Origin of the sequence: Flavobacterium arsenatis, assembly GCF_031456785.1 — a bacterium.
Taxonomy (GTDB): domain Bacteria; phylum Bacteroidota; class Bacteroidia; order Flavobacteriales; family Flavobacteriaceae; genus Flavobacterium; species Flavobacterium arsenatis.
This window is the reverse complement of record NZ_JAVDVI010000016.1, coordinates 1-100,899: the sequence shown is the minus strand read 5'-3', so window position 1 is coordinate 100,899 and position 100,899 is coordinate 1. Positions and strand designations below refer to the sequence as shown.

The following is a 100,899-nucleotide window of genomic DNA, read 5'->3' as shown; positions in this document are numbered from 1 at the left end:
GATGCTGATCTCCCTCACATTATAACCGCTGAGGTCGAAATTGTCGTTCTTCTCATCGTTGTTAGGGGAGATACCTTTTTGGATCTGACAGCCGATAGATGCTAAATTAATTGCATCTGTAACTGTTGTACATCCATCAGCAGTTGTGATTGAAACGGTGAAATCTCCTTGATCTCTAACAAAAATTGCATTTGGCTCGTTCGGTACTGGAATCCAGTTTGATCCTGAAGTCCATACAAAAGTTGAAGTTGCAATATCGAATGAATTGTTCAAAGGTTGTACGGTTAATTTATAAACATTTCCTTCACATCCGTGAACAAACTCATAGGTAGTTCCAGCCAAGATTGTTATACTGGCAGAAGTATTGATTTCCGCACAAGATCCTTGTGAAGGAACAAAATAATTAACCGTGTATGTTCCAGGAGTACTAGAATTTGGATTAATTGCTCCTGTTGTAGCATCCAAACTTAAGCCAGATGGCGAAACTGTAAATGTTCCACTAGTGTTTCCTGTAATAGTTACATTTTCAATTTCTGTTGATGATACACAGAATGGATCATTGTAAGAAATAGAAGCTGTAGTGGCTTCAGTAACAGTAACTGTAAATTGCTGTACGTCTTCATCACAACCACCTGTGGCAGCAATAGTATTAGTTACTACATAAGTTCCGAAAGCACTGTCTGCTAGATTGATAACTCCTGTAGCGGTATTAATGCTAAGGCCTGTTGGTTCAGCTGTAAACACTCCTGCAACGGCATTGTTAGCAAAAATTGGAGCAGTAGTACCTGAATTACAATACTCAGTAGAATTGTAAGTAAACAAACCTGATTGTTGAGCAGTTATAGTTACTACAAAAGATGATGGTGCTGGATTACATGCTCCATTACTGTTTAAAGAATTTGTAACAGTATAGGTTCCAGCAGGACTTGCCGCTAAATTAATTTCTCCTGTTTGAGGATTAATAGATAATCCAGCTGGAGTTGCAGTAAAATTACCTGCAATACCATTATTTAAGAATTCAGGTAGAGGATTTATTCCTGTTTGGCAATATTGTGCATTTTCATACTCAAATTCAGAATTCTCTAAAGTGTTTACAACAAGATTTATAGGCTCTATAGCATAACAATCTGTTATTGAATTTGATTGTATTCTAATATACAAAGTAGTAGAAGCACTTTCAAAAGGAATTGTTACATCGATAGGAGAAATTGGCTCTAGAGCATCTTCGTTGGTTGCATGAATTGAAATGGAGTATATTAAAGGATCAACGCCAACTGAAGCCGGGGTAATTGTTTGTAAATCGAAAGTAGCCTCTCCGTCGTTAGTTGCATCATCACACACAAAATAATCTGCTGGCGTAGTTGATACCACAGCAGGAAGGAATTCAACAAATACTTGATCAGAAGCACTATTTAATCCACAACTTCCTTCTGCTCTATAAACCCCTGTTTGTGTTGCCACATAGGTTGATGAATTGGCATTTTGAATAATTTCATTATTAAAGTACCAAACATAAGAGTTTTCTTCAGGAGCTGCTGTTGGTTCACCGACTGCATCAAGAGTTACAGATGGTTGACACGTAACAATATCTTGTCCCAAGTCTACTTCACAACATAAGTTGGTTGAAGTTCCAGAGTTAGGTTGCCCTGAATTAGCCTGTGATAATCTGATGTAACCAGGTTGTCCATTAAAGTTAGTCAATAATAAGATATAGTATTGTCCTGCTACAGCATTTTGAATGGTAAAGTTTTCTGTTACCGCTGCATCATAACTACAGTCTACAACATTACTATTATCCAAGTTATTAAAATAATAGTTTGGGTTTGCAGTATTATTTGGACATGCAGGAGTACATGGTCCTAAAACAATTTCATCACACGCTTCAGGAGAATCAAATGGTCCCCAAGCAACAAAATCAACGTCCATTCCTGGAGCACCTTGAGCAGGGAAATTATTTGGATCTGTACTTTGTCTGATGTTAAACACCAAGTTACCCGAATTCTGTACTTGTAAATAGTAGTAAGTAGGATTTGGTGTTGTGAATAAACACGCTACCTGTCCTAAACTTTGAACACCTGTTGAATTCGCGAAAATTAGCGGAGTAGTTTCTGTAACACAGAATGGTTCAGCAGTTTCACAAGTAGATTTCGATTTTATACAAATATCAAAAGCCACAATTTGAGGAGTATTCGCATTGGACCAAACTCTAACAAAGTAGGTATTTCCAACAACAAAGCCATTATTTGTGCTATTCAATGAATTTGCTGCAGAACAATATAATAAATTTAAGCTGCTGCATTCAGATGAATAAACGGCATGATTTAGATTTTGTGTAGTTCCCTCAATATTAAATAAATTGATAAAATGTTGAGTTGAATTTGCAACAAATGAAAACCATACATCATCATCAGCATTACCCTGACAGGCGTTTGGAACACCAGACGGACCAGCTTGAATTAGATTTCCAGAACCAATATTAATACATTGACCTCCAGTATTGGCAAGGATTGGCATTGCTGTACCACAATCTTCGTTTTCTGCCGGTGGTGGCGGTGATTTAACACATAAATTAAAGTTAACCCAATCTCCTGCAAGAACTCCAGCCGTGTAAATACGGATATAGTACTCCTGCCCTTCAGTTAAGTTCATTGCTGTACTATTAGGATTTGAAGTACAATACAAAGGAGTTCCTAAAGCATCACAATTTCCTGCAAATACCGCATGGCTGATTACAACACTATTGTTGTTTGCTGCTAAAGCGTTAATGTTTATGAAATGAATTGGTCCAGATGCAGTAAACTTATACCAAACATCGTCGTTGGTACCTGTACAACTCGCTCCAGTAATGGTAGGGCTTGACTGTGTTGCCCCAACGGTACTACCAAAAATTCTATCATTACATGTAAAATCTTGGTTTACTGGCACAACAAGTGCAGTTGCACATTCATCATTTACTGGTGGTGAAGTGATACATAAATCAAATGTTATGGATTGTTGCACATTTGTATTGGTGGTATAAATTCTAATGTAATAGGTCTCTCCAGGATTTAGTCCTGTTGCATTAGAATAGTTATTTGTACTGCAATACAATTTAGTTAAATTATCACACGGCCCTGAAAACACACCATGGTTCAGCACAATGGAAGCAGTAGAAGGTGTAACAAAAATATTCGATAATAAAATTGCATGAGAAGTTTGAGTTGCCACAAAGTGGTACCAAATATCATTGTTATTTGGTAAACAACCAGTTCCTGTTAAAGGAGGAGTTAATTGTGGCAAAGAAGGGCTGGCTCCTAAAGTACTACCCTCTACTATATTTGCTGGAGAACAAATCTGTCCGGTATTAGGTGTTACCTCTTTCGAGTTTACACACTCATCATTAGCAGGAGGAGAAGTGATGCACATATCAAATTTGATATAGTGATCGTTAACAAGTGTTGAGGCATAAACTCTAATATAATAGGTGTTTCCTGGAGTCAAACCAGTTGCCTGACTAACATCTGCAGTACTACAATACAATCGAACTAAGTTATCACAAGTTCCTGAGAAAACAGAATGATTAACTCTTAGATTCGCAACAGTATTTGGTGTAGCCTCTACATTGCTGAATGTTATCATTTGTGATGTAGCAGTAGCAATAAAACTGTACCACATATCTCTACTTGTCTGTCCACAACCTGCCCCAGTTAAAGGAGGGTCTAATACAGGAAGTGAAGCTGTAGTTCCAAGTGTATTTCCAGTTATTGTATTTGCAGTTATGCAAAATTGCTCTGGATTAACCGTAACAGGAAGTGCATTTACACATTCATCATTAACAGGAGGAGAAATAATAGACAAATCAAATGTTGCAGATTGTACAGCGTTTGTAGTTGTTTTATAGACCCTCAAATAATATACCTGTCCAGGAATCAAGCCCGAAGTAGGAGTTATATAAGTATTGCTACAGAATATTAAGTCCAGATTACCACATGCTCCTGAGAACAAGGCATAATTCAACTTTACATTCGCAGTTGCAGGCGACGAAACTACATTAGATACTATAATAGTATGGTTTGGATGAGTAGCAGTAAAGCTAAACCAAACATCATCAGTAGTTGGAGCACATAAAGTAGCCGGAGTCAAAGGATTTGATTCTGGGTCTAATCCAATAACAGTATTTGTTGAAGCAAGTGTTCCAGAAGAAACCATGTTCTGAGGAAGGCTTTCCTGTCCTGGATTAGGATTCACAACTATAGCTCCGCCACATTCATCATTTGCCGGAGGAGATACAATACACAAGTCAAATGTTGCAGATTGTGTTGCAACGTTGGTTGATTTGTAAACTCTTACGTAATATGTATTTCCAACTACTAAATTTGGAGCACCACTAACAAGAGCTGTACTACAATAAAGCAACTGCATATTATCGCAAGATCCAGAGAATACAGAGTGGTTTAAGATAACGTTTGCTGTTGTTGGTGTGCTAACAACATTTGATATCAAGATAGTATGAGATGTAGATGTTGCTATAAAGCTGTACCATACATCTTGATTGGTTGGTTGACAACCCGCTCCACTAATAGGGGCCTCCGTATTTAATGTTGAAAAGGTTGAGCCATAAGTATTACCTGTAACAGTATTTTCTGTTAAACATACTTGACCAGAATTGATGGTAACTGGAGTAGCATTACTACACAAATCATTTAATGGAGTAGTAATAAAAGTAATTGGAGTTTGGATAGTCCAAGTACTTGTTACACCTTCACCGCAAGACGATCTAACATAAAAAGTATAAGAAGTAGACGGGTTTAGCGGGTTTCCATTAAGAGTAGATAAAATACCACCATTAACAAAACCAGTATGAGTAGGTGTAGTGGCAGGATTGTTTGTTGGAGCCGCTCCACCTGTTTCTACAACATATAAATCAAAAGATTGAGAAGGAGGTAAAGAATTGTCTGTAAAGTTAATTTGTACAGATGTTGCTCCAATATTTGAAACAACAATTTGTGTTGGTTTTGCACATGGTGCATCCGTACAGTTTGTAATATCGTTATAAAGAACATTTCCAACTGTTCCTTGTCCAGGAGCTTTTGTGTAAATTACATCCAAGAAAGGATTTTGAATTGTAATTCCAATGTTCTCTGGTGCTGTTCCAGCAGTATTCCAAAATAAATCAAATGGAACACCAGGACATAATTTAACTATCACAGGATTGGCACTATTGATAAGTGTTGTGCCAATTTGAGCAATGATGATTCCATTTTGTCTCACCTGCATTCTTCCGTTGTTCCAGCTGTTACCGTCTGTATTTGTTGGATAGAATTTGTACTCACATTTATCTGCTTCATCACAAGTAACCGTATGGAACACTACTGGACCCGACCAAGTACTCTTGTCATTACCAGGACACACGGTTCTGATATAATAGTAATAAATTGTCGCAGCGGTTAATCCAGTTGCATTATATGAAGTAGGATTTAAAGGGCCTGAAACGGTATAAAACAATCCATCTCCAGGGACAGGGTTCAATGGTGGTGTGCCTGTTGGAGGTGTCATTGAAGTTCCTGGAACCAATAGAATTTCCCAAGAATCATCAGTAATAGAACCATTTGTCCAATTTAGTATGGCACTGTCTTGAGTTATTGTCGCTAAAGGCACTGCTAAATCAATAGGCTTTGGACATGTAGGCAAAGTAGTGAAAGTCATGACATTGGACCAAGCCGAAGGAAATGGGCTACATACTACTCTAACATATACATTATAAGCTGTATCCGGAGTAAGTGTGAATTCTGAATTCAAAGTATTTGGTATAGCAAATGGCTTGTTGTCAGTACCTACGTTAGAATAAGTAGGAGGAGTTGTTTGTGTAGGAACAGTACCATTAAGAGCTGGTACAATATAGATGTCCCAACCAAAAGTATCAGTTGCTGGAGCTTCCCAATCTATTGTAACAGTTGTAGTACTCAAGGTTCCCGCAACTACCGAAACGTTTATTGGTGCTATATTACACTGTGGTGTTGAACAGTTGACAGGTTCTGAGAGATATACTGTTGTACCCGTAAGAGTACTAGGATTAGGAATTGGTGTATTTGGCAACGTATGGGTATAAATAGTTTGCCCGAACGAATTAATTACCTCTACAATACATTGCTGAGGAGCAGTACCTGGATTTTGCCATTTGATCTCAAAAGGAATTCCAGGACAAAGGTTTGCTACATAATCTTGTGGCGCAGTTGTTACGGTGTTGTTACCTATTAATCCGTTTAAAACTGGAGCACCACCAAACGTTACAGGAACAAGTATTCCGTTTTGGAAAACCTGCATTTTGGCATTGTTCCAACCGTTGTTGTTAGTGTCTCTTGTGCGGAAAGTAAAAGTACACTGGTCTGCTGGATTACAAACTAGTGTATTGAACAAGAAAGGACCTGCCCAAGCACTATATTCTCCATCAGTACATAAACGTCTAACCCAATATTGATATTGAGACAGATTAGGATTACTTAAGTTATTTACTTGATATGAAGGAACTCCATCTGCAGGTGTGTTGTATTGGCCTGGTCCAGTTGGAATGGATGAACCTGCCGGTTGCACCGCAATGTTCCAAGAAGTTGTTGGAAGGATGTTGGCATCTTCCCAGCTTAGGTCTGCTCCATTTGTTGTTGGATTCGCAGCGGCTAAAGCAGTTGGCTTATCACAAAATTCATATTGAATAATAAGGTTGTAAGGAACAATTTGCGTAGGCAAAGCAGATGAAATTACGATGTAGTATTCTCCACCTTGCGTTACCTGAAAATTATTGATGACTCTTGTAGTTGAATCAGCTTTTGCAACTCCCTCCAAACAAGCAGTTCCAATTGAAGCACAGTCACTATATACAAAAATCGAAGATCTTGCAGCTCCAGGAGTTAGCGTTATGCTTATAAATCCATCTTGAGGAGCTATTACTTTGTAAATAACGTCATTTCCTGCAAAATAGTTGGTTCCAGCTGGTGTTGCACCACAACTAGGAAAGTTTCCTTGAGTAGCTGTTATGGTGTTTCCATAATCACCGGTATTACCATCAACTTCATGAGGTATGGTATTAATTACAATCGGATCAGAACAGGATGTTCCTAAAGGAATCGTATTAAAGAAGAATGGACCAACCCATTCACTAAAAACTTCATTAGAACATTCTGCCCTTAACCAATATTTATATCCGCCATCTGGCTGTAAAAGACCTGAAGCGGTGGTTATATTCGCAAAAAGGTCATTATTTCCAGTTTCACCATTTGCAATCTGGGTTTGAGAAGCAGTAGCAGGAATAAGTTCATATTCATAATTAATTGCCCCACTAACATGCTGCCATACAAGAGTTGCTGTTGTAGAAGCTACATTTTCGGCATCTAAATTTACAGGGTTTATACAGCGAGGAACAATGTTTATATCGTCCAAATACCATCTATCTCCACTAGCGGCAAGTCCAGTTTGAGTAACCACCCTTACAAAAGCAATATAAATCTGTTGCCCTATCGTTGCCGCAGGAAGATTTACTACTTGTTCTTCATATTCATTGAACACAGTATTCATTTCCGGTTCTGTCCAATCTTCTATGAGTTGATAATCAGAAATCAGACCTTGGTTTGCGATATTTGTAGAATACCGAACTTCATAGATGCTTCCTTGATTCCCTTGAATACCTTGTCTTGCCCAGAAACGCAATTGTCCATTGGTAGGAACTGTGATTACATTGGTGATTAAAAAATCACGGGAAGTATTTCCAATACCAATTTCTTCTTGTTGAACAAACACTGCTTTAGTGTCTCTCACAAGGGGCGGATCCTGAACAGCATTCAGCGATCGCCAACTTTGGTTAGTTCCTACTCCATTATCTGTCGCAAGCCATCCAGCCGGAAGATTCGGAATAGTAACGTTCTCAAAATTTTCCAGCTGACCATAACTGACCAGTGAATAAAAGATCGTTAATAATAAAAATGTAATTTTTTTCATAAAATGAAAATTTTAGGTTGTTTAATATAGTTTCCGAGTATTTTCGGAAATCAAATTTAACAAAATTTAAGAATAGTCTAACGAAAATTTATTTTTTAACTAAATTTACTTTAAATCTTTTCAAAGATTTGAAACATTGCCCCAGTTTAATTCACTCTAAATCATTAATTTTGCAGGAGAATCAATACTATGCTAGAAAAAGAAAATATAAATTTTGAAAAAACCGTAATCGTAGGAATTATTACTCAAAAGCAGGACGAAGATAAACTCAATGAGTATCTTGATGAGCTTGAGTTCCTTACTTTCACCGCTGGAGGAGAGGTTATAAAACGTTTTTCACAAAAAATGGAACGCCCGAATCCAAAAACCTTTGTTGGAACTGGAAAAATGGAAGAAATTCATCTTTATATCAAAGAGAATGAGGTTTCAACTGTTATTTTTGATGATGAATTATCGCCTTCCCAACAAAAAAATATCACAAAAATCCTAAACTGTAAAGTTCTTGACCGAACCAATTTAATCTTGGACATTTTTGCACAAAGAGCCGAAACATCTTATGCAAGAACCCAGGTTGAGTTGGCCCAATGCCAATATCTGTTGCCACGCCTTTCAGGAATGTGGACTCACCTTGAACGACAAAAAGGAGGAATCGGGATGAGAGGACCTGGAGAAACCGAGATTGAAACCGACAGACGTATCGTTCGTGACCGAATTGCCTTATTGAAAGATAAAATCAAGGTGATTGACAAGCAAATGTCGGTTCAGCGAAGCAATCGCGGGGCAATGGTTCGAGTTGCTTTAGTAGGTTATACTAATGTTGGAAAATCTACCCTGATGAATGTCATCAGCAAGAGCGAAGTTTTTGTAGAGAATAAATTGTTTGCAACGCTTGATACAACAGTTCGAAAAGTGGTGATTAAAAACCTCCCATTCTTATTGTCCGATACGGTTGGCTTCATCAGGAAATTGCCAACCCAATTGGTAGATTCTTTTAAGAGTACTCTGGATGAAGTTCGCGAAGCCGATTTATTGCTTCATGTAGTGGACATTTCACATCTTGATTTTGAAGACCATATCGAATCGGTAAACCAGACTTTAAAGGATATTAAAAGTGATGACAAACCGATCATCATGGTTTTCAATAAGATCGATGCTTTTAAACACTTGACTATCGAAGAAGATGATCTGATGACCGAAAAAACAACCAAGCATTATACGCTTGAAGAATGGAAAGAAACTTGGATGAATAATGTAGGTCAGGAAAATGCCTTGTTTATTTCGGCAGTCCAGAAAGAAAACTTTGAGGAATTTAGAGAGCGTGTTTACGAAGCTGTTAGGGAAATTCACATCACGAGATTTCCTTATAACAAGTTTTTATATCCAGATTATAAGGATGCAGTTGAAAAGGAAGAGAAAGAATAAGCAAAACTTCTCCTCTATGAAAATTTATAAAACACCAAAAACCTTTAGGATTATTTCTTAAAGGTTTTTTTTGCAAATATTAATGCATTGCATTAATACGGATGCTGGCTTTTATCAGTGCCAAAGCTTTGATTTTGGAAAGTTCCACATCTTTGTCCTGATGGTGCTTGTTCTGGCTAACAAGCCTTACGCATCCTTCTTTTTCTGCTTTTTGTATGTATTTTACGGTGATGTATTCCTCCTCGCTCATGTCAATGCTCAAAAGATACATCTCACCCCAAAAAATCTCGTTCTTTATGTCGTGGATTTCTTTATAAAGTACAATATCACCACTTTTAAGCAAAGGATACATGCTATCACCCGTTACATAAACCGCACCATCACACTTTGGCAGATGCGGAATCGAAATGTGGTCTATGGGCTGTTGTGATTTAGAATCCTGAAACAGAGGAACCAGTCCAGCTACTGCTTCAATGTCATATAACGGAATATGTTGGTTTTCAATAGCATTATCGCTTTTCAAGCGAAAGGTTTCGATGCTCCTGTTGTGTAAAATACCTTCACTTTCCAACAGCATTTCACCTTGCCCGGTCAACAACCAATTGGGATTTATATCCGTATACTGGTTCATTATATTTTCCAAAACGTTAGAGCCAATGCTTTTACCTTCCTTTACCGCCTTTGATATACTCCCTCTGCTTGCTCCTAGGCTGTTTTCAAAAGCATAGTAGCTGATCTTTTTTCGTTCGATGTATTGTCCTACTCTTTCTGATACCATCTTTCTTTTAATTTAAAACATATAACAAAAATAGGAATAAAATCTGAATACACAAGCACAACGCCTATTTTATTACCACAATAAATAAATTTAGTAGCTTTTTTTCGCATAATTAGTTTGTGGATTTATTGTGTTGTAATAATTTAAGATGTTATATATAAAGTAATTAAATATATAAAAACCGTAAACTTAACAAGTATAAGGTTTTATAAATTAATTGAAAAATTTCTTTTATTTTGTTTTTATGTTAGATTTATTTCTAATAGTTTTGCAATGTAATTAATCGATGAAATCAAAATTGAAACAGCTAATCCGGAAAGTGAACTTTGAAAAATTGTTTTTTAGTCTAATTACAAAGAAATTAATCTAATAGTAAAAATTTAAAAAAATGAATACAGAAATTAAAAACACGCTCTTCCGATTTGTTTCTATGAGGGCTCCTGAATTATCCAACGATACTGAGCAAAATTTACGGTTTGTTTTTAGACCAGACCTTCTTGTAAGCAAATTTAAGGGTGTTGAAGATTCTCCTGAAAAAAAGGAAAAATTAAAAGAAGCGATCGATACAGCTCTCACTTATTTACCAATATCGTCATTAGATAGATTTGTGCCTGCAACAAAGGAAACACTTAGAACAGAATTTGACAACACTATTTATCTTTTCTCAATTTGGCTTGCTAAAAACAAGATTGGCTACAGAAAAACAGAACTGGCAGAAAAAATAATTCCTGCACTCTCTGTAGTAAAACCAAACGGAGAACGGGTTGATTTTAGTGATAAAAAAAACATTTTGTGGGACAATATTTTCTACCAAGTAGTTACACACAAAGATTTCTATGCAAAAGAACTAGCCATGCAGTTGCTACACGCCCTTCACGTAATTGAAAACTACGAAGAAGGAAATCATGCCAAAAATGCCTTATTGATGAAAGCCCGTGTGGTTTTGCCAAAGGAGTTTTTTGTAGATGAAGTTGCAGAAGAAACAAATACCATCTTCTCAACCCTTTCTACAGAGCCACGAATCGCCTTGTTGCCCAACCGTATCATGCAGAAACGGCATGTAATTGCTTATACAGAAGATGAAAATGAGAAACTGGAGAAATTAAAAGGCGAGTTAAAAAAGGGTCATAAGGAATATCAGAAAGAGTATTCACAAGCTTTAAAAGAGGCACAGGTTGCACATCAAATACTTATAAAGCCTACTCTTGAAGCACATAAACTAGCAGTAAAAACATCTTTGCAAAATTGGTGCTCAATTAGAAATCCAGAGTTGGAGTATAATCCTAAAGATCCTTGTAGCACTCCTCCCGTTATCCCAGAACCTGATTTAGAGCCTTTTGAGTTTACCTTTAGAAAAGAGGTGGATCTTGATTATTTTAGAGATAACGAGATTTTATCCGAAGAAAGCCTTCAGTTATTGGAAACCTTAACAAATCAGAGTAACCTTCAAGCTAGAGGACCTATTGTTGCAGGGTTAAATTTTGAGAAGAAAAGCGTTTTGGAAGACACTGATAGCTTTGACAAAACTTTTGCCGGCATCGATTCGCTTATCGCCAATAATAGGAATCTTATCATTGAAAATACTGAAATCGCAAGCAATAAACGCATAAGCCTTGGAGGGGTTCTAATTCCTATATCCAACAATAACACAATTGTCAACCCCTTTGAATATGAATTATCTGCCAATACACTGATAAATGGTGAACAAAAAGCAATGCTTTCGTTTGAAGTGCCCGATAGTTCATGGGAAATAGAAAGTTTTTCTTACACGTTTGATAAGGGATCGGAAATATTTACAAACGTGATTTCCCAGTCGAACAGAATAGGTAACCATATCATTTTGAGTTCCCTTCCGCTAGGAAATGTAAAAGTAAACGAAGAAATCACAGGAGCATTCAATGGAGAGATTAGGTTTTTGAACGGAGGAAAAAAAGACATTGTCATTGGAAATTTAAACTTAAGCAATATCTTGATTGGTCAACTGTTTAATCCTGTAGAAACTGATGTAGATGGAAATGAAGGATTTGTTCCTGCGGGATTTGGCATGAAGCAACTTGGAATTGCCGATTACAAAAGAGTAGAACAGTCCGTACATTGCTACGTAGAAGGTGAAGTAGCCCATATCGAGAACATCATGGCCAGAGAATACAAGGAGAAATCCACTCGAAGATTACGCAAAAGCGAAAACACCACAACCTCGTCATCGGAGTCTGAAAGAGAACAATTGACTGATACAACTTCTACTGAACGTTATGATATGCAAAGTGAAGTAGCAAAAGTAATTCAACAAAGTAATGATTTTTTAGCAGGAACTCAATTTTCTGTACATGGAGCAGGCTATAGCTTAGGAGGTTCTGCCAATTTTGCCACACATAATTCCAAAGAAGAAAGCTCCCGCCAATCTGTTACCCAGGCCAAAGAAATAACAGAAAAAGCCTTGGACAGGATAGTAAATAAGGTAAAAGAAGAGCGTATCGAGAAAATCGTAGAAGAATATGAAGAGAACAATAAGCATGGTTTTGATAACACCCAAGGTGACAAGCATGTTGTAGGAGTTTATCGCTGGGTGGATAAGTTGTATAAAAACAAAGTAATCAACTACGGTAAGCGATTGATGTTCGAGTTCATGATTCCTCAACCAGGAAAGTTGCACACTTTAGGGATGAAGGAAGGTCTGGATAATGAATCTACAGAATTTGAAGCACCACAAGATCCTAGAACATTTCAAAAAGATTTGATTTCACTTACATCGGGTCTGAATTTGAAAAGATCAAATTTATTTACAGGTAGCAGTTTGAATTTAAAGGACTATTCCAAAGTCAACGATACTACTTTAAAGTATTGGTCTTCAAAATACAATGTTGAAGTTCCTTCAAAGCCAGAACAGGAGATTACGATTGGAAAAGGGTTTGCTTATACAGCTCCTGAAACGATGAACTCCGAATGGGAAGAAACTGCGGCAGGTAGTGAAGAAGTTCAAATCCCTGACGGATATGTAACTGAAAGTGCTTCTGTTTCATGGCACCATAGTGTAGAAGATAATTGTGGATCATCAGTTATTGTTGGTAAAAATAAATATTCGGTAAATCCTAATGGAGCAATCAGTAGTCCCGAGGAAGAATTTGTAAAAGGATATATCGGATCAATTCCCGTGTCCTATTCTGCTTTGGGACATCATTCGGGAAATGTTAACGTAGAGATTAAATGCAAACTAACAACCACAGCCGAACAAAAATGGCAACAAGAAACATTCAAAGCGATAATTGATGCCTATGAAGATTCTTTGGCAATTTACAAAGAGAAGCTTGAAGCCGAAAAGCAAAAAGCAATTACAATCAAAGGGACCAATCCTGGCTTTTACCGTCAAATCGAGAACACCATCTTGCGTAAAAACTGTATTTCATATATGATTGACAGAAGAAAAGGAGCAAAAAAGACCTATGGATTGGAGATGAGCAACCGTAAGCCTTTTATAGATTATGAAATAAATCTAAATGAAGGGCTTGACAATTATGCTGCCTTTGTAAAATTCATGGAGCAAGCCTTCGAATGGGATTTGATGTCTTATAATCTATATCCTTTTTATTGGGGAAGCAAGTCCGACTGGGCATCGTTGTACCAATACGATGAATCGAATGATCCATTGTTCCGTAATTTTATGCAAAGCGGTATGGCAAGAGTCATAGCCACTGTTCGTCCTGGTTTTGAAGATGCTGTTCGTTATTTCCTTCAGACGGGAAAAATATGGAGCGGAGGCGAAGTGCCGTTGATTCACGATGAATTGTATATGTCAATTGTTGAAGAGTTAGACGATCAGGAAGGAAAGCAAGAAGGAAAAGCTTGGATCACACGTCTTCCCACCGCTTTAACGATTCTACAAGCCGACAGCATCGGATTAAAAGTAGAAAAGGCACTACCATGCAACTGTGATGACATCATTAATGATGAAACGTTTGAAAATCCGGAAGAAGCATTGTGTTCAAGTAAGATTGAGTCAGAAGTGGGTCAAACGTTAGCAGGGGCAACTTCAGCTAAAGCTCAGAACAACATCACTAGGGTTTTGAGAGTAGCTTATGATTCAACCCTAGAGGGAACTGTTATATCAAGGGTATTAAACGCTATAAACATCGGAGTTCCCTATCCAGTAAGATTTACTGTTTTAGAAGATGAGGATTACATTATCGCAGCAACCCCTCAGTTTTCTCCGTCTGTAGAAGGCTATGTGACGCCAATTTTTAAATATAAATTAGTCAATCTTGGAAAAAACAAAACAGGAGAACATTATGGTTTTGAAGGTATCCAATTAACTCCTGACAATCTAGAACTCATTCATTCCAATGAAGCTGCTGTAAAGGATTACTTGAATAACCCGGGTACACAATTGGTTGATTTAGGTTGGGACATTACCGGAACCACTATTTCCACTTTCATTAACAATCTTGAAAACCCTATTGACCTCCAAGAACAAGGGGATGGTTATGTGATTGTCAAAGTAACGGATAATGATGACCCAAAAACGTACTTTTTTACTGGACAAGGTGGCTCTTATGGCATGTACAACATGCATGCTCAAGAAGCTTTTTTTGTCTTACTAAATCAAACACATAGGACAAACGAAGAAACATTTGTTTTTGCAGGCAATCAAAAATTTAGTCTTGTAAAAACGGCTAAAAATGTCTTGATGGTTACTGTAAATGGTCAAAAATTAAACAAAATCGGCTCAAATGTTCAGTATAGCATCACTACAGATAATGAACTGGAGATTGTGGATAACTTGACTGCGGGAGATGTAATCAACATCATCTACTATTATAGCTAAGCAACAAGACTTAGAATAATAATGCCACAACAGGAGGCAATGATAAAGAATCACTCCTGTTGTGGCTATTTAAACTTTTAAAAAATAAAAAATGAACTCAAACATAAAAATAAAGAAAGGACAGATAGAAGACTACGCCGTCCAGAAAACAGGAGATCAAACCATTAGTGGTCGGAAAAACTTCACCACAAGCCCTCGTGTCCCGCATGCAACTGACCCGAGTTCTGCGGTGAATTTAGAACAGACAAGAGAGGAGATTTTCACAAAGTTCAATCCCTTAAATCAAACTATGGAGGACTTTAAAATTGAGATTGATACCAATGAGCAGATTGCAAAAACCGCCAATTTTACCCTTAGTGATTCACATCACAAAGTGACGATCTTTTGCAACTCATCCACCTCAACGATCAACATTACGGTTCCAGACAACCTTCGCTCTGATTTTGTATGCTTCCTTTTCAATCAGAACACAGCCGTCGTAAATGTCATTGGTTCTGGACTAACCACGATAGTTGCTCCTGATGGTGCAATACTGGAGCATCACAAGCGTGGAATGATCGAACAAATAATGGGGAGTAAAAACTTTTTAGTAACCGGAGAATTTTCATAATCATGATAGCAAAGAAATACATCTATGGAAGACGCCCCCTGCCTCCGAATACTTTTATTGGAGGTGTAGGTAGTACTTTGTCCACAAAAAACCTCCTCGCCGCCAAGCTTGGAATTGCTTCCACTAGGATCAAAAGCTTCAGGATTGTTAATGATGAGGTGCAGGCTTATATTCAAGGGAATTATAATCTAGCAACCTTACTTTTTGGGAATTATGCAGACCCAAGTGCTGCCAATCTAAACATAACTCATTATTTTGACAATGACAATCTAGTAAAAGCAATTGGAATTTACTCCTTTGCAAACTGCATTAATTTTTCCGATTTTAAATTCTTAGGGCTAAATAGATTAGACAATAGAGCATTTTTTAATACTGGAGTAGTCCATGCCAATCTTCACACACTACCAGCGACTATGTTAGGAGAACCTCACGGCTGGTTTCAGAATTGTTCTAAATTGAGAACAGCCAATCTGGGGAATTTCACAAGTAATAATTTTCTCAATTGTTTTAACAAGTGTATAAGTTTGGAAAGCGTAGTTATGAAATCGAAATTTTATGGTGCCGATACACTCACTAATGTAGGTGTTATTGATTTTGAAAATGAATTTGTTGAAATTCTATCCGACTATTCGATGCGTCAAAATAGCCGTTTCCAAAAAGTAGTTGTCAATAATTGTATTCAAATGGGAGAAAGCGTTTTGTATAAGAATAGTAATACGGAAGGTCAATACAATTGGTTGAAAGAGTTTATAGCTCCAAAAGTTATATCCATTGGCAATAGTGCTTTTAGGAATAATGCAGGTTTAAATTTAGTAGATATTCGGGCATGCAAGACCTTAGGTTCAAGTGTATTTTTAAATGCTTTGAAATTAGGGACAATTATAAAAGTGCATATTTTTTTAGCCACATCAAATGCTGGAAGTCCAGACGGCAATTTGACATATGCAAAAAACAACAGAAACGCCATAGTAGAATTCTACGACGACAACGGAAACTACGTATCAACCCTTTAATTAAAACCTGCTAAACCCAACAACACACAAATTAATTAGTAATCGCATAAATCCTGCTTTTAAGGGATAATGCTCAAAAAAAACTACAATGAACTCAAAAATAAAAATAAAAAAAGGACAGATAGAAGACTATGCCGTCCAAAAAACAGGAGATGAAAAGTTAGATGGTGTAAAAACTTTTGCCAACTCTCCTGTCATACCAGAAGCAACAAGCAAAAAGCAAGCAGTTAATTTAGAACAGGTAGAGGGGTTGGTATCTATTCCTGTATCAGCAACTCAAGCAGGAATTATAAATAATACGTCTTTGCAGGAATTAGGAGGTACTGATAAAACTATTAATGGAATTAAAATAGGTTCCGGAAAAAGTAATCTATTTGGCAATACCGTTGTAGGTAAATCTTCATTAGATGTAAATGCTTCTGGTACTAAAAACACTGCTTTGGGTCATGAAGCATTAATGTCAAACATTAGCGGAAATTGTAATATAGCCATTGGATTACAATCATTAAAGAATTCTACTTCTGGAGCAGCAAATGTTGCAATCGGCTACATTGGTCTTCTCAAAAATACAACTGGCTCCTGGAATGTAGCGGTTGGAGCACAATCATTACAGGAGAGCACAACAGGCAATTACAATGTGGGAGTTGGGGGAAGTAGTTTATATAGTACTTCTACTGGCTATAATAATACTGCCATAGGATCCAATTCCTTAAAAGCAAATACAACAGGAACCTTTAATACGGCATTGGGATCTAATTCTGGATTAGAAACAACAGGTTCAAAAAATGTTATCATCGGAACCACTATCGCAAGCGAAATAGGCTCCGGGATCTCTACAGGTTCAAACAATTTAATTCTAGCTCCAAATCATGGGGTTGGCACTGGCATCACAACTGGTTCAGGTAATGTAGTTCTAGGAAAAGTAAATGGTCTATCCCCTAGTTCTTCCAACACAATTGTTATTGCTGACGGAATTGGAAATATAACCCTTTCCAAAGCAACAGATGGAACGGTCACTTTACCTAATCACACAATAAGCCTAATAAATGCTGACACAACAGGAAAATCCATTGTCACAAAGGAATTCTTGCAAAACAAAACTAATAGCGCCACAACCCTTTCAGAAACTGCAACAGCAATCCTTACCGCCGACAAAACCGTCAATTACTTCGCCAACACCGGAGGAGCAACAACTTGGACATTACCACCCGTTAGCGACAATACCGGAAAGCAAATTATCATCGTAAACAAAGGCACAGGCAACATTTCCATAAATACACATGCAGGAAATCTAGAACTTTTTGATGGAGCCCCGCTCAACGCAATGCCCTTAATACCAGGAGCAACCTACGGCCTCTATTGTGATGGAGTCCACTGGACAGCACTCTACTAAACCATTTTACAAACCCCGAATACCAACCCCAGCCAGAGCCTAAAAACCCTGGCCTAGGTTGCTATTCCCTTTAATTAAAAAAATATGAACAATTATGACCAATAGGATCAGGAAAGTCAAGCGTTGCTCCACGGCATAAAACCGTTGAGTTTTGAGGAGATAATGGGTAATAAGCAAGAAAGCAGGACTAATTCGCAAAATTCAGTTAAAAGCTTTGAAGAGATTACTTATGATAAAAAATATGACCAAAACAACAAATGTAAAGAGCATGTAAACGATTTCTATACCGAAAAGATGGACATTGATGCACTTATAAAAGACATAAAAACCAATAAGGAATTTAGTTATTTCTTTTATCATCAAAAATATACTTTGTCAACTCACAATAATAGTTTAGGAATTAGTCCTACTACATTAGCTCCCGTTTCGGCTGGTTCAACCTATTATCAAAGCAATCCGTTCACCTACAAAAATCCTATTACTAATACGGACCAAGTTGCTCATTTAAAAGTTTCGCTCAATAAGAGAGCTTGCCACATAAGCCTTGCCAACCCTGGTTTTTTGTTTTATGTAAGCGCCAAGAGCGAAAATATTTTCTATGAAATAAAATACATCTATAATGATGCTCTTGACAAAAAGAACTATAGTGTCACTCCAGATATTGAAGCCGATTACACAATCGAAAGCAAGTATGTCGCAATTAATATTGCTACAGGTAGTGCTAATGATATGCTTGCTATCGCAAAAGAATTGGGCAATTATGATTTTATAAAAGAACAAATCAAGAATACTTTCATAACAAAAATAAATGCCACGAAGGAACCTTCAGAACTAAAATTCTTATATGAAAACCTCCCTGATGTCTTGACCAGAGAAATTGGTGCGGATTTAGAATATGCGTTATTATTCGACCATTTCAAAATCCTAACAAACTATGATAATGTCGGATATTTTAGTGGTTGGAAAGATTCTAGTAATGCATTGATAAAAAATTTACAATGCCTTACGGTATATAATCGAATTCTACTTCTTGATTTGTTGCAAAGTCCAAAGTTAGTAAAACAAGTATACATCAATCTCGATGGCGAGTCAGAAATAGAAGGGATGCTCATAAAAAACAGGACAATATACACCACAATCTTATCCTCAATTTGCCTAATTAATGGATTTCAAGATTTAAAATTTACTGGAAAAACATTTAAATACGGTAAGGAATATAAACTGGACAGTAATGTAAACTGGCTAAATGATGATGGCAATGACGTTATTTTTCTAAAACAGCAAATAGTAAAAACACAAACCGTAAAAAAAACAATTGCTACTGGTATTCCAAGCGGTTCTAGCAACCAAGACTATGAGGGAACTGAAAGTCATATCGAAGATGTAGATGCTGGAGCTTATTATTCACCGCTGGACATAGTTGCTTTCATAGATTACAGTCAGGAAAATTCGCAAACAGAATACGTTCCCGCAATATTCCTTAAATCCATTTCCGATGAAGAAGAATGGATCTATATCAACCGTATGATCCGCATTGGGATTGATGTTGCCGCCGTAATTTTAGGACTTGCCACACTTGGATCCTCTAGCGGTTTTTGGGCTATTATTGCGGGAGTAGATATTGCTTTGGCAGGATTAGATGCCATAATACAGGCAAATTATGATGAGATAAAGTCAGCTAGTCCAGAAGGAGAAAAATTCCTTCAAGCCTATGAGAAATTCATACTTGCAGCAGGGGTAGCAACCAGTATCCCTCTATTAGCCTCCGCCCCAAGTGTATTGGCAGGATTAGCTAAACTAACCTCAAAAACAGTAGCAGGTTCAAGAAATTTTGTGAGAGCCGCCATTACAAGAGCAATACTTGAAATAAATATTGCTAATTTTACCAAAAACACCGTAAAAGAAATCATTTATGGTGAAGAAGCTCTAAAGCTTTCAGGCGTTCATTTCAATACTGCAGGTATAACCCGTTTGCAAGAACAAGGGGTGCTATTTATAAAAGGTATTGATTTTGATGGAAAGGTTGCAGGATATGCTGCTATCTACAAAGGTGAAGTTATTGCACAAGGAACAGCAAAACAAGTTCGAGATGAGCTAAAGGATTTATGGAGTCGCCGAGGGAGTAAGCTTATTGATGCGCTAAAATCTTCAACTAGAAAAGCTGTTTTTAAAAGATGGGGTAACAAGTTTGAAAATAAATTTCATCTCCATTTTGATGGAGAGTTTACCATCGGAAAACTTAGTAATAGAGATGCTACTCAAGTTTTAAAAGGTACTGGCGGACATAATCATTCTGTAATAGGAGAAAATATTAGAGTGAGAAAATATCTTACTCAGCCAGTAGATGGCCACCCTTTTGATGCTTTGATAGAGGTAAGATATAAAAACGGGCAATGGATCGAAAAACAGGCAAAATCATCTATGTTTCCTATAAACTGGAATATTCAAAGAGTCAAGGAAGAAATTGCCTTGGTGTATGAAAATATGATAAAGTCGGGTACTTTTGAGCAAATAAAAAATCATAAATCACCAAGTTTCAAAACATTAGATAGTACAGAGGAATTCGAAATAAAAATAGAGTTTGATGAAATTGGAAATATAACCAATGCTTATCCAAACATCAAATATTAATCTTAAAATAAAAGAAAATGAGTTATAAATTCGCAAAAATAGATTTTAGTTATGGGACTATGCCTAAAGATAAAATCACGTATGATTATGGAGTAGATTATGATTCACTCAAAGAAAATGAAAAATCTCTTTTTCAAATCGCTTGGCATGGCTGGACATCTTCTGAAATCCAAAGAATTATAGATAAATCCAAAGAAGCAACAGAAGAAAACAGATATGAATATCAGGTAGAAGGAAGTGATTTAATTATTGTGGTTTATCCTGATGAGGTTTATTTCTTTGACTGGCATACCAAACAAGAAAGCGAAGACTTTAAATGGTCATATTCGGAGTTTATAGATTTTATGGAAAAATTTAAAACTTTTATAGAAGAAAATAATTAATTAGAAACACTTTGAAATATTTCAAAGTGTTTTTTTGTTTAAGCAACTTAATAATTAAGGCTGTCGAATATGCTGCTATCTACAAAGGTGAAGTTATTGCACAAGGAACAGCAAAACAGGTTCGAGAAAGTTTAGATGAATTATGGACTGCAAGAGGAGCAAAATTAAAACAGGGAATAGAAGAAATTTTCAAAAATGGTGGAGTACCCTTTTTAAAGGGCTTTAGTAGAGAAAAAATTTTAGCAATTGCCAAACACGAAAGACCCGATCCTTTTGAATACCTTAAAAAGGAATATATTTTACAACATTTAAAAAAGTTTGAAGATGAAGGAATTGCCTCAAGAATTGTGCTAAAAGATGACTACGATAGGTTTGGAGTGGGAAAGCCTGATTTAGGCAAGACGGAATTTGTTTCAACAAAATCTGAAATAGATAAAATATTAAAGCTTCCACTTAACGAACAATCTAGGAAATTAGGCATTTCAATTCAGCAGTTAAATAACGGACAAGTTATGCGAATTGATTTTAAATTATCTTCTAAGAATAAAATATTTATGCCTAGTGGTAATGAGTTTGGTACTAATTCAAAATGGTTACCAGGAGGAATGTTGCCAGAAAAAAACCTGGAAGCGATTATTAAAACGGAAGGGATGAAAGAAGGAATTGATTATATTGCTAAAATTATACGTTAAATAAAAAAATATTTATTATGAAAAAAGAGTTAGAGAAAAATAATTGGGATTTTATTCTTTATCAATATGGTGAAAAAAAAGTCATTAGTGTAGTATTTCATAACAGCTTTGTTGATGTTTCTAAAAGTTTTATTTTAGAGAATAATGAGGAAAATTACGATTTTCAACAATTAAAAGAGTTAGCCGAAAAAATTAGGAATAATTATGAATCATTTACAAATAGAGAGCTAATACCATCTATATAACTGTAAAAGGATTACCAGACCCGACCGCGCGGATATTCACAACAGTTCGCTCGGTTTTGCAATCCGTGCCTACAAACAAAAACCAAAGCCATGAACATCCATGGCTTTTTATATTTTAAAGAAGGTTTAGAAAATGAATTGAATATTGTTTTGCTAGCTTTGTTTAAATAATCTTTATGGGCACGGATTGCAAATCCGCGCTATCGGGGTTGTGGACTGTAAGACAAGGGAAATTAGATGAAATTTTAGATGCATTTTATAAAGTTAGTTCTTTTGCTTCTAAGTATGCTTTAAAACTAAAAACTAAAATAGATGAAGCTTTTTTTTGGTCAGGAAGGACAGAAGGAATCGGAGGACAGCATATTAGCCTTGATATAGCAATTTCTAAAAATGGAACAACATTGGAAAACTTAATTGAAAAAAATAAAATTCCGATGCCAGAATGGGATTCAAGTAATATAAACACTGTGAAAATATGGGAGGAAATTTCGAAAACATATGCAAATCAAGTATCAGGCGAGATAAGAGCTGTTATAGGAAAAAGTTTGAGAAAAGGAAATATCTGGGAGAATAAAGAACTCCCTGCTTTAAAAAATAATTTAAATGTTACTAAAATTACAACTATAGACCCAAAAACTAAGCAGGAAAAAATAATTTTTAAAAGATAATATGATGAAAGTAAAAAAAATAACCGGCACGAGGGATGCTGTCAGAATTGAATTTGAAGACGCAAAAATCTTGCTTCTTACGGGTGAATTAACAATAACCCCTGAGTTCTATGCAGATATATTTTCTATTATCAAATGGGATCCTCCTTTTGAAAATGAAATTATAACAGAAGATATAAAGAAACAGATTATTAAATCTGTTGAAGACTATAATAAAAGCACAGAAATTCCTATAATCTTTGATTAAAGAAAACCCAAAGGGAATTTATAAAGAAACCATTTTAACTAATTATGGACATAATAATAAAAAAAGATTGGAACTACAGTTTATATAGCAATAACAATATGCTTATTTTTTCAGTATTATGTGGAACTGTTGCTCAATTTGAAGTTGACATTGAATTAAACCAAGAAGAAAAAGACAAATATGACAGTCAAGGAGAAGTTTTTTAGACATGTTAGCTGAAAAAATAAGAAACAATCCTTTAGATTGGAAAAACAGAAAATTAAATTAATAAACCCGACTGCACGGATATCTAAACAGTTAGTGCGGATTGCAATCCGTGCCCACCAACAAAATCAAAAAACCAAAAACCATGAAATTCATGGCTTTTATTATTTTAAAAAGGTTTGTAAAGTGACTTGAATCTTGTTTTGTTAGATTTATTTTAAAAATTCCAACCAACCCGATGGGCTAAACACTGTCGGGTTTTTACCAATCCGAAACTTGGCCTTTTCAAAATACAATCTTGGAAATTCAAACCCGCTACTTGAACTTTCAAACCAACAACTATAAACCCCAATCTCAAAACGCAATTCTCTTTGGGGTAATATTTTCCTCTAATTAATTTTATTATTAGATTTTTTTCTTTTATATTTGTATAGCCATTTAATAACCAACAAATCATGGATGCACCAACAAAATAACGAATAGCAAAACTTCATCCCTCAGTTCGAGAAGAAGTAACCCAAATAATTGCCCAATGCGATAAAGCCCTAACCGGAAAAGCAAAAATCCGAATCACGCAAGGCTTACGCAACAATGCCGAACAAGATGCGATGTACGCTCAAGGCAGAACAGCTCCCGGCAAAAAGATTACCAATGCCAAAGGCGGACAATCGATACACAACTATGGTTTTGCCGTTGACATTTGCCTCATCATTGAAGGCAAAACTGCTTCATGGGACACTAAAAAAGATTGGGACAACGACAAAATAGCCGACTGGTATGAATGTGTGAAAATTTTCGCACTCTACGGATGGGAATGGGGAGGCAACTGGAAAACCTTCAAGGACATGCCCCACTTCGAAAAAGGAAACTTCAACAGTTGGAGAAAATTATCAAAACTAAAAAAAGACAAAAACGGATATATAATACTATCCTAAAATCTAATAAAAATGACCCCAAAACCTAAAAACCAAAAAGCTATGACCAAAAAAATCAGAATCCTCAGCCTCGATGGAGGTGGCATCCGAGGTATCATCACCTGCGTTATCCTAAAATACATCGAAGAACAGCTCCAAAAACTAGATCATCCCACAGCAAAAATTGGCGACTACTTTGATCTAGTTGCCGGAACCAGCACAGGCGGGATCCTAGCCTCCGTCCTGCTTTTTCCAGACAACGATGGAAAAGCAAAATACTCGGTGGAAACCGCCCTCGACCTCTATGCAAAACACGGCGACACCATCTTTAATGTTTCCTTCTGGCAACACATCATCAATCCGTTTGGGCTTTTCAGCGAAAAGATCTCACAGCATGGCTTGGAGAAACAACTCAACGAAGTATTCGGCAACCTGCAGCTCAAGGATTTCATAAAGCCTAGCCTAATCACTTCCTATGATATTTTTCATCGCAAAGCAAAATTTTTTACCAGCCATGAAGCACCTTCAAGCCTTGAGAATTTTTATGTGAAGGATGTTTGCAGGGCTACATCTGCAGCTCCAACTTATTTTGAACCTGCCAAGATAAAATCACTCTACGGTCAGGAATTCACCCTCATAGACGGTGGCGTTTATGCCAATAATCCTGCACTATGTGCTTACGCAGAAGCTAGAAAGATCGAATTTTCAAAAGTCCTCAATGATCCGTCTAAGAAAGATTTTCCAACAATTGCCGATATGGTCATCGTTTCGGTAGGAACGGGAGAAGTCTTGAAGCCTTACACCTTCCGTCAGTTTGAAAAAGCCGGAAAAGTAAAATGGATCCAGCCTTTGATTGATATCCTGCTTTCGGCCAATGTTGAAACAACTGATTACCATATCAGGAAGATGTATGAAACCCTTGGCCCTCGGAACGCCAAGAACTACCACAGGCTGATGCCTTCGCTAAAAAATGCTTCCCCAGAAATGGATGATGTTTCAACGAAGAACATCTATGAATTGATTCAGGCAGGATTGACCTATGTAGATCAACACCGAAACGAATTGAACGACATTGCCAAAAAGCTAATTAAACACGCCTAAAATTCTATTTTAGATTTATGGAATAGAATTTGTAGTTTTGCCAACATAAAATAAAAACTATGAACTTCCTAAGAACCTTTTTCATATTCTGTTTTCTGTTTTTTTCGATAACAGAAGCATCTGCTCAAGTCTATCGCTTCAAGGCCGAAAGTTACAGTGTTGTTGAGAAAAAAGACAACGGAAACTGGGGCGAATGGAGCAAGTTTCAAGAAACAGCAGTCATTATTACGCTTGACGGAAAAAACGACAAGATAACCGTAAACTCCCAAGAAGTTCAATACTACAAGATTTTGGCCTATGGCGAAAAAGTTGTTACGGAAGATGATGATACCATTCCGTTAAAATGTGCCGATTTAAACGGAAATCTATGTACGATTTTAATTGTTACTCGAAAAAATCAGGATAATCGCAAGCAGTTTTACATTAATTATGGAGATGTGAAGATTGTGTATAATGTTTATGATAATTAAAGAGGAAAAATAATTCCAGCCTCGATGTTATAGGTATTAAATCCTGCATTGGAGTTTTGCAATCCTGCATTGGAAGTATGACGAAAATTTGGTCGAACGTCGAATGTTACTTTTTTAGTTTTCAACGAAAATCCGATTCCCAAAACATCCGAAAAGGCAAAACCTTTGGACAATCGTTCGGTTTCTGTATCCGTAATCATTGGCCCAATACTCAACAAGGCATATATACTGAAAGTATCTGTAATTGGTTTCCTAATTACTAAACCCACATTTAACACATATTCCCGGATGTCTTTTAATTTTGTATAAGCTTCCCTTTTTGCTTCAAAATCAGGTTCTTCTGGAGTCACAAAATAGAGATTCAAGAGTTGGTGTTTTGCAAAATTGATTTCGGGTTGAAGCAACAACTCCAATTTAAAGTTTTTTACCGTTAGGAAAGAATAATAAAACTGTCCTTTCAAATACCGATTCGTATAAGTGTAATTTGTGTTTTTAACTTCATCTCCAATACCATAGCTAAAACCTAATGCTAGATTTTGTTCTTTTTCTTGCGAAAAAAGAAAAGAACAGAGTAAAGTAAAAATAAACAAAAGTGTTTTTTTAAGCATAAATATTTTCAATTCGAGAAAAAAGAACGGTTAAAGTTATGAAATTGTTATGCAATCTTAACGCTTTAGAGAAAAAACGGTTGCTAGTTTTTGTTTTAAATCCTTCATTAACGCCAAGCTTTTGTAACTTTGCCCAATAAGCTTCAAACAGCACCATGAATTTTTCCTATCCAAAAGCCGAAAAGCTAAAAAGCCGAACTGCCATCAACCTACTTTTTTCCGAAGGGAAATCGGTATCAAAATATCCGTTAAGATTGGTGTACCGAAAAGCCGATGTTGAATATGACAAGAACAGCAAGATGGGTGTTTCTGTTTCCAAGAAATATTTCAAGAAAGCCGTCGATAGAAATTATTTCAAAAGGGTTTTGCGCGAAACCTATCGTTTGAACAAGCATTTGCTGATGGATAATTTGCCGGAACCTTATGTTTTTATGTTTTTCTACCAAACAAAAGACCGTTTGTCTTACGAAGAAATCAATACCAAGACGGTTCAGCTGTTTGAGAAATTTTTGCTGGAAATTAACCACCAAAACAAGAAGTAAACCAGTTGTTTTTGTTTTAGACTGCTAATCAATCGTTTCTAGAACTACATCATACTATTTGAATTGTTTTTTGCGTTTCAATATTCTAAATCATAACCCTATGAAGCTTATATTGACCTCCTTTTTCTTTCTTTTACTTTTTTCAAGTTGCAAACAATATGCAGATTCAGAAACCGAAGTTTCAATGATGAATCTGGCAATTCCATCTGTTGATTATGATACTTCAGAAAGCAAGAATATGAATGCACCTCCGCCTCCTTCACAAAAGATTTCAGCAAAAATCATTAAGACCGGCACTCTTAAATTTCAAACCCAAGACCTTAAAAACACTTTCGGAAACATTCAATCTGCCGTTCAAAAGTATAAAGGAAACATCGAAAACGATTTTGAAGGAAAAGAATATAATTCTGCATTCAAAAGGATGACCGTTAGAATTCCGAGTACTTCTTTTGATGCTTTTATTGCTGATGTATCGAAAGGTGTTGCCTATTTTGATACAAAAGAGATAAGTTCCGAAGATGTAACCGAACGTTATATTGACACCGAAGCCCGACTCAAAACTAAAAAAGAACTGGAGAAACGCTATCTGGAGCTATTGAAAAAAGCAACAAAAGTATCTGAAATGCTTGAAATTGAAGCACAACTTTCGACCATTAGAGAGGAAATTGAATCCAAGGAAGGACAGCTCAAATATTTGCAAAGCCAGGTGGCAATGAGTATGGTCAGCATCGAATTTTATAAGACAATTGCTCAAGAAGAAGGCATCACTGTTTCATACGGTTCCAAGATTTGGAATGCCATTCAAACGGGATTTAATGGAATTTCAAGTTTCTTTATCTGGTTAATAGAAGTTTGGCCTTTTATTCTTATTTTAGTAGCCTTGATTTTCTTTATCAGAAAACGATTTAGAAAAAATAAATAAACACAAAATATGCTTACTTCATTCAAAAAAAAATACATCCTTCCCGTTGTTGCAACCGGCTTTCTATTCATCGGAACAAGCTTTAAAGACGACTTTTTTGCCATTGCCAAACAGATAGAAATTTTTACCGAATTGTTCAAGACCGTCAACATGAACTATGTGGACCAGACCAATCCGGGCGAAATGATGGACAAGGCCATCAAAAGCATGCTGACGGATTTAGATCCTTACACCATCTATTTCAACGAGCAGGATGTAGTGAAATTCAAAATCAACAGCACTGGAGAATATACCGGAATTGGAGCCATCATTACCAGAAAAGAAGGCAAAGTCATCATCAAGGAACCTTACAAAAACTATCCTGCCGATAAAGCCGGTTTGAAAGCTGGAGACGAAATCATCCAGATTGGCGATGTGAATCTCGAAGATTTCAAGGAAGATGCGTCACAATTGCTGAAAGGTGCTAAAAATGCCAAGATCGACATCAAGTATAAACGTCAAGGTAAGGTAAATTCCACACAGCTTGTTTTGGAAGAAGTAGATGTAAAAGCAGTTCCGTTCTTTGGAAAGGTGGATGAAACTACGGGTTATATCGTGCTCTCGCAATTCAACCAAAAAGCTTCTACAGAAACCAAAGATGCTTTGGAGAAATTGAAAAAAGACGGAGCTCAAAGAATCATCCTTGATTTGAGGGGAAATCCAGGCGGACTTTTGAACGAAGCTGTAAACATCTGTAATTTATTTGTTCCGAAGAATGAAGTAATTGTTACTACAAAATCAAAAATCGAAAAGCACAACAACACCTATAAAACCACTAAAGATCCTGTGGATTTAGAGATTCCGCTAATTGTTTTGGTGGATGGAAAAAGTGCTTCGGCATCTGAAATCGTGGCGGGAGCCTTGCAGGATTTAGACCGTGCAGTAATTGTTGGAAGTAGAAGTTTTGGAAAAGGCTTGGTGCAACGACCAATTGATTTGACCTATGGAACTCAAGTGAAAGTAACCATTTCTAGGTATTATACGCCTTCCGGCAGATGTATCCAAGCTTTGGATTATTCTAAAAAAGACGCCAGCGGAAAAGCCACAAGAACCGATGAAAAGAACTACACAGCTTTTAAAACCCGAAAAGGAAGAACGGTTTATGATGGTGGAGGAATCCTGCCAGATGTGGAATTGGAGGAAACAAAATTGAGTGCCATTTCTGAATCGCTTGAAAAAAACGACGGTATTTTTAATTATGTAACGAGCTATTATTATAAAAACCCAAATCTTGGAGATAAGATTCCCACGATAACAGATGCAGATTATACGGCTTTCAAACAATTCCTAAAAGCAGAGAAATTTTCGTTTGATACCGAAACCGAATTGGCCTTGAAAAAAACACTAGAAATAGCCAAAAAGGAAAAAATTGATGAATCCATCACGGCTGAATATCAATCCTTGTTGACGGCTCTTCAAAAAAGCGAAACTTCTCAATTGGATAAATTTCAAAAGGAAATCAAGAACCTTATCCTTGATGAAATCATTTTAAGATACCAATACAAGGAAGGTTTATACAACTATTACCTCAAGAACAATTCTGAAATTAAAAAGGCAGTTGGCCTCTTGAACAACCAAGCACAATACAACAAAATACTTGCAAGATAATGTTGAAATTTTTAAAAATCTTACCCCTGTTTCTTTTTGGTTTGATGAATGCCCAGGAAGAAGTTGTGCATTCCGTATATTTTGAATTTGATAAATTTAATCTCAAGGCAAAGCAATTGTCAGATGTGGTTGCTTTTGTCAAAACCGTTGATTCTACCCGAATTGAATCCATTGAAATTTTTGGTTATTGTGACGATAGGGGAAAAGATGCTTACAATGTCAAGCTATCTCAAAATAGAGCCAATACGATCCAGCAGGAATTCATTAAAAATGGAATTAAAAATAAAGTAATTGTTACAATTGAAGGAAAGGGACGAGTTTTAATAGACGATGATGTGGTTGAAAATCTTCCAGAAGTACGTTCAAAAAACCGCAGAGTCGATGTTGTCTTGAACTTCAAACCACTTCCAAAAATTCAGATTCCCGGCTATTTCCATAATACTATTAGTAAAAATCCCACCGTTGGAGACCGTATCTACCTTGATAATTTGCTTTTTGATAGAGGAAGTAGCGTACTAACCTTAAAGTCAAAAAAAGAACTTGACAGGATGGCCAAGCTTTTATTGAAACACAAAAACGTTGAGTTCGAAATCCAAGGTCATGTTTGCTGTACACCGAATTTTCAAAAAGAAGCCATCGACCGTCATACTAGGAAAAGAAAATTATCCCACAATAGGGCAGAAGCTGTTTTTAAATACCTGAAATTAAAGAAAATACCTGAAAAAAGAATGACTTTTAAAGGTTATGGAAATACCGTTCCACTAGGAAAAGGTCCAGAATACGATAGGAGGGTTGAGCTTTTGATTACGAAGGTTTAATCTCTTGCCATCTCCACATGCGGAATCCCATCTTCCAAATACGTTTCGCCAACCACAACAAATCCATGGCCTTCGTAGAATTTCTGTAAATACAATTGAGCCGAAATGGTAATCTGGCTTTCGCCGAAATGATGCTGGATTCCCAAAATAGAAGCTTTAATCAAATCGTGACCCCATTTCTTGTCGCGATAGTTGGCATCAACAATTACCCTTCCTATTGAAGCATTTTCGAAATAGGCTCCAGCTTTAAAAATTCTAGCGTAAGCGACAATTCTATCTTCAAATTCGCCAATAACGTGCAACGCCTTTTGATCTTTGCCGTCGATGTCCTGATAAACACAATTTTGCTCCACAACAAAGACTTCGCTTCTCAATCGTAGAATTTGGTATAGTTCTTCGCCAGAAAGCTCCTTAAAAGCCTTTGTTTTGAATTGTATGGTCATTCTATTTTATAAATTTTACAGATTTTATAATGGCTTCGAGTTCGTGCATCAAATCACGTTTGTCGTTTGATGGAGCATAACAAAACCCTTCAATAACCACAAATTCTCTTTTCTCACGGTTCATAATCGCATAATTGATGAACGAACCCGACATAAAATCGCCTTTCAGCTCCCAAGTTCCCTTGGTTTCATAGGTTCTCTTGTTGTCTAAAATCATGTTCATAAAATAAGGCGAATAGGATTCTTCGGTAATCATCTTTGTATTTGGCTTTTTTCCCTTGATGTATTTTCCACCAAAGGAATCGCGCATTTCTATTATATTAGTAACAATATCGTCGTTTTTCAAAATAGTTCTAAAAGGAACTTTGTAAATAACCACGCTTGTGTTTCCGCTCAAGATTTCTTTTTTGACCCAGATAAAGTTCCGCTTCTGCAGGACATATTTGTAGGTGGAGGGGATTTTCAAGGAAATTTTAAATTTATCTTGAATCTTCTTGTCGTCAAGCAAGGATGCATTGATGATTTCCTGACTTTTTAAAATCTCGGTTTGCTTGAATAAATCTACAATCGAATCACCATTTTTTTCAATGTGTTCAATAATTTCCCCCACATTGTTTCCTGAAATATGCACAACATTCTGGGGCTTTGCAAATTCATTTTTCTCAAATTTGTAATAATTTTTTTCTTCCCGTTTGATGATGATTACGTTTCGGCTGATGGTTTTATAGCCTTCTAATATTTTCACCGGAAGCTGGGTAATTGTAAACAAAGGTTCTTCTTGTGTAAGTCCGTCAACAGGAGCTGCAAATTTTTTTCTGAGACTGTCGCCAACTTCGCCATTCCATAATTGATCACTGATGACAATAGATAGGGAATTGATTTTACCGGTAGATTTCGTAACCGAAGCCTTTTTGTTTTCATCACAAGAAAAAAGATTGATGCAGACAAAAAACAACGCCAATACACCTAATTTACTTAGATTGAAAATGCCTAAACGTGTTTTAACTTTCTGCAACATGCGATTCGAGTTGATTTCGGATTGGGTTTAAAACTTAAATTCCTTATGTGATTGAGAAACCACATAAGGAATAAAAATTTTTTATAAAAGTACTTATTTTTAAAACAAGCTAAAATATAAATCTTGGAATTATCCGCTGATTTTTAGTTTCATTCCCGGTTTCAAATCGTTACCGCTAATACCGTTCCATTTTTTGATGTCAGAAACTGTAATCCCAGGATATTTTTGAGCAATCTTGAACAATGAATCACCTTTTTGAACCAAATAGTGAGAGTTTTTTGTTGTTTTTTTAGCCGAAGCCACAACCTCATCATTTGATTGTTTGTTGCTTTCTTTTAGGATTAAAAGTTTTGCACCAAGTTGCACATTGGTATCCTTTAGATCGTTCCATTCTTGGATTTGAGCAACAGTAACGTCTTGTTTTTTGGCAATTGCACCAAGATTGTCTCCTTTTTGAACGATATAGTAGTTGGATGTTTTAGAAGCTGTCTTCTCTTTCAAATCCGCTATTTCAACATTTTCACCTTTGATGATTTTTAGTTTTGTGTCCAACATGACATTGGTGTCTTCCATATTGTTCATCTCTTTCAATTCGGCAATAGTAACACCAAATTTCTTAGCAATACTGTTCAAGTTGTCTCCTTTTTGAACGGTATAATATTCAGCGGTTTCAGCAGTTTCGGGTTTGCTTTCATTTGAAGCAATGGCTGTATTCTCTTCTTTATCTGGTAAAGGCTTAACTTCTGATGGAAGTGTTTTTACTTTTTCGGAAGTCACGATTTTCAAGTTCTTACCATAACCAATGCTATTTCCTTTCAAGTTATTCCACTTTTTAAGTTCGGCAACCGAAACGCCATATTTATTGGAAATTGCGCCAAGGCTTTCTCCTCTTCTCACAGTATGGATTTTTGTTTTGGTAGCATAGCTGTTTCTATCTGAAGTGTCTTTTTTAGCCGAAGCCCATCTTGAATTTTCAAAAGGCAACTCTCTTTTTTCCGATTCATGTTGCACATAAGCATAAATCTTCTCTTCGTTTGAAGTAAAAATCCCAATCTTGTCTTTAGGAAGTCTCAAGAAATGTGGCTTGTTTGAGTAAACAGGAACTACATTCATTTTATAAGACGGATTCAAAAGTTGCAATTGCGAAACAGGAATATCAACCAAGTCGGAAATTTGCTTGAAAGACATCTGTTTTTTGATCATAATCGTATCCGTTTCAAAATGCTTTACGATAGCCCTATTCGGAACAATTCCGTGCTCTTTGTGGTACTCATAAATATACATTGTAGCCAAGAAAGCTGGCACATAAGCTTGTGTTTCCTTAGGAAGATAATCCTTTATGTTCCAAAAATTCTGTTTTCCGCCTGATCTTCTGATGGCTTTTGCTACGTTTCCGGCACCTGAATTATAGGATGCCAAAACCAATTCCCAGTCGCCAAAAATACGGTGCATGTTCACCATATATTGTGCCGCAGCTTCGCTTGATTTCAAGATATCGCTTCTTTCATCAACATAAGAATCAACATTTAGGTTGTATTCTTTTCCTGTTTGAAGCATGAATTGCCAAAGTCCCGTAGCACCAACTCTTGAAACTGCTTTCGGGTTCAAAGCCGATTCTACGATAGCAAGGTATTTGATTTCCAAAGGCACATTTTTTCTGGCCAAAGCTTCTTCGAAAACCGGAAAATAATATTCCGACAAGGCCATTTGTCTGGCAAAAGCCTGCTTTCTGTTTTTTAGGAACGATTTGATGAGGTTTTCCAATCCAGGATTATATTCGATGTTGAAAGGAGAACGTGCATCCATTTCTTTCAAACGCTCTTTCAATAACGCTGTGGATAATTCAGGATAATCCACCTTTTCATCCAGATTTACACTTTTGATGAAGGTTGATAAATCGGCATAAATGTCTTGGTCGGTAAGCTCTTTCATCCATAAACTATCAACACATGCTGCAATTTCATCGTGCACAAAAGTTGCTTTTATAGAGTCCAGATAGGAAAGTTTTATTTCAGGAACAAGGCTTGCTTCTGTCTTTGTGGTGTCCTGTGCAAAAGCTGCTCCGGAAAACATCAATAGAAGTGGAAGGATACTTTTTCTTGTAATCATATTTACATTTTTATGTTTCCAGAGGACGAATAATCGTGCCAAAAATGGAAATTTATAATTCGATATTATTTACGTTTAGGAATGCAGATTTGCCTGCTAAAATTTCAATTAACTATATTTCAATTAATTGCATGATAATGCAAACATAATAATCTTATAACAAAAACGCCTAATGTTATAACTTAAAAATTTTGTAAATATTGTTAATTGTGATTCCTTAGTCTAAAATTGCTGCAATTCCTGGCAAAGTTTTTCCTTCCAACATTTCAAGCATAGCCCCGCCACCAGTGGAAACATAGCTCATTTTGTCCTCCAAACCGAATTGTTTTACGGCCGAAACAGAATCTCCTCCACCAACAAGTGAAAAAGCACCTTTTTCTGTAGCTTCTGCAATGAAATTACCTAATTCGATGGTTCCGTTTGCAAAATTTTCCATTTCAAAAACACCAAGTGGTCCATTCCACAGGATCGTTTTCGACTCTAAAATCACTTTTTTGAAGTTCTCCAAAGATTTCGGACCTGCATCCAAACCTTGCCATCCGTCTGGAATTTTGTCTACGTCAACGATTTGCGTTTCGGCATCGTTTGAAAAAGCATTTGCCGCTACAACATCAACTGGAATATGAATTTGAACATTCTTTTCTTTTGCCAATCTCAGGATTTCAAGTGCAAGTTCTTGCTTGTCGTCTTCACAGATGGAATCTCCAATTTTTCCTCCTTGAGCTTTCACGAAAGTAAAAGTCATTCCGCCACCAATAATCATATGGTCTACTTTATCTAAAATATTCTCAATAACGGTGATTTTAGAAGATACTTTTGAACCTCCCAAAATGGCGGTTACTGGTTTTTCTGAATCTTTTAAAACCTTGTTCAAGCTTTCGATTTCTTTTGCAAGCAAAGTTCCGAAGCATTTATCGTTCGGGAAAAATTGAGCTATAATTGTTGTAGAAGCGTGAGCCCTGTGAGCTGTTCCGAAAGCATCGTTTACATAAATATCTCCAAGAGAAGCCAATTCTTTAGCAAAATCAACATCTCCAGCTTCTTCTTCTGCATAAAAACGAAGGTTTTCCAGCAATAAAACTTCTCCGGCTTTCAATTCTTCTGAAGCTTTTTTTGCCACTTCACCTTTGCAATCTTCGGCGAATTTTACTTCTACGCCTAAAATTTCTGATGCTTTCTTTACAATATGTTTCAATGAATATTTGTCTTCTTTTCCTTTTGGTCTTCCAAGGTGTGACATTAGGATTACGCTACCGCCATCTGCCAAAATCTTGTCGATGGTTGGTTTTGCGGCTTCGATACGGGTTGCATCTGTAACCTTAAAATTTTCATCCAAAGGCACGTTGAAATCTACACGAATTAATGCTTTTTTATCCTTGAAATTAAAGTCCTGAAGTGTTTTCATTATGTTGTTTTTTAAATATTTGTAGTTTATGAAAAACAAATATAGCTTTTTTAGGGAAGCGACAAATTATGGAAAGTGCAAAAAAAAGGTTTTTGAATCACGAAAACGATATAATTCCAATTGTGCTTTCCCGATTTTTAATATATTCTAATAAATCCTTCAAAAATTTATAGTTACTGAAAATATATTTATTAAAATCAAAAACTCCATAAAAGTATCTTAAGAAAATGATAAGGACTTGAGGTGGTGACTAGAAATTGTTAATTTTAATATCTACAATAAAAATCAGCTATGATCATTTCTAGAAATCTCAAATGGAGACACATTATATATTATACCCGATTGAAGTTACTTTATTTTGTGGTACTTTCGGTATCGGTTTTTGTGCTTCATGAAATCTTTGATATTCGGGAACTCAGCATTCCCTTTAATGCGGTTGCGACTTTGAGTACGGCTTTGGCTATTTATCTGGGTTTTAAGAACAATAACGCCTATGAAAGATGGTGGGAAGCTAGAAAAATATGGGGCTTGATTGTAAACTACAGCCGTGCTTGGGCGAGAGAGGTGCTGACTATGATTATGCCGAATGGCGAAAAAAATGAAGAAAGGGAATCGCTTCAAGCCCGATTATTATATCGTCATATTGCCTTTGTGAATGCCTTGAGGGTGTTTTTGCGTCGGAAATATGAGTATAATGACACGAACATTAAGGAAATTGTTGAGGTGAAAAACGGCTATGGCGAAATCAAGAAATTCCTTAGTGATGAGGAATTCTACGAAATGTTGACGAAGAAGAATCCGCCGAATTACTTGCTAAAACTTCAGGGCGATGATTTGAAAACGGCCTTTGAAAACGGTTGGCTGACGGATTTCAGATTCGTAAAATTGAGTGAGACTTTGACGGAATTTAACAACCATCAGGGAATGAGTGAAAGGATTAAAAACACGCCTTTGCCAAGACCCTATAGTTTTTTTTCAAGAGTTTTTGTAACCATCCACGGGACATTGATTCCGTTTGCGTTTATAGAGGAATTGGGTTGGGTGAATATCCCGCTTTCGATTGTAATCAATTTTGTATTCCTAGCTTTAGACTACGTTGGTGAACGAACCGAAGACCCGTTTGAAAATAGGATGGACGATGCTCCGCTGAGTTCCATCAGCTTGACGATTGAGGAAAATATAAAGGAGATGTATGGTGATGTCAACATGCCGGTTAGACCGAAAGCTGAGTTGGGGGTTATAATGTAGAAGTTTTGGTTATTTATTAAGTTCCCGATACATTAGAAAATATTCCGCAAATCATAATTATAATAATTCCAGAGGCTGGAAAATCATCATCGGATTATTTTTCTTTTAAAATCTCCCCAGTTTTGGCTTACTTCGTAATGTTCAAGTTCAGATTGTGGATATTCATAACCATTGTAATTAAATATTTCTATTGATTCAATGATTCCATCCTCTATAAAAATAACAGCGCTTGCTTCTATGTTTAAGGTGGGATTTTTTATGATAACCCCATCTGATATTATTGATTTATTTTCTTTTAAAGAGCCATATTGTGCTCTGAATTTATAAATTTCAGGATGATTTTTAAAACTTATAAAAGCACCAAATCCAGTGTATTCAATTTCATAAATGTTTAAATCCTTAATTTGATTTTTAAACAATTCAGCATTTAATTCCCCGTCAAAGAATAAATCTAAAATATCAAATGCTAATCTTGAATATATCATTTGTAGGGTATAAAAAGTTATATGATTCCAATTTACATAATAATAGATTCTCAAAACAAATCTACTAAAATAATTCCCCCCTAAACTCATTTCAATTATATTTGAAGAAGCCTTAAAAATCATAAAATGAAAACCGAAAAAGAAAAAATGCTCTCGGGAGAATTGTATCTCGCCACCGATAAAGAACTGTCTGCCGAGCGGATTCGAGCCAAAAAGTTGCTCCATAAGATCAACGTAACGGAGTATTGGATGAACAAAAACACCCGAAAGCTGATTGCGGAATTGATTCCGAACAGCAAAGGCGTGGTGCATCTTGAACCGCCTTTCCACTGTGATTATGGGTATAATATTGAGTGTGGCGAAAACGTCTATTTCAATGTGAACTGCGTGGTTTTAGATACGATGAAAATCAAGATTGGCTCGAATGTGATGGTGGGTCCTGGAGCTCACATTTATACTGCTTCGCATCCTTTGGACATTGAAACCCGATGTGTTTTGGAGCTTTCAAAACCAGTGGTAATTGGCGATGATTGCTGGATTGGTGGCAACTCGGTTATTTGTCCCGGTGTGACGATTGGAAATGGTTGTGTAATTGGAGCCGGATCGGTGGTTACGAAGGATATTCCAGATAATTCATTGGCGGTTGGAAATCCTGCGAAGGTGATTCGAAAATTAGATTAAAAGATGGAAGAATGGAAAGATTGAAAAGACATAGGGATTGAAAGATTAAAAGATTTCGTTCGTACTCTACATCCTTTTATCTTTCCGTCCTTTTGTCTCTTACTCTTTAAATCTTTAAATCCTTTACTCTTTAAATCCTACATTTTAAATATCTTTGCCCTATGCAGTTTTCAGAAATTTTAGGACAGGAATACATCAAGAGCCATCTGACCAAGAGTGCGTCTTCGGAAAGGATTCCGCATGCTCAATTGTTTGTGGGGCCAGAAGGTAGCGGTACTTTGCCGATGGCGATTGCTTATGCTCAATATATTTTGTGCAATAATTCAGGCAATGAAAATGAAGGTGGAAACGAGAGTTGCAACTTGAAATTCGATAACATTTCGCATCCCGATTTGCATTTTATCTACCCTACTGTAACAACCGACAGTGTAAAAACCAAACCCAAGAGCATTGATTTCCTGACCGAATGGCGGACTTTTATGCAGCAAAATCCTTATGGAGGCTTGTTTGATTGGTATAGAACGCTGGGTGTTCAGAACAAACAGGGCGAAATTCGGGTTGAAGATGCTGAATCTATCCTGAAATCTTTGGCGTTGAAATCCTACGAAGGTGGTTATAAAGTCATCATCATTTGGATGGCCGACAAGATGAACATTGCTTCCTCAAACAAACTTTTGAAATTGTTGGAAGAGCCGACAGACAAGACGTTGTTTATCTTGATTTCTGAAAACGAAGAAGATATTATCCAAACGATTCGTTCGCGTTGTCAGGTGTTGCACTTTAATGGCTTGAACGAAAATGTAATTGCCCAAGCACTTGTTTTACGTGAAAATGTAGATCCAAGAACAGCCAAAAAAGTAGCCCATCAGGCTCAGGGAAATTTCAACAAGGCGATGCATTTGTTGCACGAAGATGGCGAGGAATTGCCGTTTGAAGAATGGTTTGTGTTGTGGGTTCGTGCCGCTTTCAGGGCAAAAGGAAACGCCGCCGCCATCAACGATTTAATCCAATGGAGCGAACAAATTGCAACCTTGGGAAGGGAAACCCAGAAGAAGTTTTTGCAGTTTTGTATTGATATGTTCCGTCAGGCTTTGCTATTGAATTATCAAACCACAAGTTTGGTATATATGGAGCCGAAGGTTGAGAAATTCAAGCTGGAGAACTTTGCTCCTTTTGTGAATGGAAATAACATAAACGATATCTTTAAGGAACTTTCGGATGCGATTTACCACATCGAAAGAAATGGAAATGCCAAGATCATCCTGACCGATTTATCTATAAAATTAACACGTTTAATTCATAAAAAATAAAACTATGTTCAACATTGCCACGATTTTAGTATTGGTTCTTTTAGCCGTAACGTTCATCCAATCGGCCTACGACAAAACGATGTATTGGAAAGACAATTTGGATTGGTTGAAAGGACATTTTGCAGCGACCCCCATCAAAAACATGGTGCCTTTTTCCTTGTTTCTGATATTGATTTTAGAACTTATTTCGGGAATTTTGTGCATTTCTGGCTGTATCGAATTGCTCATCAATAACGGAAGAACGTTCGGACTTTACGGTGCTATTTTTTCCTGCATTACCCTAATCTTTTTATTAGTTGGACAACGAATGGCGAAGGATTATGATGGAGCCAGAACCATCGTGATTTACTTTATTCCGGCTGTTATGGCTTGTTATTGGTTGAGTTAAATTGTTTCATTATTTATCAAACCTTCTTACCTTAATTACAGCATTTTACGATGCTTTTTTTTTAGGATTTATTATAATTTATAACCCGTTGGGTGTAATTCGGTTTAAGACGTTTTTTGTCATTCCGACGAAGGAGGAATCTCCATTAGGAGCTCCATATTGCAGAGTTTCCTCCTTCGTCGGAATGACAAGTTTGGGTAAATTGCCTACTTTTTCTAAAATAATTAGCAAAAATAGTAATTACACCCAACGGGTTAATTTATAAACTTAAAGCAACTCAATAACGTATAAATAAATTTGAAATAACGAAGGTACAACTGCACTACGATAATAATCAATTTGATTAAAGAATGATACAAACTAGGGGTATTAGTACTATTGTTTGACACTCTGTAAGAGCTTCGATGAAAATTATAATATGAAAAATAGAATTAGAATAGTTTGCTTGATTTTTACACTATTTGCTTTGTATAATTGTAAGGATAAAGAAGAAGAAAAAGCAATAGAATCGCCAAAAATAGTTGAAGATTTTTTTAATCAATATGAAGTTTACAGTTCTGAAAAAGCTGTTGATTTTGTTTTCAATAGCAATAAATGGATTAAAGGGATTGATAAAAATCAAAAAGATTCTATTAGTGAAAACTTATCAGAAACAGTAAAACTTTTAGGAAAGTATCATAAATATGAAATAATAAAGGTCTCAAATATTGGCGACAGCTATAAAGTGGTAAGTTGTTTAGCGAAGTATGAAAGGCAACCCATCAGATTTAATTTTGTTTTATATAAACCAGACCATGAATGGCAAATTCAAAATTTTACTTATGATTTTAATATTGAGGACGAATTGTTGAATGCTACGGATTTATCTTTTGGGTATTAAAAAATCGGTCTGCAATTGCAAACCGATTTTATTTAAGCTGTAAACTGCGACTGAAAACTGACCACTGGTCACTAACGATTCATCAACCCCTCAATTTCTTCCACTTCAATCGGAATATTTCGCATTAGATTAAACGGTTCTCCCGATTCTTGCACGACAACATTATCTTCCAATCTGATTCCGAAACCTTCGGCAGGAATATAAATTCCAGGCTCTACCGTAAAGACCATATTCGTCTGCATTGGTTCGTGTAATAATCCATAATCATGCGTGTCAAGTCCCATATGGTGGGAAGTTCCGTGCATAAAATATTTTTTGTAGGCGGGCCAATCTGGGTTTTCGTTCTGCACATCGGCTTTGTCAATAAGACCCAAACCTAACAATTCAGAAGTCATTAATTTACCCACTTCCAAGTGATATTGTTTCCAAAGTGTTCCTGGTGTAAGCATTTTTGTGGCTTCGTTTTTCACTCTCAAAACCGCATTGTAAACGGCTTTTTGTCGGTCAGAATATCTACCAGAAACAGGAATCGTTCTCGACAAATCGCTTGAATAATTGGCATATTCAGCAGCTACATCCAACAAGATTAAATCTCCCGCTTTACATTGCTGGTTGTTTTCGATATAATGCAAAACGTTGGCATTATTTCCCGAAGCAATAATTGGAGTATAAGCAAACCCTTTTGAACGGTTGCGAACAAATTCGTGGATCAATTCGGCCTCGATTTCATATTCCGTTACATTTGGTTTTACGAATGACAATAATCTTCTAAAACCTTTTTCGGTAATATTACACGCATTTTGAATCAAATCTATTTCTTCACTTTCCTTTACCGAACGTAAACGTTGCAAGATTGGGTTTGATTTTTCTACTTTATGAGCTGGATAATTTTCCTTCCACCATTTTACAAAGCGAGCTTCACGTGTTTCAGTTTCAATCGAAGCGCGATAATGTTCGTTTGTATTGATGTAAATGGTTTCAGAATAGGCCATGATTTCCTTTAATGTTTTATGGAAATCCTGCAACCAAATCACAGTTTTCACACCCGAAACTTCAAAAGCACGTTCTTTTGTCAGCTTTTCGCCTTCCCAAATTGCAATATGTTCGTTGGTTTCTTTCAGGAACAGAATCTCTTTCAAGTTGTCATAAGGAGCATCTGGAAAAAGCAACAAGATACTTTCCTCTTGGTCAACTCCGCTTAAATAAAAGATGTCGCGGTGTTGTGCAAAAGGCAAAGTGCTATCGGCCGAAACCGGGTAAATATCATTAGAATTAAAAATCGCAACGCTGTTTGGCTTCATTTGAGCCGTGAATTTCGCACGATTTTTTATAAATAAGTTACGGTCAATCTGATGGTATTTCATATGTAAAAATTTATTGTTTTTTATTGGACATATGGTATCGCTTATTTTCATTGGTGTTTGCAAGCAAACAACTTGTTTATGGCGATTTCATAATAAAATGCTTTGATAATTGTATTGAATCAAAATTAGGGAAAGATTAGTTGTAACAAGTAGCCAAATGGCGTTATTTTATATTTTTTCGGATACGGCTCATGTGCCTTGAAGAAATTCCGAGAAAAGAAGAAAGGTAGTGAAGAGGTACTTCCTGAAGCAGTTTAGGTTCGGTAGCCAATAATTTATGGTAACGCTCTTCTGGTGAAAGTGTCAGCAAATCAATACGATAATCATCAATAAGACAAAGTTGTTTTTCAATCAGATTATAATAAAATTGATGGAAGGCTTCATTGTTTTCAATCAAATTTTTGAAGGTTTTCAAATCCACAATCCATAATCCGCAATCTGAAATGGCCTTTATGTTTTTTCGTGAAGGCTTGTTGAATAGAAAGCTATTAAGCGAACTCGTAACAGAATTTCGTAAAGCCAAATAAGTTGTCTTCTCCTCGTCATCAACCATAATAGAATGTTGGAGGATGCCACTTTCTACATAGCAGAAATACTGGCAAACCTCGCCTTCTCTAACCAAAAAATCATTCTTTTTGAGCGGTAGAAAAGTAAACGAGTCTCTGGATTTTTCTAAAAGGTCTATAAACGAATCGTCAACAGGATTGGCAAACTCTGTCAGGTAGTCTAAAAAATTCGTAGGTTTTGCCACTGCTTTCATAAGGACAAAATTACCCAAAAATTTCAAACGAAAGAGCTGTTACTCCACCCATTTATAATATCTCGCACCAATCAGATTCGGGATTTCTTTTTCAATTCGGTCTAAAATCCATTCTTGTTTTGGTTGCAGGACGGAGATTTTTAATTCTTTTTTGTGCAGTTTTTCATAGGTTTCAAAATCAATTTCGACACTTTTATTTAAGTTTTCAAAGAGTTGAACTTTGGCTACAGCCAATTTCCAGTCAAGCTGCACAACACCTTCAAACACCTTTGATTTTGAACCACTACCATAAGCAAGGAAACCAATCTTTTTGCCTTCGAGTTCAATATTTTTCTCCGAAGCATTAGCCAAAGTCGAAAGCAATCCCATAAAAATTGAACCAGTATATAAATTTCCAATCAAGGACGAGGCAATTTCCGCAGGTTGGAGTTTTTTATGAACGAATGTTTTATAGACGTCAGATTTGCTGAGTTCTTTCAGTTTGTTTTGATATTCCACAGCATCTTCATCTCCCGAAAGTATTTTTTTATGGGCATCCAAAGCATAAATTTCGGGAAGCATTCTTCGGCCTTGAAACGCATAGGGAAGGTGCATGATGATGTTTTCCCATGAATGGTAGAGGGAATCTTCGGTGTTTTTTAAATCTTTCAACGAAAAATAAGCATCTCTAGTTCTGTCAGTATAGCATTGGTTGGAATACTGACCGTCAAAAACAGGCTGGTCTTTGTGGATTTCAATTTCGCTTTCCAAGTTTTCAAACCAAGGTTCATTGTTGGAATCCCCTGTAATTTCTTCTTTTGTAACGTGACGATAGGGTTTAAAAAAGTCGAAAACGCCTTTTGTGCTAACGGTCCATTGATTATCAAAAGCTATGATTCTCGGGTTGGAACTGATTAGCATTGCCAAAGCTCCAGCACCTTGGGTATATTCTCCGGTAGAATTCAAGTCATATTTTGCAATATCTGTCGTTACGACAATCGCTTTTTTATCAGGGTACAATCGCACGAAATCAAGACAGTTTTGCAATGCATCAACACCACCAATACAGGCGAAAGTAAAATCTACAGCATCACATTCGGCAAGGATATTTTCGCCGAATTTCTGTTCCATCAAGGCAATTAAAAAGGAAGCGATTGGTTTTGAATTATCGATTCCGCTTTCGGTTCCGACGTAGATTCTCGAGATTTCGCTCAAGTCGATGTCGTTTTCTAGGATAAGTTTTGTTAGGGCATTGGCACCTAAAACTACCGTGTCCTGATGCACATCCGGCAAGGTCATGTTGATCAATCCCAAACCTTTTTCGAGTTTTTCGGGTTCGATGTTTCGGGCTTTCGCCAAAGTTTGAATGGATAAATGTATTTTGGAAACGTCAAAAGCAAGGGCATCAATTCCTGTTCTCATTTTAGGGTAAATTTTCGGATGCTAAAATTAGGACTATCAAGCTAAAAAAGCATCCTTTTTAATTTAGAAATAACGCCATATTTTCATTTTTATTGAATTTAGAAAAAAGTATATTCTAAATTATGAAATCCATAATTTTAGTTGGGCAAGCTCTTATTTTATATTAATTTAGCACCACTTTAAAACTTTTGAAATGAAGAATATTTTCTCTCTCTTTGTATTTGTGATCTCGATAAATGCTCTTGCACAAGATAAATTAGCCTATCAGATTTTTGATATAAACGGAAAGAAAACTTCCTATTCAAAAATGTTGCAAAAAGCTGAAAGTTCAGAAGTGGTTTTGTTTGGAGAACACCACGATAATTCCATCATCCATTGGTTGCAACTGGAACTTACAAAAGATTTGGCTGAAAAAAAGCAACTGGTTTTAGGTGCAGAAATGATTGAAGCTGATAATCAAAAGCAATTGAATCAATATCTAAAAGATGAAATCAACCAGAAACAATTCGATACTTTGGCCCGACTTTGGAACAATCATAAAACCGATTATAAGCCTTTGGTGGATTTTGCAAAAGAGAAAAAATTTGATTTCATTGCTACAAATGTTCCAAGACGTTATGCAAGTTTGGTGTATAAACAAGGTTTTGAAGCGTTAGATAAATTAACTCCAGAAGAAAAATCTTGGATGGCTCCGTTGCCTATTGCTTATGATAAAAATCTTCCAGGTTATGTGAAAATGCTCGAAATGATGGGTGATCACGCCAATGAAAATCTGCCGAAAGCACAAGCCATCAAAGATGCAACAATGGGTTATTTTATTTTGCAAAATGTTCAACCAAATTCGGTTTTTGTGCATTATAACGGAACCTATCACAGTGATAATTTTGAAGGCATAAATTGGTATTTGAAAAAAGAAAAACCTGCTCTAAAGATTATGACCATTGCTACTGTGTCGCAAAAAGAGGTTTCAAAATTGGAAAAAGAAAACCTCAAATTAGCTGATTTTATTATTGTTGTAGATGAAGATGTGACTAAAACCTACTAATTTAAAAATATTTTTTTAGCAATTTAAAACCTCGTTTCGGCCTATTTTTTTCGGCATTAAAAGTTTAATTTCAAATTAATTATGCAGAATAAAATTTTATCCCTGATTTACTGCAAACTATAAACACTTTATACTGATTATAAATAAGTCGAAAAGGTTGTAGTTATTTTGAATATGCGTTATTTTTGTGTACTTTTTTAAACACACAAACAACAATTATGGCAAAATCTGCAATCTTAAAGTCATCTCTAGCTAAAAAGTATTGGATGGCTCTAACGGGTTTATTTTTATGCTTGTTTTTAGCGGGCCACTTGGCCGGAAACTTACAGCTTATTTTCGGAAATGCACTACAATTCAACCAGTATGCATTGTTTATGACCACCAATCCGGCGGTTAAATTATTATCTTATGTTACCTATATTTCAATTCTTTTTCATGCAATTGATGGTATTTTGCTAACGGTTCAAAACCAAAGAGCACGACCAATCAAGTATGCGAAGGAAAATGCTTCGGCTAATTCGGCTTGGGCATCAAGAAACATGGCGGTTTTAGGAACATTGATCTTGGTTTTTATCGTGACACACATGGTAAACTTTTGGGCCAAAATGCATTTTGATGAAAGCATGCCTTTGCAGACGATTGAAATTGATAATGGAGGAATGAAACAAGATTTTTATTTGACAACTGACGGAGGTTATTTGCCAAAAACTCAAGTAGAACAAGGAATGATTGTTATTAAAAACAGAACCGAGTTCCATGATGCAAACGCAAAAGTAAAATTTAAAGAGGGTTATAAAGATCTACACAAAATCACTTTTGCCTTTTTTCAAGATGCAAAATACGGTTTGATTGCTACAATCGCTTACGTAATTGCAATGTTCGTTTTAGCATTTCACTTGCTACACGGTTTTGCAAGTGCCTTCCAATCTTTGGGTGCTAACAATCCAAAATACAACGGACTGATTAGAGGTTTCGGAAAAGGTTTTGCTATCATAGTGCCACTTTTATTCGCGATCATTCCAGTTTATATTCACTTTTTTGCTAAATAATATAGTATACAATCATGAGTTTAGATTCAAAAATTCCTGCAGGTCCAATTTCGGACAAATGGACAGATTATAAAAATCATATTAATTTAGTGAACCCTGCCAACAAACGTAATATTGACATTATCGTTGTTGGAACGGGACTTGCCGGTGGTTCTGCCGCTGCAACTTTAGCTGAATTAGGTTACAATGTAAAAGCATTTTGCTTTCAAGATTCACCTCGAAGAGCCCACTCGATTGCAGCTCAAGGAGGTATAAATGCTGCAAAAAACTATCAAGGAGACGGAGATTCAACCTTCCGTTTGTTTTATGATACTGTAAAAGGTGGTGACTACCGTGCTCGTGAAGCAAATGTTCACCGTCTGGCGGAAGTTTCTGCAAATATCATCGACCAATGTGTGGCACAAGGTGTTCCGTTGGCTCGTGAATATGGCGGACTTTTAGACAACCGTTCTTTTGGAGGAACTTTAGTTTCTAGAACATTCTATGCAAAAGGACAAACAGGACAGCAATTATTATTAGGAGCTTATTCTGCCATGAACCGTCAAATCGGTCGTGGAAAAATCAAAATGCACAACCGTCACGAAATGCTAGATTTAGTAATCGTAAACGGAAAAGCTAGAGGAATTATCGCTCGTAATTTGGTTACTGGAGAAATTGAAAGACATTCAGCTCACGCGGTTGTTATTGCTTCTGGAGGATACGGAAACGTGTTTTTCCTTTCTACAAACGCAATGGGAAGTAATGCGACTGCAGCTTGGAAAATACATAAAAAAGGAGCTTTTTTTGCAAATCCTTGTTACACACAAATTCACCCAACTTGTATTCCGGTTTCAGGAGATCACCAGTCAAAATTGACGTTGATGTCAGAATCGTTGAGAAATGACGGTAGAATTTGGGTTCCAAAATCATTGGAAGATGCAAAAGCCATCCGTGAAGGAAAAAAGAAACCTACGGATTTAGCTGAAAACGAAAGAGATTATTACTTGGAAAGAAGATATCCATCTTTTGGAAACTTGGTGCCTCGTGATATCGCTTCCCGTGCTGCAAAAGAAAGATGTGATGCAGGTTTTGGTGTAAATAAAACAGGAGAAGCTGTTTATTTGGACTTTGCTGCAGCAATCGAAAGATACGGAAAAGACCAAGCCAGAATCAAGCATTTGGATGAAAATGATATGAAACTGGTTAAGAAATTAGGAACAGAAGTGGTGGCCAATAAATACGGTAACTTGTTCCAAATGTATGAGAAAATCGTTGACGAGAATCCTTATGAAACTCCGATGATGATTTATCCAGCGGTTCACTATACAATGGGTGGAACTTGGGTAGATTATAATTTGATGACTACAATTCCAGGTTGTTTCTCAATTGGAGAATCTAATTTCTCTGATCACGGAGCAAATAGATTAGGAGCCTCTGCCTTGATGCAAGGTTTGGCCGACGGATATTTCGTACTGCCTTACACGATTGGAGATTATTTGGCTCCAGATATCAAAACTGGAACAATTTCTACAGATTTGCCAGAATTCGTAGAAGCTGAAAACAATGTTAGAGAACAATTGAACAAGTTCATCAACAATAACGGAACACATTCTGTTGACCATTTCCACAAGAAATTAGGTAAAATCATGTGGGACAAAGTGGGTATGGCTCGAAATGCAAAAGGTTTGACCGAAGCTATCGATGAAATTGCCGCTTTGCGTGAGGAATTCTACAGAGATGTAAAAGTTCCGGGTTCAATCGACAGTTTCAATCAAGAGCTGGAAAAAGCAATGAGAGTTGCCGATTTCCTTGAATTAGGAGAGCTTTTCGCAAAAGATGCATTGCATAGAAATGAATCTTGTGGAGGACATTTCCGTGAGGAATACCAAACTCCAGAAGGAGAAGCACAACGTGATGATGAGAATTTTGCCTACGTTGCCGCTTGGGAATACAAAGGAAAACCTAGCGAAGCTGTATTGCACAAGGAACCTTTGGTTTTTGATAATGTGAAATTGGTTCAAAGAAGTTATAAATAAGATATAAGGTCGGAAAACCGATTACTTAATTCTCAACACTGAAAATTATGAAATTAACTCTCAAAATATGGCGTCAGAAAAACGCTAAAGAAACAGGAAAAATCGTTGAATATCCAATAGACAATGTTTCTCCAGATATGTCCTTCCTAGAAATGCTTGACGTTTTGAACGAGGGCTTGATTAATAAAGGAGATGATCCTGTGGCTTTTGACCACGATTGTCGCGAAGGAATCTGCGGAATGTGTTCGCTTTTCATCAATGGAGAAGCTCACGGACCAGACAGAGGCGTTACGACTTGTCAGTTGCACATGAGAATGTTCAAGGATGGCGATACGATTTTTATCGAGCCTTTCCGTGCAAAAGCGTTCCCGGTAATTAAGGATTTGGTTGTGGATAGAAGTTCTTTCGATAGAATCCAACACGCTGGAGGTTTTATTTCGGTAAACACTTCTGGAAACACAATCGATGCCAATACAATTCCAATTAACAAGCACGATGCTGACCGATCATTCGATGCTGCAACTTGTATTGGTTGTGGAGCTTGTGTAGCAACTTGTAAAAACTCATCAGCAATGCTTTTTGTTTCTGCAAAAGTATCGCAGTTCGCTTTGTTGCCTCAAGGAAAAGTTGAAGCAGCTGACAGAGTTTTAAACATGGTCAACCAGATGGATGCCGAAGGTTTTGGAAACTGTACCAACACTGGAGCTTGCGAAGTTGAATGTCCGAAAGGAATTTCACTTGAAAATATTGCAAGAATGAACAGAGAATATTTGGTGGCAAGTATCAAATAACCCAAAAAAATAGCCATAAGGCAAAAAATTAAAACGCATCTGTTGATTCAGGTGCGTTTTTTTGTTGGCTAAACAACTCCGACAGAGTTCAAAACTCTGTCGGAGTTACTAATCAGATTTCATTATATTTGAAAAACAAAACGAACAGAATGAAATATTTCTTCCTACTATTATTCATTTCAACCTTCAATTTCGCTCAAAACTACCAGAAACACGTCAATCCACTTATTGGAACAGGTGGTCACGGGCATACTTTTCCCGGAGCTACGGTTCCATTTGGAATGGTGCAACTTTCGCCCGATACCAGAATTGACGGCAGTTGGGACGGATGTTCGGGCTATCATTATTCGGATAATGTGATTTACGGATTTTCGCATACCCATTTGAATGGAACAGGAGTTACCGATTTTGGAGATATTATGCTGATGCCAACCATGGGAAAACCTTCCTTGGATAAAAATGATTATTCTTCGAAATTTTCGCATACAAATGAAAAAGCTTCCGCCGGATTTTATGCTGTAAAATTAGAAGATGACAATATTGATGTCCGACTGACAACTTCAACTCGGGTTGGCTTTCATGAATATACTTTTAATAATTCGGGTCAGGCTAATATTATTTTAGATTTAAACCATCGTGATAAATTACTAGAAGGTAGAGTAAGAATTATAGATGATAAAACGGTTGAAGTTTTAAGAAGAAGTGAAGCTTGGGCTCGAAATCAGTATGTTTATGCTCGAATTGAATTTAGTGTTCCCTTCAAAGTTGGAAAGATAAAAGGAGAAAATACTAAATTACAAGGATTATACAAAGGAACAGAAATAGCAATCAGTTTTTCAAAACAAGTCAAAAAAGGAGAAAAAATTTTAGTAAAAGTATCGCTTTCACCAACATCTTATGAAGGAGCAAAACTCAATATGTCCGAAATCAAACACTGGGATTTTGAAAAAGTAAAGAAAGATGCCGAAGCACTTTGGAACAAGGAATTATCAAAAATAGAAGTCACTTCTTCGGATAAAAATAAATTGGCAATTTTCTACACGGCTTTGTACCACACGATGATGCAACCCAATATAGCCCAAGATTTAGACGGAAAATACCGTGGTCGCGACAATCAAATTCATACGGCAAAAGGCTTCGATTATTATTCGGTTTTCTCGCTTTGGGACACGTTTCGATCCGCTCATCCGCTTTATACTTTGATTGATAAGAAGCGAACTTCCGATTTTATCAATACCTTTTTGATGCAATATGAACAAGGCGGAAGATTGCCGGTTTGGGAGTTGGCTTCCAATGAAACGGATTGCATGATTGGCTATCATTCGGTTTCCGTTATGGCCGATGCTATGGCAAAAGGAATAAAAGGCTTTGATTATGAAAAAGCGTTTGAAGCTTCAAAACATTCTGCAATGTTGGACCATTTGGGCTTGGAAGCCTACAAAAAGAATGGTTTTATCAGTATCGATGATGAACACGAAAGTGTTTCAAAAACCGTTGAATATGCCTATGACGACTGGTGTATTGCACAAATGGCAAGCATCTTAAACAAAAAAGACGACTACGAATATTTCATGAAACGTTCTCAAAATTGGAAAAACCTCTTCGATTGGGAAACCGGTTTTATCCGACCAAAAAAGAACGGTGGTTGGGAAAAACCTTTTGACCCAAGGGAAGTGAACAATAATTTTACCGAAGGAAATGCTTGGCATTATACTTTTTTCGTTCCACAAGATATTCCCGGAATGATTGAAGCGTATGGCGGAAATGAAAAATTTGAAGCCAAACTCGACGAAATGTTCAATGCCGATAGCAAAACTACTGGACGAGAACAAGTTGATGTTACTGGTTTGATGGGACAATATGCTCACGGAAACGAACCAAGTCATCACATGGCGTATTTGTATAATTATGTTGGAAAGCCAGAAAAGACAACCGAAAAAGTACATTATATTTTAAATAATTTCTACAAAAACACTCCAGACGGCTTGATTGGAAACGAAGATTGTGGACAAATGAGTGCTTGGTATGTGTTGAGTTCGATGGGGATTTATTCGGTTACTCCGGGAAATGCCGAATGGACGAAAACAACGCCTTATTTTGAAAAAGTAAAAATCAATTTTGAAAATAATGAACCGCTTACGATAACTAAAAAAGGAATGAAAGGTTATTTAAAGGAGGTTTGGGCGAAAGCAGAAGTACAAGATTTTTTCGATGTAACTATTGTTCCAGTAATCAATGCAGAAAGCAAATCATTCAAAGATAAATTATCAATTCATATTGACTTTCATAATTTAACTGCAAGAAATTATCGTGGTCAAGGAGTGATGTACAGAGTAATTGATAAAGAGAGTGAAAATCCAGCGTTTCAATTTTTTGGAGAAGATATCCAGATTACAAAAACATCAACAATTGAAGCTTTTACAATTGAAAGTTTAGAAGCACAAGGACCAACGAGCAACACCATCTCCGCCACTTTCTTCAAAAAACCAAACGATTACACGATCCAAATCAAATCAAAATACAACCGACAATATCACGCAGGCGGTCCGGAAGGTTTGATTGATGGAATTCACGGTGCAAAAAACTGGCAAAAAGGCGAATGGCAAGGCTACCAATCGCAGGATTTTGAAGCAGTTGTTGATTTGCAGAAAGCTCAAAAAATCAAGACCATAAGCTCAACTTATCTGCAGGATTCCCGTTCTTGGATTTTGCTTCCGCAAAAGGTGGAATACTATGTTTCAAACGATAATATTCATTTTCAGCTGATGAAAACGGTAGAAAGCACGCTGGATTGGAAATACAATGATACTGCAATTGTAGATTATAAAATCGATTTGGAAAGCATCACGGCACGATATATTAAAGTAAAAGCCTATAATTTTGGCAAGCTTCCCGAAGGACATCAGGGTTTTGGAGGCGATGCTTTTATTTTTATTGATGAAATTATGATTAGATGATTAACAACTCTGTCAGAGTTTCAAACTCTGACAGAGTTATAGAAAAAGAAAAATGAGATTACAATTAGATAATTATCAACTCCTTCAGAGTTTCAAACTCTGAAGGAGTTATATAAAAAAATATATAAATGAAAATAGCTTTAATTCAAACGGACATTATTTGGGAAGATGCAGACCAAAATCGGAAAAATTTCGAAGAAAAAATCAATACGATTGCTTCGGATGTAGATTTGATTATCCTGCCCGAAATGTTCACGACGGGCTTTTCGATGCATCCTGAAGCACTTGCCGAAACAATGAAAGGCGAATCGGTTCTGTGGCTCCAACATCTGGCGAAAGCCAAAAATGCAGCTATAACGGGAAGCTTGATCATCAAGGAAAACGATAGATTCTATAATCGATTGGTTTTTGTTTTTCCGTCGGGCGAAATACAGTTTTACGACAAGCGACATTTGTTTTCGTTGGCGGGAGAAGATGAATTGTATTCGGCTGGAGCCAAAAAACTAATCGTTGAATACAAGGGTTGGAAAATTTGCCCGCTGATTTGCTATGATTTGCGTTTTCCGGTTTTCTCCCGAAATACCGAAGATTATGATCTTTTGATTTATGCTGCAAATTGGCCCACAACGAGAATTTTAGCTTGGGACACACTTTTGAAAGCTCGTGCCATCGAAAACATGTGCTACACGATTGGCGTCAACCGAATTGGCAAAGACGGAAACGATCATCCCTATTCCGGACATACGCAAGTGGTTGATTTTCTTGGGAATTCGGTCATCGAACCATCAGAAAAAGAAATAATCCTCATTGCTGAATTGGACAAACAACAGCTTTTGGAAACCCGAAAAAAGCTGGATTTCCTGAACGACAGAGATGTTTTTGAAATTAAGGACTCGCAGGGGTGAGGATAAAAATTTCTTCCCAATCCCAATTTGGTTTCACTTCTATTTCTTTGGGGAAATAAAGAACCTCTTCTCCTTGTCGTTTTTCAAGGTAATTTCCCGGATCCCATTTGCCGTTTCCGTTGTCGTCATAAATAATTCTGATGTAGAATTTCTTAGGCTGAAAAGCATTAAAAAGGATCGTATTGCTATCGGTAGAATATTCCGATTCTAGAACGGTTCCTTTTTCATCGGTTAATTCTACGATTATCGGAAATTTCTTGACGTTTTCTAATTTCAAAGTAAGATTGGCATAGTCCGAAAGGTCTTTGGTGCCGAATTTATAATTCAAAGTGTCGTTTTGGGCTTCATAAAAATCAGTCAAAGCACCCGGCATCAAGAGCATCGTATATTTTTCGAGCGGTTCTTTCCTGAAATTGAACTTCAATTTTTGGTTGAATGCATCGTATTGAGTCGTATAAGGAACAATAATGGAATCCTTGTTTCGGAGCGTAATTTTGGTGGTGTCGAATTTCGTCAGCGGAATGGAGGATGTGATTTCGAATTTGTCTCTGAAATGAAGTGTTCCGAGGGGTTTTGCATTAAAACTCAAGGAATCTTTCTTTTGGTTTTTGATTTTAAAGTTAAATTCTTTCTTGAAATTTTCGTTCTCGATTTCTAAACTCAACGAATCTGCCTTAACGGGTTGAAACCACAGCTGAAGCGAATCTTTCTCGGGCAATTTGGTTACGATGGTTGGCATCACTTCGTTGCCGTTTTTCAACGTAAATTTTGCCTTATCGGGTTTTCCTTCATAACCAACAGTTGCTCTGTTTCCAGAAGCTTGAGCGGGTTTTAAACCTTTAAAAACGGGAACTTCATTAAAAAGCTGAAGGTTGTAGTTGGTGCCTTCACTTGGAATTGTAATGTGTTCTTTATAAAAACCAATTTGGTCTTTTTTAGTGTCAAAAATAAAGTTGTTGTTATAGTCCTTCATCGCCACAAGCATATATTTGCCTGCTTTTATATTGTCTATCTGCCAAGTTTTGGCACTGTCTAGTGTGTTGGTTACATAGCGTGGTTTTTCCTTGTAAACAATCGAATCGGTGAATTTTTCATTTACTTCATATAACATCACGGTAACAAAATTGGCTACGTTTTTCTCTAGAGCATCGCTTATTCTTCCGCTAACAGATAATGAATCAATGTAATTTCCGGTTGAAAAAACATATTTGAATTGAGGATAGATATTTCCCTCGTTGTTGTCCTGGATACTCTGCCCGAAGTTGAAACTGTAGGTAGTATCGGGCTGGAGCGTGTCTTTTATTTTGATGGTGATGTATTTGCTGGCGTTTGTTGGGGTGATGTTGGGAGGCGTATTCATTGGAGGTGAAACAATCAGTTGCTTGTTGACGTCCTTGAGTTTTACATATTCATCAAAAACCAATCTTACCTCGTTGCCTTTAAATTCTGTACTGAAATTTTTAGGGATGCTTTGTTGTAGAACGGGCGGAATCGTATCGGTCAGACCACCGGTGATGTTGCCTCTTTTGGCACAACCTACAACGAAAATCGCCAAAAGGATTAAAATATACTTGTACGGAATCTTCAACATAAAAAGCAGAATTTATAGTTATCCAATAACCTATGTTATTTTTTTTTTAAAGTTTGTTTAATTGATAAACCAATTGCCTTTGCCAATAACGGCGGAACTGCATTTCCAATTTGCACCATTTGTTTAGATTTTGTCCCTTTAAAGATAAAACTATCTGGAAACGATTGTAATCTAGCCATTTCTCTGACTGTTATAACGCGAGGCTCTATCGGGTGAATATTTACACCGCCATGATTTTCTTTAATTGTACAACTTGCCTCATTCCACGGACATTTTTTCCATGAATCAGAATATTTGTCATATAGGCTTTTCCCTTCAGGAACTTTAGCTAATCGTTCCTTCATATCATCAGTATGATTAGTCCTAACGTGATTAAATTTTGGATTATCTTCGAGTCTTATCAAATCTTCAATAGCTTCTTTTGTTGTTATGTAAGAATCTGATTCTAAAAGAGGGGCAGGATGATAGTTTTGTTTACCAATTCTGTTAGCAATAAAAATTACTCTTTCTCTTTTTTGTGGGACATAATAATCTGCTGAATTCAAAACAGTCACATTTACCACATAGCCAAGTTTTCTTATATCAGCTTTTATTTTGTCCTCGACTTTGCCTTTTAACATAGACCGTAAACCTTTTACGTTTTCTGCAACAATAAATTCAGGTTGTAATTCCTCAATAATTTCTAACATATCTTTATACAAAGAATTTCTTTTGTCTTCAACGATCCTGTTGCCGGACATACTGAAACCTTGGCATGGAAAACCACCCGAAAGAACCGTAAGCTTTTTTCCATTAAGCTTTTCTTTTACTGTATTTATGAATTTTTCTTTTATTTCTTTTTGAGTAATATCGCCTTCAATTAATGGGTGAGAAAAGTTTTCTCTATAAGTCATTCCCGCTTCTTTAAACCAATCTAAACCGCAAACTTGATTAAAACCCGCCATTTCAAAACCTTTAGCCATCCCGCCTGCTCCACAAAATAAATCTGCAGATGTGAGTTCTGATGGAGTTGTTCCGTCCCAGATATCAGAAATGTCAATCCAATTTACGATATCAGTTTTTGTTGATTTTGGATGAGAAAATTCAAGTTCTTTGATCTCTCCATTTTCATAAACTGAAAGATTAAGAAAGTATTGTAATTCACTTTCTTCAACTCGATGAACTCCACCAATTTTGTTTGATTTTATTTTTCCTGCATGTATATATCTTCTAACAGACTTTTGAGATACATTAAGCTTTACAGCGACATCTTCAATTCTTAATAATTGTTTTGTAGTGTCCATATTTGTCCAATTTTGTCCAAATATATATATTGTTTTTTAAACAGACAATAAGTTATTGATGTTGAATCTAAATTTCAATGAATTTCTCGCAGAATGAACTTGGAATTCTCCAAGTGAAAACCTGTTTTCCCCATATTTAATGGTTACACTACTTTTATCAGTAAAGTCGTTGGAATAACAGATTAAGTTTGGATTAAAAGTAATGTTTTCTAAATCACATTTTACAACGAGTTTTGAATTTATATCATTTTCGTTTAAATATAATGACCATAAAATATAATCACATTCATTTAAAAATTTCACATATTCACTTAACAGCAATGATAATTTTTCTTTATCAGTTACTAAAATTCTAAATTTTTCTTCGTCCATATTTCCATCGTACCAGCCTTTTTTAGAAAAATATAAGTCAAATGTTTTTGGAGATGGTTGTCCAACTTCAGGCGGACAAACCTTAAAAGCTTTAGACTTATTTGTTTTTACTGATAAAGTCGCATCGTTTTCAAGATAAAAATCAACCCCACTTTTGCTATGTCCACCACGGTCTCTTTTTTCAGTTCCAGAATATTTAATTGGTTTTAGTGGAAACAAAACTGGTTTTTTTAATGTGTAATGCTTTTCAAATGCATTTAAAATTATCTTGTCAGAATTGTTTAATAACCTATCATTATTAACACCTGATTCCAGTCCAAATACATTGCAAATTGCTAGTTCAGCCGTATCTCCTAGAAGTGAATTATTATTTCTTATTTCTCTTTTTATAAGTTGGGGAAAGTTTTCACTGTGTAATCTAAATTTGTAAAAACGATTTTTATGTAACTGCATTTCCAAAACAGTTTGACCATCATATTTGACCGTTGTCGATTCATTCCATTCTAATATATTTGCTTTTGTAAATGTGAATTTTTCTTTTTCAAAAGTTAGTTCTGGAAAGTTTCCTCTTTTAATAATCTCAAATTTAATCTCCTCATTTAATAAATAAATATAACAATTATAGTCACTTACTAAAGCATAATCAATTAAAATCGGTAAAATCTCATTTACATTTTCAAGACAAAATTGTTTGAAATTATCACGAGTTATTTCTTCTGGGTACAAATCTCCGAAATAATGATTTAATACTTTTAGACCTGATTGTCCAACAACTTTTGGAGCAAACATTTTTCCATTACCTTTAAAAGATTTTATGGATAAGGTTTCGTTATTTTTTAGTAAAAAATTATGTGGACTTTTTGTGATAAATTCAGAAGTAAAATCTTTTGAATCAGCCAAATATTTGATTGGACTTCTTCCTCTAAATATTTTTCCGAGTATATTAGATTTTAATATTTTGCTTAATAAATTTTCGTCAATTCTTTTTGAAGAAATTTTATTGTTAAGCTTATATTTTATACAGACTGCATATTGTAAAGTTATACCGAAAGTTTCATTATTCATATTGATGTCTTTAGTCTCTCAAAAGTACTCATTTTCTACGTGAAGAATTTCCTGTAGGCAATTATATTTAGTGTAAACGAAATGTTTTAGAGATTTATTAGCAATACTTCACGAATGGGAATAGGCCATGGTTACGACGCTGAGTTTTGCACCCGGAATTTTAAGGATTGCCTTGCCACAAGCTTCAAGAGTTGCTCCAGAAGTCAGGACATCATCAACCAGAAGAAAATGCTTGTTGTGGTGGTTTTCGTTGAAAGTAACGTCAAAGATGGCTTCAGCGTTATCGGTTCTTCCGATGAGGTTTTTAAAGGTTTGTGTTTTGGAATAGATATTTCTGTGAAGCAAATTCTCATCATAAGCTATAGCAAGATTCTCCGAAAGCGATTTTCCAAAAGTGGTCACCTGATTGAAGCCTCTTTCTTTCAGTTTCCTTGGATGAAGCGGAACCGGAATAATTTCGTCAACGGTTTTCAGGATTTCAATCTTCTTTAAATCATCGGCATACCAGTTGCCAATCAAGGTGCCAATTTCCTCATGGCCATGATATTTCAAGCCGTGGATGATTTCCTGAACCATGCCTTTTTTATGGAAATACATAAAGGAGGAACCGTATTCAATTTTCATCCGACCGTAGAATTGTTTTGTAACTTCATTTTCTGGATTAAGGTGATGTGTGGTCAGCGGAATTTCATGTCGGCATTTGGCACAGATAACAATTTCATTGGTCAAGAGAAATGCATCGCAACCCACACAGGCTTTCGGAAAGAATAAATTGGTTAAGGCTTCTAGCATATCATTTTTTATCGAAATATAAATATATAAAAAAAGGCTGAAAGTAATGAAACCTTCAGCCTTTTAAGAATTAACCGATCAAATTATTCTTTAATCACTTTGAATGTTTTGTTGGTATTGTTGGCGGTAACTTTCACAAGGTAGGTTCCGCTGGCCAATCCTGACATATCAATTTGTGTTTGATTTGCATTGAATTTCTTTGTGATGATTTCCTGGCCTAATAGATTATAAACGGCAACATCAGTGATGTTTTGCTCATAAGATAGGTTCAAGATGTTCTTAACCGGGTTTGGATAATAGGCAAATTTCGAGTTATCGAATGATCCTGTTCCAAGATCCGATGTCCAGATCACGTTATCAACAAACATACTCACGAAAGCAGAGGCTCCACCGTTTAAACGTAATCCGATGTAAGTATCCGTTCCTGCATAGTTGGCGAAGTCAGAAACTGATTGTGTCCAATCGCTTCCAACCGTAAAAGCTTCTTTAAAAGTAAATACAGCATTTTCAGTATTGTCGCTCAAAGTTCCTACCTCAATCTGACATGGAGGACCAGCATGAGAGAAAGCCAATTTATGAGTTCCAGCACTCAGGTTAGAAAGTTTTGGCAATACAAGAATTTGATCGTCTTCAGCAGTAGAAAGACCTTTAGTGATATTCATAGTATGCGGAGTTGTTGGAGCACCATCCATGAATCTAACGCCAATAGAATCAAATGTGTTTTCAGAAGGACCTCTTAAAATAGCTGTCCAACATTCTGGAACAGTATCTATAGCGGTAGTGTCAAAATTTTCGTTTACTTCTGAAACAGCAGGACAAGCTTCGGTAACAATTGGTTCCCAAACAACATTATCTACATAAAGAGCTCTGTTTCCTTGAAGTGCAGAATGGCGGATACCGATGTATAAGTCTGAACCATCATAGTCAGAAAAATCAATTGTATATTGAGCATAAGATGAAGTAACATCAATCGTGGTGAATTCGGTAAACACGGCTTCGTTTGTATTGGTATCTAAAGTTCCTATTTGAATACCAGTAAGGTTATTTTGACCTTTCAAAAACAACGTCAGTTTATGTGTTCCATTGGCTAGATTGTCCATTGGAGGTGAAACCAAGATGATATCGTTCGAAGCATTATACCCACTGTTGAACATCGAGATGTTATTTGGAGCAGAATTTGGACTCAATGCAATATTGTTTACAGAAGCAAAATTTTGAGCATTGAAATCTCCTCTAATGATTTTAGACCAACAAGATGGCAATGAAAAAGCTGGAGTTGAATCGAAATTTTCGTTGAATGAAGTTCCAGGAACACATTTGGTCATGAAAACTTTAGGACCCACCCATTCTCCATTGTTATCCTCACATAAAGAACGAACCCAAACATTATATTGTGTATTTGGAGTCAATCCTTCAAATTGATGTTCTTGCATGTTTGCCGTTTCACTTATAATTCCCAAATCAGCATCAGTAATATCCGATGTAGCATAGGAAATTTCCCAATTGTCAGTGAGTTGTTCTCCCATTTCCCAAGTTGCAAAAGCGGTTTCTGGTGTAATGTCAGAAACTTCAACGTTGATTACACTTGGACATAATGGAGCTACTTCCCAAACAACATCATCAATATGAGCATAGCTGTTTGTTCCGTTTTTGCTCAAACGAATACCAATATATTGGTCTGTTAGTTCAGTCCATTGTGTGAAATCTACAGTATATTCCACAAAATTGTTAGTAAGGTTAATCTCTTCTATAGCAGTAAAGACAGCATTTGGAGTATTTAGATCCAAAGTTCCAACTTCAACCGAAGAAGCATTATGAAAAGAACTAAAGAAACGCAAACGGTGTGTTCCTGCACTAAGATTGCCAAGATTTGGCGATACTAGGATAACATCATTATCATCAGTTTGATTCTGGTTGTACATTTCAACTGATTTAGATGGTGTATGTGCATAACTAGTTGTCACTTTTGCAAAAGCTGTTCCTGTTGTACCTCTAACGATAGAAGTCCAACAAGCAGGAAGTGAATTGTTGGCTACGGCATCAAAATTTTCGTTTAAAGCATTTGTTGGAAGACAATCCGTTTTAAAGAAAATCGGACCGATCCAAGCTCCTTTGTCCGTTCCACAATCAGAACGTACCCAAGCAGCATAAGAGGTATAATCTTCAAGGCCGGTAATTTCCTTAATTGATTCATCAGCAGCAATAATATCATCGGTCAGTGTAGATGGATCTGTTGTATCAGGAGCACCGTAAACGATTTCCCAAGCATCTTCAGTACCGCTTTCTTCCCAAGAAATTGTGGCAGAATTTGGTGTAATGCTTTCTAAAACTAAACTCTGAACATCCGGACAAGCAGGCGAAACTTCCCATTTAACATTATCAATGTAGGTATAGCTGTAAGCCGCAGTATTGTTTACACGGAAACCAAAATGAGTGTCATTTCCTTGATAAGCAGAAAAATCTACTACAAATTCTTGATAGCTGTTGGTAACGGTTATGTTTTCTAAAGATGTAAAGATAGCCGTGCTAGTTGTATTGTTTAAAGTACCAACTTGAAGATTTCCGTTTCCTCTGACAGAAAATTTCAATCGATGTGTCCCTGCTCCAACCTCAGTTGAGTTTGGCCCTACAAGGATAACATCATTGTCAGTATCAACTGTAATATAAGCCCCTGGAGTGATTATCGCCGCATTTGGAGCAGATGATGAACCGGAAGCAGTTACAGAAACGCCAGCACTTGTATTGCCACTAGCTCCTCTAATGAACGATGTCCAGCAATCTGGCAATGCAGGTGCTGTAACACTATCGAAATTTTCATTTAATCCGCTTATTGAATAACATTCAGATTTGAAAGTTGTAGGCCCGAACCATGAACCAACACCGCTTTCACAAGTACTTCTAACCCAAACGTTATAGTGTGAATTGGCAATCAAATCCGTCAATTCTATTGAAGCATTTGCTGTTGTGGAAGGAGTTAAGGAATTAGGATCGGTTGCTCCAGACACTAAATCATAAGCGACTTCAAACCCAGTTTCTCCAGATTCTGCCCAACTTACAGTGACAGTTTCTGGTTGAATGTTTCCGACAGCAATCTCGGTTACATCTCCACAAGCTGGAACTGGTTCCCAACGAATGTTGTCTAAGCTAACAGGACTGTAATCCGAAGGTGCATTTAATCGGAAACCAATATAAGTATCAGTGCCTGTGTAGTCTGAAAAAGATACGGCATATTCTTGATATTCAGTCGAGATTTCGATTGTTGCATTTGGAAGCGGTGTAAAAGTAGCGTTGATGGTATTGTTGTTTAAAGTTCCGATAACCAATCCGCTTGTATTATTTGAATCAGCATAAAAACGAAGACGATGTGTGTTTGTGGCAAGGTTGCTCAATTTTGGAGAAACCAAGATGATATCGGCTGCATTTCCTGTTGTGCCGTTAAATAATCGGGCACTGTTAGTTCCTGTAAAAGCTTCTCCTTCAAAAGTTAAAGCAGTTGTGCTAGTTCCAGTACCGGGACCTCTAACTATAGACGACCAGCAAGCCGGTAGAGAATTGACAGGAGTGGTATCAAAATTTTCAGTAAAACTGGTTTGGGTATTGCATTCTGTTCTAAAAGAAGTTGGATACGACCATTCTCCAGCAGTACCGTCACAAAAGTTCCTTACCCAGATGTAATAAAGCGTATCGGCTTCTAGACTATTCAGCATTGCCGGATTACCAGATCCCGTTGGTTCAGTAGAGGAAGTTGGAGCTTCATTTGTTACTGAAAGATAGTATTGGCTGCTATTGTCTGGTCCTTGGGCACCATTAGTCCAAACAACCACTGCAAAATCATTGGTTGCAACTACTGCAGTCAAGAAAAAAGGAGTAGGGCAAGATTGTTGGATACCGCTAAAAATAATGTTAGGCAAGAAATTGATAGCGTTTCCGTTTTGAGGACTTTCCAGATTTGGCAGCGTACCGTCGCTTTGGTAAATCATAGAACGGTTATCTGCTAACTCGTGCGAAACAAACATGTTTGTCCAAGGATCATAAGGAGTCGATAGCTCTGCAGTTGCAACTATCAAATTGTCGGTACCATTATAGTTAAAAGGTGTTGTAAATGTAATTGAGGCCCATCCTGGACCATTAACAACAATTCCTCCTTGATAAACTTCCGTCAGGTTGGAAGTTGCTTCCCAATCACTGCCGGAATTAGAGAAAGCACTTTTTGTTGTATGGCCCAAAAACACTTTGAGGTTTTGACTATTAGGAATGCTGCTTCCAGCAGGACCGCCATACAACCAAGATATTCCAGTAATTTCTCCAGCTGCATTGATTTCAGCGGCTGTGTAAATAGATTGTGAGTAGGAATACCCATAGTTGGGATTGATGGGGAGGTTTTTTAAGGTTGAACCGTTTCCGATAAGCACCTGTCCTTGACTTTGGAACATTGCCAGAAAGAGAAGGAGGCAAAAAGTAATTTTTTTCATTAGAATTAAGGTTTTTTGATTTTTTAAATTTTCCGAAAATCAATTTGCAATACCTAAATACTAACAGGAAAAAACGTGACAACCCTAAGGTAAAAAACGTGATTATATTTAGTCTCAATCGGTTATATAAAACAAAAAAAGGCTGAAAGTCTTGCACAGTCAGCCTTTTCCGATATTAAAAAAAGAAATTATTCTTTTATAATTTTTATAGTTTTTGTTTGATTTTCAGAATAAACCTTAACAATATAACTTCCAGTTGAAAGATTAGAAGTGTTAATTTGAGCAGAATTTGAGTTGAATTTTGATGCAATTACTTCCTGTCCCAAAATATTATACACCGAAACGGATGTAATATTTTGATCATAAGATAAATTCAAAACCTCTTTTACAGGGTTTGGATAGAAAGAAAAACGATTGCTATCGAAACCACCATTTGATAATTCAGGATCAATTTCCCAAACAATATTGTCCATATTAACAGATTTATATTGTTCTTCTGAATTCATTCTGAAACCAATTCGAGTGTCGGTTCCGGTATAAGATGAAAAATTAACGGTATATTCTTCATAAACATTGGTCAATTCAATTGCTTCAAAAAAGGTAAAAACATTATCATCGTTAAGTGTTCCAACATCTAAATTGGCCACATCAAAATGACTGGCAAAAAATCTCACACGATGTGTTCCTGCCGAAAGGTTAGAAACTACTGGGGAAGCCAAAATGATGTCAGCCGTAGATGGAGCTCCAGCATTAGATATTTCCACTCCGATTTCTCCTTCATAAGGTTGCCAAGTTACTAGGCCAACACTTGCAAATCCTATATCTTCTCCTTGAAGGATAGCACTCCAGCAAGAAGGAAGATCTGGAGCAATTGCAGCTTCAAATGTTTCATTAAATGAAGCAACAGCTTCACAAGGGGTTCTAACAGAAAACGGTCCAATCCAAGTCCCATTTCCATCTGCCTCTCCACAAACTGTTCGTACCCATATCTTATAGAGTGTGTTGCTGTTTAATCCTGAAATTTCCGTACTTGGGATAGTAAGTATTTCAGAAATGATAGCATCATTTGGATCTGTTACAGAGCTAAGCCCATAAGCAGTTTGCGATTGAGTGGCTCCATTTGTAACCCATCCAACAGCTAAAGTTGTAGTGCTTAAAGCAACAACATCAATATTGGTCACGTCCGGACAAGCTGGAATTGGTTCCCAAACAACATCATCAATATATAGGTTTTGATTGGAAGTGGATACATTGTATCGGATACCGATATAAGTGTCTGTTCCGTCATAAGAAGAAAAATCAAAAACATATTCTGTCATTCCTGAATTAGAAACATTTATGGCTTCAAAAGAATTGAATTCGGCAGAAACACTATTACCGGCCAAAGTTCCGACTTGTACATTACCTGTTCCCTTTGCAAAAAATTTCAAACGATGGGTTCCGTTAGATAAATTCCCAAGGTTAGGTGTAACTACAATCATATCATCTGTTGGCGAAGAATTTGGAAAACCGGTATAAAAATGAATACTGTTTTCTCCTGAAGTAGCGGTGTCATTATATCCGGCAGTAATCGAGGCATATGGTGAAAGGGTTTCCCCTCTTAGAATTTTAGACCAGCAGGTTGGCAAGTTTGTTCCAGCAGTGGATTCAAAATTTTCATTGATGCTGTTTATAGGTTGGCAAGCCGAGCTGAAATTGATTGGTCCTATCCAATAGGCCAATCCGTCACACACAGAACGCACCCAAACAAAATAGTTGGTTTCGGCGGTCAGTCCCGTTAGTAAAGCTGTAGGTTCATCAGTAACATTGATTACAGGAGTCAGTGTAGATGGATCGGCAGTTGCAGATTCACTATACACCACTTCCCATTCCGTTACATCTTCCTCGGATGTCCATGCAACTGTTGCAGTGGTTGTAGTTGCTATGGGAACAATCACATTTGAAACATCAGCACATGAAGGGGCTGTTTCCCAACGGATATTGTCAATATATCCTAAGAAATTATCATCTGAGGTATTTAATTTAATCGCGATGTAAGTATCTCCAGTAAATCCAACTTCAGTAAAATCAATTGTATATTCTTTAAAAGCATTTGTAGCACTTACGGATTGAACTTCCGTAAAATTCGAATCTGATGTGTTTCCATCCATTGTTCCTACAGAAAATCCTCCTTGCGAACTAAAAGAATGTTTAGCATAAAATTTCAAACGATGTGTATTGTCTGCCAGATTTGAAACTATTGGTGATACTAATATTAGATCAGAAGTTGCATCGCTGCGATAAAATTCAATAGAATTTCCTGTATATCCATCTTCATTGGTTACCGTAACACTTCCAGAAGGAGTAGTATTTGCATTATAAACGATAGTCGACCAGCAAATAGGAACAATTCCTGTTGAAGCCGAATTGAAATTTTGAAAAAAGGAATCTGTAGGTTCACAATCGGTAATAAAAGAAGCCATGTTGGACCAAGTTCCAGGACCTGACTCACAAATATCCCTTACCCATACATAATATTTAGTACCCGACAATAAACCACTAGACACAACTGCCGTTTCGCCAGATGAAACACTTCCGGTTGGTTCAGTAGTTGCAGTTGGTGCTGTATTGTTGGTGCTAATATAGTATTGTGATCCTCCCAAAACTGGGGCATTAGAACTCCAATATAAAGTAATACCACTAGTGGTTGGTTCTTCGGCCAACAGATTCATTGGTTTTGGACACGCTTGATTAATTCCATCAAAAACCACATTAGGAACAAAGTTGATCGAAATCCCTTCTTCCGGATTTTCCGTATTCACCGCTTCTCCCCAGCTCGAATAAGTGATAGATCGGTCGCCTGTAACTTCATAGGCATAAAAATGATCTTCCCAGCTGTCCGATTCAGCACTATTTTCTTTTACAGCAACAACTAAGTTATCTGTTCCGTTGTATGAAAATTCAGTGTTGAAATAAATAGTAACCCATCCGGATCCATTTGCATAAATTCCCCCAGTGTAAACTTCTGTTAAGTTTGCAATGGGCTCCCAATCGCTGCCAGAAGAAAAAGAAGTCTTCGTTGTGTGTCCTAGATAAACCGTTAGTTCTTGGCTTCCTTCAAGATTCGATGAGCCTGCAAAATACCACTGTATGGAATTTATGTTTCCAGTAGCTGAAATTTCCGAAGATAAATAAATAGATTGTGCATAGGAATAGGGAGTGCCAGGCTCATAAGGAACTCCTTTTTCAATTGCTGTTCCATCTCCCAATTGCACTTGTGCCAGGCCGCTAAAAGCAGTAAGAACCAGAAGAGCAAAACAAAATGTAATTTTTTTCATATGGTTGGTTTTTTATTTTCTAAATGTTCAGAAAACGCCAACTATTATCAAAAAATAAAATCAGACAAAGCGTGACATACTATCAGACAAAGCGTGAAGGCAGCAATAAATCAAGTAATCAGATGGTCGCCAAATAGTCATAAAGACTGATGTCATCTGGAATTTCCATCTTTGCAGAAATCCGTTCCTTGCGTTTTCGGCAGGATTCAGGAGCGATATTGAGCATCGAAGCAATTTCCTTGGTGCTCAAATTCATATAAATATACGATAGAAAACGAATATCATTTGCAATTAAATTCGGATGTTTGGATTTTAGTTTGTTAAGGAAATTTTGATTCACCTCTTCAAAATGGGTAATAAAACTGTCCCATTCGTTATCGGTTTTGAGATGCGTTTTCAAAGTTTGGATATGATTAACCAATACATCTTGGCTGGAAACCTGTGGCAACTCTGAAAGTTCCGACAAAACCTCCTCAATCATTTGGTTTCTTCCAGAAAGGTATAAGGCTTTCGCCGATAATTTCCGGTTTTTTTGTTCGACTTCGTTTTTTAGTCGCTCTTGTTCGAGCATCGAAATTGCCTTTTGTTCGTTGAGTTGTTTTTCCAATAAAAGCAAATCGTTCTTTTCCTTTTCGAGTTCCAATGCAAGGATTTGCTCGTTTCGTTCGGCTATCAATTTTTTCTGTTTGTGCTTCACCGAAAGGTTTCTCAAGATCCAAACGATAAAAATCACGACAATAATTATAATGGCAATGATGGAATAGAACATTTTTCTTTCACTGCTCAACTTGGCTTCATTCAGCTTGATTTGGTTTTGATAATTCTGAATTTCAAATTTCACCTTGCTGGTTTCATACAGCTTTCCGTTTTTAACTTCGTTTAGTTTTGATTTCGAATCCATAACAGAATCCTTGAAACTAAAAGCCAGATCATAATTTTTTTTCTTGAAATTGATTTCCGAAAGCAATTCAAACGCAGTAATTTTAGTTTCAATATTCGGATTTTTTCCCAAAATCAGATTGACATAAGTTGTTGCTTCATCCAAAAGGTTGTCCTTTATGTAGGATTTTGCAATAACGGTAGTCAAAGAAATATCAGCTTCATAAAAGCTTAAATCCTTGGTGTTTTCAATGAGATGTAATGCTTCCTGACGTGCTTTTGTGGCTTTTCCTTCGTTTAAATCACATTGAATGAGGCCTACTTTTGCCAAAATAAGAAAATGTTGCCCATCTACCAAAAGCGGAAGTGCTTCGTTAAAATAGGTCCTTGCCAATTTTGAATCTTTCTGTTCGTTGGCGAGGTTGCCTAAATTCATGGCATAAAGACCAATTTTTAAACCGTCTTCGTTTTGCTTGGCAATATCGTAGGCCTTCCTGAAATATTCTTTTGCTTTTTCGTAATTAAGTTCTTTTGAATAAAGAATGGCAATATTGTTCAAAACAATCATTTCAAACTTTGGATCCAACTCTTTCAAGGCAATCGAATAGGCTTCGATGTAGTAATTCAGGGCTTCGCCATATTCCAAAAGCCTGTAATAATTGGCTCCAATATTGTTTATGGCAAGAAAGCTCTGCTTGTGCCAACGGTTTTTTTCGGCCAAGGTTCGGGCTTGGGTCAGGAATTCCAGGGATTTTATATATTGGTTGTTGTTTAAAGCAGTTACTCCAGCAACAATAAGCGAATCGCATTTTTCAATGGTACTGGCTTTTGAGGGAATACTAAAAAAAAGACAAATCAGGACACTGAAAAACCAATACCTGAACCGCCTGTTGCTTGTAAACATAATGGGGAAATATTTGGTCAAATATAGTGAGAAGTAATGAAATGGAATAAAATAGATTTTCAGGGTTGGATTTTTTTATTGGTGTTGGTAATTGCCCTTTCATTTTTGTAATCAATCCAATTCTGTCCTTTCCATTTCCGCATCAGGCTGTCGTAATTCCGCATTATGAAAATGTTGTAAACTGCTTTAGATAAATTTCCAAAGCTTCTAGGAAAAGCCCTCAAACTCATTGAAAATCCTGGAGTTAAGTACTTCATATAATGCCAATAGCCTTCCGGCATATACAGCATTTCGCCGTGTTTTAAATTGCAAACAAAACCTTTTGCATGTTGCAAGGCTGGAAATTTTTCAAAATCAGGATGGTCAAAATCAATGTCTTCTCTCGAAATCAAGGAATGGGGAATCTTATACATAAATTTTGATTGGTCCTGTGGGAAAATCATGCACCTTTTTTCTCCATGAAAATGAAAATGCAAGATGTTTGAATAATCAATATCATAATGCATAAAGACTTTTGAATTTTCGCCTCCAAAAAATAACATCGGAAGTTGCCTGATGAGATTCAAACCGATATTTGGCCACTTGAAATCGTCCTTTAGTGAAGGAACTTCCTTCATTAAATTGTATAAAAATATCCTGTAACTGGTGGGTTTTTCTTGTAATAAATCAATATAGTCGGACATTTTCATTTTGGCATGGGCCTCATTGAAGCTTTCCTTAAAAGAAACAGGTCTGTCGTCATAAAGCGGGACAACCTTGTCGCCGGCAATTTCCTTCATGTAGTTGAGGTTCCATTTTTCGAAAGCCGGCCAATCGCTGGTGAGTTGCTCGACCACAACTGGTTTTTGTTTCTTTACATAATTCTGGTAAAAATCTTCTTTGGAAATAGTTTTTACACGCTCAATTTGGGTTAGTTGCATTTTCATACAGTAGCGATTAAATAAACTCAAAAAAAATGCTCTTAACTTTGAGTTAAGAGCAAATTTATAAAAGGTTTATTTTACTGTAAATGAATTTAACAAAAGTAAAAGAAATTAATTATGCCTTCAATTTTCCAGATGCTTCCAAGTTTCTTTCGATTGTGTGTCCTGGACGCGACCATCTTGGTTTTTCGCCCAAAGGCTGAAACTGTGAATCTTCTGCTTCAACTGTTTCAGGTTGTGATACTTTTGTAAACGGTTTCTGCGGAATCAATCCAAGCATTTCAAACATTTTCATGTCTTCGTTCACGTCTGGATTTGGAGTTGTCAAGAGTTTGTCTCCTGCGAAAATAGAATTTGCTCCAGCAAAGAAACACATTGCCTGACCTTCACGGCTCATGTTCATTCTTCCTGCCGAAAGGCGAACTTGCGTTTCGGGCATGATGATTCTTGTTGTGGCAACCATTCGGATCATTTCCCAGATTTCAACTGGTTTTTCCTCTTCAAGAGGCGTCCCTTCAACGGCAACCAAAGCATTGATTGGCACCGATTCTGGTTGTGGATTTAAGGTTGACAAGGCAACGAGCATTCCGGCTCTGTCCTCGATACTTTCTCCCATTCCGATAATTCCGCCACTACAAACCGTAACATTGGTTTTACGGACGTTTTCGATGGTTTGCAAACGGTCCTCGAAACCACGGGTTGAAATCACTTCTTTATAATATTCTTCAGACGTATCCAAGTTATGATTGTAAGCATATAGTCCTGCTTCTGCCAAACGTTGGGCTTGGTTTTCTGTAATCATTCCGAGCGTGCAACACACTTCCATATCCAGTTTATTGATGGTTCTCACCATCTCTAGAACTTGGTCAAATTCTGGTCCGTCCTTAACGTTTCTCCAGGCAGCTCCCATGCAAACACGAGATGATCCGCTTGATTTTGCACGTAAAGCTTGAGCTTTTACTTGGCTAACCGACATCAAATCATTTCCTTCAATTTCGGTATGATAACGTGCAGCTTGAGGACAATAGCCACAATCTTCAGGACATCCACCGGTTTTGATTGATAATAATGTAGAAACCTGAACTACATTTGGGTCATGGAATTTCCTGTGAACCGATGCTGCTTCGAAAAGCAAATCCATCATCGGCTTGTTGTATATCGCTATAATTTCTTCTTTAGTCCAGTTGTTTCTTGTGATACTCATACCTCATTTTTTAATGCTCCAAAAGTAGGCAATTCCAGTTTAAGTAGAAAGTTTCTTTATTTAAAGTTTAAATTCTGAAATATTCTAGAAAATAAAAAAGGTTTATAAGATGAAATTCCCATCGTTATAAACCCTCTTCAAACAAAAAAAGTTTCTAATTTACTTTATTGATCACTTCAACTTTGTCTTTCCACCACTGCATCAAACAGAACGATATGATGATAGATGAGGCAACAGACTCAAATAATAATCCTATGCAATAGTAATAGATGTTGGTGTCTCCTCCGAAAAGAAATCCTTTTGAAAGTGTTTCAAGATAGGCTTCTCCTCCTCTGTAATAAATGTAGCCTAATAACGTGGCAATACTTAAAAGTGCACCAATCATCGAAGTGGTTATGGCTGAAATCAAGTGGCGATTATAACCTCGAATTCCATCTTTATAATTCATCTGAATGGTTCGGTTCACACCAAAGGCAACAATAAAAAGATTGAGTACTCTTAAATAGAATTCATCGGCCAAACCAAGGTATTCTAAAATTAAGAAATATATACCTATACCTAAAAAGATAATAAATCCATTTGCAAATTCTCTAGATAACTTCATAACGTTTAATTTTTTGTTTTTAGCAATAAATAATCAAATTTATATTTACTAAAAGTACAAAATAATCTTTTTGAAAGCTATCTTTTTTTGCGGATTTAATAAAATTTTAATAATTGAGAAAATCGGTTCCTGAGAGGCTATCTCACTATATTTCCTTGAGAATCATAGAGTAAAATCCATTCGTTGTGGAAAAAATAATCCCATTTGGCAAGAGCCATATCGGTTTCAGGATCAATCAAAGTTTTGAATGTACCTCCATTAATGGATGCGTTTGAAGAAACATAAATACTCACATCTGTTCCTTTGGAAGCAAACTCTTTCTTGATGATTTGTGCCATCTGCCAAATTCCATCTGGATTAGAGCCAACAAACCCTCGCTGTTTTGGGGTTAGCTTTTTCATGTAATCATACGGAATTTCCATTTGTGTTTTCTTGTCGATGATCTTGAAATTGGTATATCCTTGGCGTTGCCTCAACATCATTCTCCAGCTCAATCTATGTCCTTCTTCGGTCCATAAAACATCTCCTTTTATAAAATGATGGCGAATGGGAAGAATGAGTTGGAGGATGAAAAACGGAACAAAAAAGTAGAGTAATACAGATTTATTTCCGATGACAGGTTCTGAATATTCGACCGGAATTTTTTTCTTGAAAAAAAGGCTTCTGATTTTTTCTGGCGGATAAAAAAACACTATAAAACTCAAGGCAAAGAAAGGAAAGATGCCAATCTGCAAAAAGATCGCATTGAAGATATGAAACGATATTGCAGCAAGAAAAGCGATTGTTCGGGTCTTTCTCCAAAGCAAAAGAGGAACAATTAGCATGTCGAAACCAATACCGGAATAGGCAATAAAAAGATGAAACCAATGCTGGCCGAACAAATCCTTGAACGTTTCGAATTCCGTATTCGACAATATGATTTTAGTGAAGCTTCCGTCTAGCCATCCGGGATAGAATTTTGCAACAGTGGCAAAAAAGTAAACAATGGCAACTTGAAAAATCATCACAACCGAACACCATCTTGGCATTGTATGCTGCAGTATTTCGGGTTTGTTTTTTACATCGAAGGAGGCATATTTATTCGCAGGCAAAAACAGCATGATCAGGCAAACCAAAATCAAAAGATAGTAATGATTGTTGTAGGATGTTTTTTGCATCAAATAGACACCCGTCCATAAAAAAGTAAATAAACCAAGCGAAAATCTGTACTTGTAGCCAATCATTATCAAGGTGCCACAAATTCCCATGAGGCAGAAATAAACATACATGCCATAGCCTGGAAGCGGCTGAAGCCATTCCATCCCGATGTGCGAAAATGTAAATTCGGGTTCAATGAGCACTCTTTTGACCCAACCAGTAAGAATAGCGCCAAAAGTTTCGGCAGCCAGAAGAAATCCTAGAAAAATCCTGAAGATAATCAGCGGTGCATTATCTATGGGTTCAAAGAGCTTCTTTAGCATCATTTTTTGTTTTTGATGAATTCCAATGAAGTTGTTTTGTCTAGAGCCAATTGTTCTTTTAACTTCTCGACAGATTCAAATTTTTGTTCAGAACGGATTCGATTCAAAATAGAAACTTTAATTCCCTTGTCGTATAAATCTCCATCAAAATCAAAAAAATGAATTTCAATGGTTTGATGCTGTCCGTTTACCGTTGGATTGAAACCGATGTTCATCATTCCGTAAACCTTTTTGTCATTGATTATGCTAGAAACCACATAAACTCCATTGAGTGGAATCAGTTTATAATTTTCCTTGATTGAAAGATTTGCAGTTGGAAAACCGATGGTTCTTCCCAATTGTTTTCCTTTTACAATTGTTCCCGTAAGGAAGTAATCATAGCCTAAATAATCGTTTGCCAATTGAATGTTGCCATCCAAAAGCGAGTTCCTGATTTTTGTGGAACTAACCGAAACTTCATCAATTTCTTGGGGAGAAATCTGTTCGACTTCAAAATTATATTCTTTTCCAAAAACAATCAGGTCATCGATATTGGCGGTTCGGTTTCGGCCAAAACGGTGGTCGTGGCCAATAATTATTTTTTTGATGTTGAAGATGTCAACCAAGATGTTTTTAACGAATTCTTCAGCCGTTAATCTTGAAAAAGCTTTGTCAAAGGGATGAATAACTAAGTTGTCTAGCCCATTTTCTTCTAACAGAAAAGCCTTTTCATCAATGGTATTCAATAATTTAATTTCAGAATCGCCTTGTAAAACCATCCGAGGATGCGGAAAAAACGTAAGTACAAGAGATTCGGTATTTTCATCGGTATTTTGCACCAACCGTTCTATAATTTTTCTATGACCAATATGAACACCATCGAAAGTTCCAAGCGTGACGATGGTTCCAGAAGTTGTTTTGAAATCTTGTATTGAATTAAAAATCTTCAAAATTTTGGTTTTTAGAGTGGTGCAAATTTAGGGGTATGTGGCGAATAAATAAAATGAATGTTAGTTTTTTAGGTGTGAACGGCAGTATTAACTGTTATAGGTTAATAATACAATGTGTTTTAGCTATGAAACAGAGGGTTTTTTGTTAAAGTTCAAGTTGAAATATAGTCAACAAAACCTTCAAAAACATGAAAATGTGTTAAATAACAGAGTTTTTGTATGTATGAAAATGAATTAAATGTTTTAAAGTCTTAATTTTGCTTAATCAAGAAAATATAAATATATTATGAAATCAAAATTACTAGTAACCGTAGTAGCCATTCTAACCTTTTCTTTTGGGAACTCTCAAAACGATCTTTGGAGTAACATATCAAAAGAACGCATTAACGAATCTGATAAATTAGAGCGAGTTTCTATTCCATCCGAATACCAAGTTTTTCAGTTGGATTTAGAAGGTTTAAAAAATCAGTTAAAAGCAGCACCATCAAGAGACTTTAGCAATCCTACAGTTTCAAATGTAATTGTTGCTTTCCCAAATGCTGAAGGCAATCTCGAAAAGTACAGGATCTATGAATCTTCTGTTATGGAAGCAGAGTTGGCTGAAAAGCATCCTGAAATTCAGTCTTATGTAGGTCAAGGAATTGATAATCCAACAGCAAGAATTTATTTGACCACAACTCTTTTTGGGTTGCATGCAATGACTATTTCGAGTGAAGGAGCTTTTTATGTAGATCCTTATACCAAAGACTTGAATAATTATATTGTTTACAATAAATCAAGTTTGACCAATCCAAGAAACTTTGTATGTAAAACCGAAAGTGGTCTGGAGAACAGTACAATGTCAGAGGAGCTTGAATCGCAAGAACCAGTGGCATTTGCAAATGATGGTCTTTTTAGAACTTATAGATTAGCGATGGCATGTACTATAGAATATGCAGCTTATCATGTAAATCAAGCGGGACTTAATGCAGGAACAATAGACCAAAAAAAGGCCGCAGTTTTAGCGGCAATGAATGTTACGGTTTCCCGTATGAACAGTGTTTATGAAATAGACATGTCTCTTCGAATGGTTTTGGTTGCAAATAATACTGATATTATTTTTATCACTTCGGATAATTTCAATAATAATGATGATGAAACTTTAATAAATCAAAGTCAACAAGTAATTAATAGTACAATTGGATCCTTAAATTATGATATAGGTCACACAGTTAGTACAGGAACTGCAGGTCTAGCAGCATCTCCTTCAGTTTGTATTTTTGGAAACAAAGCGAGAGGAATTACAGGTTCTACTTCTCCGGTAGGAGATCCATATGATATTGATTATGTTGCACATGAAGTAGGACACCAATTTGGAGCTTCTCATACGTTTAATAATTCTTGTGGCGGTAATAGGTCTGCAACTTTTGCTGTAGAACCAGGTAGTGGTTCTACAATAATGGCTTATGCAGGAATTTGCCCTTCTAATGTTCAGAATAATTCAGATGCTTATTTTCATGCAGTAAGTATAGCGCAAATGGTTTCTCATATTAGTAGTCCAAGCGGAGGATGTGCCATAGGTATACCAAATGGGAACAGTGCACCAGTTATTTCGCCGATAAGCAACTATACCATACCAATTGGAACTCCCTTTGTCTTGAGAGGTAACGCAACAGATGACGAAACCACTTTGACCTACTGTTGGGAACAAACAAATGCTGGAGCCAACGTTTCATTGCCAAGTGCAACTACAACTTTCTCTAATCCTAATTTTAGATCAAGAATGCCATCGGTATCTCCAAACAGATATATGCCAACCTTGCAATTTATTTTAGCAAATATTTTGACAAGCCCCGTTAGTTGGGAAGTAATACCAAATGTTGCAAGAACGATGAGTTTTGCTTTAACCGTTAGAGATAACCAATTAGTTAATGGAGGACAAACTTCTAGACAAAATATGAATGTAACATTCAATGCTTCTGCCGGACCTTTCAGAGTAACATCTCAGAATACATCAGGAATTACGTGGACAAATGCACCCCAAACGATCACTTGGAATGTTGCCAACACTACAGCGGCACCAGTAAGTACTGCAAATGTAAACATCTTGTTATCTACAGATGGCGGATTGACCTATCCAATAACGCTGGCAGCTAATACGCCAAATGATGGAACAGAAGTAATAACTGTTCCAAGTGTTGCTTCTTCAACTTGTAGAATAATGATTGAAGCGGTGAATAATATATTTATTGCAGTAAATTCAACACAATTTGCTGTAGATAATAATTTGAGTACCGATGATTTCGGATTGAAAAATTTCAAATTATATCCTAATCCAAACACAGGAAACTTTAGCATCGAATTCAATTCTTCAACTTCAACTGATATCAAGATTGCAGTTTATGACATCAGAGGAAGACAGATTTTTGATAAAACCTATCAAAATACAGGGATGTTTTCTCAGAATCTGCAGTTGAACAACGTTCAATCAGGAGTTTATTTGGTTAACATCAATGATGGAGACAGAAAAGAAACCAGAAAGATTATCGTCAACTAATCAGTCTAAATCATAGAATCAAGCCGTCTGGAAACAATTTCAGACGGCTTTTTTTATTTATAGCAAAGTGTTTTTCAAGTCTTTTTTGTTAAAATTCAAACCGTTTTTATATTTTTGCACCACTATGGCAAAACAAGAAGATTTATTTAAGAATGTAGTTTCGCATGCAAAAGAGTACGGATATATTTTTCCGTCAAGCGAAATTTATGATGGTTTGAGTGCAGTTTATGATTATGCACAAAACGGAGTAGAGTTAAAAAAGAACATCAGAGAATATTGGTGGAAATCGATGGTTCAGATGCACGAGAACATTGTGGGTCTTGATGCCGCAATCCTGATGCATCCAACCACTTGGAAAGCTTCAGGTCACGTTGATGCCTTCAACGATCCGTTGATTGACAACAAAGATTCTAAAAGAAGATACAGAGCCGACGTTTTGATTGAAGATTATGCAGAAAAACTCAATCAGAAAGCCGAAAAAGAAATAGAAAAAGCAAGCGTTCGTTTTGGTGAAGCCTTCAACCGTGAGGAATTTGTCACTACAAATGCCAGAGTGGTGGAATATCTTTCGAAGAAAAAAGAAATCCTGGAAAGAATGGCACGTTCTTTAGGAAACGAGGATTTGGCAGATGTAAAAGCTCTAATTGAAGAACTAGAAATTGCCGATCCTGAAACCGGTTCAAGAAACTGGACGGATGTTAAGCAATTCAACCTAATGTTCGGAACAAAATTAGGTGCTTCTGCAGAAAACGCAATGGATTTATACCTTCGTCCGGAAACAGCCCAAGGTATTTTCGTAAACTTCCTAAACGTTCAAAAATCAGGTAGAATGAAGATTCCTTTCGGAATTGCCCAAACAGGAAAAGCGTTTAGAAACGAGATTGTTGCAAGACAATTTATCTTCCGTATGCGTGAATTTGAACAAATGGAAATGCAATTTTTTGTGAAACCAGGCGAAGAAATGAAATACTACGAATACTGGAAAACCACTCGTTTAAATTGGCATTTGTCTCTTGGTCTAGGAAAAGAAAATTACCGTTTCCACGACCACGAAAAGTTAGCACATTACGCAAATGCAGCAGCCGATATCGAATTTAATTTCCCATTCGGATTTAAAGAATTGGAAGGAATTCATTCCAGAACCGATTTCGATTTAAAAGCACACGAAGAATTCTCAGGTAAGAAAATGCAATATTTTGATACCGAAGAAAATAAAAATTACACTCCTTATGTAGTGGAAACTTCAGTAGGTTTGGATAGAATGTTCTTGGCAGTTTTCTCCAATTCATTAAAAGAAGAAACTTTAGAAGATGGTTCAACAAGAACAGTTTTGCAATTACCTTCGGTTTTAGCGCCAACAAAAGCGGCTGTTTTGCCATTGGTTAAAAAAGATGGATTGCCTGAAGTAGCCCGAAACATCATCGAAGATTTAAAATGGGATTTCAATGTGGCCTATGATGAAAAAGATGCAGTTGGTCGTCGTTACAGGCGTCAGGATGCTCTTGGAACACCATTTTGTATCACGGTTGATCACCAAACTCTGGAAGATAAAACGGTTACCATTCGTCATAGAGATTCTATGAAACAAGATAGAGTTGCCATTTCCGAATTGAAAGGAATTATAGAAAATGAAGTTTCGATGAAAAACTGGTTGATGAAAGCCAAAGTGTAATATACATCAAAAGGAATAATAGGAAAACGGAGATTTAGGTCTCCGTTTTTTGTTTATAGTTTTTTTATCGCTACTTTTCGCACACAAAACACAAAAGAGGTTTATGAAGAAAATCTATTTTTCAATCCTACTGTCTTTCTCCTTCCAATTGATTTTTTCACAGCAAATTCTTTTGGATACATTGGATACGGCTTATAAAAAGGAATTAGAGTCTTTTTACCTGGAACGTTCAACACACACATTGGCAGAGATAGACAAGATCGCCAATCGCAAAGTGAGATCGGAAATGAAAGCTATCTTTTTAGAAAAGAAAAAAGATTTTCTCAAAGATGTTCAGGATGGAAAATTTGTTTATCATAAGGAGTTTTCGAAGCTGATAGATGAAAAATTTGAGGAAATTAAAAGAAGTAATCCTGATGTAAATTTTGATACTATCAAGATTTTATTAAAGCTTGATGAAAGTATAAATGCATATAATGTTGGCGAGGGAATTGTAATTTTCAATCTGCCGATGTTGATTAATGTTAATGATGAATTTGAGATTAGCTATATTATTTGTCACGAAATTGCACATCAGCATTTGAACCATGTTGCTAAATCGCTTCAAGATAACATTGAAAAAAGCAATTCGCAGGAAATAATTGAGAAGACGAAACAAATTAAGAAAACGAAGTACAATAAGGCGACTTTGGCCACAAATGAAATAAAGAATTTCGTTTACAAAAACCGGATATTTAGTAGGGCAAATGAACATCAGGCGGATTCGCTCGGATTCGTTTATTTTAGAAAAACACATCCAGAATATGTCCACAAATCAATAGAGACTTTGAAGATTCTGAAATTCATTGACAAAGAAAAAGATTCGCTAGCCAAATCCGATTACATTAAAATTTTTGAAAATACCGCAATCAATTTTGATGAAAATTGGTTGGAAGACAATATTTTAGGAAGTTATAATTATCAAAAGAACAGTAAGATTTGGAATATTGATTCCCTCCGAACACACCCGGATATTGATGTTAGGGTTCAATATATAAAAGATAATTTTAAAATCGAAGAAAAGGAAATCGCACAGTATAGCAAGTTGAAATACCTGGATCTAAAATCAGATACAAAATATGACGAAATTTTCATGTTGTATTATTTAAAAGAATATGGCAAATCGCTCTATCAAACAATGATTTTATTGAAGGATGATAAAGAAAATGGCATACTCAAAAAAATGATGTATGATAATCTATCCAAAATTGAAACATATAAACAGCAGTATAAGCTCAATAAATGCCTACAGACAGAATCGCCTAAATTTTCAAATAGTTACAACACATTCCTAAGCTTCATAAGAAATCTACGAAAAACAAATTTCAATCAAATCCTAAGTTACTATGAATATTAAAAACAACATAATAGTATTATTTTTCATCACATTTATTTGTTCGATGACAATGGAGGCTCAGATTCAAAAGATGAGCGATTTGTCGGAAAACAAATACCTTGGCCTCACTACGATTTATGATGATAAGGGAGATGATGTTTGGGGTTATTTGTCTTTGTATCAAAAAGATAAAGTCGAAAAGAATTTTTTAGAGCTTGAATATGTCATTTTAGATAAAAACTTAAACCGAGTGGGATCAAATACATTCACTCAATTTTATGTTAATACTTGGCTCATTGATGTTTATCCTTCAGTTGGAAGAGCCTTAAAAAAGCAAAACATACTTTATTTAAGTATTCATTTTTCAGGATTTAGGGATGTTGGAAGTATGTTTTTTAGGAAAATTAATCTGGATGATTTTTCAATATCCGATTGTGAAGTAGTGGAAGGTTCACAAAAAAAACAATTTACAGATGATAAAACTTTTGGAAAATTGAATAAAATACAGTCCTTATATTCTTTAGGCAGATACGGCTATATCGGTTATAACGGAAAAAATAAATCAGACCGATATGGAAATTTTTATTTAGATGTTTCGGATTTTGAAGTGTATGACATAGATTTAAATAAAAAGTGGAGTTTGGTTTATGAAAAAACCAAAAAAATAAAGGAAGAGTATGCAGTTGCTAGAGTTTCAGAAAAGTATTTGGTACTGCAAAAATCTGTAAAATCTAAAGAAAATAAAAACAAATGGCATTCAACTTTAGAAGTTTATGAAATCAATAATGGAAACAAAATTCTCACAATAGAAAGAAAGGACAATGAATATCTCTATGCCGAAGATCGGTTAGCAATTAAAGATGATCAGCTAATAATCTATGATATGGTTTTCAGCCATAACAAAAAAGAGGAACGTAATTATAATAGCATTTTAGGTTACTCGAAACGAGAGTATGATTTAGTCAGCAAGACACTAACAGATCAAAAAACACTAAAATGGGAAGCATTCAAAGGACATTTAAACATAGACCAATTTGGCAAAATTGATGGTGATTTTTACATTCATCCAACTGGAATTACCACTACCTCCACAGGAAAAACCGTTATGGTATATGAGGGTTTTAAGCCAACTAGAAACACCCATATTTTAGACTTGTATATGGTGGAATTGGATGAAGAATTTAAAGTGAGATCGTTTTTGAAAATCAATAAGTTTAAAAACAAAATAAACAAACTTGAAGCCTATGGAAAATATTTGCAGAGCAATGGCTATTTCGATTACTTGTATGCTCAGAAAATAAAAGGAGATGATTATGCCTACTTCTATCAGGATAATGAAAAAGAAATGGGATTGCTAACCAAGTTGAAAGCAAATAATTGGGTTCTGGGAATTGTTACTTATTCAGAGGGTCAATTTTCTCTACAAAAGATCAATTTAAAAACAGGAGAAGGAAAAATATCTACCATGAGTGCAAAAAATGGCTATATTCTACTTAGAGAAGTGACCGATAAAGAAACAGAGTTGCGACTGGAAAAAATAAATTACTAGGAAAAAAACGGAGACCTAAATCTCCGTTTTTTTGTACTATAAAAATAAAGCTTTAAGTTCCGTAGCTTCAGATGGTTTCATCTTTCCTGCCAAAACCAAGCTCAATTGTTTTCTTCTCAAGGCGGCTTCGAAACGCTCTTTCTCCAATTCTGTTTCAGGAACAATTGGAGCCACTTCCACAGGTCTTCCAGTATCGTCAACGGCTACAAAAGTATAAATCGCTTCGTTTGCCTTGTTTTTATTGCCAGATTCCCTGTCTTCAATCCAAACATCAATATAGATTTCCATTGAGCTTTTAAAGCTTCTTGAAACTTTTGCTTCAACAGTAACAACACTTCCAAGAGGAATCGCACGGTTAAAAGCCACGTGGTTTACAGAAGCCGTAACCACAATTCTACGAGAATGTCTTCTTGCGGCAATACTTGCGGCACGGTCCATTCGGGCCAATAATTCGCCACCAAAAAGATTGTTTAAGGGATTGGTTTCACTTGGCAAAACCAAATCAGTCAATATTGTCAAGGAATCTGAAGGATGTTTCGGGGACATAAGTTTTTTTTGCAAAGATAAATACGTTTCAAATAGAAATCCCGATTTGTATTGAAATTATTCAGACAAATCGGGATTTCTATTTTTATAAATCTTTAATCAGCAACCAAGCTTCTTTGTTTTGTGTCTTGTGAATCTCTGCCATCGCTTTTTGTGATTCCGCATAAGTTGAATAGCTTCCGTAAAGTACCGGAAACAATCCGAATTTATTCTTTTCGAGCCTTCTAGATTTGAAACCTTCCTTGCTCAAACGCTCATAAATTCTTTGAGCATTGCTTTCTTCTCTAAAAGCTCCAGCAACAATATGATAGGAAAGTTTTTGTTCCTTAACGGTCAATTTCACATTTGGAAGCGGACTTTCGATAAAAAAAGTAGCTTCTTGAATCTTGTCTTCAACCTCTTTTTGTACTTCGGTTTGAACTAATTTGGTTTCTTCAAGGACTCTTTCTTCATATAAATTAGCTCCAAAAATTCCAGCAACTCCAAGTCCAACCACAAAAACTGCGGCGTATTTCAAATAAGAATAACTTCGAGTTGTGGCCGTTTCAGGAATTAGAACGATCGGTTCTTTCTCTTCAAAAACAGGAATTTCTTGAACGATTTCTCTTTTTACCAAAGGAGAAACAAAAGAACTCAACCCAAAAGATGCCGTATGATAATTGATGTGATTCGATCCTTCAAAAACCAAACTTCCCTCGTGGTTCAAGGAAACAGTTCCTATGTTTTGCAACACGATACTCTGATTGTTCAAAAGCGCATTCTTCCACAATGAAACTTCCTTCTGCATGTCTTGAACCGCGGTTTCATAGGAAGTTTTTTCCATTTGAGAAATATGAGTGGCAAGAAGACCGTCGTTATTTTTCAAATAAGAATTAAAGGAAACCAATTTTTTTGGAGGATAGAAAGCATTTGAACTTTCATCCCATTGAGCCGATTGGATTTCGGTCAAAAAAGCACCAAAACCAGGAACGGTAACGCATTGGTATCGGTATAAAAGTTGTGATATGTAGTGTTCCATCTTCATAGCAACAAAGTTAGATATTAACCGAGGCTATCAAAATTTTATCAACAAATTTTATTAACAATTTAAAAAAAATGTCTTTAATTTGAACCTCAATTATTTGCCATGAATGAACAGGATTTATTTTACGTATTAGCACTTCAAAAAGTAGAATTGGTAGGCGATATTGTTGCTAAAAAGCTAATCAACCACATCGGAAATGCTCAAGATGTGTTTAAAGCGAAGCCTTCTCATTTGTCTTCAATTGATGGAGTGGGAGCTATTTTGATTCAAAATTTAAAAAATGAAGCGGTCTTTAAAAAAGCCGAGAAGGAACTCAAATTCATCACCGATAATAAAATTCAAACCGCTTTTTTTCAGGACGACAATTATCCTGAAAAACTCAAGCATTGTATTGATGGTCCTGTTTTGCTCTTCACTTCTGGAAATATCAACCTTAATAAGAGAAAAATCATCAGTATTGTCGGAACCCGACAAATCACACCTCAAGGAACAGAATTCTGCAAGAAGCTCATTGCTGATTTAGGACCTTTAGACCCAATTATTGTGAGCGGTTTTGCTTATGGTGTTGATATTGTTGCTCATCAAGCAGCCATAGAGAATAATCTCCAAACAATTGGCGTTGTGGCTCATGGTTTGAACCAAATTTATCCAAGTGCTCATAAAAAATACGTTGCCAAGATGGAGGAAAATGGAGGTTTTATGACCGAGTTTTGGAGTTCATCTAACCCCGATAAAGAAAACTTCGTTAGAAGAAACCGCATCGTTGCAGGAATGTCCGAAGCTACAATTGTCATTGAATCTGCCGATAAAGGAGGTTCGCTCATTACTGCTAATATGGCAAACGATTATAACCGTGATGTTTTTGCCGTTCCCGGAAGAATCACTGATAAATACAGCCAAGGTTGCAATACTTTAATCAAAATCCAAAAAGCAAACTTACTTACTTCGGCAGCTGATTTGATTTATATGTTAAATTGGGATATTGAGGAAAAACCCAAAGCAATACAAAAGCAATTGTTTGTTTCCTTGGATAATGATGAACAAAAAATATATGATTTCCTTCAAAAAAACGGAAAGGAATTGCTTGACATTATTGCAATTCAATGTGATTTCCCAATTTTTAAAATCTCAAGAATTTTATTGAATATGGAATTGAAAGGTGTTGTTCGTCCTTTACCAGGGAAATTATTTGAAGCGATTTAAAGTCAAACACAAAGACACTAAGATTTTGCACAAAGAGCACAAAGAGCACAAAGAAATTTAGGATAAAAAACGCTTCAATTTATTGAAGCGTTTCATTTTTTATGATTTAAATCCCAATTTTTCACGAACCCTGCTCAAAACTCCATCGGCAATGGCTCCGGCTTTTTTGGCCCCAAGCTCAAGCGTCTGCTCAAGTTCATCAAGATTGTTCATGTAGTAAGTGTATTTTTCTCTTTCGGTTTTAAATTTTTCTGTAATCAATTCAAAAAGAGCTTGTTTGGCGTGACCCCAACCAAAATCACGGTTCACATTTTTATATTTTTCCAACATTTCTGCCTGTTGCTCCTCGTTTGCAAGAAGCTTGAAGATGGTAAAAATCTTGCAAGTTTCAGGATCTTTCGGGTCTTCAAGAGGTGTGCTGTCGGTTTCAATAGACATTACCTGTTTACGCAAAGCCTTGTCATCCAAGAAAATATTGATGATGTTATTAGCCGATTTGCTCATTTTTCCGCCATTTGTTCCCGGAACCAGCATTGTGTTTTCCGCCGTTATGGCTTCGGGCAAAACGAAAGTTTCTCCCATTTGGTTGTTGAAACGTGAAGCAACGTCACGTGTGATTTCCAAATGTTGCAATTGGTCTTTTCCAACCGGTACAAATTCGGCATCATATAATAAAATATCAGCCGCCATAAGCATCGGATAGGTAAACAATCCAGCGTTGACGTCAGACAGTCTGTCGGATTTATCCTTGAACGAATGGGCCAAAGTCAAACGCTGAAACGGAAAAAAACAGCTTAAATACCAAGACAATTCGGCCGTTTGAGCAACATCTGATTGGCGGTAAAATATCACTTTATTGATGTCAACTCCACAGGCAAGCCAAACCGCTGCAGTACTATAAGTGTTTTGTCTTAAAGTAGGTGCGTCTTTGATTTGCGTTATCGAATGCAAATCTGCAATGAAAAGAAAGGTTTCGTTCTCTGGTTTGTTTGATAATTCAATTGCCGGAAGAATTGCTCCCAAAAGGTTTCCCAAATGTGGAGTTCCCGTGCTTTGAATACCCGTTAGTATTTTTGCCATTGTAAACTTAATTTTCGCAAAGGTAAATGTTTTGGTAAAAAGTATGGATTGAATTCTTACATTTGGGAAACAAAAGTCAAAAAAAAATTGACGGTTTTTAATCAATAGATAAATGCGATTTTTTAAAATCATTTTTTGGGTGCTTTGGCGGATTTGGTTCTATATCATGATGGGATTACCTATCATTATTATGTTTCCGTTTCTAGTAATTTCTATTTTAAAGGAAAAATGGTATCCCTACTTTTTTGTAATGGCCAGAATTTGGGCCAAATGCATCCTTTTCGGAACCGGATTCTATTATAAGGTAGAAAGGGAAGAAGTTCTGCCAGTTGGGAAAAGTTATATGTTTGTGGCCAATCATACCTCAATGACCGATATTATGCTGATGCTTGCCGTGGTGCGGCATCCGTTTGTTTTTGTAGGGAAAAAAGAATTGTCGAAGATTCCGCTTTTTGGATTTTTCTATAAAAGGACTTGTATTTTGGTGGATAGAAGCAGTTCGAAAAGCAGAATGGCGGTTTTCGAGCGTGCTCAAAAAAGATTGAACCAAGGTTTGAGTGTTTGTATTTTTCCCGAAGGTGGCGTTCCAGACGACGAAACTGTTTTGTTGGATGAATTTAAGGACGGAGCTTTCCGTTTAGCAATCGAACACCAAATCCCGATTGTGCCGTTGACATTTGCCGATAATAAAGAACGTTTCTCTTATACCTTTTTGAGTGGTAGTCCCGGTATTATGCGAGTGAAAGTACATAAAGCAATCCCAACCGAAGGGAAAACCCTAAACGACAAGAAAGAAGTGAAAGATGAGGTTCGAACCGTAATCTACCATCAGCTTCTAAAATTCAGCAAATAAAAATTTTCTGTAGTGGTTTTTTAACTTTGATAAATATTTCTCAATAATCACGGTCAAAAAATTAATTTTTCCGATATTTGTCACTATGAATACACCTTGGGCAGATTTATTATCACATTTGAAGTTTCTCATTAAAAGAAACCCAGAATGAATTTGATTTTTTTATAGGATTATTAAAATTTGAAATTCATTTTCAAATCATTTTGTCTAATTTTCAAATCAAAAAAAGTATGCCAATATATCATAAACTGGGTAATTTTCCCCAAAAAAGACATACACAGTTCGAAAAGCCAAACGGTGGTTTATACTACGAACAGCTTTTTGGAACCGAAGGATTTCACGGACATTCTTCCTTGTTGTATCATGTTCACAGACCAACTCAGGTTAAAGAAATTTTAGCTTCACATAATGTCGATCCTAAAATTGCCATCGGAAAAAACATAAAATCACTTTTACTGAAAGGTTTCGAATTGAAACCTGCCGATGATTTTTTGGATAGCCGAAAAGCAATGCTTGTCAATAGGGATTGTACAATAGGTCTTGCAGCACCAAAAAAATCATTACGTGATTATTTCTATAAAAATGCCGATGCCGACGAAATGATTTTCATCCACAAAGGAACAGGAACACTTCGCACGATGATGGGAAATATTCCATTTGAATACGGCGATTATCTTATCATTCCAAGAGGAATCATCTATCAGATTGAATTTGACACAGAAGAAAATCGCTTGTTTTATGTTGAATCTTTCGCTCCATTTTATACTCCAAAACGGTACAAAAATGAATCAGGTCAGCATTTGGAGCATTCGCCTTTTTGCGAAAGGGATTTCAAGCTGCCAACCGATTTAGAAACCCACGACGAAAAAGGCGATTTCTTAATCAAAATAAAAAAAGAAGGAATGTTGCACGAAGTGGTTTATGCCACACATCCTTTTGATGTTGTAGGTTGGGACGGTTATAATTTTCCTTATACCTTTAGCATTCATAACTTCGAACCAATAACAGGTCGTGTGCATTTACCACCGCCAATCCATCAAACATTTGAAACTTCAACTTTTGTGGTTTGTTCTTTTGTTCCGAGACTATACGATTATCATCCAAAATCTATTCCAGCTCCTTACAATCACAGTAATATTGATAGTGATGAGGTTTTGTATTATGTAGATGGCGATTTTATGTCGAGAAATAATATAGAACAAGGTCATATCACTTTGCATCCAAAAGGGATTCCGCACGGTCCGGCACCTGGAGCGATGGAAAGAAGTATCGGACATACCGAAACGCAAGAATTGGCTGTTATGGTAGATACGTTCCGTCCGTTGATGGTTACTGAAGAAGCAATGGGGTTAGACGACGGAAAATATTATAAATCCTGGATAGAATAATATGAATTACAATAAGCTTCCAGCTGATCCAACAGCTATAATACTTGGAATTGTTAGTCTTGTTATAGTTGGTTTAGGCTGCTGTTGCGGATTATTTGCTATAGGCAGTCTTGTTTTGAGTCTCATTGGGCTTTTGATGGCTAACAAGAGCATCCGATTGTACAAACAAAACCCTGAGCATTATACTTCGCAAAGTAGGAGTAATTCAGGAGTTGGACAGGTAATATGTATTGTTGGAGTGGTAATAAGTTCCATTTTTGTATTGTTCAGCATAGGCTATTTTGCCCTGTTTGGCTCTCAGATCACGGAAAGTTTTATGAAAAAATTTAATTTAAACAAAGAAAACAACGAAATTCAATTTGAAGAAACCGATTCATTGGATTATGATGTTGAAACGGATTCTATCTACATTGATACGGTAGGAATTGAATAAATAAAAAACACAACTATTATGTCAAAAGAAATAAAATCAGTAGAATACGGATTAGAAAAAATATTTGAAGGAGCTCAAGATTTCTTGCCTCTTTTAGGAACAGATTATGTAGAATTTTATGTGGGTAACGCAAAACAGGCGGCTCATTTCTACAAAACAGCTTTCGGATTCCAATCCTTGGCTTATGCAGGTTTAGAAACTGGAGTAAAGGACAAAGCATCGTATGTTTTGAAACAAGATAAAATCCGTTTGGTGTTGACAACAGCTTTAAACAGCAATTCTCCAATTGGAGAACATGTGAAAAAACATGGTGATGGTGTTAAAGTTATTGCACTTTGGGTAGAAGACGCCCGTTCTGCTTTTGAAGAAACTACAAAACGTGGAGCAAAATCTTATTTTGAACCAGTTGTTGAAAAAGATGAAGATGGAGAAGTTGTTCGTGCAGGTATATATGGTGCTTATGGTGAAACTGTTTTTGTTTTTGTAGAACGTAAAAATTATAACGGAATCTTTTTGCCAGGATATGTTGAATGGAAATCTGATTATAATCCTAAACCCGTTGGACTAAAATTTATAGACCACATGGTTGGAAATACTGGATGGAACAGAATGGATGAAGCCGTAAAATGGTTTGAAGACGTGATGGGATTTGTGAATTTCCTTTCGTTTGATGACAAGCAAATTACGACCGAGTATTCAGCATTGATGTCTAAAGTAATGAGTAACGGAAATGGTAGGATAAAATTTCCAATCAATGAACCAGCTAACGGAAAAAAACGTTCTCAAATTGAAGAATATTTAGATTTCTATGAAGGTGAAGGAGTGCAGCATATTGCAGTAGCTACAGACGATATTATTACAACGGTGGCCGAGATGCGTTCCCGTGGAATAGAATTTTTGAGCACGCCTCCACAAGCCTATTATGATGCCATTCCAGAACGATTGAAAGACCACATGGATAAATTCCAGGAAGACATTAACGAACTTCAAAAACTTGGAATCATGATCGATGCGGATGAAGAAGGCTATTTGTTGCAGATTTTCACCAAACCAGTAGAAGATCGTCCGACATTGTTTTTTGAAGTTATCCAAAGAATGGGAGCCCGCGGATTTGGTGCAGGAAATTTCAAAGCACTTTTTGAATCTATCGAAAGAGAACAGGAAAAAAGAGGAACTTTATAATTTTTTACCAAATATTTAACGATAATTTAAATTTAAGCCAACTTAAAGCCTTCTTATTGTGAAATTTGTGTTAAAGTCAGTTTTAGATTAGGAATACTTTAAAATCTGAATGTATCTTTGCACTTGAAAAATAGAAGGAGTGGTTTCCTTCGATTTTTATATAGATTTTCATAATTTATAGTTTTTTGGTTGGTTAATAGCATAAAAACTCAGTCATTTTTTTGACTGGGTTTTTTTGTTTTGGTACATTTGGAACAAAAATTGTATATTGTATCTAAAAAAAAATTACCCCAAATGAAAAAGATTTTAATATTTGCAGTTTTTCTAGCCCTAGTCAGCTTTAAACCCCAAAAAGAACGAGCCTTTGATGTTGGCGAATGGTTCAAGTTCAGGATGCATTATGGAATTGTAAATGCAGGATATGCAACATTGGAAGTTAAAGAAGCAGTTAGAAACAATAAAAAAGTATACCATGCAGTTGGAAAAGGCTGGACAACCGGAATGACCAAATTCTTCTTTAAAGTTGAAGATACTTATGAAAGTTTTTTCGACAAGGAAACAGGAAATCCTTATCAATATGTCAGAAACATTGATGAAGGCGGTTATACTAAAAACCAAGAAGGTTTTTTTGATAATTCAAAACACACAGTCCTTGTAAAAGATTATAAGAATAAAAGTGAAAAAACAATTATTATCCCGGCCAATACCCAAGATATTTTGTCAACCTTTTATTATCTGAGAAATCATCCAACAATTGATGAATTAAAAGTGGGCGAGTCCATTTCGATTGATATGTTTTTCGACGATGAGACCACGAAATTTAAGTTAAAATATATTGGTAAAGAAGATTTAAAAACTAAATTTGGCACGATTCCTTGTATGATTTTCAGACCCTATGTTCAAGCAGGACGTGTTTTCAAAGAACAGGAAAGCTTAACGGTTTGGATTTCAGACGATGACAATAAAATGCCATTAAGAATCAAAGCCAGTTTGGCAGTTGGCTCCCTAAAAGCAGATTTAGATGGATTCAAGGGACTCAAATATCCTTTTACAGTAAAAGTTAAACCATAATGACACACAGAGAAGATTTATTAGAGCAATTAGACGGTAAATTCAAAGAAATCGGACAAAAAACCGACACACATCTAGAAGGATTACTTTGGTCAAAACCCATAACCTATTGGGATTATATCCAAACAGATGCTCTGCTAAATCTTCAAACCCAAAGGACAACATTGCCCGATGAAATGGTCTTCATTATGTACCATCAGGTAAACGAACTATTGTTCAAAATGATTCTTTGGGAAATAGAACAGCTTTCACACACAGAAAAGCCGGAAACGGCTTTTTTTACTGAAAAACTAATGCGAGTTAGTCGTTATTTCAATATGCTGACTACTTCTTTCGACATCATGGGAGACGGAATGGAAGTAGAGCAGTATATGAAATTTCGCAATACTTTGACACCCGCCAGCGGTTTCCAAAGTGCCCAATACCGTTTGATAGAATTTGCTTCTACCGACTTGATCAACCTAATTGATTATCGTTTCAGGTCATCCATCGATAGAAATACACCCTACGAACACGCATTGGAACATCTCTATTGGCAAGCTGCAGGAAAAGATTATCACACAGGCGAGAAATCATATTTACTAGCTGAATTCGAAAGAAAATACAAAAAAGAATTTCTTGCCTATATGGAAGAATACAACACCATAAACATCTGGCAAAAATTCAAACAATTACCTGATGAAGCCCAACAAAATCCTGATTTAATCAATGCTATGCGTCATTACGACCATACCGTTAACATCACTTGGGTGATGCAACACCTCAATACGGCCAAGAAATACATCGACGGAAGCGGAAAAGGAGATGGCGAGGCAACAGGAGGAAGTGACTGGAAAAAATACATGCATCCAAAATACCAAAGAAGAATATTTTTCCCTGAATTATGGTCGGATGAAGAACTAAAAAACTGGGGAGAAGAAGCGAGCGTTAGAGAATTCGCGAAGCAAAATATAGTATAACTGCATAAAAACTAAGATTTGAAAAGATTACTCCTGATACTACTAGTGCTAATCTCACTTATTTCCTGTAAAAAAGAAGCCGAAGACAAAAAAGTTGTTGAAGTAAAAAAGCCAGAACCCATAATCATTGAATTCGGGTTCAAGCTCAATGATTTCGATGTTGTTCAGGACACCATTGTCAGTGGTGATAATTTTGGAAATATCCTCGAAAAGCAGAACATAGGAGACAAAAAAGTACACCAAATAACAGAACGAATCAAGGATTCTTTCAATTTAAGAAACATCAGGATCGGAAAACCCTACACGATGCTTCGAACAAAAGACGCTTCCAAAAAACTTCAGGTTTTTATCTATCAGGCCGATATCGCCAACTATTATGTTGTGGATTTGAGAGATTCAGTAGCCAATGCCTATAAAAAACAAAAACCTATTTCATTAAAAAGAAGAACCATCGCTACAGAAATCAGCGGTTCCTTGTCCGAAACATTAAGCAAAGCTGGAGTCAATGCTTCAATGGCCCAAAACCTGGCCGACATCTATGCCTATTCTGTCGATTTCTTCAAAATTCAAAAAGGCGACAAATTTGCCGTTACCTTCACCGAAAAATACATCAACGACACCATTTTTGCTGGAGTTGAAAGTCTTGAAGCTTCCTTTTTTGAATACAAAGGCAAGAAGATTTATGCCTTTCCTTTCAAACAAGACACCGCTTCACGCAAAGTCGATTATTATGACGAAGAAGGAAAAGTACTCAAAAACATGTTCCTCAAAGCACCACTAAAATTCGGTTACAGGATTTCTTCTAAATTTTCTACCCGAAGATTTCACCCCGTTCAGCAACGTTTCAAAGCACACAACGGAACCGATTATGCCGCCGCTCACGGAACTCCAATCGTGACAACCGCCTCAGGAGTTGTAGAAAAAACAGGCTACACGGCAGGAAACGGAAACTTCGTAAAAGTAAAACACAACAGCACCTATTCCACACAATACCTGCACATGTCCAAAATCTTGGTACGTCACGGTCAGCGTGTTTCTCAAGGCGATGTCATCGGAAAAGTAGGAAGCACCGGACTCGCCACAGGTCCTCACGTTTGCTACCGTTTTTGGAAAAATGGCGTTCAAGTAGATGCACTTCGACAAAAACTGCCAAATTCCGAACCAATGAATGCTAAATTCAAACCCCGTTTTATGGCAGAAATGGCACCTCTAAAAAAGGAGTTGGACAGCATTGCAGCAATAAAATTCAAGAAATAATTTCCTGACGATTTTTTTCAGGAGCTAATCCAGCTTTCCGTTCCAAGCTCCTGCCCAAAAAGCTTTTTTTTCAAGTCATAAAAGGAGCTTCCGTTGGTCGCTCTTTTCTGCCAGAAAAAAATAGCTTTTCAGTCAGGAGGCTTTCCACTACAATCTGGGCTAAAACACCTTAACGTTTAATTTACAAACTAATGTTGTAAATTTGCGTTTTTAAAAATCAAGACACAAATCCCGAATACCAAATTATAATGGCATTACACAATACAAACCCAACAGCCACAACGGCTTGGGGAAAACTACAGCAACATTTCAACGAAATGCAAAATGCATCAATGAAACAAATGTTTCAGGAAGATGCAAGCCGAACCGAGAAATTTCACCTTCAGTGGAATGATTTCTTGGTAGATTATTCAAAAAACATCATCAATCAGGAAACCATCAACCTTTTATTGCAATTGGCAGAAGAAGTAAACCTTCAGGAAGCCATCTCAAAATATTTTGAAGGCGATTTGATCAATAAAACCGAAAACAGAGCCGTTTTACATACTGCTTTGAGAGCTGCATCATCGGCTGAAGTAAAGGTGGATGGCGAAAACGTAATCCCGGAAATCTTCGAAGTAAAAAATAAAATCAAAACCTTTACCAACGAAATCGTAAATGGCGACCGAAAAGGTTTCACAGGAAAAACATTCACAGACGTTGTAAACATCGGAATCGGTGGTTCGGATTTAGGCCCAGCAATGGTTGTTGAGGCTTTGCAGTTCTACAAAAATCACTTGAACGTTCATTTTGTTTCGAATGTTGATGGTGACCACGTGAACGAAATCATCAAGAAATTAAACCCAGAAACAACACTTTTCGTTATTGTTTCAAAAACTTTTACAACCCAGGAAACCTTAACCAATTCCGAAACCATCAGAAAATGGTTCTTGAAATCAGCGAAACAAGAAGACGTTGCCAAACATTTTGTGGCGGTTTCTACCAATATCAAAAACGTAACCGAATTCGGAATCAATCCAGAAAATGTGTTCCCAATGTGGGACTGGGTTGGCGGTCGTTTCTCACTTTGGAGTGCCGTTGGTTTGTCAATAAGCCTTGCCGTTGGATACGATAATTTTGATAAATTATTGAAAGGTGCCAACGAAATGGACGAACATTTCAAGACCACTTCCTTCGATAAAAACATCCCAGTTGTGTTGGCTTTATTGAGCATTTGGTACAACAATTTCTTCGGAGCCGAAAGCGAAGCCTTGATTCCTTATACCCAATATCTGCAAAAATTAGCTCCCTATTTGCAACAGGGAATCATGGAAAGCAACGGAAAAAGTGTGGACCGTGACGGAAATCAGGTGAATTATCAAACGGGAACCATCATTTGGGGAGAACCGGGAACCAACTCACAACACGCCTTTTTTCAACTGATTCATCAAGGAACAAAACTCATCCCGACGGATTTCATCGGATTTATAAAACCTTTGTACGGAGACAATAACCACCACGACAAATTGATGTCGAATTTCTTCGCTCAAACCGAAGCACTTCTAAACGGAAAAACCGAAAGCCAGGTAAATGCAGAATTCACCAAAATGAATTTCTCTACCGGTCAGGCCGAATTTTTGTTGCCGTTTAAAGTTTTCACAGGAAACAAGCCAACCAATACCTTATTGATTCAAAAGTTGACACCTGAAACTTTAGGATCTCTTGTAGCTTTATACGAACACAAGATTTTCGTTCAAGGAGTTATCTGGAACATCTTCAGTTATGACCAATGGGGAGTGGAACTCGGCAAGCAATTGGCAAATTCTATCCTATCGGAAATCAATTCAGGAAACATCAACGAACACGACAGTTCTACTACATTTTTGCTGCAGCATTTCTTGAAAAAATAATAATTTTCAAAAAAAGAAAATCAGGTTTTTAATTTGTATTCAATAAAAATAGGAAGCCTCGTAGCAATGCGAGGCTTTTATTTTGGCATAAATTTACTATATTTGATTTCCAAAAATTAAAAAACATGTACGAATTCATTCAAAAAGCACATTCCGGTTGGGCTTATCTAGTGTTGTTATTTCTTCTTATTGCAGTTATAAATTCATTAATCGGATTTTCTTCTAAAAAGGAATTCACAGGAAAAGACAGAAAATTGGCTTTGTTTGCCTTGATTTTCACACACATTCAGTTTGTCTTTGGATTGATACTTTATTTTGTATCTCCACTTGGAAAAGCAGTTCTGGGACAAATGAAGGATGCCGATTTGCGACTGACTTCCTTAGAGCATCCTCTTATTAATATTATTGCTATCATTTTGATAACCATCGGATGGTCTAAACATAAAAAAATGACAGATTCTCAATCAAAATTCAAAACATTTTCCATTTTTTATACACTTGGTTTGGTCTTGATTTTAAGCAGAATCCCATGGAAATTATGGTTCTAAAATCAATGAAAAGCTTCTAATTTGAAGCTTTTTTTATTTTAAGGTATGGTATTTGTTAAACCATTACTCACAAAAACAAGATTTAGTATGAAATCGCCACAAAGAATGAGTTTGTTGCAAACAAAACCAAATAATAAAGCGATTACATATATGACCAAAGAAAATATACTTTTACATATATGAAACAGAAAATATCGATACTACTTTTAGTAGCACTTACGGCTGTTTTCTTGAGCAGTTTTTCACATCAAATAAAAAACTTTCAGGATCCTAAAAAAGTTACCCAAGACACCATAAATAAAAATGCCGCAATTGCAGATAGTTTAGGATTGATCAGCAATTTAAAACTGAAGTTACACAAGAAAAATGCCCATGCTTCCTATTATCATGATAAGTTTAATGGAAGAAGAACAGCAAGCGGTAAAAAATTTGACAACAGCAAATATACTGCAGCACATAGAAAATTCCCATTTGGAACAAAGCTGAAAGTTACAAATGAAAGCAGTGGAAAATCAGTGATTGTTGAGGTTACAGACAGAGGACCTTTTACAAAAGGAAGAGAGATTGATTTGACAAGAAAAGCCTTTATGGAAATTGCCGCCAACAAAGCAAGCGGTGCTCAAAAAGTTACAATTGAAGTAATAGAATAACCAAAGACAATAAAAATGAAAAAAAGCACTATAAAATTATTTTCGATAACCCTTATATTGAGTTTCTTCATTTTAAGTTGTTCATCTTCTAAAAATGCTTCAGGAAAAGTCTTAAAAAGCAAAGCCGAAGCTTCTTATTATCACGATAAATTCAATGGTAGAAAAACTGCTAGTGGCGAAAAATTCAGCAACAGTAAACTGACAGCCGCTCACAGAACATTGGCTTTCGGAACAAAAGTAAAAGTAACCAATCTGGCAAACGACAAATCTGTAGTTGTAGAAGTAAACGACAGAGGACCCTTCAAAAAATCCAGAGAAATTGATTTGTCCAAAAAAGCCTTTATGGAAATTACCGACAACAAAAACCACGGAACACTCAAAGTCCGGATCGAAGTCATAAAATAAAATTTTAAAGTCTGCATTGCAGGCTTTTTTTATGCCTAATAATTCCCTTACAAAAGATTAACATAAATTTAAGTTCGTTTAGTTCGGTTGAAACCGAACCTGAATTATCTTTGCCAAAAATTTAAATAATGTCAGACATACAGAAAGAGAAAGAAGAATTGATTGAAATGTTTGGAATTCATTTTGAAACCCTGCACCACTTTCCGCCATTGGCTTCACGAATTTTAGGAACCCTTATAATTGACAGTTGCAATACAGGAATGACCTTTGAAGATTTGGTAGAAAGAATGTCGGCCAGTAAAAGCTCTGTTTCTACAAACTTGAATCTCCTATTAAAGATTGGCAAGATTACTTACTACACCTTGCCAGGCGACCGAAAAAAATATTTCAAACCATCACCCTTTAGCGAACGCCTTGATAATTATCTGAAAATGATCGATTTTGAGAAAAAGATCATCGATAAGATGGTTTCCTACCGAGAAAAAACCATTTCTTCTCCACAAGAAAAAATGAATCTTGAAAATGTAAAAGAATATAAGAATCACGTCATGGAAGTCGAAGGGCTTTTGCTAAAAACCATAGAACGTTTCAAAGAAATAGAAAATAAAAACAAATCCTAATCAAAATCAATTTATACAAATGAAGAATTTTTCAATAGTTTCGATATTTGCCTTGCTGATTGTAGCTTCTTGTGGCAAAAAAGAAGAACAGCAAATGCCACCCCAAGGGCCCGTTCCTTTCCCAGTTCAAACCATTACGAAGCAAGATGCAGTTGTTTATCAAGAATATACAGCTAATTTGGAAGGTCAGCAAAATGTTGAAATTCGAGCCAAAGTAAACGGTTTTATCCAAAAAATTTATGTTGATGAAGGTCAAGTGGTCCGAAAAGGACAATTGCTTTTCAAATTGGAAACCCAAACGTTGAACCAGGATGCTTCGGCAGCAAAAGCGGCGGTTCAAGCAGCTCAAGTTGAGGTGGATAGATTAAAACCTTTGGTGGATCGAAAAATCATTAGCAATGTGCAACTTGAAACTGCAAAAGCGAGATTGGCTCAAGCTAAAAGCAATTACGGAAGTATCGCTGCCAATATTGGATACGGAACTATCGTTTCGCCTGTAAATGGAGTTATTGGAAGTTTGCCTTTTAGAGAAGGAAGCTTGGTTAGTGCTACAAGCGAAATGCCTTTGACAACCGTTTCGGATACTAAAATTGTCCGTGCTTATTTTTCGATGAACGAAAAACAGTTGCTTTTCTTCAACAAAACTTTTAAAGGAGCTACAACTGCAGAGAAATTAAAAGCCTCTCCAGAAGTTTCATTGCTTTTGGTGGATGGTTCAGAATACGACCAAAAAGGAAGAATCGCTACCATGAATGGTTTGGTAAATCCTCAAACAGGAACTACACAATTCAGAGCTGAATTCAAAAATCCAGAAGGAATTTTAAGAAGCGGAAGCAGCGGTATCATCCGTTTGCCGATTGAGCAGAAAGATGTGATGTTAGTTCCTCAAAATGCCATTTTTGAAGTACAAGGAAAGAAAATGATTTATGTTGTAGGAGAAGGAAACAAAGTGAAATCAAAAATTGTTGAGGTAAATGGAACTTCAGAATTGAACTATATCGTGACTTCAGGTTTATCCGAAGGTGATGTTGTAGTAATTGAAGGTGCATCAAAATTAAAAGATGATACCGAGATTGTTCCTCAACCTGCAAAAGCTGAAACTCCAGCTCCAGCAGAAACTCCAGCAGTTGCAAAAGATACAGCAAAAACAAACAATACCCCAGCTAAAAAATAATCCAGATGTTAAAAACTTTTATAGAAAGACCCGTTCTTTCAACGGTAATCTCCATCTTAATTACCATTCTTGGTGTTTTAGGATTGATGTCGTTGCCGATAGAACAATATCCTGAAATCGCTCCACCAACGGTTCAGGTAAATGCTACTTATACCGGAGCGAATGCCGAAACGGTATTGAACAGTGTCGTGATTCCATTGGAGGAAGAAATCAATGGTGTGGAAGGGATGACCTATATGACTTCTTCTGCTGCAAATGATGGTTCTGCAAAAATCTCGGTTTATTTCGAATTGGGTGTCGATCCGGATATTGCTGCCGTAAACGTTCAGAATCGTGTGGCTCGTGCTACAAGTAAATTGCCTCAAGCGGTTATTCAGACAGGGGTTACGACACTAAAAAGCCAGACGAGTGCCTTGATGTTCTTCGCCTTATATTCTAAAAACAAGGATTTTGATGAAACCTATATTCAGAATTATGCCAAAATCAACCTTGTTCCGAAATTGCAACGTGTAAAAGGTGTCGGACAAGTAAATGTTTTTGGTGCCAAGGATTATTCAATGAGAATCTGGATCGATCCAGAAAAAATGGCTTCTTATAATGTTTCGCCAAAAGATATCCAAGCCGCTTTGCAAGAACAAAATGTGGAAGCTGCTCCAGGTAAATTTGGAGAAAATGCCGAAGGAGTTTATGAATATGTAATCAAATATAAAGGAAGACTTTCGGAAATTGCCGATTATGAAAATATAGTAATCAAGGCTACCGGAAACGGAAATTTCCTTCATTTGAAAGATGTTGCCACGGTTGAATTAGGCGGTTTTAATTATGGAACCAAGAATATCGCCATGGGAGAACAAGGTGTTGCAGTTGGGGTTTTCCAAACTTCTGGCTCGAATGCACAAGACATCATTACCGAAGTTATGGCAATTTTGGAAGAAACAAAACCAAGTTTTCCAGCTGGTGTAGATTATGTAATTCCATTTAATACAAAGACATTCTTGGATGCTTCGATTGATAAAGTATTGATGACATTGCTTGAAGCTTTTATATTGGTATTTATCGTAGTATATATCTTCTTGCAGGATTTCCGATCCACTTTAATTCCGGCCATTGCGGTTCCGGTTGCCATTGTGGGAACGTTTTTCTTCCTGCAATTGTTCGGATTCTCCATCAATATGTTGACGCTATTTGCAATGATTCTTGCCATTGGTATTGTAGTCGATGATGCGATTGTCGTCGTCGAGGCCGTTCACGCCAAACTCGATGAAGGAGCAAAATCTGGAAAAGAAGCCACTGTTTCCGCTATGAGCGAAATTACAGGAGCGATTATTTCCATCACATTGGTAATGGCGGCGGTATTTATTCCGGTATCCTTTTTAAGTGGACCTTCTGGCGTTTTCTACCAACAATTTGCGATTACATTGGCGATTGCAATTTTGATTTCGGCTGTAAACGCCTTGACGTTGAGTCCGGCTTTGTGTGCTTTGTTCCTAAAACCTCATGCTGAAGGTGATCATCATAAGAAAAACTTCAAGGACCGATTCTTTATCGCCTTCAATTCAAGTTTTGATCGAATGAACAACCGTTACGTAAAATCGTTAGGGTTTTTAGGCAGAAAAAAATGGATTACGGTTGTCGCTTTATTGGTTTTCTCTGGAATTACAATTTTATTGTTCCAAACCACTCCATCTGGATTTATTCCGAATGAAGATAGGGGAATCATCATGGCCGATTTGACGCTTCCTCCGGGAACAACTTTGGAGAAAACACAAAAAGCTGTGAACGAATTGGATTCAATTTTGGCCTCGATGGATATCGTTGAAGCAAGGATGAGTGTGGTTGGTTTCAGTTTATTGAACAGTGTAAACGGAGGTTCGTATGCCTTTACGGTAATCAAATTGAAAGATTGGAAAGAACGAAAAGAAGCCAATCAATCGGTTGATGCGGTTGTTGGCGAATTGTTCGGAAGAACGGCTCATTTCAAAGATGCAAGAGCTTTGTTCTTTACACCTCCGAGTGTTCAAGGTTTTGGTACTGCCGATGGTTTCGAATTTAAAATTCAAGACAAAGGCGATGATGATTGGGCAACGGTTAGTAAAGTGAGTAATGAATTTTTGGGAGAATTGATGAAACGACCTGAAATTCAATATGCTATGACGAATTTCAATCCTTCATTTCCACAATTTCAAATGGACATCAATGTGGAAAGAGCAAAAGATGCAGGAGTTTCTGTAACCGATATTTTCAATACGATGCAGGGTTATTATGGTGGATTGTATACGACGGATTTCAATAAATTCGGAAAACAATACCGTGTAATGATTCAGGCAAAACCTTCGGATAGAGCTACAGAAGAATCAATCAATAATATATATGTAAAAAATGCAGCAGGTCAACAAGTTGCCATCAGCCAATTCATCGACTTGAAAAGAATTTACGGTCCAGAGGCAGTTGCTCGTTTCAACATGTTGAAAGCTGTAAACGTCAACGGAAAAGCAAATCCAGGCTATAGTTCGGGAGATGCCATCAAAGCGATCGAAGAAGTTGCCGCACAACATTTACCAAAAACCTATTCTTATGAATTCTCGGGAATGACACGTGAGGAAATCTTGGCAGGAAGCCAAGCGGCAGGAGTATTCTTGTTGAGTTTGATCTTTGTTTATTTCTTGTTGAGTGCCCAATATGAAAGTTATTTGGTGCCATTGGCGGTTTTACTTTCATTGCCTGTCGGAATTGCTGGAGCAATCGGATTTGTAAAATTGGCCGGACTTGAAAACAATATTTATTTCCAGGTTGCCCTGATAATGTTGATAGGACTACTGGCCAAGAACGCCATCCTTATCGTCGAATTTGCCATCCAGCGAAGACGACACGGAATGGAGTTGCTTCCTGCAGCGATTGAAGGAGCAAAAGCACGTCTTCGTCCAATTTTGATGACTTCGTTGGCCTTCATCTTCGGATTGTTGCCTTTGGCTTTGGCTTCTGGAGTTGGAGCTGTCGGAAACCGTTCTATCGGGATGGGAGCTGTTGGAGGAATGTTGATAGGAACTATTTTCGGAGTTTTTGTAATTCCGATTCTGTTTGTAATCTTTCAAGGATTGCAAGAGAGAATTTCTGGTAAACCAACAGAAGCAAATCCTGAAACATTATAATTTTAAGAAAAATGAACAATAAGATATATAAAATAGTTACGGTTGTTTTGGTTGCTGGTGTGATGCATTCGTGCTTCGTTGCCAAAGATTATAAACGGCCAGAGGTGAAAACGGATAATCTTTACAGAACCGAACAAACCTTGACCGATAGCACTTCTTTAGGAAATCTATCTTGGGATAAGTTGTTTACCGATCCGATTTTGCAAGGACATATCAAGAAAGGGTTGCAAAATAATTTAGACATCCGAATTGCGATGCAAACCATCAATGCGGCAAATGCCAATATGAAACAAGGAAGTGCAGGTTATTTTCCGACGTTGAACTTGGGAGCCGATTGGACCCATCAGATTTTGTCCCGAAACAGCCAGTTTGGAAGATTGTTGCAGGATAGAACGGTGGATCAATATCAGCTCACCGGTAACCTTTCTTGGGAAGCTGATATCTGGGGAAAAATCAGAAGCAATAAAAGAGCCGCAAATGCGAGTTATTTGCAAACCATTGCAGCTCAACAGGCAGTTCAAACGCAATTGGTGTCCAATATTGCATCGACTTATTTTCAATTGATGGCTTTGGATGCCCAACTGAAAGTGGTTGATTCTACTTTGGTGAACAGAAATCAAAGCATTGAAACCATCAAAGCCTTGAAAGATGCCGGAAATGTGAATGAAGTAGGTGTAAAACAAACCGAAGCACAATTGTATGCCACTCAAATCATCAAGGAAGACTTGAAAAACAATATCGTAATCCTTGAAAATACAATGAGCATCCTTTTAGGCGAAGCACCGAGAAAAATTGAAAGAGGCACTTTCGAAAATCAAAAGGTAACGGCTGATATCAATCTTGGAATTCCAGCAATGGCCTTGAGCAAAAGACCAGACGTACTTGCTGCGGAATACAATTTGATCAGTAATTTTGAAATGACGAATGTTGCGAAAAGCAGTTTCTATCCTTCCTTGAAAGTAACGGCAACTGGCGGATTGCAAAGTATCGATTTGAAAGAATGGTTCAGTGCGAATTCTTTATTTGCCAATATCGTAACGGGATTGACACAGCCCGTTTTCAATCAAAGGCAAATCAGGACACGTTATGAGGTTGCAAAAGCCAATCAGGAAAAAGCTTATCTTCAATTTGAGCAATCTTTATTGACGGCTGGAAAAGAAGTTTCGGATGCCTTGCAACAATACACAAACGAAACTACAAAACTATCCATCAGAACCCAGCAGGTTGATGCGTTGAAAAAAGCAGCCGACTATTCAGATGAATTGTTGACCTACGGTTTGGTGAATTATCTTGAAGTTTTAACGGCAAAAGACCAAGCCTTGAATACCGAATTGAATTTAATTGACAATCAATACAAACAATATAATGCCGTTATCATGCTTTATAAAGCATTAGGTGGCGGTTGGTAAGATTTTAATTTTGGTTTTATTTGTTTCTGAACCCATTCAATATATAATGTATTGAGTGGGTTTTTTTATTCTTCTTATTCTTTTTTTAGGTTTAAAAAGCATTGTTCAAATTATAAACAGACTTTTTTAGAAGGAATGCTCATTTCTGTAAATATGAGCTACTTTATAAAAAGCTTCAAAAAGGCTGTTTTTATTAAATCTACAATAAATTAACAGAAAACAGTAGTTTATTGGTATAAAATCAGTAGAAATACGGATGCTATTTTTGCGAAATTCTTACTAATGTTTTCTAAAAATTTTGGTTATTTTTAAACAATTGTAAGAATGCTAATAATTATAACGAATTGCAAAGATGCACGATATGAGAAAATTACTTCCCCTTTTGCTCCTCCCCCTTGGACTTTCGGCCCAGGACATCCTCTGGGAGAAATCCTATGGCGGCCGCCATGCGGAATACCTGTTCGACATCCAGCCCACGGCCGACTACGGCTTCATTCTCGGGGGAAGCTCGCTCTCTATGAAGTCGGGCAACAAGACCGATCCGGGAAGTGGCGACCTGGACTACTGGATATGGAAGATGGACGAGCACGGAGGTGCCGAATGGCAGAAGAGCTTTGGCGGAGGAGCAAGCGACCTGCTTCAGAGCATCAGGACCACGCACGACGGAGGCTTCTTGCTTGCAGGCACTTCCAACAGCCCAAAGGGCTTCCAGAAGACGGTTGAGGGCCACGGGGGGAACGACTACTGGGTGGTCAAGCTCGATGCAAAGGGCGACCAGATGTG

General features: G+C 36.6%; 76 protein-coding genes and 1 pseudogene. 51 read left to right on the top strand and 26 right to left on the bottom strand.

Annotated features, from left to right (window positions below; translation table 11 throughout):
- A partial coding sequence (locus J2X31_RS15725) for a choice-of-anchor J domain-containing protein (RefSeq protein ID WP_310027973.1) occupies positions 1-7,968 on the bottom strand: 7,968 nt, incomplete at its 3' end.
- 189 nt (positions 7,969-8,157) lie between these two features.
- Here J2X31_RS15725 and hflX point away from each other — a divergent pair.
- Positions 8,158-9,390 (top strand): GTPase HflX, encoded by a 1,233-nt coding sequence (gene hflX / locus J2X31_RS15720; RefSeq protein ID WP_310027972.1) that lies wholly within the window; start codon positions 8,158-8,160, stop codon positions 9,388-9,390.
- Positions 9,391-9,469: 79 nt separating this feature from the next.
- Here hflX and J2X31_RS15715 read toward each other — a convergent pair whose 3' ends face one another.
- On the bottom strand, positions 9,470-10,168 hold the full coding sequence (locus J2X31_RS15715) for a S24 family peptidase (protein WP_310027969.1): 699 nt from the start codon (positions 10,166-10,168) through the stop codon (positions 9,470-9,472).
- A gap of 388 nt (positions 10,169-10,556) precedes the next feature.
- Between J2X31_RS15715 and J2X31_RS15710 the strand changes: the two genes are divergently transcribed.
- The 14 genes from J2X31_RS15710 (at position 10,557) to J2X31_RS15645 (ending at position 25,558) form a co-directional block, all read left to right on the top strand.
- Positions 10,557-14,987 (top strand): hypothetical protein, encoded by a 4,431-nt coding sequence (locus J2X31_RS15710; RefSeq protein ID WP_310027968.1) that lies wholly within the window; start codon positions 10,557-10,559, stop codon positions 14,985-14,987.
- Between the two features lie 91 nt (positions 14,988-15,078).
- Positions 15,079-15,597, top strand: coding sequence for a hypothetical protein (locus J2X31_RS15705; protein WP_310027966.1), 519 nt, complete (start codon positions 15,079-15,081; stop codon positions 15,595-15,597).
- Positions 15,598-15,599: 2 nt separating this feature from the next.
- The gene (locus tag J2X31_RS15700; RefSeq protein ID WP_310027965.1) at positions 15,600-16,610 is read left to right on the top strand and encodes a leucine-rich repeat protein; all 1,011 of its coding nucleotides are present in this window, start codon (positions 15,600-15,602) and stop codon (positions 16,608-16,610) included.
- An 88-nt stretch (positions 16,611-16,698) separates the two neighbouring features.
- Entirely contained in the window at positions 16,699-18,003 is a 1,305-nt protein-coding gene (locus J2X31_RS15695; RefSeq protein ID WP_310027963.1) for an autotransporter outer membrane beta-barrel domain-containing protein, read from the top strand.
- A gap of 162 nt (positions 18,004-18,165) precedes the next feature.
- Positions 18,166-20,634, top strand: coding sequence for a hypothetical protein (locus tag J2X31_RS15690; RefSeq protein WP_310027962.1), 2,469 nt, complete (start codon positions 18,166-18,168; stop codon positions 20,632-20,634).
- Between the two features lie 17 nt (positions 20,635-20,651).
- Positions 20,652-21,017 carry a hypothetical protein gene (locus tag J2X31_RS15685; protein ID WP_310027960.1) on the top strand — a complete coding sequence of 122 codons (366 nt, stop codon included), beginning with the start codon at positions 20,652-20,654 and terminating at the stop codon, positions 21,015-21,017.
- Positions 21,018-21,028: 11 nt separating this feature from the next.
- A complete protein-coding gene (locus J2X31_RS15680) occupies positions 21,029-21,709 on the top strand; it encodes a hypothetical protein (protein ID WP_310027958.1) in 681 nt (226 codons plus the stop codon).
- A 17-nt stretch (positions 21,710-21,726) separates the two neighbouring features.
- Positions 21,727-21,954 carry a hypothetical protein gene (locus tag J2X31_RS15675; protein ID WP_310027957.1) on the top strand — a complete coding sequence of 76 codons (228 nt, stop codon included), beginning with the start codon at positions 21,727-21,729 and terminating at the stop codon, positions 21,952-21,954.
- 176 nt (positions 21,955-22,130) lie between these two features.
- The gene (locus J2X31_RS15670; RefSeq protein WP_310027956.1) at positions 22,131-22,622 is read left to right on the top strand and encodes a hypothetical protein; all 492 of its coding nucleotides are present in this window, start codon (positions 22,131-22,133) and stop codon (positions 22,620-22,622) included.
- A gap of 1 nt (position 22,623) precedes the next feature.
- Positions 22,624-22,869, top strand: coding sequence for an Imm74 family immunity protein (locus J2X31_RS15665; protein ID WP_310027955.1), 246 nt, complete (start codon positions 22,624-22,626; stop codon positions 22,867-22,869).
- A 44-nt stretch (positions 22,870-22,913) separates the two neighbouring features.
- Positions 22,914-23,075: a hypothetical protein gene (locus J2X31_RS15660; RefSeq protein WP_310027954.1), complete on the top strand. Its 162-nt coding sequence runs from the start codon at positions 22,914-22,916 to the stop codon at positions 23,073-23,075.
- A 477-nt stretch (positions 23,076-23,552) separates the two neighbouring features.
- Complete coding sequence (locus tag J2X31_RS15655) at positions 23,553-24,008, top strand: M15 family metallopeptidase (RefSeq protein ID WP_310027977.1); 456 nt, start codon at positions 23,553-23,555, stop codon at positions 24,006-24,008.
- A 42-nt stretch (positions 24,009-24,050) separates the two neighbouring features.
- Positions 24,051-25,088 (top strand): patatin-like phospholipase family protein, encoded by a 1,038-nt coding sequence (locus tag J2X31_RS15650; RefSeq protein WP_310027951.1) that lies wholly within the window; start codon positions 24,051-24,053, stop codon positions 25,086-25,088.
- A gap of 59 nt (positions 25,089-25,147) precedes the next feature.
- Positions 25,148-25,558, top strand: a complete 411-nt coding sequence (locus tag J2X31_RS15645; RefSeq protein WP_310027947.1) for a hypothetical protein — start codon at positions 25,148-25,150, stop codon at positions 25,556-25,558.
- On the opposite strand, the gene J2X31_RS15640 is transcribed toward J2X31_RS15645, so the two are convergent.
- On the bottom strand, positions 25,555-26,166 hold the full coding sequence (locus J2X31_RS15640) for an acyloxyacyl hydrolase (RefSeq protein ID WP_310027945.1): 612 nt from the start codon (positions 26,164-26,166) through the stop codon (positions 25,555-25,557). The two genes, J2X31_RS15645 and J2X31_RS15640, sit on opposite strands and share 4 nt — an antisense overlap.
- 155 nt (positions 26,167-26,321) lie before the next feature.
- On the opposite strand from J2X31_RS15640, the gene rnpA reads away from it, so the two are divergent.
- The 4 genes from rnpA to J2X31_RS15620 all read left to right on the top strand — a co-directional run bounded on the left by rnpA (position 26,322) and on the right by J2X31_RS15620 (position 30,095).
- The gene (rnpA, locus tag J2X31_RS15635; protein WP_310027943.1) at positions 26,322-26,708 is read left to right on the top strand and encodes a ribonuclease P protein component; all 387 of its coding nucleotides are present in this window, start codon (positions 26,322-26,324) and stop codon (positions 26,706-26,708) included.
- A 100-nt stretch (positions 26,709-26,808) separates the two neighbouring features.
- Complete coding sequence (locus J2X31_RS15630; protein WP_310027941.1) at positions 26,809-27,630, top strand: DUF4349 domain-containing protein; 822 nt, start codon at positions 26,809-26,811, stop codon at positions 27,628-27,630.
- 9 nt (positions 27,631-27,639) lie between these two features.
- Positions 27,640-29,277, top strand: coding sequence for a S41 family peptidase (locus J2X31_RS15625; protein ID WP_310027939.1), 1,638 nt, complete (start codon positions 27,640-27,642; stop codon positions 29,275-29,277).
- Positions 29,277-30,095: an OmpA family protein gene (locus J2X31_RS15620; protein WP_310027937.1), complete on the top strand. Its 819-nt coding sequence runs from the start codon at positions 29,277-29,279 to the stop codon at positions 30,093-30,095. Before J2X31_RS15625 ends, J2X31_RS15620 begins: the two co-directional genes overlap by 1 nt.
- Here J2X31_RS15620 and J2X31_RS15615 read toward each other — a convergent pair.
- The 4 genes from J2X31_RS15615 to J2X31_RS15600 form a co-directional block, all read right to left on the bottom strand.
- Positions 30,092-30,538, bottom strand: a complete 447-nt coding sequence (locus tag J2X31_RS15615) for a GNAT family N-acetyltransferase (RefSeq protein ID WP_310027935.1) — start codon at positions 30,536-30,538, stop codon at positions 30,092-30,094. The two genes, J2X31_RS15620 and J2X31_RS15615, sit on opposite strands and share 4 nt — an antisense overlap.
- A 1-nt stretch (position 30,539) precedes the next feature.
- The gene (locus J2X31_RS15610) at positions 30,540-31,556 is read right to left on the bottom strand and encodes a DUF4837 family protein (RefSeq protein ID WP_310027933.1); all 1,017 of its coding nucleotides are present in this window, start codon (positions 31,554-31,556) and stop codon (positions 30,540-30,542) included.
- 129 nt (positions 31,557-31,685) lie between these two features.
- Positions 31,686-33,665, bottom strand: a complete 1,980-nt coding sequence (locus J2X31_RS15605) for a LysM peptidoglycan-binding domain-containing protein (RefSeq protein ID WP_310027931.1) — start codon at positions 33,663-33,665, stop codon at positions 31,686-31,688.
- Between the two features lie 217 nt (positions 33,666-33,882).
- Positions 33,883-35,070 carry a phosphoglycerate kinase gene (locus J2X31_RS15600; RefSeq protein WP_310027929.1) on the bottom strand — a complete coding sequence of 396 codons (1,188 nt, stop codon included), beginning with the start codon at positions 35,068-35,070 and terminating at the stop codon, positions 33,883-33,885.
- Between the two features lie 291 nt (positions 35,071-35,361).
- Here J2X31_RS15600 and J2X31_RS15595 point away from each other — a divergent pair, with 291 nt between their 5' ends.
- Positions 35,362-36,318: a bestrophin family protein gene (locus J2X31_RS15595; protein ID WP_310027928.1), complete on the top strand. Its 957-nt coding sequence runs from the start codon at positions 35,362-35,364 to the stop codon at positions 36,316-36,318.
- Between the two features lie 86 nt (positions 36,319-36,404).
- Here the strand turns inward: J2X31_RS15595 and J2X31_RS15590 are convergent, their stop codons facing one another.
- Positions 36,405-36,803, bottom strand: coding sequence for a hypothetical protein (locus J2X31_RS15590; RefSeq protein ID WP_310027926.1), 399 nt, complete (start codon positions 36,801-36,803; stop codon positions 36,405-36,407).
- A gap of 126 nt (positions 36,804-36,929) precedes the next feature.
- On the opposite strand from J2X31_RS15590, the gene J2X31_RS15585 reads away from it, so the two are divergent.
- From J2X31_RS15585 to J2X31_RS15570, 4 genes are all read left to right on the top strand, one after another.
- Positions 36,930-37,484 (top strand): sugar O-acetyltransferase, encoded by a 555-nt coding sequence (locus J2X31_RS15585; protein ID WP_310027925.1) that lies wholly within the window; start codon positions 36,930-36,932, stop codon positions 37,482-37,484.
- Positions 37,485-37,645: 161 nt separating this feature from the next.
- Entirely contained in the window at positions 37,646-38,794 is a 1,149-nt protein-coding gene (locus J2X31_RS15580) for a DNA polymerase III subunit (protein ID WP_310027924.1), read from the top strand.
- Between the two features lie 4 nt (positions 38,795-38,798).
- Positions 38,799-39,182 carry a DoxX family protein gene (locus J2X31_RS15575; protein WP_310027922.1) on the top strand — a complete coding sequence of 128 codons (384 nt, stop codon included), beginning with the start codon at positions 38,799-38,801 and terminating at the stop codon, positions 39,180-39,182.
- Positions 39,183-39,600: 418 nt separating this feature from the next.
- Positions 39,601-40,062, top strand: coding sequence for a hypothetical protein (locus J2X31_RS15570; protein WP_310027920.1), 462 nt, complete (start codon positions 39,601-39,603; stop codon positions 40,060-40,062).
- A 71-nt stretch (positions 40,063-40,133) separates the two neighbouring features.
- Here J2X31_RS15570 and J2X31_RS15565 read toward each other — a convergent pair whose 3' ends face one another.
- The 3 genes from J2X31_RS15565 to J2X31_RS15555 form a co-directional block, all read right to left on the bottom strand.
- Complete coding sequence (locus J2X31_RS15565) at positions 40,134-41,426, bottom strand: aminopeptidase P family protein (RefSeq protein WP_310027919.1); 1,293 nt, start codon at positions 41,424-41,426, stop codon at positions 40,134-40,136.
- A gap of 163 nt (positions 41,427-41,589) precedes the next feature.
- Positions 41,590-42,186, bottom strand: a complete 597-nt coding sequence (locus J2X31_RS15560) for a Crp/Fnr family transcriptional regulator (protein ID WP_310027917.1) — start codon at positions 42,184-42,186, stop codon at positions 41,590-41,592.
- A 39-nt stretch (positions 42,187-42,225) separates the two neighbouring features.
- Positions 42,226-43,587: a hydroxymethylglutaryl-CoA synthase family protein gene (locus J2X31_RS15555; RefSeq protein ID WP_310027915.1), complete on the bottom strand. Its 1,362-nt coding sequence runs from the start codon at positions 43,585-43,587 to the stop codon at positions 42,226-42,228.
- 193 nt (positions 43,588-43,780) lie between these two features.
- On the opposite strand from J2X31_RS15555, the gene J2X31_RS15550 reads away from it, so the two are divergent.
- The 6 genes from J2X31_RS15550 (at position 43,781) to J2X31_RS15525 (ending at position 52,349) form a co-directional block, all read left to right on the top strand.
- A complete protein-coding gene (locus tag J2X31_RS15550) occupies positions 43,781-44,632 on the top strand; it encodes a ChaN family lipoprotein (protein WP_310027913.1) in 852 nt (283 codons plus the stop codon).
- Between the two features lie 218 nt (positions 44,633-44,850).
- Complete coding sequence (locus J2X31_RS15545) at positions 44,851-45,681, top strand: succinate dehydrogenase cytochrome b subunit (protein ID WP_310027911.1); 831 nt, start codon at positions 44,851-44,853, stop codon at positions 45,679-45,681.
- Positions 45,682-45,695: 14 nt separating this feature from the next.
- Positions 45,696-47,696 carry a fumarate reductase/succinate dehydrogenase flavoprotein subunit gene (locus J2X31_RS15540; RefSeq protein WP_310027910.1) on the top strand — a complete coding sequence of 667 codons (2,001 nt, stop codon included), beginning with the start codon at positions 45,696-45,698 and terminating at the stop codon, positions 47,694-47,696.
- A 47-nt stretch (positions 47,697-47,743) separates the two neighbouring features.
- Positions 47,744-48,487: a succinate dehydrogenase/fumarate reductase iron-sulfur subunit gene (locus J2X31_RS15535; protein WP_026706032.1), complete on the top strand. Its 744-nt coding sequence runs from the start codon at positions 47,744-47,746 to the stop codon at positions 48,485-48,487.
- A gap of 149 nt (positions 48,488-48,636) precedes the next feature.
- Positions 48,637-51,444 carry a GH92 family glycosyl hydrolase gene (locus J2X31_RS15530; protein WP_310027909.1) on the top strand — a complete coding sequence of 936 codons (2,808 nt, stop codon included), beginning with the start codon at positions 48,637-48,639 and terminating at the stop codon, positions 51,442-51,444.
- 128 nt (positions 51,445-51,572) lie between these two features.
- The gene (locus J2X31_RS15525) at positions 51,573-52,349 is read left to right on the top strand and encodes an amidohydrolase (protein ID WP_310027908.1); all 777 of its coding nucleotides are present in this window, start codon (positions 51,573-51,575) and stop codon (positions 52,347-52,349) included.
- Here the strand turns inward: J2X31_RS15525 and J2X31_RS15520 are convergent.
- The 12 genes from J2X31_RS15520 to J2X31_RS15465 all read right to left on the bottom strand — a co-directional run bounded on the left by J2X31_RS15520 (position 52,330) and on the right by J2X31_RS15465 (position 72,144).
- On the bottom strand, positions 52,330-53,940 hold the full coding sequence (locus J2X31_RS15520) for an Ig-like domain-containing domain (RefSeq protein WP_310027907.1): 1,611 nt from the start codon (positions 53,938-53,940) through the stop codon (positions 52,330-52,332). The two genes, J2X31_RS15525 and J2X31_RS15520, sit on opposite strands and share 20 nt — an antisense overlap.
- A gap of 35 nt (positions 53,941-53,975) precedes the next feature.
- A complete protein-coding gene (locus J2X31_RS15515; protein WP_310027905.1) occupies positions 53,976-55,223 on the bottom strand; it encodes a DNA cytosine methyltransferase in 1,248 nt (415 codons plus the stop codon).
- Between the two features lie 36 nt (positions 55,224-55,259).
- Complete coding sequence (locus J2X31_RS15510) at positions 55,260-56,660, bottom strand: hypothetical protein (protein ID WP_310027904.1); 1,401 nt, start codon at positions 56,658-56,660, stop codon at positions 55,260-55,262.
- A gap of 108 nt (positions 56,661-56,768) precedes the next feature.
- Positions 56,769-57,452 (bottom strand): ComF family protein, encoded by a 684-nt coding sequence (locus tag J2X31_RS15505; RefSeq protein ID WP_310027903.1) that lies wholly within the window; start codon positions 57,450-57,452, stop codon positions 56,769-56,771.
- Between the two features lie 83 nt (positions 57,453-57,535).
- On the bottom strand, positions 57,536-61,924 hold the full coding sequence (locus tag J2X31_RS15500; RefSeq protein ID WP_310027901.1) for a T9SS-dependent choice-of-anchor J family protein: 4,389 nt from the start codon (positions 61,922-61,924) through the stop codon (positions 57,536-57,538).
- A 188-nt stretch (positions 61,925-62,112) separates the two neighbouring features.
- Positions 62,113-65,241, bottom strand: coding sequence for a T9SS type A sorting domain-containing protein (locus J2X31_RS15495; protein ID WP_310027899.1), 3,129 nt, complete (start codon positions 65,239-65,241; stop codon positions 62,113-62,115).
- 118 nt (positions 65,242-65,359) lie between these two features.
- Positions 65,360-67,024 carry a tetratricopeptide repeat protein gene (locus J2X31_RS15490; RefSeq protein ID WP_310027897.1) on the bottom strand — a complete coding sequence of 555 codons (1,665 nt, stop codon included), beginning with the start codon at positions 67,022-67,024 and terminating at the stop codon, positions 65,360-65,362.
- A 59-nt stretch (positions 67,025-67,083) separates the two neighbouring features.
- The gene (locus tag J2X31_RS15485) at positions 67,084-67,944 is read right to left on the bottom strand and encodes a cupin-like domain-containing protein (protein WP_310027974.1); all 861 of its coding nucleotides are present in this window, start codon (positions 67,942-67,944) and stop codon (positions 67,084-67,086) included.
- 118 nt (positions 67,945-68,062) lie between these two features.
- On the bottom strand, positions 68,063-69,151 hold the full coding sequence (gene bioB / locus J2X31_RS15480; protein WP_310027896.1) for a biotin synthase BioB: 1,089 nt from the start codon (positions 69,149-69,151) through the stop codon (positions 68,063-68,065).
- 154 nt (positions 69,152-69,305) lie between these two features.
- Positions 69,306-69,755 (bottom strand): hypothetical protein, encoded by a 450-nt coding sequence (locus J2X31_RS15475; RefSeq protein ID WP_310027894.1) that lies wholly within the window; start codon positions 69,753-69,755, stop codon positions 69,306-69,308.
- A 137-nt stretch (positions 69,756-69,892) separates the two neighbouring features.
- Positions 69,893-71,218, bottom strand: coding sequence for an HTTM domain-containing protein (locus tag J2X31_RS15470; RefSeq protein WP_310027892.1), 1,326 nt, complete (start codon positions 71,216-71,218; stop codon positions 69,893-69,895).
- Positions 71,215-72,144: a bifunctional riboflavin kinase/FAD synthetase gene (locus tag J2X31_RS15465; RefSeq protein ID WP_310027890.1), complete on the bottom strand. Its 930-nt coding sequence runs from the start codon at positions 72,142-72,144 to the stop codon at positions 71,215-71,217. The genes J2X31_RS15470 and J2X31_RS15465 overlap by 4 nt, the downstream gene beginning before the upstream one ends.
- A 286-nt stretch (positions 72,145-72,430) precedes the next feature.
- On the opposite strand from J2X31_RS15465, the gene J2X31_RS15460 reads away from it, so the two are divergent.
- From J2X31_RS15460 to J2X31_RS15445, 4 genes are all read left to right on the top strand, one after another.
- Positions 72,431-74,680: a reprolysin-like metallopeptidase gene (locus tag J2X31_RS15460; RefSeq protein WP_310027888.1), complete on the top strand. Its 2,250-nt coding sequence runs from the start codon at positions 72,431-72,433 to the stop codon at positions 74,678-74,680.
- Between the two features lie 124 nt (positions 74,681-74,804).
- Complete coding sequence (locus J2X31_RS15455) at positions 74,805-76,352, top strand: glycine--tRNA ligase (protein WP_310027887.1); 1,548 nt, start codon at positions 74,805-74,807, stop codon at positions 76,350-76,352.
- Between the two features lie 103 nt (positions 76,353-76,455).
- Entirely contained in the window at positions 76,456-77,748 is a 1,293-nt protein-coding gene (locus J2X31_RS15450; RefSeq protein ID WP_310027885.1) for a M48 family metalloprotease, read from the top strand.
- The gene (locus J2X31_RS15445; RefSeq protein ID WP_310027884.1) at positions 77,738-79,276 is read left to right on the top strand and encodes a DUF6770 family protein; all 1,539 of its coding nucleotides are present in this window, start codon (positions 77,738-77,740) and stop codon (positions 79,274-79,276) included. The genes J2X31_RS15450 and J2X31_RS15445 overlap by 11 nt, the downstream gene beginning before the upstream one ends.
- A gap of 36 nt (positions 79,277-79,312) precedes the next feature.
- Here J2X31_RS15445 and J2X31_RS15440 read toward each other — a convergent pair whose 3' ends face one another.
- Together J2X31_RS15440 and J2X31_RS15435 are read right to left on the bottom strand one after the other, a co-directional pair.
- Positions 79,313-79,822 carry an acyl-CoA thioesterase gene (locus J2X31_RS15440; protein ID WP_026706045.1) on the bottom strand — a complete coding sequence of 170 codons (510 nt, stop codon included), beginning with the start codon at positions 79,820-79,822 and terminating at the stop codon, positions 79,313-79,315.
- A gap of 85 nt (positions 79,823-79,907) precedes the next feature.
- Entirely contained in the window at positions 79,908-80,840 is a 933-nt protein-coding gene (locus tag J2X31_RS15435; protein WP_310027881.1) for an HU domain-containing protein, read from the bottom strand.
- A 108-nt stretch (positions 80,841-80,948) separates the two neighbouring features.
- Here J2X31_RS15435 and dprA point away from each other — a divergent pair, with 108 nt between their 5' ends.
- Positions 80,949-82,049, top strand: coding sequence for a DNA-processing protein DprA (dprA, locus tag J2X31_RS15430; RefSeq protein WP_310027880.1), 1,101 nt, complete (start codon positions 80,949-80,951; stop codon positions 82,047-82,049).
- Positions 82,050-82,148: 99 nt separating this feature from the next.
- Here the strand turns inward: dprA and trpS are convergent, their stop codons facing one another.
- The gene (gene trpS / locus J2X31_RS15425) at positions 82,149-83,129 is read right to left on the bottom strand and encodes a tryptophan--tRNA ligase (protein WP_310027878.1); all 981 of its coding nucleotides are present in this window, start codon (positions 83,127-83,129) and stop codon (positions 82,149-82,151) included.
- A gap of 112 nt (positions 83,130-83,241) precedes the next feature.
- Here trpS and J2X31_RS15420 point away from each other — a divergent pair, with 112 nt between their 5' ends.
- From J2X31_RS15420 to J2X31_RS15345, 16 genes and pseudogenes are all read left to right on the top strand, one after another.
- Positions 83,242-83,982 (top strand): lysophospholipid acyltransferase family protein, encoded by a 741-nt coding sequence (locus J2X31_RS15420; protein ID WP_310027876.1) that lies wholly within the window; start codon positions 83,242-83,244, stop codon positions 83,980-83,982.
- 230 nt (positions 83,983-84,212) lie between these two features.
- On the top strand, positions 84,213-85,370 hold the full coding sequence (locus tag J2X31_RS15415) for a homogentisate 1,2-dioxygenase (RefSeq protein ID WP_310027874.1): 1,158 nt from the start codon (positions 84,213-84,215) through the stop codon (positions 85,368-85,370).
- 1 nt (position 85,371) lies between these two features.
- Positions 85,372-85,803 carry a CCC motif membrane protein gene (locus J2X31_RS15410; protein WP_310027873.1) on the top strand — a complete coding sequence of 144 codons (432 nt, stop codon included), beginning with the start codon at positions 85,372-85,374 and terminating at the stop codon, positions 85,801-85,803.
- 18 nt (positions 85,804-85,821) lie between these two features.
- On the top strand, positions 85,822-86,985 hold the full coding sequence (hppD, locus tag J2X31_RS15405) for a 4-hydroxyphenylpyruvate dioxygenase (protein ID WP_310027872.1): 1,164 nt from the start codon (positions 85,822-85,824) through the stop codon (positions 86,983-86,985).
- A 294-nt stretch (positions 86,986-87,279) separates the two neighbouring features.
- Positions 87,280-88,056: a DUF3108 domain-containing protein gene (locus J2X31_RS15400; RefSeq protein ID WP_310027871.1), complete on the top strand. Its 777-nt coding sequence runs from the start codon at positions 87,280-87,282 to the stop codon at positions 88,054-88,056.
- Positions 88,056-89,015 (top strand): tryptophan 2,3-dioxygenase family protein, encoded by a 960-nt coding sequence (locus tag J2X31_RS15395; RefSeq protein WP_310027870.1) that lies wholly within the window; start codon positions 88,056-88,058, stop codon positions 89,013-89,015. The genes J2X31_RS15400 and J2X31_RS15395 overlap by 1 nt, the downstream gene beginning before the upstream one ends.
- Before the next feature lie 18 nt (positions 89,016-89,033).
- A complete protein-coding gene (locus J2X31_RS15390) occupies positions 89,034-90,272 on the top strand; it encodes a peptidoglycan DD-metalloendopeptidase family protein (RefSeq protein ID WP_310027869.1) in 1,239 nt (412 codons plus the stop codon).
- A 248-nt stretch (positions 90,273-90,520) separates the two neighbouring features.
- Positions 90,521-92,161: a glucose-6-phosphate isomerase gene (pgi, locus tag J2X31_RS15385; protein WP_310027868.1), complete on the top strand. Its 1,641-nt coding sequence runs from the start codon at positions 90,521-90,523 to the stop codon at positions 92,159-92,161.
- A 125-nt stretch (positions 92,162-92,286) separates the two neighbouring features.
- Positions 92,287-92,709, top strand: a complete 423-nt coding sequence (locus tag J2X31_RS15380) for a hypothetical protein (RefSeq protein WP_310027867.1) — start codon at positions 92,287-92,289, stop codon at positions 92,707-92,709.
- Between the two features lie 179 nt (positions 92,710-92,888).
- Positions 92,889-93,359 carry a septal ring lytic transglycosylase RlpA family protein gene (locus J2X31_RS15375; protein ID WP_310027866.1) on the top strand — a complete coding sequence of 157 codons (471 nt, stop codon included), beginning with the start codon at positions 92,889-92,891 and terminating at the stop codon, positions 93,357-93,359.
- Between the two features lie 15 nt (positions 93,360-93,374).
- Complete coding sequence (locus tag J2X31_RS15370; protein WP_310027864.1) at positions 93,375-93,764, top strand: septal ring lytic transglycosylase RlpA family protein; 390 nt, start codon at positions 93,375-93,377, stop codon at positions 93,762-93,764.
- Positions 93,765-93,892: 128 nt separating this feature from the next.
- The gene (locus J2X31_RS15365; RefSeq protein WP_310027863.1) at positions 93,893-94,384 is read left to right on the top strand and encodes a GbsR/MarR family transcriptional regulator; all 492 of its coding nucleotides are present in this window, start codon (positions 93,893-93,895) and stop codon (positions 94,382-94,384) included.
- A 19-nt stretch (positions 94,385-94,403) separates the two neighbouring features.
- On the top strand, positions 94,404-95,558 hold the full coding sequence (locus J2X31_RS15360) for an efflux RND transporter periplasmic adaptor subunit (RefSeq protein WP_310027862.1): 1,155 nt from the start codon (positions 94,404-94,406) through the stop codon (positions 95,556-95,558).
- 5 nt (positions 95,559-95,563) lie between these two features.
- Positions 95,564-98,707: an efflux RND transporter permease subunit gene (locus J2X31_RS15355; protein ID WP_310027861.1), complete on the top strand. Its 3,144-nt coding sequence runs from the start codon at positions 95,564-95,566 to the stop codon at positions 98,705-98,707.
- Between the two features lie 11 nt (positions 98,708-98,718).
- Entirely contained in the window at positions 98,719-100,116 is a 1,398-nt protein-coding gene (locus J2X31_RS15350; RefSeq protein ID WP_310027860.1) for an efflux transporter outer membrane subunit, read from the top strand.
- A 361-nt stretch (positions 100,117-100,477) separates the two neighbouring features.
- A pseudogene (locus J2X31_RS15345) lies at positions 100,478-100,899 on the top strand (T9SS type A sorting domain-containing protein); the annotation flags it as partial.

What these genes read in the sequence shown, in the direction of transcription:
- J2X31_RS15475 (WP_310027894.1), bottom strand. Translation starts at nt 69,755, where the DNA reads ATGAAGTTATCTAGAGAATTTGCAAATGGATTTATTATCTTTTTAGGT.
- J2X31_RS15530 (WP_310027909.1), top strand. Translation starts at nt 48,637, where the DNA reads ATGAAATATTTCTTCCTACTATTATTCATTTCAACCTTCAATTTCGCT.
- J2X31_RS15380 (WP_310027867.1), top strand. Translation starts at nt 92,287, where the DNA reads ATGTACGAATTCATTCAAAAAGCACATTCCGGTTGGGCTTATCTAGTG.
- rnpA (WP_310027943.1), top strand. Translation starts at nt 26,322, where the DNA reads ATGAATTTTTCCTATCCAAAAGCCGAAAAGCTAAAAAGCCGAACTGCC.
- J2X31_RS15450 (WP_310027885.1), top strand. Translation starts at nt 76,456, where the DNA reads ATGAAGAAAATCTATTTTTCAATCCTACTGTCTTTCTCCTTCCAATTG.
- J2X31_RS15540 (WP_310027910.1), top strand. Translation starts at nt 45,696, where the DNA reads ATGAGTTTAGATTCAAAAATTCCTGCAGGTCCAATTTCGGACAAATGG.
- J2X31_RS15485 (WP_310027974.1), bottom strand. Translation starts at nt 67,944, where the DNA reads ATGCAACTAACCCAAATTGAGCGTGTAAAAACTATTTCCAAAGAAGAT.
- J2X31_RS15440 (WP_026706045.1), bottom strand. Translation starts at nt 79,822, where the DNA reads ATGTCCCCGAAACATCCTTCAGATTCCTTGACAATATTGACTGATTTG.
- J2X31_RS15395 (WP_310027870.1), top strand. Translation starts at nt 88,056, where the DNA reads ATGACACACAGAGAAGATTTATTAGAGCAATTAGACGGTAAATTCAAA.
- J2X31_RS15350 (WP_310027860.1), top strand. Translation starts at nt 98,719, where the DNA reads ATGAACAATAAGATATATAAAATAGTTACGGTTGTTTTGGTTGCTGGT.
- J2X31_RS15415 (WP_310027874.1), top strand. Translation starts at nt 84,213, where the DNA reads ATGCCAATATATCATAAACTGGGTAATTTTCCCCAAAAAAGACATACA.
- J2X31_RS15700 (WP_310027965.1), top strand. Translation starts at nt 15,600, where the DNA reads ATGATAGCAAAGAAATACATCTATGGAAGACGCCCCCTGCCTCCGAAT.
- J2X31_RS15650 (WP_310027951.1), top strand. Translation starts at nt 24,051, where the DNA reads ATGACCAAAAAAATCAGAATCCTCAGCCTCGATGGAGGTGGCATCCGA.
- trpS (WP_310027878.1), bottom strand. Translation starts at nt 83,129, where the DNA reads ATGGCAAAAATACTAACGGGTATTCAAAGCACGGGAACTCCACATTTG.
- pgi (WP_310027868.1), top strand. Translation starts at nt 90,521, where the DNA reads ATGGCATTACACAATACAAACCCAACAGCCACAACGGCTTGGGGAAAA.
- dprA (WP_310027880.1), top strand. Translation starts at nt 80,949, where the DNA reads ATGAATGAACAGGATTTATTTTACGTATTAGCACTTCAAAAAGTAGAA.
- J2X31_RS15570 (WP_310027920.1), top strand. Translation starts at nt 39,601, where the DNA reads ATGAAAAATAGAATTAGAATAGTTTGCTTGATTTTTACACTATTTGCT.
- J2X31_RS15590 (WP_310027926.1), bottom strand. Translation starts at nt 36,803, where the DNA reads ATGATATATTCAAGATTAGCATTTGATATTTTAGATTTATTCTTTGAC.
- J2X31_RS15515 (WP_310027905.1), bottom strand. Translation starts at nt 55,223, where the DNA reads ATGGACACTACAAAACAATTATTAAGAATTGAAGATGTCGCTGTAAAG.
- J2X31_RS15375 (WP_310027866.1), top strand. Translation starts at nt 92,889, where the DNA reads ATGAAACAGAAAATATCGATACTACTTTTAGTAGCACTTACGGCTGTT.
- J2X31_RS15400 (WP_310027871.1), top strand. Translation starts at nt 87,280, where the DNA reads ATGAAAAAGATTTTAATATTTGCAGTTTTTCTAGCCCTAGTCAGCTTT.
- J2X31_RS15705 (WP_310027966.1), top strand. Translation starts at nt 15,079, where the DNA reads ATGAACTCAAACATAAAAATAAAGAAAGGACAGATAGAAGACTACGCC.
- J2X31_RS15435 (WP_310027881.1), bottom strand. Translation starts at nt 80,840, where the DNA reads ATGGAACACTACATATCACAACTTTTATACCGATACCAATGCGTTACC.
- J2X31_RS15520 (WP_310027907.1), bottom strand. Translation starts at nt 53,940, where the DNA reads ATGTTGAAGATTCCGTACAAGTATATTTTAATCCTTTTGGCGATTTTC.
- J2X31_RS15615 (WP_310027935.1), bottom strand. Translation starts at nt 30,538, where the DNA reads ATGACCATACAATTCAAAACAAAGGCTTTTAAGGAGCTTTCTGGCGAA.
- J2X31_RS15455 (WP_310027887.1), top strand. Translation starts at nt 74,805, where the DNA reads ATGGCAAAACAAGAAGATTTATTTAAGAATGTAGTTTCGCATGCAAAA.
- J2X31_RS15595 (WP_310027928.1), top strand. Translation starts at nt 35,362, where the DNA reads ATGATCATTTCTAGAAATCTCAAATGGAGACACATTATATATTATACC.
- J2X31_RS15600 (WP_310027929.1), bottom strand. Translation starts at nt 35,070, where the DNA reads ATGAAAACACTTCAGGACTTTAATTTCAAGGATAAAAAAGCATTAATT.
- J2X31_RS15620 (WP_310027937.1), top strand. Translation starts at nt 29,277, where the DNA reads ATGTTGAAATTTTTAAAAATCTTACCCCTGTTTCTTTTTGGTTTGATG.
- hppD (WP_310027872.1), top strand. Translation starts at nt 85,822, where the DNA reads ATGTCAAAAGAAATAAAATCAGTAGAATACGGATTAGAAAAAATATTT.
- J2X31_RS15355 (WP_310027861.1), top strand. Translation starts at nt 95,564, where the DNA reads ATGTTAAAAACTTTTATAGAAAGACCCGTTCTTTCAACGGTAATCTCC.
- J2X31_RS15500 (WP_310027901.1), bottom strand. Translation starts at nt 61,924, where the DNA reads ATGAAAAAAATTACTTTTTGCCTCCTTCTCTTTCTGGCAATGTTCCAA.
- J2X31_RS15490 (WP_310027897.1), bottom strand. Translation starts at nt 67,024, where the DNA reads ATGTTTACAAGCAACAGGCGGTTCAGGTATTGGTTTTTCAGTGTCCTG.
- J2X31_RS15665 (WP_310027955.1), top strand. Translation starts at nt 22,624, where the DNA reads ATGATGAAAGTAAAAAAAATAACCGGCACGAGGGATGCTGTCAGAATT.
- J2X31_RS15505 (WP_310027903.1), bottom strand. Translation starts at nt 57,452, where the DNA reads ATGCTAGAAGCCTTAACCAATTTATTCTTTCCGAAAGCCTGTGTGGGT.
- J2X31_RS15685 (WP_310027960.1), top strand. Translation starts at nt 20,652, where the DNA reads ATGAGTTATAAATTCGCAAAAATAGATTTTAGTTATGGGACTATGCCT.
- J2X31_RS15510 (WP_310027904.1), bottom strand. Translation starts at nt 56,660, where the DNA reads ATGAATAATGAAACTTTCGGTATAACTTTACAATATGCAGTCTGTATA.
- J2X31_RS15580 (WP_310027924.1), top strand. Translation starts at nt 37,646, where the DNA reads ATGCAGTTTTCAGAAATTTTAGGACAGGAATACATCAAGAGCCATCTG.
- bioB (WP_310027896.1), bottom strand. Translation starts at nt 69,151, where the DNA reads ATGAGTATCACAAGAAACAACTGGACTAAAGAAGAAATTATAGCGATA.
- J2X31_RS15565 (WP_310027919.1), bottom strand. Translation starts at nt 41,426, where the DNA reads ATGAAATACCATCAGATTGACCGTAACTTATTTATAAAAAATCGTGCG.
- J2X31_RS15370 (WP_310027864.1), top strand. Translation starts at nt 93,375, where the DNA reads ATGAAAAAAAGCACTATAAAATTATTTTCGATAACCCTTATATTGAGT.
- J2X31_RS15535 (WP_026706032.1), top strand. Translation starts at nt 47,744, where the DNA reads ATGAAATTAACTCTCAAAATATGGCGTCAGAAAAACGCTAAAGAAACA.
- J2X31_RS15695 (WP_310027963.1), top strand. Translation starts at nt 16,699, where the DNA reads ATGAACTCAAAAATAAAAATAAAAAAAGGACAGATAGAAGACTATGCC.
- J2X31_RS15690 (WP_310027962.1), top strand. Translation starts at nt 18,166, where the DNA reads ATGGGTAATAAGCAAGAAAGCAGGACTAATTCGCAAAATTCAGTTAAA.
- J2X31_RS15525 (WP_310027908.1), top strand. Translation starts at nt 51,573, where the DNA reads ATGAAAATAGCTTTAATTCAAACGGACATTATTTGGGAAGATGCAGAC.
- J2X31_RS15365 (WP_310027863.1), top strand. Translation starts at nt 93,893, where the DNA reads ATGTCAGACATACAGAAAGAGAAAGAAGAATTGATTGAAATGTTTGGA.
- J2X31_RS15460 (WP_310027888.1), top strand. Translation starts at nt 72,431, where the DNA reads ATGAAATCAAAATTACTAGTAACCGTAGTAGCCATTCTAACCTTTTCT.
- J2X31_RS15715 (WP_310027969.1), bottom strand. Translation starts at nt 10,168, where the DNA reads ATGGTATCAGAAAGAGTAGGACAATACATCGAACGAAAAAAGATCAGC.
- J2X31_RS15625 (WP_310027939.1), top strand. Translation starts at nt 27,640, where the DNA reads ATGCTTACTTCATTCAAAAAAAAATACATCCTTCCCGTTGTTGCAACC.
- J2X31_RS15470 (WP_310027892.1), bottom strand. Translation starts at nt 71,218, where the DNA reads ATGATGCTAAAGAAGCTCTTTGAACCCATAGATAATGCACCGCTGATT.
- J2X31_RS15360 (WP_310027862.1), top strand. Translation starts at nt 94,404, where the DNA reads ATGAAGAATTTTTCAATAGTTTCGATATTTGCCTTGCTGATTGTAGCT.
- J2X31_RS15610 (WP_310027933.1), bottom strand. Translation starts at nt 31,556, where the DNA reads ATGTTGCAGAAAGTTAAAACACGTTTAGGCATTTTCAATCTAAGTAAA.
- J2X31_RS15585 (WP_310027925.1), top strand. Translation starts at nt 36,930, where the DNA reads ATGAAAACCGAAAAAGAAAAAATGCTCTCGGGAGAATTGTATCTCGCC.
- J2X31_RS15410 (WP_310027873.1), top strand. Translation starts at nt 85,372, where the DNA reads ATGAATTACAATAAGCTTCCAGCTGATCCAACAGCTATAATACTTGGA.
- J2X31_RS15555 (WP_310027915.1), bottom strand. Translation starts at nt 43,587, where the DNA reads ATGAGAACAGGAATTGATGCCCTTGCTTTTGACGTTTCCAAAATACAT.
- J2X31_RS15645 (WP_310027947.1), top strand. Translation starts at nt 25,148, where the DNA reads ATGAACTTCCTAAGAACCTTTTTCATATTCTGTTTTCTGTTTTTTTCG.
- J2X31_RS15605 (WP_310027931.1), bottom strand. Translation starts at nt 33,665, where the DNA reads ATGATTACAAGAAAAAGTATCCTTCCACTTCTATTGATGTTTTCCGGA.
- J2X31_RS15495 (WP_310027899.1), bottom strand. Translation starts at nt 65,241, where the DNA reads ATGAAAAAAATTACATTTTGTTTTGCTCTTCTGGTTCTTACTGCTTTT.
- J2X31_RS15445 (WP_310027884.1), top strand. Translation starts at nt 77,738, where the DNA reads ATGAATATTAAAAACAACATAATAGTATTATTTTTCATCACATTTATT.
- J2X31_RS15660 (WP_310027954.1), top strand. Translation starts at nt 22,914, where the DNA reads ATGGACATAATAATAAAAAAAGATTGGAACTACAGTTTATATAGCAAT.
- J2X31_RS15575 (WP_310027922.1), top strand. Translation starts at nt 38,799, where the DNA reads ATGTTCAACATTGCCACGATTTTAGTATTGGTTCTTTTAGCCGTAACG.
- J2X31_RS15550 (WP_310027913.1), top strand. Translation starts at nt 43,781, where the DNA reads ATGAAGAATATTTTCTCTCTCTTTGTATTTGTGATCTCGATAAATGCT.
- J2X31_RS15675 (WP_310027957.1), top strand. Translation starts at nt 21,727, where the DNA reads ATGAAAAAAGAGTTAGAGAAAAATAATTGGGATTTTATTCTTTATCAA.
- J2X31_RS15710 (WP_310027968.1), top strand. Translation starts at nt 10,557, where the DNA reads ATGAATACAGAAATTAAAAACACGCTCTTCCGATTTGTTTCTATGAGG.
- hflX (WP_310027972.1), top strand. Translation starts at nt 8,158, where the DNA reads ATGCTAGAAAAAGAAAATATAAATTTTGAAAAAACCGTAATCGTAGGA.
- J2X31_RS15640 (WP_310027945.1), bottom strand. Translation starts at nt 26,166, where the DNA reads ATGCTTAAAAAAACACTTTTGTTTATTTTTACTTTACTCTGTTCTTTT.
- J2X31_RS15630 (WP_310027941.1), top strand. Translation starts at nt 26,809, where the DNA reads ATGAAGCTTATATTGACCTCCTTTTTCTTTCTTTTACTTTTTTCAAGT.
- J2X31_RS15560 (WP_310027917.1), bottom strand. Translation starts at nt 42,186, where the DNA reads ATGAAAGCAGTGGCAAAACCTACGAATTTTTTAGACTACCTGACAGAG.
- J2X31_RS15670 (WP_310027956.1), top strand. Translation starts at nt 22,131, where the DNA reads ATGGGCACGGATTGCAAATCCGCGCTATCGGGGTTGTGGACTGTAAGA.
- J2X31_RS15545 (WP_310027911.1), top strand. Translation starts at nt 44,851, where the DNA reads ATGGCAAAATCTGCAATCTTAAAGTCATCTCTAGCTAAAAAGTATTGG.
- J2X31_RS15420 (WP_310027876.1), top strand. Translation starts at nt 83,242, where the DNA reads ATGCGATTTTTTAAAATCATTTTTTGGGTGCTTTGGCGGATTTGGTTC.